This window comes from Roseobacter sp. (assembly GCF_045106495.1).
GTDB lineage: Bacteria > Pseudomonadota > Alphaproteobacteria > Rhodobacterales > Rhodobacteraceae > Roseobacter.
On the sequence record NZ_JBGCEQ010000017.1, the window covers coordinates 1 to 112,969 of the forward strand.

109 protein-coding genes, 2 tRNA genes and 2 pseudogenes (1 of these 113 cut by a window edge) are annotated in these 112,969 nt (G+C 56.1%); 51 read left to right on the forward strand and 62 right to left on the reverse strand.

Annotation, left to right across the window (positions count from 1 at the left end; translation table 11 throughout):
* Together AB8B75_RS11980 and AB8B75_RS11985 are read right to left on the reverse strand one after the other, a co-directional pair.
* Positions 1-300 (reverse strand): annotated as a pseudogene (locus AB8B75_RS11980) (helix-turn-helix transcriptional regulator); the annotation flags it as partial.
* A gap of 27 nt (positions 301-327) precedes the next feature.
* Positions 328-702 carry a hypothetical protein gene (locus AB8B75_RS11985; RefSeq protein WP_405362525.1) on the reverse strand — a complete coding sequence of 125 codons (375 nt, stop codon included), beginning with the start codon at positions 700-702 and terminating at the stop codon, positions 328-330.
* A gap of 221 nt (positions 703-923) precedes the next feature.
* Between AB8B75_RS11985 and tatA the strand changes: the two genes are divergently transcribed.
* From tatA to AB8B75_RS12005, 4 genes are read left to right on the forward strand one after another with little or no spacing between them, the layout of a single operon-like run.
* Positions 924-1,136: a twin-arginine translocase TatA/TatE family subunit gene (tatA, locus tag AB8B75_RS11990; RefSeq protein ID WP_405362526.1), complete on the forward strand. Its 213-nt coding sequence runs from the start codon at positions 924-926 to the stop codon at positions 1,134-1,136.
* 3 nt (positions 1,137-1,139) lie between these two features.
* Positions 1,140-1,598 carry a Sec-independent protein translocase protein TatB gene (gene tatB / locus AB8B75_RS11995; protein ID WP_405362527.1) on the forward strand — a complete coding sequence of 153 codons (459 nt, stop codon included), beginning with the start codon at positions 1,140-1,142 and terminating at the stop codon, positions 1,596-1,598.
* Positions 1,595-2,482 (forward strand): twin-arginine translocase subunit TatC, encoded by an 888-nt coding sequence (locus AB8B75_RS12000; RefSeq protein WP_405362528.1) that lies wholly within the window; start codon positions 1,595-1,597, stop codon positions 2,480-2,482. Before tatB ends, AB8B75_RS12000 begins: the two co-directional genes overlap by 4 nt.
* A complete protein-coding gene (locus AB8B75_RS12005) occupies positions 2,479-3,324 on the forward strand; it encodes an ATP-binding protein (RefSeq protein WP_405362530.1) in 846 nt (281 codons plus the stop codon). The genes AB8B75_RS12000 and AB8B75_RS12005 overlap by 4 nt, the downstream gene beginning before the upstream one ends.
* A gap of 208 nt (positions 3,325-3,532) precedes the next feature.
* Here AB8B75_RS12005 and AB8B75_RS12010 read toward each other — a convergent pair whose 3' ends face one another.
* The 14 genes from AB8B75_RS12010 to AB8B75_RS12075 form a co-directional block, all read right to left on the reverse strand.
* Positions 3,533-4,744 carry a LysM peptidoglycan-binding domain-containing protein gene (locus tag AB8B75_RS12010; RefSeq protein WP_405362531.1) on the reverse strand — a complete coding sequence of 404 codons (1,212 nt, stop codon included), beginning with the start codon at positions 4,742-4,744 and terminating at the stop codon, positions 3,533-3,535.
* A 69-nt stretch (positions 4,745-4,813) separates the two neighbouring features.
* Positions 4,814-5,458, reverse strand: a complete 645-nt coding sequence (locus tag AB8B75_RS12015) for a protein-L-isoaspartate(D-aspartate) O-methyltransferase (protein ID WP_405362533.1) — start codon at positions 5,456-5,458, stop codon at positions 4,814-4,816.
* Positions 5,455-6,240, reverse strand: a complete 786-nt coding sequence (surE, locus tag AB8B75_RS12020) for a 5'/3'-nucleotidase SurE (protein ID WP_405362535.1) — start codon at positions 6,238-6,240, stop codon at positions 5,455-5,457. The genes AB8B75_RS12015 and surE overlap by 4 nt, the downstream gene beginning before the upstream one ends.
* Before the next feature lie 90 nt (positions 6,241-6,330).
* Positions 6,331-6,966 (reverse strand): SDR family NAD(P)-dependent oxidoreductase, encoded by a 636-nt coding sequence (locus AB8B75_RS12025; RefSeq protein WP_405362536.1) that lies wholly within the window; start codon positions 6,964-6,966, stop codon positions 6,331-6,333.
* Positions 6,967-6,997: 31 nt separating this feature from the next.
* On the reverse strand, positions 6,998-7,402 hold the full coding sequence (locus AB8B75_RS12030) for a hypothetical protein (protein ID WP_405362538.1): 405 nt from the start codon (positions 7,400-7,402) through the stop codon (positions 6,998-7,000).
* A gap of 47 nt (positions 7,403-7,449) precedes the next feature.
* The gene (gene purF, locus AB8B75_RS12035) at positions 7,450-8,931 is read right to left on the reverse strand and encodes an amidophosphoribosyltransferase (protein ID WP_405362718.1); all 1,482 of its coding nucleotides are present in this window, start codon (positions 8,929-8,931) and stop codon (positions 7,450-7,452) included.
* A 145-nt stretch (positions 8,932-9,076) separates the two neighbouring features.
* Positions 9,077-10,171 (reverse strand): ATP-binding protein, encoded by a 1,095-nt coding sequence (locus AB8B75_RS12040; protein ID WP_405362540.1) that lies wholly within the window; start codon positions 10,169-10,171, stop codon positions 9,077-9,079.
* A 101-nt stretch (positions 10,172-10,272) separates the two neighbouring features.
* Positions 10,273-10,827, reverse strand: a complete 555-nt coding sequence (locus AB8B75_RS12045) for a CvpA family protein (protein WP_405362542.1) — start codon at positions 10,825-10,827, stop codon at positions 10,273-10,275.
* 27 nt (positions 10,828-10,854) lie between these two features.
* Positions 10,855-12,216 (reverse strand): DNA repair protein RadA, encoded by a 1,362-nt coding sequence (radA, locus tag AB8B75_RS12050; protein ID WP_405362544.1) that lies wholly within the window; start codon positions 12,214-12,216, stop codon positions 10,855-10,857.
* A gap of 48 nt (positions 12,217-12,264) precedes the next feature.
* The gene (locus AB8B75_RS12055; RefSeq protein WP_405362545.1) at positions 12,265-13,041 is read right to left on the reverse strand and encodes a DNA repair protein; all 777 of its coding nucleotides are present in this window, start codon (positions 13,039-13,041) and stop codon (positions 12,265-12,267) included.
* 185 nt (positions 13,042-13,226) lie between these two features.
* Positions 13,227-13,973: an ABC transporter ATP-binding protein gene (locus tag AB8B75_RS12060; RefSeq protein ID WP_405362547.1), complete on the reverse strand. Its 747-nt coding sequence runs from the start codon at positions 13,971-13,973 to the stop codon at positions 13,227-13,229.
* Positions 13,970-14,746 (reverse strand): MlaE family ABC transporter permease, encoded by a 777-nt coding sequence (locus AB8B75_RS12065; RefSeq protein WP_405362548.1) that lies wholly within the window; start codon positions 14,744-14,746, stop codon positions 13,970-13,972. Before AB8B75_RS12065 ends, AB8B75_RS12060 begins: the two co-directional genes overlap by 4 nt.
* Positions 14,743-15,774, reverse strand: a complete 1,032-nt coding sequence (gene alr, locus AB8B75_RS12070) for an alanine racemase (protein WP_405362550.1) — start codon at positions 15,772-15,774, stop codon at positions 14,743-14,745. Before alr ends, AB8B75_RS12065 begins: the two co-directional genes overlap by 4 nt.
* Before the next feature lie 72 nt (positions 15,775-15,846).
* Positions 15,847-16,626 carry a DUF1194 domain-containing protein gene (locus AB8B75_RS12075; protein ID WP_405362551.1) on the reverse strand — a complete coding sequence of 260 codons (780 nt, stop codon included), beginning with the start codon at positions 16,624-16,626 and terminating at the stop codon, positions 15,847-15,849.
* A gap of 328 nt (positions 16,627-16,954) precedes the next feature.
* Between AB8B75_RS12075 and AB8B75_RS12080 the strand changes: the two genes are divergently transcribed.
* Positions 16,955-18,406: an exopolysaccharide biosynthesis polyprenyl glycosylphosphotransferase gene (locus AB8B75_RS12080; RefSeq protein ID WP_405362553.1), complete on the forward strand. Its 1,452-nt coding sequence runs from the start codon at positions 16,955-16,957 to the stop codon at positions 18,404-18,406.
* 444 nt (positions 18,407-18,850) lie between these two features.
* Here the strand turns inward: AB8B75_RS12080 and AB8B75_RS12085 are convergent, their stop codons facing one another.
* The 5 genes from AB8B75_RS12085 to AB8B75_RS12105 form a co-directional block, all read right to left on the reverse strand.
* Complete coding sequence (locus tag AB8B75_RS12085; RefSeq protein ID WP_405362555.1) at positions 18,851-20,344, reverse strand: replicative DNA helicase; 1,494 nt, start codon at positions 20,342-20,344, stop codon at positions 18,851-18,853.
* Between the two features lie 246 nt (positions 20,345-20,590).
* Positions 20,591-21,268 (reverse strand): orotate phosphoribosyltransferase, encoded by a 678-nt coding sequence (locus AB8B75_RS12090; RefSeq protein WP_405362556.1) that lies wholly within the window; start codon positions 21,266-21,268, stop codon positions 20,591-20,593.
* Between the two features lie 69 nt (positions 21,269-21,337).
* Positions 21,338-22,372: a dihydroorotase gene (gene pyrC, locus AB8B75_RS12095; RefSeq protein WP_405362558.1), complete on the reverse strand. Its 1,035-nt coding sequence runs from the start codon at positions 22,370-22,372 to the stop codon at positions 21,338-21,340.
* 39 nt (positions 22,373-22,411) lie between these two features.
* On the reverse strand, positions 22,412-23,341 hold the full coding sequence (locus AB8B75_RS12100; RefSeq protein ID WP_405362560.1) for a phosphoadenosine phosphosulfate reductase: 930 nt from the start codon (positions 23,339-23,341) through the stop codon (positions 22,412-22,414).
* A 99-nt stretch (positions 23,342-23,440) separates the two neighbouring features.
* Positions 23,441-24,493, reverse strand: coding sequence for a glycosyltransferase family 2 protein (locus AB8B75_RS12105; protein ID WP_405362561.1), 1,053 nt, complete (start codon positions 24,491-24,493; stop codon positions 23,441-23,443).
* Between the two features lie 400 nt (positions 24,494-24,893).
* On the opposite strand from AB8B75_RS12105, the gene AB8B75_RS12110 reads away from it, so the two are divergent.
* On the forward strand, positions 24,894-25,802 hold the full coding sequence (locus AB8B75_RS12110; protein WP_405362562.1) for an AAA family ATPase: 909 nt from the start codon (positions 24,894-24,896) through the stop codon (positions 25,800-25,802).
* A gap of 48 nt (positions 25,803-25,850) precedes the next feature.
* On the forward strand, positions 25,851-27,113 hold the full coding sequence (locus AB8B75_RS12115; RefSeq protein WP_405362563.1) for a vWA domain-containing protein: 1,263 nt from the start codon (positions 25,851-25,853) through the stop codon (positions 27,111-27,113).
* Positions 27,114-27,120: 7 nt separating this feature from the next.
* Here AB8B75_RS12115 and purL read toward each other — a convergent pair whose 3' ends face one another.
* On the reverse strand, positions 27,121-29,280 hold the full coding sequence (gene purL, locus AB8B75_RS12120) for a phosphoribosylformylglycinamidine synthase subunit PurL (protein ID WP_405362565.1): 2,160 nt from the start codon (positions 29,278-29,280) through the stop codon (positions 27,121-27,123).
* Between the two features lie 313 nt (positions 29,281-29,593).
* Positions 29,594-30,499 (reverse strand): LysR family transcriptional regulator, encoded by a 906-nt coding sequence (locus tag AB8B75_RS12125; protein WP_405362566.1) that lies wholly within the window; start codon positions 30,497-30,499, stop codon positions 29,594-29,596.
* A gap of 174 nt (positions 30,500-30,673) precedes the next feature.
* Between AB8B75_RS12125 and AB8B75_RS12130 the strand changes: the two genes are divergently transcribed.
* The 10 genes from AB8B75_RS12130 to AB8B75_RS12175 all read left to right on the forward strand — a co-directional run bounded on the left by AB8B75_RS12130 (position 30,674) and on the right by AB8B75_RS12175 (position 41,989).
* Complete coding sequence (locus AB8B75_RS12130) at positions 30,674-34,093, forward strand: indolepyruvate ferredoxin oxidoreductase family protein (RefSeq protein WP_405362568.1); 3,420 nt, start codon at positions 30,674-30,676, stop codon at positions 34,091-34,093.
* Between the two features lie 79 nt (positions 34,094-34,172).
* Entirely contained in the window at positions 34,173-35,054 is an 882-nt protein-coding gene (locus AB8B75_RS12135; protein WP_405362570.1) for a lysophospholipid acyltransferase family protein, read from the forward strand.
* A gap of 26 nt (positions 35,055-35,080) precedes the next feature.
* Positions 35,081-35,890 carry a glutamate racemase gene (locus AB8B75_RS12140; protein ID WP_405362572.1) on the forward strand — a complete coding sequence of 270 codons (810 nt, stop codon included), beginning with the start codon at positions 35,081-35,083 and terminating at the stop codon, positions 35,888-35,890.
* Between the two features lie 31 nt (positions 35,891-35,921).
* A complete protein-coding gene (gene argC / locus AB8B75_RS12145) occupies positions 35,922-36,950 on the forward strand; it encodes an N-acetyl-gamma-glutamyl-phosphate reductase (RefSeq protein WP_405362574.1) in 1,029 nt (342 codons plus the stop codon).
* A gap of 7 nt (positions 36,951-36,957) precedes the next feature.
* The gene (ccmE, locus tag AB8B75_RS12150; RefSeq protein WP_405362575.1) at positions 36,958-37,401 is read left to right on the forward strand and encodes a cytochrome c maturation protein CcmE; all 444 of its coding nucleotides are present in this window, start codon (positions 36,958-36,960) and stop codon (positions 37,399-37,401) included.
* Between the two features lie 80 nt (positions 37,402-37,481).
* Complete coding sequence (locus tag AB8B75_RS12155; protein WP_405362576.1) at positions 37,482-38,093, forward strand: holin-associated N-acetylmuramidase; 612 nt, start codon at positions 37,482-37,484, stop codon at positions 38,091-38,093.
* Positions 38,084-38,674, forward strand: a complete 591-nt coding sequence (locus AB8B75_RS12160; protein WP_405362578.1) for a holin family protein — start codon at positions 38,084-38,086, stop codon at positions 38,672-38,674. Before AB8B75_RS12155 ends, AB8B75_RS12160 begins: the two co-directional genes overlap by 10 nt.
* 58 nt (positions 38,675-38,732) lie before the next feature.
* Complete coding sequence (locus AB8B75_RS12165; protein WP_405362580.1) at positions 38,733-40,694, forward strand: heme lyase CcmF/NrfE family subunit; 1,962 nt, start codon at positions 38,733-38,735, stop codon at positions 40,692-40,694.
* Positions 40,691-41,143 carry a cytochrome c-type biogenesis protein CcmH gene (locus AB8B75_RS12170; RefSeq protein ID WP_405362581.1) on the forward strand — a complete coding sequence of 151 codons (453 nt, stop codon included), beginning with the start codon at positions 40,691-40,693 and terminating at the stop codon, positions 41,141-41,143. The genes AB8B75_RS12165 and AB8B75_RS12170 overlap by 4 nt, the downstream gene beginning before the upstream one ends.
* A gap of 69 nt (positions 41,144-41,212) precedes the next feature.
* On the forward strand, positions 41,213-41,989 hold the full coding sequence (locus tag AB8B75_RS12175; RefSeq protein WP_405362583.1) for an enoyl-CoA hydratase-related protein: 777 nt from the start codon (positions 41,213-41,215) through the stop codon (positions 41,987-41,989).
* 2 nt (positions 41,990-41,991) lie between these two features.
* Here the strand turns inward: AB8B75_RS12175 and AB8B75_RS12180 are convergent, their stop codons facing one another.
* From AB8B75_RS12180 to gltX, 3 genes are all read right to left on the reverse strand, one after another.
* The gene (locus AB8B75_RS12180) at positions 41,992-42,303 is read right to left on the reverse strand and encodes a hypothetical protein (RefSeq protein ID WP_405362585.1); all 312 of its coding nucleotides are present in this window, start codon (positions 42,301-42,303) and stop codon (positions 41,992-41,994) included.
* Positions 42,304-42,716: 413 nt separating this feature from the next.
* Positions 42,717-44,012: a citrate synthase gene (gene gltA / locus AB8B75_RS12185; RefSeq protein WP_405362586.1), complete on the reverse strand. Its 1,296-nt coding sequence runs from the start codon at positions 44,010-44,012 to the stop codon at positions 42,717-42,719.
* Between the two features lie 84 nt (positions 44,013-44,096).
* Positions 44,097-45,509, reverse strand: coding sequence for a glutamate--tRNA ligase (gltX, locus tag AB8B75_RS12190; protein ID WP_405362587.1), 1,413 nt, complete (start codon positions 45,507-45,509; stop codon positions 44,097-44,099).
* An 89-nt stretch (positions 45,510-45,598) separates the two neighbouring features.
* On the opposite strand from gltX, the gene AB8B75_RS12195 reads away from it, so the two are divergent.
* A complete protein-coding gene (locus AB8B75_RS12195; protein WP_405362588.1) occupies positions 45,599-47,647 on the forward strand; it encodes a ComEC/Rec2 family competence protein in 2,049 nt (682 codons plus the stop codon).
* Here the strand turns inward: AB8B75_RS12195 and lexA are convergent.
* From lexA to AB8B75_RS12230, 7 genes and pseudogenes are all read right to left on the reverse strand, one after another.
* Positions 47,641-48,342: a transcriptional repressor LexA gene (gene lexA / locus AB8B75_RS12200; RefSeq protein WP_405362589.1), complete on the reverse strand. Its 702-nt coding sequence runs from the start codon at positions 48,340-48,342 to the stop codon at positions 47,641-47,643. The genes AB8B75_RS12195 and lexA overlap by 7 nt on opposite strands.
* Before the next feature lie 78 nt (positions 48,343-48,420).
* Positions 48,421-49,593: a gephyrin-like molybdotransferase Glp gene (glp, locus tag AB8B75_RS12205; protein ID WP_405362590.1), complete on the reverse strand. Its 1,173-nt coding sequence runs from the start codon at positions 49,591-49,593 to the stop codon at positions 48,421-48,423.
* Positions 49,590-50,069 (reverse strand): cyclic pyranopterin monophosphate synthase MoaC, encoded by a 480-nt coding sequence (gene moaC / locus AB8B75_RS12210; RefSeq protein ID WP_405362591.1) that lies wholly within the window; start codon positions 50,067-50,069, stop codon positions 49,590-49,592. Before moaC ends, glp begins: the two co-directional genes overlap by 4 nt.
* A 1-nt stretch (position 50,070) precedes the next feature.
* The gene (gene trpC, locus AB8B75_RS12215) at positions 50,071-50,883 is read right to left on the reverse strand and encodes an indole-3-glycerol phosphate synthase TrpC (protein ID WP_405362592.1); all 813 of its coding nucleotides are present in this window, start codon (positions 50,881-50,883) and stop codon (positions 50,071-50,073) included.
* On the reverse strand, positions 50,880-51,551 hold the full coding sequence (locus AB8B75_RS12220; RefSeq protein WP_405362593.1) for a uracil-DNA glycosylase: 672 nt from the start codon (positions 51,549-51,551) through the stop codon (positions 50,880-50,882). The genes trpC and AB8B75_RS12220 overlap by 4 nt, the downstream gene beginning before the upstream one ends.
* Positions 51,548-52,567: pseudogene (gene trpD / locus AB8B75_RS12225) on the reverse strand (anthranilate phosphoribosyltransferase). The gene AB8B75_RS12220 and the pseudogene trpD overlap by 4 nt, the downstream one beginning before the upstream one ends.
* Positions 52,564-53,145: an anthranilate synthase component II gene (locus AB8B75_RS12230; RefSeq protein ID WP_405362719.1), complete on the reverse strand. Its 582-nt coding sequence runs from the start codon at positions 53,143-53,145 to the stop codon at positions 52,564-52,566. Before AB8B75_RS12230 ends, trpD begins: the two are co-directional and overlap by 4 nt.
* A gap of 180 nt (positions 53,146-53,325) precedes the next feature.
* Here AB8B75_RS12230 and AB8B75_RS12235 point away from each other — a divergent pair, with 180 nt between their 5' ends.
* Positions 53,326-55,101, forward strand: a complete 1,776-nt coding sequence (locus AB8B75_RS12235; protein WP_405362595.1) for a divergent polysaccharide deacetylase family protein — start codon at positions 53,326-53,328, stop codon at positions 55,099-55,101.
* 27 nt (positions 55,102-55,128) lie between these two features.
* Here AB8B75_RS12235 and AB8B75_RS12240 read toward each other — a convergent pair whose 3' ends face one another.
* The 7 genes from AB8B75_RS12240 to fabI form a co-directional block, all read right to left on the reverse strand.
* Positions 55,129-56,166, reverse strand: coding sequence for a succinylglutamate desuccinylase/aspartoacylase family protein (locus tag AB8B75_RS12240; protein WP_405362596.1), 1,038 nt, complete (start codon positions 56,164-56,166; stop codon positions 55,129-55,131).
* A 3-nt stretch (positions 56,167-56,169) separates the two neighbouring features.
* Positions 56,170-57,681 carry an anthranilate synthase component I gene (gene trpE / locus AB8B75_RS12245; protein WP_405362598.1) on the reverse strand — a complete coding sequence of 504 codons (1,512 nt, stop codon included), beginning with the start codon at positions 57,679-57,681 and terminating at the stop codon, positions 56,170-56,172.
* A 3-nt stretch (positions 57,682-57,684) separates the two neighbouring features.
* Complete coding sequence (locus AB8B75_RS12250) at positions 57,685-59,526, reverse strand: SurA N-terminal domain-containing protein (RefSeq protein WP_405362599.1); 1,842 nt, start codon at positions 59,524-59,526, stop codon at positions 57,685-57,687.
* A gap of 78 nt (positions 59,527-59,604) precedes the next feature.
* Complete coding sequence (locus tag AB8B75_RS12255; RefSeq protein ID WP_405362600.1) at positions 59,605-60,786, reverse strand: aminotransferase; 1,182 nt, start codon at positions 60,784-60,786, stop codon at positions 59,605-59,607.
* 88 nt (positions 60,787-60,874) lie between these two features.
* A complete protein-coding gene (gpt, locus tag AB8B75_RS12260; protein ID WP_405362601.1) occupies positions 60,875-61,387 on the reverse strand; it encodes a xanthine phosphoribosyltransferase in 513 nt (170 codons plus the stop codon).
* 4 nt (positions 61,388-61,391) lie between these two features.
* A complete protein-coding gene (locus AB8B75_RS12265; RefSeq protein ID WP_405362602.1) occupies positions 61,392-61,994 on the reverse strand; it encodes a LysE family translocator in 603 nt (200 codons plus the stop codon).
* Positions 61,995-61,997: 3 nt separating this feature from the next.
* Complete coding sequence (gene fabI, locus AB8B75_RS12270) at positions 61,998-62,804, reverse strand: enoyl-ACP reductase FabI (protein WP_405362604.1); 807 nt, start codon at positions 62,802-62,804, stop codon at positions 61,998-62,000.
* A gap of 153 nt (positions 62,805-62,957) precedes the next feature.
* Here fabI and pdxH point away from each other — a divergent pair, with 153 nt between their 5' ends.
* The 4 genes from pdxH to AB8B75_RS12290 all read left to right on the forward strand — a co-directional run bounded on the left by pdxH (position 62,958) and on the right by AB8B75_RS12290 (position 64,954).
* Positions 62,958-63,563, forward strand: a complete 606-nt coding sequence (gene pdxH, locus AB8B75_RS12275) for a pyridoxamine 5'-phosphate oxidase (RefSeq protein ID WP_405362605.1) — start codon at positions 62,958-62,960, stop codon at positions 63,561-63,563.
* 278 nt (positions 63,564-63,841) lie between these two features.
* Positions 63,842-64,378: a cold-shock protein gene (locus AB8B75_RS12280; protein ID WP_405362720.1), complete on the forward strand. Its 537-nt coding sequence runs from the start codon at positions 63,842-63,844 to the stop codon at positions 64,376-64,378.
* A complete protein-coding gene (locus AB8B75_RS12285) occupies positions 64,375-64,836 on the forward strand; it encodes a DUF192 domain-containing protein (protein ID WP_405362606.1) in 462 nt (153 codons plus the stop codon). The genes AB8B75_RS12280 and AB8B75_RS12285 overlap by 4 nt, the downstream gene beginning before the upstream one ends.
* Positions 64,837-64,877: 41 nt before the next feature.
* Positions 64,878-64,954 (forward strand) — tRNA-Pro (locus tag AB8B75_RS12290).
* 12 nt (positions 64,955-64,966) lie between these two features.
* On the opposite strand, the gene AB8B75_RS12295 is transcribed toward AB8B75_RS12290, so the two are convergent.
* The gene (locus AB8B75_RS12295) at positions 64,967-65,521 is read right to left on the reverse strand and encodes a hypothetical protein (protein ID WP_405362607.1); all 555 of its coding nucleotides are present in this window, start codon (positions 65,519-65,521) and stop codon (positions 64,967-64,969) included.
* Positions 65,522-66,293: 772 nt separating this feature from the next.
* On the opposite strand from AB8B75_RS12295, the gene AB8B75_RS12300 reads away from it, so the two are divergent.
* Both AB8B75_RS12300 and AB8B75_RS12305 read left to right on the forward strand, forming a co-directional pair.
* Complete coding sequence (locus AB8B75_RS12300) at positions 66,294-69,947, forward strand: vitamin B12-dependent ribonucleotide reductase (RefSeq protein ID WP_405362608.1); 3,654 nt, start codon at positions 66,294-66,296, stop codon at positions 69,945-69,947.
* A 12-nt stretch (positions 69,948-69,959) separates the two neighbouring features.
* A complete protein-coding gene (locus tag AB8B75_RS12305; RefSeq protein ID WP_405362610.1) occupies positions 69,960-70,352 on the forward strand; it encodes a GIY-YIG nuclease family protein in 393 nt (130 codons plus the stop codon).
* A gap of 461 nt (positions 70,353-70,813) precedes the next feature.
* On the opposite strand, the gene AB8B75_RS12310 is transcribed toward AB8B75_RS12305, so the two are convergent.
* The gene (locus AB8B75_RS12310; protein ID WP_405362611.1) at positions 70,814-71,317 is read right to left on the reverse strand and encodes an RNA polymerase sigma factor; all 504 of its coding nucleotides are present in this window, start codon (positions 71,315-71,317) and stop codon (positions 70,814-70,816) included.
* Between the two features lie 266 nt (positions 71,318-71,583).
* Between AB8B75_RS12310 and AB8B75_RS12315 the strand changes: the two genes are divergently transcribed.
* The gene (locus AB8B75_RS12315) at positions 71,584-71,820 is read left to right on the forward strand and encodes a hypothetical protein (protein ID WP_405362613.1); all 237 of its coding nucleotides are present in this window, start codon (positions 71,584-71,586) and stop codon (positions 71,818-71,820) included.
* A gap of 107 nt (positions 71,821-71,927) precedes the next feature.
* Here AB8B75_RS12315 and AB8B75_RS12320 read toward each other — a convergent pair whose 3' ends face one another.
* Positions 71,928-73,466: a trimethylamine methyltransferase family protein gene (locus tag AB8B75_RS12320; RefSeq protein WP_405362614.1), complete on the reverse strand. Its 1,539-nt coding sequence runs from the start codon at positions 73,464-73,466 to the stop codon at positions 71,928-71,930.
* Between the two features lie 398 nt (positions 73,467-73,864).
* Between AB8B75_RS12320 and AB8B75_RS12325 the strand changes: the two genes are divergently transcribed.
* Positions 73,865-74,482 carry an outer membrane protein gene (locus AB8B75_RS12325; RefSeq protein ID WP_405362615.1) on the forward strand — a complete coding sequence of 206 codons (618 nt, stop codon included), beginning with the start codon at positions 73,865-73,867 and terminating at the stop codon, positions 74,480-74,482.
* 47 nt (positions 74,483-74,529) lie between these two features.
* Here the strand turns inward: AB8B75_RS12325 and AB8B75_RS12330 are convergent, their stop codons facing one another.
* A complete protein-coding gene (locus tag AB8B75_RS12330; RefSeq protein ID WP_405362616.1) occupies positions 74,530-75,705 on the reverse strand; it encodes a pyridoxal phosphate-dependent aminotransferase in 1,176 nt (391 codons plus the stop codon).
* Between the two features lie 225 nt (positions 75,706-75,930).
* On the opposite strand from AB8B75_RS12330, the gene cysS reads away from it, so the two are divergent.
* The 4 genes from cysS to AB8B75_RS12350 all read left to right on the forward strand — a co-directional run bounded on the left by cysS (position 75,931) and on the right by AB8B75_RS12350 (position 80,533).
* Positions 75,931-77,337: a cysteine--tRNA ligase gene (gene cysS / locus AB8B75_RS12335; protein ID WP_405362618.1), complete on the forward strand. Its 1,407-nt coding sequence runs from the start codon at positions 75,931-75,933 to the stop codon at positions 77,335-77,337.
* 88 nt (positions 77,338-77,425) lie between these two features.
* Positions 77,426-79,048, forward strand: a complete 1,623-nt coding sequence (gene cimA, locus AB8B75_RS12340) for a citramalate synthase (RefSeq protein WP_405362619.1) — start codon at positions 77,426-77,428, stop codon at positions 79,046-79,048.
* Positions 79,045-79,773, forward strand: a complete 729-nt coding sequence (locus AB8B75_RS12345) for a class I SAM-dependent methyltransferase (RefSeq protein ID WP_405362621.1) — start codon at positions 79,045-79,047, stop codon at positions 79,771-79,773. The genes cimA and AB8B75_RS12345 overlap by 4 nt, the downstream gene beginning before the upstream one ends.
* Entirely contained in the window at positions 79,763-80,533 is a 771-nt protein-coding gene (locus tag AB8B75_RS12350; protein WP_405362722.1) for a squalene/phytoene synthase family protein, read from the forward strand. Before AB8B75_RS12345 ends, AB8B75_RS12350 begins: the two co-directional genes overlap by 11 nt.
* 26 nt (positions 80,534-80,559) lie before the next feature.
* On the opposite strand, the gene AB8B75_RS12355 is transcribed toward AB8B75_RS12350, so the two are convergent.
* A complete protein-coding gene (locus tag AB8B75_RS12355) occupies positions 80,560-81,783 on the reverse strand; it encodes an MFS transporter (RefSeq protein ID WP_405362622.1) in 1,224 nt (407 codons plus the stop codon).
* A 75-nt stretch (positions 81,784-81,858) separates the two neighbouring features.
* Here AB8B75_RS12355 and AB8B75_RS12360 point away from each other — a divergent pair, with 75 nt between their 5' ends.
* From AB8B75_RS12360 to AB8B75_RS12370, 3 genes are read left to right on the forward strand one after another with little or no spacing between them, the layout of a single operon-like run.
* Positions 81,859-82,602 carry a precorrin-6A/cobalt-precorrin-6A reductase gene (locus tag AB8B75_RS12360; protein ID WP_405362624.1) on the forward strand — a complete coding sequence of 248 codons (744 nt, stop codon included), beginning with the start codon at positions 81,859-81,861 and terminating at the stop codon, positions 82,600-82,602.
* Complete coding sequence (locus tag AB8B75_RS12365) at positions 82,599-83,231, forward strand: DNA-3-methyladenine glycosylase family protein (RefSeq protein ID WP_405362626.1); 633 nt, start codon at positions 82,599-82,601, stop codon at positions 83,229-83,231. Before AB8B75_RS12360 ends, AB8B75_RS12365 begins: the two co-directional genes overlap by 4 nt.
* Positions 83,228-83,893 (forward strand): alpha/beta hydrolase, encoded by a 666-nt coding sequence (locus AB8B75_RS12370; protein WP_405362628.1) that lies wholly within the window; start codon positions 83,228-83,230, stop codon positions 83,891-83,893. Before AB8B75_RS12365 ends, AB8B75_RS12370 begins: the two co-directional genes overlap by 4 nt.
* Before the next feature lie 116 nt (positions 83,894-84,009).
* Here AB8B75_RS12370 and AB8B75_RS12375 read toward each other — a convergent pair whose 3' ends face one another.
* Positions 84,010-85,014 (reverse strand): helix-turn-helix domain-containing protein, encoded by a 1,005-nt coding sequence (locus AB8B75_RS12375; protein WP_405362630.1) that lies wholly within the window; start codon positions 85,012-85,014, stop codon positions 84,010-84,012.
* A 127-nt stretch (positions 85,015-85,141) separates the two neighbouring features.
* On the opposite strand from AB8B75_RS12375, the gene AB8B75_RS12380 reads away from it, so the two are divergent.
* From AB8B75_RS12380 to AB8B75_RS12390, 3 genes are all read left to right on the forward strand, one after another.
* Positions 85,142-86,203: an alpha/beta hydrolase family protein gene (locus tag AB8B75_RS12380; RefSeq protein ID WP_405362631.1), complete on the forward strand. Its 1,062-nt coding sequence runs from the start codon at positions 85,142-85,144 to the stop codon at positions 86,201-86,203.
* Between the two features lie 197 nt (positions 86,204-86,400).
* On the forward strand, positions 86,401-86,985 hold the full coding sequence (locus AB8B75_RS12385) for an HNH endonuclease (protein WP_405362633.1): 585 nt from the start codon (positions 86,401-86,403) through the stop codon (positions 86,983-86,985).
* A gap of 98 nt (positions 86,986-87,083) precedes the next feature.
* A complete protein-coding gene (locus tag AB8B75_RS12390) occupies positions 87,084-87,587 on the forward strand; it encodes a GNAT family N-acetyltransferase (protein WP_405362635.1) in 504 nt (167 codons plus the stop codon).
* An 89-nt stretch (positions 87,588-87,676) separates the two neighbouring features.
* On the opposite strand, the gene xth is transcribed toward AB8B75_RS12390, so the two are convergent.
* Positions 87,677-88,459, reverse strand: coding sequence for an exodeoxyribonuclease III (gene xth, locus AB8B75_RS12395; protein WP_405362637.1), 783 nt, complete (start codon positions 88,457-88,459; stop codon positions 87,677-87,679).
* Positions 88,460-88,808: 349 nt separating this feature from the next.
* Between xth and AB8B75_RS12400 the strand changes: the two genes are divergently transcribed.
* On the forward strand, positions 88,809-89,090 hold the full coding sequence (locus AB8B75_RS12400) for a hypothetical protein (RefSeq protein ID WP_405362638.1): 282 nt from the start codon (positions 88,809-88,811) through the stop codon (positions 89,088-89,090).
* Between the two features lie 92 nt (positions 89,091-89,182).
* Positions 89,183-90,229: a DUF6902 family protein gene (locus tag AB8B75_RS12405; RefSeq protein ID WP_405362640.1), complete on the forward strand. Its 1,047-nt coding sequence runs from the start codon at positions 89,183-89,185 to the stop codon at positions 90,227-90,229.
* Between the two features lie 37 nt (positions 90,230-90,266).
* Here the strand turns inward: AB8B75_RS12405 and AB8B75_RS12410 are convergent, their stop codons facing one another.
* A complete protein-coding gene (locus tag AB8B75_RS12410; RefSeq protein WP_405362642.1) occupies positions 90,267-90,590 on the reverse strand; it encodes a HesB/IscA family protein in 324 nt (107 codons plus the stop codon).
* An 83-nt stretch (positions 90,591-90,673) separates the two neighbouring features.
* Between AB8B75_RS12410 and AB8B75_RS12415 the strand changes: the two genes are divergently transcribed.
* The 7 genes from AB8B75_RS12415 to AB8B75_RS12445 all read left to right on the forward strand — a co-directional run bounded on the left by AB8B75_RS12415 (position 90,674) and on the right by AB8B75_RS12445 (position 97,534).
* Positions 90,674-91,810 (forward strand): deoxyguanosinetriphosphate triphosphohydrolase, encoded by a 1,137-nt coding sequence (locus tag AB8B75_RS12415; protein WP_405362644.1) that lies wholly within the window; start codon positions 90,674-90,676, stop codon positions 91,808-91,810.
* A gap of 266 nt (positions 91,811-92,076) precedes the next feature.
* Positions 92,077-93,819, forward strand: coding sequence for an arginine--tRNA ligase (gene argS, locus AB8B75_RS12420; RefSeq protein WP_405362646.1), 1,743 nt, complete (start codon positions 92,077-92,079; stop codon positions 93,817-93,819).
* 78 nt (positions 93,820-93,897) lie between these two features.
* Entirely contained in the window at positions 93,898-94,860 is a 963-nt protein-coding gene (locus AB8B75_RS12425; protein WP_405362648.1) for an SPOR domain-containing protein, read from the forward strand.
* Entirely contained in the window at positions 94,857-95,855 is a 999-nt protein-coding gene (gene nagZ, locus AB8B75_RS12430) for a beta-N-acetylhexosaminidase (RefSeq protein WP_405362649.1), read from the forward strand. Before AB8B75_RS12425 ends, nagZ begins: the two co-directional genes overlap by 4 nt.
* Before the next feature lie 13 nt (positions 95,856-95,868).
* The gene (locus tag AB8B75_RS12435) at positions 95,869-96,660 is read left to right on the forward strand and encodes a segregation and condensation protein A (protein WP_405362651.1); all 792 of its coding nucleotides are present in this window, start codon (positions 95,869-95,871) and stop codon (positions 96,658-96,660) included.
* 50 nt (positions 96,661-96,710) lie between these two features.
* Complete coding sequence (scpB, locus tag AB8B75_RS12440) at positions 96,711-97,319, forward strand: SMC-Scp complex subunit ScpB (protein WP_405362723.1); 609 nt, start codon at positions 96,711-96,713, stop codon at positions 97,317-97,319.
* Positions 97,320-97,387: 68 nt separating this feature from the next.
* Entirely contained in the window at positions 97,388-97,534 is a 147-nt protein-coding gene (locus tag AB8B75_RS12445) for a hypothetical protein (protein ID WP_405362653.1), read from the forward strand.
* Between the two features lie 54 nt (positions 97,535-97,588).
* On the opposite strand, the gene AB8B75_RS12450 is transcribed toward AB8B75_RS12445, so the two are convergent.
* From AB8B75_RS12450 to AB8B75_RS12485, 8 genes are all read right to left on the reverse strand, one after another.
* A complete protein-coding gene (locus tag AB8B75_RS12450; protein WP_405362654.1) occupies positions 97,589-98,665 on the reverse strand; it encodes a 2'-deoxycytidine 5'-triphosphate deaminase in 1,077 nt (358 codons plus the stop codon).
* A gap of 67 nt (positions 98,666-98,732) precedes the next feature.
* Positions 98,733-98,809: transfer RNA gene (locus AB8B75_RS12455), tRNA-Pro, on the reverse strand.
* A 56-nt stretch (positions 98,810-98,865) separates the two neighbouring features.
* Entirely contained in the window at positions 98,866-100,392 is a 1,527-nt protein-coding gene (locus AB8B75_RS12460) for a MerR family transcriptional regulator (RefSeq protein WP_405362655.1), read from the reverse strand.
* Positions 100,393-100,396: 4 nt separating this feature from the next.
* Positions 100,397-100,699, reverse strand: a complete 303-nt coding sequence (gene ihfA, locus AB8B75_RS12465; RefSeq protein WP_159979738.1) for an integration host factor subunit alpha — start codon at positions 100,697-100,699, stop codon at positions 100,397-100,399.
* Positions 100,700-100,796: 97 nt separating this feature from the next.
* Positions 100,797-101,768 carry a beta-ketoacyl-ACP synthase III gene (locus AB8B75_RS12470; RefSeq protein WP_405362656.1) on the reverse strand — a complete coding sequence of 324 codons (972 nt, stop codon included), beginning with the start codon at positions 101,766-101,768 and terminating at the stop codon, positions 100,797-100,799.
* Positions 101,765-102,838: a phosphate acyltransferase PlsX gene (gene plsX / locus AB8B75_RS12475; RefSeq protein ID WP_405362658.1), complete on the reverse strand. Its 1,074-nt coding sequence runs from the start codon at positions 102,836-102,838 to the stop codon at positions 101,765-101,767. The genes AB8B75_RS12470 and plsX overlap by 4 nt, the downstream gene beginning before the upstream one ends.
* A gap of 48 nt (positions 102,839-102,886) precedes the next feature.
* Positions 102,887-103,093: a 50S ribosomal protein L32 gene (gene rpmF / locus AB8B75_RS12480; protein ID WP_187431692.1), complete on the reverse strand. Its 207-nt coding sequence runs from the start codon at positions 103,091-103,093 to the stop codon at positions 102,887-102,889.
* Positions 103,094-103,306: 213 nt separating this feature from the next.
* Positions 103,307-103,870, reverse strand: coding sequence for a YceD family protein (locus AB8B75_RS12485; RefSeq protein WP_405362659.1), 564 nt, complete (start codon positions 103,868-103,870; stop codon positions 103,307-103,309).
* A gap of 87 nt (positions 103,871-103,957) precedes the next feature.
* Between AB8B75_RS12485 and AB8B75_RS12490 the strand changes: the two genes are divergently transcribed.
* The 3 genes from AB8B75_RS12490 to AB8B75_RS12500 all read left to right on the forward strand — a co-directional run bounded on the left by AB8B75_RS12490 (position 103,958) and on the right by AB8B75_RS12500 (position 107,128).
* Entirely contained in the window at positions 103,958-104,440 is a 483-nt protein-coding gene (locus AB8B75_RS12490; RefSeq protein WP_405362660.1) for an outer membrane protein assembly factor BamE, read from the forward strand.
* 69 nt (positions 104,441-104,509) lie between these two features.
* Positions 104,510-105,235, forward strand: coding sequence for a GNAT family N-acetyltransferase (locus tag AB8B75_RS12495; RefSeq protein WP_405362661.1), 726 nt, complete (start codon positions 104,510-104,512; stop codon positions 105,233-105,235).
* A gap of 84 nt (positions 105,236-105,319) precedes the next feature.
* Positions 105,320-107,128, forward strand: coding sequence for an ABC-F family ATP-binding cassette domain-containing protein (locus AB8B75_RS12500; RefSeq protein WP_405362663.1), 1,809 nt, complete (start codon positions 105,320-105,322; stop codon positions 107,126-107,128).
* On the opposite strand, the gene AB8B75_RS12505 is transcribed toward AB8B75_RS12500, so the two are convergent.
* From AB8B75_RS12505 to AB8B75_RS12515, 3 genes are read right to left on the reverse strand one after another with little or no spacing between them, the layout of a single operon-like run.
* Positions 107,125-107,607: an MOSC domain-containing protein gene (locus AB8B75_RS12505; protein ID WP_405362665.1), complete on the reverse strand. Its 483-nt coding sequence runs from the start codon at positions 107,605-107,607 to the stop codon at positions 107,125-107,127. The genes AB8B75_RS12500 and AB8B75_RS12505 overlap by 4 nt on opposite strands.
* Positions 107,608-107,621: 14 nt before the next feature.
* Complete coding sequence (locus tag AB8B75_RS12510; protein WP_405362666.1) at positions 107,622-108,377, reverse strand: SDR family NAD(P)-dependent oxidoreductase; 756 nt, start codon at positions 108,375-108,377, stop codon at positions 107,622-107,624.
* Positions 108,378-108,433: 56 nt separating this feature from the next.
* On the reverse strand, positions 108,434-109,237 hold the full coding sequence (locus AB8B75_RS12515) for a GNAT family N-acetyltransferase (RefSeq protein ID WP_405362668.1): 804 nt from the start codon (positions 109,235-109,237) through the stop codon (positions 108,434-108,436).
* 127 nt (positions 109,238-109,364) lie between these two features.
* Here AB8B75_RS12515 and AB8B75_RS12520 point away from each other — a divergent pair, with 127 nt between their 5' ends.
* Positions 109,365-109,496 (forward strand): hypothetical protein, encoded by a 132-nt coding sequence (locus tag AB8B75_RS12520; RefSeq protein ID WP_405362669.1) that lies wholly within the window; start codon positions 109,365-109,367, stop codon positions 109,494-109,496.
* On the opposite strand, the gene tyrS is transcribed toward AB8B75_RS12520, so the two are convergent.
* Positions 109,493-110,743 carry a tyrosine--tRNA ligase gene (gene tyrS / locus AB8B75_RS12525; protein WP_405362671.1) on the reverse strand — a complete coding sequence of 417 codons (1,251 nt, stop codon included), beginning with the start codon at positions 110,741-110,743 and terminating at the stop codon, positions 109,493-109,495. The genes AB8B75_RS12520 and tyrS overlap by 4 nt on opposite strands.
* Before the next feature lie 64 nt (positions 110,744-110,807).
* On the opposite strand from tyrS, the gene AB8B75_RS12530 reads away from it, so the two are divergent.
* Positions 110,808-111,911 carry an anhydro-N-acetylmuramic acid kinase gene (locus tag AB8B75_RS12530; RefSeq protein ID WP_405362673.1) on the forward strand — a complete coding sequence of 368 codons (1,104 nt, stop codon included), beginning with the start codon at positions 110,808-110,810 and terminating at the stop codon, positions 111,909-111,911.
* Between the two features lie 72 nt (positions 111,912-111,983).
* On the opposite strand, the gene AB8B75_RS12535 is transcribed toward AB8B75_RS12530, so the two are convergent.
* Together AB8B75_RS12535 and AB8B75_RS12540 are read right to left on the reverse strand one after the other, a co-directional pair.
* Positions 111,984-112,406, reverse strand: coding sequence for a cupin domain-containing protein (locus tag AB8B75_RS12535; RefSeq protein WP_405362724.1), 423 nt, complete (start codon positions 112,404-112,406; stop codon positions 111,984-111,986).
* Positions 112,407-112,570: 164 nt separating this feature from the next.
* On the reverse strand, positions 112,571-112,969 hold the 3' portion of the coding sequence (locus AB8B75_RS12540) for a GNAT family N-acetyltransferase (protein ID WP_405362675.1). It continues 102 nt past the right edge of the window; the window shows 399 of its 501 coding nt (coding positions 103-501); the start codon falls outside the window, past its right edge — the gene reads right to left on this strand; it ends in the stop codon at positions 112,571-112,573.

The window sequence follows — 112,969 nt, forward strand, 5'->3', positions numbered from 1 at the left end:
GCTCAATGCTGCGGATTTAAGGTCATGATCCGCAGCTTCTGCCACAATAGCCATTCCGAGGTTCAGGGCTTCAAGCTCTTCGACCGTCAACGTCAAAGGCGGCAGTGTGATGGCGGAGGGGATGAGATACCCAACACCACGTTCGCCCTAAAACGGGACACCTGATGCGGCCAATGTGTCCATGTCGCGGTAGATTGTGCGGGTGGAAACTTCAAGCCGCTCTGCAATGTCCTGCGCGCGGTGCAATTTCCCGTCACGCAGGATTTGGATAATGTCAAATAGGCGATCAGTACGGCGCATGGCGAGACACTGCCACCGGGACGTGATCTAGTCCATCTGCATCACGACCCGTGCGTGGCGAAGTTCGACCGTTTCATCGGCCATCATCGCGAAAAACTTTGCGAACTCAGGGCGTTGAATGGCTTGGGCTTCGGTTGCCTTGGCCGCTGCCAGTGACGTCCAGAGGATGTGGTCGGTCCATACGTCGTTTTCATCCACGGACAGGCTGCGCGACACAACCGCCCCGGTACTGCGCAAAAAGGCTTCGGTTTTCTGTGCTGCGGCCAGGGCGTCTTGCGTCGCGATGCCTTCTTTGAGTTTGTAAGTGACGATTTCGGCAATCTGGCCACTGCCAGACCCGCCCCTCGCCAAATCTGCTGCGGCAAACGCGATAAGGGGGATGAAAAAGGGAAATATGCGCATAACTGATTCCTTTCATTGTTTTGCGATGCGCATGGACATGACAGGGAGCAACTGACATAAACCTGTCAGTTGGGTGCGCAAGGTTAGATTTTTATCGTTATTGCGAGCCAATTGCGGTGCCTGACCCGGCTTGAAGGCTTTCAGCCAGGACCAGAAATTCGTAGAGCTTCAGACGACGTGAGCGTTTTTAAGTCAAACGCAAGAGATAAGGGAGAACGAAGATGTTAAACAACATTGGCCTGCCGGGCCTTTTGCTGATTGCGGTTGTGGTGCTGGTACTCTTTGGGCGGGGTAAGATTTCTAGCCTGATGGGAGAAGTCGGCAAAGGGATTACCTCCTTCAAGAAAGGCATAAATGAAGGGCAGGACGAGATTGCCAACGCCTCTGAAGAAGTCAAGGACGTGACCCCCGAGACCGAAAAAGACAAGGTCTAAAAGATGTTCGATATTGGCTGGACGGAGATGCTGGTCATTGGCATCGTCGCTCTGATCGTGGTGGGCCCGAAAGATTTGCCTGTGCTGTTCCGTAAAGCGGGGCAGGCAGTTGGCAAGGCAAAGGGCATGGCGCGCGAGTTCAGCCGCGCAATGAACGATGCGGCAGATGAAACCGGCATGAAAGACGTGGCCAAAGGCTTCAAAGCGGCCACAAACCCAATCAATTCAGCCATGGATGGGGTTAAATCCGCAGCCTCGGATCTCGGCAAACTCGATCCGGAAAGCGAGACTGGAAAGCTGGCTGCCAAACGCGCCGAACAGACCAAGAAAATTCAGGCGGCAACTGCCCGTGCTGCTGCAGATCGAAAGATGAAAGAGGCGCAAGAAGCGCAAGCCGCAGCGGCGAAGCTTGAAGAGGCGCGTGATGCGGAGCCCACACCCCCTGCGAAGAGTGACACATGAGCGCATCTGATGACATTGACGACAGCGCAGCGCCGCTGATCGAGCACCTTGCGGAACTGCGCACACGACTGATCCGGTCCGTGCTCGCGTTTCTGGTGGGTATTGTCCTGGCTTTCGTATTGGCGGAGCCAATCTTGCAATATTTGTTGGGCCCAATCGAGGCCACATTGCGGGACTTGGGCGATCCGGCCCCAACTTTGCAATATACATCACCGCAAGAATACCTGTTTACGCTTTTCCGAATTTCGATGGTGTTTGGCTTTGCTCTCGCCTTTCCGGTGATCGGGTTTCAGATGTGGCGGTTTGTGGCGCCGGGACTTTACAAGGCGGAAAAAGGCGCCTTTCTACCCTTCTTGCTGGCGTCCCCGGTGATGTTCTTTCTTGGCGCGTCTTTTGCGCATTTGGTAGTGACCCCACTCGCGATGCAATTCTTCTTGGGATTTGCCGATGTGTCTTCGATCTTTGCAAACTTGCTGTCGGGAACAGTGTCGGACTTACCTTCCGATGCAGCCGTAGTTCCGGAAACCAAAGACGGGGTGCGCATCACCTTTTTCGGCAAGGTCAATGAGTCACTCGATATAACTTTGAAATTCATCATGGCTTTTGGCTTGTGTTTCCAATTGCCGGTGCTTCTTACCTTAATGGGCAAAGCGGGCTTGGTCAGCGCCGAAGGACTGGCCAATGTGCGCAAATACGCTGTCGTTGCGATTTTGGTCTTGGCAGCATTGGTGACACCACCCGATGTGATTACCCAAGGCATCCTGTTCGTGGTGGTTTACGGGCTTTATGAAATGTCGATCTTTCTAGTGCGGCGCGTTGAGACAAAGAGAGAAGCACGTCTGCGGGCAGAGGGCTATTACGACGACGAGGATGAGCTTACGTGAGCGACAACCCGATCGAAAGGATCGCGGCAGCGCTGGAGCGGATAGCGCCGGTGCCACAGCCGACCCCCGACTTTTCAGGGGTTTCTGCCTTTGTCTGGCACGTTGGCCCGGATCGGTTGGAGCCTGTGACTGAGGTCGCGCAGATCGACTTGTCTTTGCTTATTGGTGTGGATCGTTCCCGGGATACGCTGCTGGCGAACACGGATCAGTTTGCCCGCGGTCTGCCCGCAAACAATGCTTTGCTTTGGGGTGCGCGAGGCATGGGAAAATCCAGCCTTGTAAAGTCGATACACGGCGCAGTTCATGCAAAGCATGAAAATCTGCGGATCATTGAATTGCATCGCGAAGACTTACCCTCTGTCGGTCGATTGCTGAACCTACTGCGGGACGCGCCCTACCGGTTTATCCTGTTTTGCGATGATCTCAGTTTTGGGCATGACGACGCCCACTACAAAAGCCTCAAGGCTGTTTTGGATGGTGGGATCGAGGGACGGCCGGACAACGTTGTCCTTTACGCCACTTCAAACAGGCGGCATTTGATGCCACGCGATATGATAGAAAATGAACGCAGCAATGCAATTAATCCGTCAGAAGCGGTTGAGGAGAAGGTGTCTCTTTCTGATCGCTTCGGGTTGTGGTTAGGTTTTCATCCCTGTGATCAAGACCAGTATCTGGAGATGATCCGGGGCTATTGCACAGCTTTTGGCGTCCAAATCAGCGATGAAGATATGCGCGCCGAAGCGATTGAATGGCAAGCGACGCGCGGATCAAGATCCGGTCGCGTTGCCTGGCAATACTTCACGGATCTAGCGGGTCGTCTGGGCGTATCTTTGCCAAGTTGATACCCCCTTGTTTCGATCGCATAATGGCCGCCATGTCGCGCTATTGGAACTGTGTCTTCTCTGTAGGTCGTACACCTCACAGCCGCACATCGACTGGATTTGCGGTGTTGCGAGATCTGGTCTCGAAATGGCGTATATTTACATTGACTACGCAGGATAGCCGTCTGTTATTTTTCGGAAGTTTTGCTCTCTTAAAGTGGCAGTGATGTCACCTTAGGTAGGGCATCGGATCGACACTGTCGAAACCTTTGCGCACTTCGAAGTGTACGTAAGCTTCATCACCGTCGCGCAGTTCGGCGATCGATTGCCCGCGTGTGACCTGGTTACCTTTTTTGACGGAAACATCCGTAACATTGGCGTAGACTGTCAGCAATTCAGGATCGTGGCGGATCACGACAATCGGCACACCATCGGCGCTTTTTGTGATGGCGGCAACAGTACCGTCATCTGCAGCTTTTACCTCTGTCCCTGCCTTGCCTTTGATGTTGATACCTTCATTCTTGCCTTTGGCGTATTCCCGAATGATTGAACCGTCGATCGGGAAAACCATGGCTGCGTCTGACGTGGATTTCGTTTGTGCGCCCACGTCTACTTTTGGAGGTGGCGTTGCGATGGCAGTCGATTCCGGTTCAGGAAGCGGTTTTGTGGCGCTCGGCGGTGTTGGTGTCGGTGAACCGGCGCCGGGTTGTGTAACGGCAGCGGCACCTGCCGAAGCTTCCGGAACAGTTGCCGGAGCGGATTGTTTTGCCACTGGAATAAGAAGGAATTGGCCTTCGCGGATGGCAAAATCAGACCCCAGACCGTTCCATTCGGCTAGAGATTTCACGGGAACCTTGTATAGGCGCGCGATGGTATATGCCGTTTCTCCACGCTCGACCTTGTGGCGCGTCGGTTCATCGCCGGTTTGAGGTGCTGGTGCTGTCTGAGCGGGCGGCAGAGCCGCAGTCCGGACGCCTTGCGTTTCAGGAGCACGATCGATGGCATCCCCGGCCAACGTATCTATGTCGACGCCACTGTTCTGTATCGCGCCTGATCCGGCCGCACCTGTTGCTGGCGAGGATTCTGCGACCCTGTTGGGCAAGGCAATCACTTCGCCGCTGCGCAAGGGTACATTCGGGGCAATGCCATTGAAGCGCGCCAATTCCGGTGCGCTGACGCCGAGCCTCTGAGCGACTGATTCTATTGTGTCGCCGCGTTCAGCAACAGCCACCTGATAGTTTGGATATGAAATAATACCACGCGCATCCGGATTGGGCCGATCGGCCGTGGCGACGCCTGTGGCAGCCTCTGCAGTGCTGAAGTCGCCCAAGCCACCGCGAAGGTCGAAATCCAGTGGTTGGCCGCATGCGGTCAAAGCGACCATTGCGGTCGCAGTCATCAGTAAAAGGCGCGCGCGGCTGCGCGGAATGGCATGGGTCATCTGCTTGTCCTCAGTCTGCCGTGGGCACGCATTGGTTGCTCCAACGCTTTATGGGTGGACTATAGCAGCTTATCCGTCCTTTCCCAAGCCTTCGAGCAAGGGAACAAAGCGAACTTGCCTCAATTCTTCGTATTCAGTGCCTTGAGGTGTTTTGCGCACGACAATCAGGTGTTGAACCGCATCGGACTGACCCACAGGCACAACCATGATTCCGCCCATTTTCAGCTGTTCCATCAAAGTGCCTGGAGGATCTTCAGCTGCAGCAGTGACGATGATCCGGTCAAACGGCGCCTGATCGGGCAGTCCAAAGCTGCCGTCTCCGGTGATGGCCGTGATGTTTGTCAGATCCAAGTCGTCAAAGATATCGCGGGCCTCGCGGACCAAACGGCTATGCCGATCGATTGTGTAAACGCGCCGCGCAAGTTTGCTGAGGATAGCCGCCTGATAACCAGAACCAGTACCCACTTCGAGTACCTTGTCGCGCGGACTGATGTGCAACGCCTGTGTCATCAAACCGACGACAGAGGGTTGGCTGATGGTCTGACCGCAGGCAATGGGCAGGGGCATGTCCTCGTAGGCGCGTTCCGAGAAAATACCGCGAATAAAGGGGCCACGGTCGATGCTTTCCATGGCAGAGAGCACGCGTTTATCGGTGACGCCCTTCGAGCGGAGCGCATACAGAAATTGCATCTTGCGTTCCGCGTCGTCGTTCATGTGGCAATGCCCGCCAGAGAACGCATCATTTCGTGGGCAGTCAGATCCGCGCGCATGGGCGTCACGGAGACATAGCCTTCCAGATTGTCCGCAGCATCTGTGCCTGGCGCCGTGGCGATCTGCTGGTTTCCGCCTTTGATCCATAGAAACCGACGCCCCGAAGGTGACGCATGTGGTTCAGTCGAAAAACCGGTACCGGGCCGTTTGCCCTGTGTCGACAGTCGGATGCCCTTGACGTCCGCGCTGGGTACAGGCGGGAAATTTACGTTATAGAACAGGCGGTATCCGCTGTCTTCGTCGGGTGTATGCGCCAGAATACGCCGCACCACGTCGACCCCATAGTGCGCAGACGCCTCGAATGGGTTTTCTGCCTGTGCGTTTTTGGGGCCGTAGTATTGCGAGAGAGCGATCGCGGGCAAACCTTGCAAGGCTGCCTCCATAGCGCCGCCGATGGTGCCAGAATAGAGTGTGTTTTCTGCAGAATTGTTCCCCCGATTCACCCCGGATAGCACCAAATCCGGCGGCGCATCTTTCATCACATCATGTAATCCCGCGAGCACGCAGTCGGCCGGCGAGCCCTCGGCGGCGAACCTGCGCGGGCCAAATTCACTGATCATCATCGGATGCGTGTAGCTGATACAGTGTCCGACGCCGGATTGTTCAAAAGCAGGCGCAACCGTCCAGACCTCGCCCGTGTCTCCGGCCAGTTCTGTCGCGATGGCTTTCAGCACCTTGAGGCCGGGTGCGTTTATGCCGTCGTCATTTGTAATGAGAATGCGCATGGTTTAGCCTTTTCCGCATTGATAGGCGAGGGTCGTTCACGCGGCAAGGGCGCGCACCGCAGAGCGCGATTTTTATGGACAGATACGGCGTTATAGTTGTGCGAGAAGCGCAGTTGCTGCCACCAAAGGGGGTGTAAGGGCTTTTCTGTCCTCTCCCGGATAGAACCGGGCGCGTGTGGCGGTTGGCATCGGTGGCGGGGTCAGAATGGTGACCTTTGGACCTGTTTTCTCGGTCTCCTTTTGCCAGCTTTTTGCCAGTGCGATCTGTGCAGCTTTCGTGGCGCCATAGCTGCCAAAGAACTTGGCACCGGCCTGCGGGTCATCGAAAAACACGGCCTGTCCTGACTGGCCCAGGAGCGGCGCCACGTAACTGATCAGCGTAGCAGTCGCAGTAACATTCCCGGTGACAGATTTGGCGAAATCCTTGGCGTCAATGTGGTTCGCTGGGGCGAGTGGAGCTGCATGCACAGCCGTGTGGCACCACAAGTCGAGGCCGTTCCAACGCTCAAAAATTCCGCGACACAGCGTCGCCATAGCTTCGGCATTGGTGACATCCATTGGTGCCAGTGTGGCCGAACCACCCTTGGCTTGAATCCGGTCATCAAGTTCTTCCAGACCGCCCGTGGTTTTGGCGACGGCGATGATGTGATGCGTGGGCGCCAGGGCTTCGGCCAAAGCCGCGCCCAAACCGCGCGATGCGCCTGTGATAAGTACTGTTTTTGTCATGCGGCGGTGATGGTCGCGATTAGCCGGCGCGTCAAGCAGTCTTGCGATGGTATGTGAGCGTTAGAAAGGCGCAGTGCTCGATTGCCTCAGCCGGCGGCGGGGTGTCGAGATCCATGTGCATGGCGCGATTGCCAGCGTAAGTGAAAGCGCTCGGGTGATCCGACTTCATCCTTTCGAGCAGAGTGGTTTGGCAATGCACATAGAGGCTCAATCGATCCGGGGTTGCGCGTGCCCAATTGCAGCGCAGTGTCGTGCCAATACGCGGCCTGGCAGGTGACCACGCCGGTTGCCCCCACTTCAGTGTTTCCGCGATTGGGCCAACCTCGGCCTGATTGGCCATATGGTGCACCGACTCACGAATGACCGCAAAACGGCTGCGCGCCGCTTCGGGCCAGTTTTGAACGGTCAAGGAGATGTCGTCAGGCATTCGGTTCATGGGATCATTTTGCCCCTTTTGTCCTGACAATTGTCGTCAGTATTTGGCTATTCTGCAGCTTTCATCTCGAAACCGCTTTCGATCTGGTCCGCGGGTTCTACGGGGTACTCGCCAGAGAAGCAGGCGTCGCAATACTGAGGCTGCGCGTTGTTGCGCCCTTTGGTCTCGCCAACTGCACGGTAAAGCCCGTCGAGCGATATGAACCGTAAGCTATCAACCTGCAGATGTTCGCGCATTTCGTCTTCCGACATGGTGGCGGCCAGCAGTTTTTCTCGTTGAGGCGTATCTACACCATAAAAACAAGGCCAGGCAGTCGGCGGCGAGGCAATGCGGAAGTGAACTTCGGCGGCACCCGCATCCAGGATCATTTCCTTGATTTTGCGCGACGTTGTTCCGCGCACCACGGAATCATCCACCAGGATAACCCGTTTGCCACGAATCAAAGCCCGGTTCACATTAAGTTTCAGGCGCACACCCATGTTTCGGATCTGCTCTGTGGGTTCGATAAATGTGCGCCCCATGTATTGGTTGCGAATAATCCCCATTGCATAGGGAATACCAGATTGCAGCGAATACCCGATGGCTGCCGGTGTTCCGGAATCCGGCACAGGGCAGACCAGATCGGCGTCAACAGGCGCTTCTTTTGCCAATTCACGGCCAATTGCCTCACGGGTCTCGTAGACGGATCTGCCACCCAATATACTGTCGGGCCTGCTGAAATAAACATGTTCAAATATGCAAAACCGTGGCTTTTGCGGGCGGAAGGGAAAATGCGATTCGACACCTTTGTCCGTGATGACGACCATTTCACCGGGCTTGATCTCGCGTATGAACTCGGCACCGATGATATCCAAAGCGCAGGTTTCAGAACTCAAAGCCCATCCGTCACCCACACGTCCCAGAACCAACGGACGGACGCCCAAGGGGTCGCGGACCCCAATCAGCTTGGTGCGGGTCATGGCAACAACCGAAAACGCCCCCTCAACGCGGCGCAACGCGTCTTCCATACGTTCTGGAATTGTGCGCTGCAGGCTGCGCGCCATCAGGTGAATGATACACTCGCTATCGGAGGAAGATTGAAAAATCGACCCGCGTTCGATCAATTCGCGACGCAAGGCATTGGCATTGGTGATGTTGCCATTATGCGCAATCGCGGCCCCGCCCATGGCGAACTCACCGAAGAAAGGCTGCACATCACGGATCGCCGTCTGACCTTTTGAACCAGCCGTTGAATACCGGACATGACCGATGGCCAGGGGCCCGGGCAGGGTTTCCATGATCTTTTGCGATGTGAAGTTGTCGCGCACATATCGAAAGCGCCTTGCCGACTGGAAACCGTGTTCGACATGATGCGAGACAATGCCACCTGCCTCCTGGCCGCGATGTTGCAGTGCATGCAAACCCAAAGCTACAAAATTGGCGGCGTCCACCACGCCAACCACACCGAAAATGCCGCATTCCTCCTTGAGTTTGTCTTCGTCATCGGCATCACGCAGATAAGACGTATCGAAAGGGTGTGCAGCGGGCATGATTTTGGACAACGGGGCAGCTCCGAATCCGATGAGGGATGACACCGCTTATGTACGGCGTCATGCAGTGCATGTCACCAAACTATCACGTTGGAAACAACGATTGTCGCCCGGTGGCAACTGTTGCGGCACGTTTGACGCGAAGTCAGCCCGTTTTGCGCGCAATGCGTTGGGGCAGTCGCACTTTAGCGCGTGCTTTGGTGATGGTCCCTGGCAATGTGAAATGCACTTTGCATCCATCACGGTCTGTTTTATCTTGCACGCGAATGGAACCGCCACGCGCGCGCACCAAACGCCTGACACTCAAAAGGCCGTACCCTTTGTCTGCACGAAAGAAGCCTGCATCCATCAAAACTGGTGCGGTGTTTTTAAATCCTGACCCATTGTCTTGCACTTCGACTTTGATGGTATCGATGCCGCATTGCCGCACATCGACGTCAATGGACAAGTGGTCCCGCTGCCCATGCTTCATCGCATTGTCAAACAAATTTCGCAAAACAATGTGGAAGGCGTTTTTCTCGCCAAGAATGATCATATTTGGCCATTTGACCTGATGTATGCCGCGAGGGTCCAACACGTCGACAATGTTTTGGCACAAAGCTCCGAGATCAAACTTGGCGGGTTTTGCCGTTGTGCGCATGTCTTGTGTATGGGTCAGGATGTCGCGAAGCAAATCACCGGATTTGGCAGCTACGTCTTCGAGAAGGTCGAGCAATTCTAATTTGCCGTCGCCACGGTCTTCAAAACCTTCGCGTAGCATCTCTGCAATGATCGAAATGTTCCGCATGGGGGTGCGAAGATCATGTGCAGCCAGTGCAACGAACTGTTCCGCCTCTTGGCCTGCAGTTGTCATGGATGTGTTGGTGTGTTTGGCTTCAGCTCTGTAAGACGCGTCTGTTCTCGTACCGATGATCTGCTGGAGGCTGCCTTCTGCACTGTACTTCGGGATCAGAGTGGTGCGCTGAAGTGATGATTTGTTTGACGAAAGCGCTTCGTGCTCATAGGCGACGGTGTCGCGCTTTTTGGCAGCACTGCGGTAGTGTTTGTCTTCGGCATCTGCAAAGTCAGCGGGAAAGAGATCGTGAACTGTTTGTCCACACACCAAATCGCTTCGCAGGCCACTTTGTTTCTCTGCCGCAGAATTCCAGACAACATAGCGGAGGACACCAGAGTCGTCGGGCTCGAGCACGAAAACCGGCGCGGCGATATCATCAAAGCAATGAGAAAATGTCTCGGTCACGCAGGCCTCTGGTCTCGTCGGTCGCGCGGATGTTAAATGTATTCACCTTAAAGTAGAGTTAAAAGCTGCCGATTTTATGGATCCGAGATGAACCCTGAAATTCACGCACCGCAGTTTCCGACAAGTGTCTCATATTGCTGCGTTATCCAGCCAAGTGCCTGCTCTGGCTCTGAGTTCTGAATCTGATCCGATATCTGCGCAAAAACAATTGCGGAGCGGCTTTCATCGACCACTGTATAGGTCTCGCCCGTGACAATGGTTTCATAGACAAAAAACGCGATCGCAACTAGCAGGACACCCCGCGCAACGCCAAATACAAATCCAAACCCCTGATCGATGCCGCCAAGTGCTGAGCGCTGAACGATGGAGGCAAAAAGTGGAGTGAAGAGCGATACCACAATCAAGGCGACCGCAAAAACCAGTGCAAATGCACCGATGATAGACAGCTCGCAGCTATCTGCCAAAAACTCACCAACAACTGGAATTTCACGGACCAATGGTTCGACCTGTGGAGCAAAGAGGAACCCCAGAACCGCAGCGGCGATCCAGCCAACGATCGCCATGACCTCGCGTACAAGACCGCGACCATATGCCAGGAGCGCCGAGACAATGATGACCAGCGCTACAACGCCGTCAATGATGGTGAAACCTTCCATAGTCTTCGCAGCCTTTCGTGCCCGTGCCTAGCCGGCACCAAATATTTCGCCCACAAATCCGGTTAGATCGCCCATCGTATTGAGCGATATACCGTTTACGCCTACAGGTTTGCCACCATTTGGCGCGATTGCGCCGGTGAAACCAAGTTTTTGCGCCTCTTTCAACCTGTTTTCGGTCTGTGTCGCTGGGCGCAAGGCTCCAGAAAGACTGATTTCGCCAAAAACAACGGTATCTGCGGGCAGGGCAGCGTCTTCCCGCGCGCTCAAAAGGGCGGCAGCTACGGCCAGATCAGCGGCGGGCTCGGAGACCTTCATGCCGCCAGCGACATTGAGATAGACATCAAGCCCGGCGAAAGGAATACCGCAACGGGCCTCTAGCACGGCAAGGATCATCGCAAGCCGTCCGCCGTCCCAACCCACGACGGTGCGACGTGCTTGAGAATGGGGAGACGGTGCGACGAGGGCCTGAAACTCGACCAGAACCGGGCGTGTTCCTTCGACGCCTGCAAAAACAACCGAACCGGGCGAGGGTTCCCCGCGTTCGGACAAAAACAAGGCGGACGGGTTGGTGACTTCGGCGAGACCTTGTCCGGTCATCTCGAACACGCCAATCTCATCCGCTGGACCAAAGCGGTTTTTCACTGCGCGCAGGATGCGGAACTGATGCCCGCGCTCGCCTTCGAAATAGAGCACCGTATCAACCATATGTTCGACCACCCGGGGGCCGGCGATCTGGCCCTCCTTGGTGACATGGCCCACCAGCACAACCGAAACACCCTTGCGTTTCGCGAAACTGGTCAGCTCATGCGCGGCCGCGCGGACCTGGCTCACGGAGCCTGGCGCGCTTTCCACATTGTCCGCCCACATGGTCTGAATGGAATCAATGATCGCCAGCTGCGGTTTTTCCGCCTCAAGCGTTGTCAGAATGTCGCGCAGATTGGTTTCGGCGGCCAGTTTGACCGGTGCATCGGCCAAATCCAGTCGTTGTGCGCGCATGCGAACTTGGGCTGAAGCTTCTTCGCCGGAGACATAGATGGTTTTCAGGCCGGAGCGCGCAAATTGTGCCGCAGCTTGCAGGAGCAGGGTTGATTTGCCGATGCCTGGATCGCCCCCTACGAGGATCGCGGAGGCCGGAACCAGACCGCCGCCAAGCACACGGTCCAATTCGGCAATGCCCGATTTTGTACGGGGTGGCGGGGCCTCTTCCGTTGCAAGGTCTGTCAACAGAATTGACGCGCCGCGTTTGCCACCCAGCGACTTTGCCGGGCCTTTCGATATACCCGCGTCTTGGGATATGGTGTTCCACTCGCCACAGGCCTCGCATCGCCCGGCCCACTTCGTGGTGACATTGCCGCATGCGGAACAAGAGAATGAGGGGGATTTGGCCATGGCACTTGATGCCCCAGCGGGCCCGGGACGTCAAAGGCTAAAGTGGGCTTACTCCGCTGCCAGATTGGCCAGGCGCACGACGCCTCCTGCGTTTTGCTCGGATGTTGCCGTTGACCCTTTTGGACGCTTGATTTCTGGCAGGATCTCTTCAAGCTCCGCGATCAGGTGGTTCAGTTGAGACTGTGCCACGGCCTCATCCAGCTCCAACCGGTTGGACCATTGATGGATGTCCATATGGAGCGCTTTAGCGTTATCGAGACGTTCTTGAAAAACCGCCATCTCGCGCTGACGCTGGAGTAGAAAATCGCGCGCGCGGTCGACTTTTTCATCGGCATAGGTCTGTGCCAGATCGCAGCTGATCCGGCTCATTTGCGCGGCCAGTTCCAGAATATCGGGTTCAAGCGTCTCCAGATCAGGATGGGCGCGCAAATGCATCATCCGTTCCTTGACTGCATCAAATTCAGAAGCTGCATGAAACAGCCCGCGCCGGTCTGCGGCATGAGCCAATGCATAGGCCCGTGCGACATCCTCCATGCGCAACGCAAAGCTGTGATGGGCATGTTCCAATTTCATGACCCGCCTATGGGACGGCAGGAAAAAGCATAAGGATACCGCGAGCGCCGTCAGTAAAAGCTGAGCATACGTGCCCGCGTGCTGCACAGGCACATCGTTTAAGGACAGCGGCAGGTCAATCCAAGGCAACAGGCCAAATCCGGCCAGAACAGAACAGGTGACCAGCGCAACCGCAGCCAGCGCAATCCACGCAAAAGAAACAGCCTGCAAAATTGACTGTAGGGCGGACAAGTGTGGGCGCAGCAAATGCATGTCTCGAATACTCCACGAAAATCATTAAGTCGGTGTAAGACCACCGGTACGGGAGTTTTTTATCACAAAACTGAATAGAATTCGACTAAAAGCGCCCTTTGGTAAACGGCGCGGTGGAAATCTGGATCAATTGTTTCGAGATGATAGACAGTGATCTGCAACGGTATGCATTGTTTTCGAAACCTCTATCTGACGGCTTCGATCGGGCCTTCTGCGCGCCCTTGAATGAACTGGTCCAGATAGGGATTACCGCTGTTATCCATCTGACTGACCGGGCCCGTCCATTGAATCACCCCGTCATGCAGCATCGCGATGTTGTCCGCAATGGCGCGCACCGAGGTCATATCGTGGGTGATGGTCATAGCGGTGGCCCCCATCTCGACGACAATCTCGCGGATCAGATCGTTTATCACACCTGACATGATCGGATCGAGTCCGGTTGTCGGCTCGTCGAAAAAGATGATCTCGGGTTCGGCAGCGATGGCGCGCGCCAGCCCCACACGTTTTTGCATGCCACCTGAGAGTTCTGCGGGGTAGCGGTCTCCGACATCGGGCTTCAAGCCGACACGGCGCAGCTTCTCAATGGCGATCTCGCGGGCTTCATCATGGGGGCGTTTGAGCGAACCGCGCAACAATCGGAAGGCGACATTCTGCCAGACCGGCAGGCTGTCAAAGAGAGCTCCGCCTTGGAACAACATGCCAAACCGCGCCAGAAAGGCATCCCGGTCGCCGGCTTCTGCATCTTTGCCGTCGACGGTAATGGTGCCGCTATCTTGTTTGATCAGTCCCAGGATGCACTTCAGCGCGATGGACTTACCGGTGCCTGAACCACCGATGATGACCATCGAGGATCCCGTCTCGATCTGCAGATCCAGCCCGCGCAATACGTGATTTGAGCCAAATGACTTTTGAACGTTCTCCATTTTGATCATAGCGAGAAAAACACTCCGGTAAGTACGAAGTTCGCCGCGAGGATCAGCACGGCGGCCCCTTCAACAGCGGTTTTTGTAGCGCGACCCACACCCATGGCTCCACGGCCGGAATTCATCCCATGATAGCAGCCCATGAGTGCTGCCGCGAAACCAAAGACCGCGCCTTTGGTAAGCGAAGATATGATGTCCAGGGGTTCCAGAAAATTGACTGTGTTGCGGATGTAGCCGGCAGGGTTGAATCCTAATGTACCGGTTGATACCGCATAGCCGCCAAAAACGCCGATGATGTCGCCCACACCAACAAGCAGGGGCACAACCAGAACGGCGGCCAACACGCGTGGCACAGTAAGGTATTTCATAGGATGAGTTGAGAGCGTGACAAGGGCGTCAATTTGCTCGGTGACCTTCATGGTGGCAATTTCAGCCGCGATCGAGGAAGTCACACGCGCCGCGATCATGAGTCCCACAAGCACCGGTCCCAATTCGCGCACCATGCCGACGGCGACGATCTGCGGCACCACGGCCTCGGCATTGAACCGCGATCCCCCGGCGTAAATCTGTAATGCCAGGGCGCCGCCGGTAAAGACCGCCGTTAACCCGACCACGGGCAGCGAAAGCCAGCCGATATTCAACAAGGCGGAAAGGAATTCGCGGCCATAGAAAGGTGGGCGGACAATGTGGCTGATCGTTTCGACACCGAACAGGGCGATGCGGCCAATTGTTGCCAAAACAGCCAGAACCGTGCGGCCTATGAGAGCAAGCGGATTTGTCAATTATAAACGCGGGTGTAGCGCGCTCCCAGTGAGGTCAGGATTTCATATCCAATGGTATCGGCAAATCCGGCCACGGTGTCCACCGATTGATGCGATCCGATCAATTCAAGGTGGGTTGGCTCTTCGGCGAGTCCGGTGACATCCACACCAATAAGATCCATGGATATGCGCCCGACAACCGGAACCGCTGAGCTTTGCGCGTAGAAATGCGCCTGTGGTCCCATTGCTCGGATGATACCATCCGCATATCCAGCAGAGATTGTGGCAATGCGCGAGGGGCTGCGTGCGGTCCAGCTGTTGCCATAGCCCACTGTTTCGCCAACGGCTACGTCTCTGATTTGAATGACGGGAATATCCACAGACACCACCGGGCGCGCGTCGATGAAGGGCAGCCCTCCATAAAGACCAATGCCCGGTCGCACCATGTCGAAGTGATAGTCGGATCCCAAAAGCGTGCCACCGGTTGCCGCAAGAGAAAGCGGCGTTGTGACGCCTTGGGTCATCTCCTGAAATACCTGCCGCTGTTGTGCGTTCATCTCGTGATCGGGGTCGTCGGCACAGGCAAGGTGCGACATGATCAATGTGGGTTTCTGTGCAAGTGCAAGGTCGCGCAGGGCGGACCACTCTACGTCTTCCATGCCCAAACGGTTCATACCTGTATCCAGCTGAATGCCAAAGGGGTGGCCGGGCAGAGCCTCGACATGGCGCAGCATTTGATCGACTGAATTCAACATGGGCGTCAGTTTGGCATCTCGGATCAGCTTGGTGTCGCCCTCCATATGGCCGGAAAACACGTTGATACGGGGGCCTTTGCCCAGAGTTTTCCGCAATATGGCGCCTTCTTCGGCCACGGCTACAAAAAAGTCTCGTGCGCCGGCCCACGCCAATGCTTTCGCGACGGGAGCTACGCCCAATCCATAAGCGTCGGCTTTGACGACTGCTGCCGCCTTGCCATCTGCCATCGTGTTCAGGTCCTGCCAATTCGCAGCCAGTGCCTTAAGATCAACGGAGAGGGTCGCGGATGCCATGGCGCGGGTTTTGACAGGGATGGGCCGAGGGTCAAGCGGAAAATGTCGCCACAGGTGGTATCGAGGAACCTTTCAGGGGATGTCGAAATAGGCGCGATTTTGCTCCCACATCTTCTCGCCAATCAAGCAATCATAGGGGGCAGGCGCATTGTACTGCGCCGAAATAATCCGTTCTGAGATGCCCGCAATTTCTAAAATGAGCTTTCGCTTTACCGCGCCTGCGAATTGATCCCAGGATAAAACAGGTATGACAAATGCGCCGGGACCGCCGATGACGCAATTGCGGTAGTAGTCGTCCAGATCGGGGATACCCCAGATCTCACTCAAGGCATCCATGGTCATCAATGGCAGGCCGTTGATCACAAACCCCCGTGCCAGCGTTGCGTCGCGCGCAAGAGCGACCGGACGGCCCTGATTGTTGGGACCATCGCCTGATACATCAATTACGCGGCGCAAGCCATTGAAACCATTTTCATCAAAATCGTTAGCCGCATACATCAGCGCACCCGAAATGGATGTCCGCCGCAGACCTTTATCAAATTGCGCCGTGATCCGATCAGCGATGGCTTGCGCATCCGCGTCCGATTGCAAAAGGACCCAGGGTACAACGACACGCTGCGCATGTTCACCGGCCCATTCAACGTATGTGATGGCGACACGCCCCAGAAGACCGCCATTTATGGCTGCAAGTACTTGGTCGCTGATGAGGGCCTCGGCATACCCGCGTCGCTGGATTTCAAGCTCGGCAGGCGACATAGAGCGGGATACATCGACCGCCAGGAAAAGCTCAACGTCTACCTCTACTTCTTGTGCCACTGCTGGTGAGCAGATGAGCAAAACACAAAGTGTCATTATCAAACGCATGACGCCAGTCGGCCAGAGAATGCGAGAACTGTCCAATCACAAATGACGCCGTCGCCACATTGGCGTCGTGATTTCGCGATTATTGGTGACATTGGCTGCGGGAAATGCCGCAAAAATGGGCATTTATGACTCGGTCTGAAACGTCCGAGTTTTTCTAGCGTTGCTACCAAAGGCGTTTAGGGAGCAACAGCAGAAACAGCCTGGGCGTGATGAATTCAAGCAATATCCAACAAAACCGGAATTTAACGTCTCTGACGTACATCTGCGGAAGAGGAGTGTCTCGGGTAGTCCAGCACAAAAGGAAGTCTTTGAAAAAGTGCCGCTTTTCGATGAACAACCAGCAAAACTGAACGATGTAGCCCAAAACGTGGCTCTTGGGTTGCAGCGTGGGGCGTTGGAGCCGTTTTGGTTGTCTTGCGTTGCTGTCTGTCTGGAGTTGCCTATTTTTGTGCTCGCCTTTTGGTTTGCGCTCTATGCGTCCACATCTCCACAGGATTTCTCGCCTTTGATTGCGGTCGGATGGGCCGGAGCGGGCAGTCTGACTTTTGTTGCGATGATGGTCGTCACTGGCGCGTACCGTAGCTCGGTAATGTCGAATTGGGTGGCCTTCGTTGGCCGTACTGCCCTGTGTTTGATTGTTCCTGTTGTCGGCATCTTCTCCGTCGCGCAGACCGAGAGCGTTGCTGCGGTCTTCACGGCAGCACTGATGTCGCTTTCGGTCGCAATTGTGCCGACGCGGTTTGGGGCTCAGATCGCTGTCAGGTGGGTCATTGAAACGGGATTGATCTCGCGTCGAGCAATCATTGCAGGTGGCGGCGAGGAGGCAGCACGCCTTATTCGAGGATTGGCAGAGCGTCAATTCAATGACGTGCGCCTATATGGCATTTTTGATGACCGGGACGATTCCCGGTCCCCAACGCAAATTCTCGGAATTCCGAAGATCGGTGGCTATGGGGATCTTGTTGCATTCGTCCGGTCTTCCAAGATTGATCTTGTCATCATTGCTCTCCCGTTTGCAGCAGAAGACCGTATCAAGTGGCTTTTGGATGAGTTCCGCGTTCTGCCGGTAGAGGTGCGTCTTTCGATTTACAGCAAGGATTATGCGTTTGATCAGCACGACCAGTTGTTGCGTTCAAGTCGACACAATCGCAGTTTTGCTCCGGAACGTCGATTGACGAAGCGTCTGTTTGACGTGTTTTTTGCGTTTCTTGCTTTGGCGTTACTTTGGCCGGTGTTGATCGTGGCAGCCCTTGCAGTCCGGCTCGAAAGCCCTGGACCAGTGCTTTTTCGCCAACAACGTCATGGTTACAACAATCGGGTGATTGAAGTGTTGAAATTCCGATCCATGTACTCTGATACACTGGATCCGGAAGCTCGGCAGATCGTCACCCGCGGGGATGCGCGTGTTACCAAGGTCGGACGATTTTTGAGGCGTAGCTCGATTGATGAGTTGCCGCAGCTTTTCAATGTGTTGCGAGGTGACTTGTCATTGGTTGGCCCGCGTCCACATGCCATTGAAGCTTATTCCAGCCGCCAGGAAAAGTTCACGCAAATCGTTGATGGCTACTCGGCGCGGCATCGTTTGCCGCCGGGTATCACTGGATGGGCTCAGATCAATGGTTGGCGTGGAGAAATCGATGATGGGGAAAAGCTGAAAGCGCGTTTTGAGCATGACTTATTTTACATTGAAAACTGGTCTTTTTGGCTGGATTTGAAAATTCTGTTGCGCACACCGGTAAGCCTTTTTAGCAGCAAAGGTGCTTATTGAAACGTACCACCAAGCTGGAATTTTTTTGATTGAAAACAGTCGGGGTCTCCAAAACTCTTACATCGATGTATTCGCTTAAAGGGGAGTGCGCGTTGAGTGGATGGTGGCGTATATTTCACCATTCGAGACAGCACGTTCAGAGTATCAGGGATAGCAACGCGCATACTTTGCTGGATAGTGTTACGATGCCTGGTCGCGCTTTCACTCATGAGAAAGGCTGTCTCGCGATTGTGGTTTGTCTGGCGACAAAGTACTCACCCTACGCGTTAGATCGGAATCGATGCAACGCTACGGATACTGTGAAATCCAATTTTTTCTTCAATTGTTGCCCAAAGAGAAGCACTTTCTTTTGTGCATGGAGCAAAGAAAAGTGGGGTATTCGCAACTTTCGAATAGCGGCATTCACGATTTACCAAACAGTTTCAATGGCTTCTGAGAAAATTATCAAAATTCCCGATCGCTGCCTTGCTGCCAAGGCTGAACGAGATTGCCAAACCTGGTAAAACGACCCTCAAAGCTCAACTCAACTGTCCCGATCGGACCGTGACGTTGTTTGCCGATGACAACTTCCGCGCGTCCATGCAGACGCTCCATCTTTTCCTGCCATTTGGCCATTTCTTCCAGTCTGTCATCTGACGGTTTTTCGCGTTCTGCGTAGTATTCTTCGCGGAATACGAACATCACCACGTCCGCGTCCTGCTCGATCGAACCGGATTCGCGCAAGTCACTTAGCTGCGGACGCTTGTCTTCGCGGTTTTCCACCTGACGCGAGAGCTGCGACAGTGCGATCACCGGAATATCAAGCTCTTTGGCGATGGCTTTGAGGCCCATGGTAATTTCTGAAATTTCATTCACCCGGTTTTCCGATTTTCCGGTTCCACGCACGAGTTGCAGATAATCCACGATCAACACATCGAGCCCGTATGTACGTTTCAGGCGACGGGCGCGTGCGGCAAGCTGGCTGATGGGCAAGGCGGGCGTGTCGTCTATATAGAGTGGACAGGCCTCTAGCGCCTTTGCGGCATCGACAAACCGACGAAACTCCGCTTCGGTCATATCGCCGCGGCGGATCTGTTCGCTGGGCACTTCTGCTGCCTCTGACAGAATCCGCGCGGCGAGCTGCTCGGCACTCATCTCAAGGGAATAAAACCCAACGACGCCACCATCTACGGCCCCTTCGGTACCGTCATGCAATTGCCCGCGTTTATAGGCTTTGGCCACGTTAAAGGCTATGTTGGTTGCAAGCGACGTCTTGCCCATGGACGGGCGTCCTGCCAGGATCAGCAAATCCGAGCGGTGCAACCCGCCCAGTTTCTTATCCATATCAATCAGTCCAGTCGATACACCAGCCAGGCCGCCTTCACGCTGGTACGCTGCATTTGCAACATTAACAGCATCCGTTACTGCTTTGAGAAAGCTTTGAAAACCGCTTTCCACTTGCCCCTGTTCAGCCAGTTTGTACAGCGCCTGTTCAGCCTCGACAATCTGTTCACGCGGTTCGGAGGCCACATCCACGGTTGCGGCCTTGTCAGAGATGTCGCGACCAAGCCGGATCAGATCCCGGCGCACTGCCAGATCATAAATCATCTGTGCATAGTCGCGCACAGCAAAGGCTGAAATTGCCGCGCCTGCTAGTCGCGCCAGATACGCAGGGCCTCCCAGTTCTTTCAATCCCTCGTCGTCTTCCAAGAAGGCTTTGAGCGTTACGGGCGAGGCGAGGTTGTTCTTGGCGATTCTGGCTGCGGCGATATCATAGATTCGCGCATGAACTGGGTCGTAAAAATGTTTGGGTCCGATGATGGACGCCACTCGATCATAGATGTCATTGTTGGTCAGGATCGCGCCCAGAAGCTGTTGCTCGGCCTCAATGGAATGCGGCATGGTTTCGGGCGATTGCACATCTACGCCGGTCGGATTGAAAGCCGCTATTTCGTTCATGACTGCCTCTTGCTGCACCGAATACCGCCGTATTGGTGCTATTGTTTTTTTGATGCCCCTTCTTACAAGAGATTTTGCCGCAACCCTATCTTCATATCTCAGTGGACAAGGTCTGGGAAAAAGCTGTGAATAAGACGAACGCGAGGATTTCTAACTGTATAGTGTATCAAAGCTATCATTTCACGCAATATATGCTTTGATTCGCGTGATTCTGTGTCGGTTTTGTGAATGCGATGTGGGTAACTTTTATTTTGCGTGTTCTGACTGCCACTTACGCGGATCGTGCAGAAAACGCTCGACTTCATCCAGTGTTCCGGCGTCGAAAGCGACCTGGTTTTTCGCTTCGGCCAAGACATCCCACCAGGTGCACAGGGCGTGCAACTCTACGCCATGATCTCCCAGTGTTTTTTCGGTTTCGGGAAAGATACCATAGTAGAATATCACAGCAGTATGGGCGCAGGTCGCGCCCGTTTCCCGAATCGCATCGACAAAAGAGAGTTTGGAGCCACCATCGGTTGTGAGGTCTTCGACCAGCAATACGCGTTGGTCTTCCAACATGTCCCCTTCAATGCGTGCACCGCGCCCGTAGCCTTTGGGCTTCTTGCGCACATAGGTCATTGGCAGGCCCATGCGCTCGGCCACGAGGGCGGCAAAAGGAATGCCTGCGGTTTCGCCGCCTGCAATATTGTCAAAGGCTTCAAAACCTGCGTTGCGCATGACCGTGATCGTGAGGAAATCCATCAAAGTGCTGCGAATGCGCGGGTAGCTGATGAGTTTGCGGCAGTCGATGTAAGTGGGGCTTGGCAGACCTGAGGCAAGGATGAAAGGATTATCCGCGTTAAAATGTACGGCCTTTATCTCCAGCAGCATCCGGGCTGTCAGCCTCGCAATCTCCGACGGGTCCGGGTAGCTGCTGGGGATCATGGCCTCATCCTTTGTTTCCAGACCGGACTGTCCTGTACCGCCGATCAAATGTCTATTTTCAGAATTGGTTTAGCGCACCGCCCAATCCAAGGCAAAGCCAGGGTCGAACACTGTGACAGGTCCCTCTGCGGTGTCGATGTGCGCGGGATATGTTGCGCCGGACTTAAACAGTGTAATCGTCTCATCATTGGCAGGAAGTTTGTAAAAACTAGGCCCGTGAAGCGACGTAAAACCTTCAAGTTTGTCCAACGCGCCCTCCTGTTCAAATACCTGCGCGAGGATCGAGAGGGTGTTGGGGGCGGTAAAGCATCCGGCGCACCCGCAGGGCAACAGTTTGTTGGCATCTGTATGGGGCGCAGAATCAGTTCCCAGAAAGAAACGAGCCGAACCGGATGTGGCAGCAGCGCGCAGAGCCAAGCGATGCTCTTCGCGTTTTGCCACCGGTAAGCAATAGTAGTGCGGTTTGATCCCGCCCGCCAAAATGTGGTTGCGGTTGATCACGAGGTGGTGAGTGGTAATTGTGGCACCCAAAGAACCATCCTGCGCGCTTGCGTAATCGACGGCGTCTTTTGTCGTGATATGCTCCATCACCACCCGCAAGCCAGGGGTTGCACGACGGATCGGCTCCAGTACACGCTCGATAAAAACGGCCTCACGGTCGAAAATGTCGATGTTTTCATCGGTAACTTCGCCATGCACGCAAAGCGGCATGCCGGTTTCAGCCATTTTTTCCAGCACCGGGCGTACTTTGTCAAAATTGGAAACGCCGCTGGCTGAATTGGTCGTCGCGCCCGCAGGATAGAGCTTGACTGCATGGACTAGACCGGAAGCATGGGCCTCTGCCACATCTGAAGGATCCGTATCTTCCGTCAGATAAAGTGTCATCAAGGGTGTGAAGTTTGCACCGCTCGGCAGAGCGGACAGGATGCGGTCGCGGTAGAGCAGGGCCTGTTTGTGGGTCACCACGGGTGGGACAAGATTGGGCATGATAATGGCACGGGCAAAATGCGCCGCGGTCGACGGTAGAACCGCCTCCAACATGGCGCCGTCCCGCAAGTGAAGATGCCAATCATCAGGGCGACGAAGCGTCAAAGTCTGGGTCATGGACTTGCGCTAGCACAGCTGTGCCAGCAGCACCAGCGATCAGTCTTCAGCTTTTTCGGTCAAACGACGCAATCGCTTCTTGAAACGCGGTGCGCCAATACGCGTCACGACATTTCGGCAGAGTGCAATTTCCAAATCTGTACGATCCTGACTGTCCAGCACGTTGAGCAACTTGCGCAGATAAGGCAGATGATTTCGACGAGCTCGGGCGAGCTTGCCAAAGCGCTCGGCTGTTAGGGAACCATCCGCGGCGGCCTTGATCAGGGGATAGAGCAGATCCATTTTCATGAGTTGTTCTTGCAGCGCGCGCCCCATGTGACGCATCCGGTATTTGGTGACAGCCGAGCAGTTGAAAAGCGCTGCGTGCATGGCATCTTCCGCCTCGACAGGATCAAACAGTACGTAAGCCCTCATCGCGGCTTCGAGCATGTCTGGTGCATAGCCAAAGCGCGAATTGAAATCGGTACGCCGCATCTGCAGAAATCTCTTGTCCCATGAGGTAATGAAGGGATCGAGTGTCGCCTGCGGCTGAAGCGCCAGAACGTAAGCTCCGGGCGCCACCACAGAATAAGCGCAAGCAGCATAGCCACTGGGGCCAGCACCGTAAAACAGCACGGAATCGAACGCGTCAAAGAAACCGTCATCCAAAAGCTGATCAAAGTAGTCGTAAATCGCGCTGTCGCGAAACCAGGTGTCACCGTCGCTTATGACAGCCAAATGTGACCACCCCTGTGATTTGACCATTTCCCATCCGAGAGGATGCGCATCAGGCGACAATGTCTGAATGTCGTGGTGGGTTTCAAAGGAGATCAGCAAAGTTGGGCCGTTCTTGACAAACGCAGCCGTGTGCCTTTGTCCAAGCGGCATCACGTACCCCCGGTCACCGACCAGGTCGGTGACTTCGGAAATCCATTCCTGTTTGCTCATGTTCTTGAGCGAAGGCTCAAACTCTAACGCCGAGTCCGGCATGGTTAGGATCCTCAATTTTACTGATCGCTTGCTAGCGGAGTTGGGTTAACTTGAGGCTAATCGCTGCGCGGGGCCAGTGGGCAAAAACAACCGAGAAATTCAGCTTTTACTATTTTTGATTGGTTTACCTAGTGCGAATTCGGTCAGACAGCGGGCCATCTGAGGCGTTACATTTTGCGATGGCGACGCCATCAAAAGCCGCGAAAACAGGGTGCGATAGAAGTCTTGGCGCATCAATTCCTCGAAGCGCGCGTGACGCCAGGCCACGGCCGCGGCGTGGAATTCGCCAAGACAAGCATCCGCCATCAGTGCTTCGAAGGTTGCCTGCGTGCACGGTGCAGTGGCTTGTATCGACGTGTCCACGTCCGTGTTGAAATTTCGTTCGACCCAATAATCCATGCCCAGAAGTGTGTCTTCATGCACCGCGCGTCCCCGATCCGCCTTAAGCACAAAGCTCTCCATCGCACCCAGTGGATAGTGGTTGAGTTGCGCCAGCGCGAAATTGGATCGACCATAGGTAGAATAGACACGTCCCGTCTTAATGCTCTCCTCCAAAGCGCGACCTTCACCATCAAACCACTTGGCATTCTTTAGTTTTGTGGGATCTGGCGATTTGGGCCGGTGCACACCCGGCCTCCGGTATGTGCCGTCGTTGCGATAGAGAGTTTTAAACATGGCAGCACGCCACGGCCAATGAATGATTTGCGGGGCGCATCGTGTGAAGCTTTGCAGAACGCGCGTATCTTCAAAGCCAATTTTACCCGCATTGCCAAACAGCCGCCATGTCAAGGTAATCGCAGTGGCCATAGGCAGTGCTGCGATAAGTGACGAGAGCGTGTGATCGCCCGTGTGGACGTTGACAAATTCATCGATGTCGATCGACAAAATCCAATCCGCTTCGGCCGTTTTTGCGTGCTTTCCAGCCAAATCCAATGCTGTGAACTGTACGCCGCGGCTGCCATAAGGGCCCGGGTTGCGCAGGTGGGTCAGCCATCCCATTTCGGCCAGACGGTCCAGCATGATATCGGTGCCATCGGTACAAGCGTTTGAACAAACAATGAAATCCGTGATGCCAACCGTGCGATGGTGGGCAAGCCATTCGAGCAAAAACGCACCTTCGTTGCGGACTGTCAGAATAGCGAGAATTTTCATCGCGGCGTCAGAAATACTTTATCGACAAGCCTGTACGACACGAAAACCGATTGAAGTTTGCTTGCGTCCGGCAATCGACATTAAAAATGGACAACCTGTTTGGGCCAGTAAGGGCACTGTTTGCTCGTAGCGCTTTGTTCCTAGCATGTGCGCCTTTCAAATTTCGTTAATCCAAGCAGGTGGCGTGCATCTTGTTCAATATCTACATCAAGTCTCGCGTAGATCGGTTTTTCGAGTGGCGGGACGTATGTTAGGTTCTGAGTGGTTTTTCGGGCGATCCGGCAGCGTCAAAGCGCTCTCAATAAGCATCATGGGGCAACGGCATGTCAGGTTTTGCACGTTCAGTGCTTGACGCCTCGGTGCTGGAATGCAGGTTACCTGACATAATCAAGGAGTGCACATGCCGGATCTTAAGACAATCGATGCTGTTCAACAAATGCTGTCGGACGAGGGGTATGTCTGTGACAGATCGCTCGGTACGGTCGTTTTTCTGGCTCTGCGTCTTGGGCGCCCCTTGTTTCTGGAAGGGGAGGCTGGTGTTGGCAAAACCGAAATTGCCAAAGCGCTGTCCACGGGGCTAGGGCGCCGACTGATCCGGCTGCAGTGCTACGAAGGGCTGGACGCTTCCAGTGCCGTCTATGAATGGAACTTTCCTGCGCAAATGGTGGCCATTCGCACGGCGGAGGCCACAGGGAATGCGTCACGCAGTGCTTTACAAACGGAGCTGTTCAGCGACGAATACCTGATAGAGCGGCCTTTGCTACAAGCCATGCGCCCTGACGAAAACGGCGCGCCGGTTCTATTGATCGACGAGTTGGACCGTACCGACGAGCCGTTTGAAGCATTTCTGCTCGAAGCCTTGAGCGATTTTCAAGTGACCATCCCGGAACTTGGCACGATCAAAGCTCCGGAACCGCCCATCGTGATCCTGACCTCAAACCGAACCCGCGAAGTGCATGATGCACTCAAACGTCGGTGTCTCTATCATTGGGTGGATTACCCCGACTTTGACCGCGAGATGGAAATCCTGCAGGCCCGGGCACCAGAAGCCGCGCAAGCTTTAAGCCGCGAGGTGGTGGCCTTTGTACAGCAGTTGCGCACGGAGGATTTGTTCAAAAAGCCTGGTGTCGCCGAAACCATCGATTGGGCGAAATGTTTGCTGGCACTGGATGCGATCAACCTGAGCCCAGAAGTGATTGCGGATACGCTGGGCGCCATTCTCAAGTATCAGGACGATATTCAGAAGCTGCAGGGCTCGGAGGCCAAACGTATTCTCGATCAGGTCAAAGCGTCGCTGGAACCCGCATAGTGCGGTTTCTGGAAGGGGATGGTGCGCGGCCGGCACGGACGATGAAACATGCCTGAATACGCGCCGCTTGAGCTGCCGGACAACCCCAAGCTGGCTGGTAACATCACTCATTTTTCCCGTGCCTTGCGGCGGGCGGGTATCCCCATTGGTCCGGGCCGGGTCATTGATGCCATCCGCGCGGTTGAGGCCGCAGGTTTCACCGAAAAGCGCGACTTTTATTGGACGTTGCACGCTTGTTTCGTGAACCGGCCCGAGCACCGTTTGGTTTTCGCACAGGTTTTCCGCCTCTATTGGCGTGACCCGCGATATCTTGAACATATGATGTCCTACATGATCCCGGCGGTGCGCGGGGTTCAGGAGGACCGCAAGGCGCAATCGGCTGAAAAGCGTGCTGCCGAAGCTTTGTTGGATGGGGCGGAGGTCCCGGAGTTTGACGAAGACACTAACGAGACGGACGAAACAACCGAGGTAGAAATTGACGCAAGCCTGACCATGTCATCGCAGGAGCGGTTGCGCAGTCTTGATTTCGAGCAAATGAGCAATTCGGAAATGGCGGAAGCAAAACGGATGCTGGCAAAGCTCAACTTGCCGGTGCCACCCATCCGGTCCCGGCGCGCGAAACCCAGTCTGTTGAGCGGCCGGGTCGATCCTGCTCGATCCTTGCGGGCTGCCATGCGGCAGGGCGGGGAGATGCATAAGATCGCCTTCAAGGAACCGCGCCAGCGCTGGCCCAATCTGGTGGTGCTATGTGATATCTCGGGATCAATGAGCCAATACAGCCGCGTTGTCTTGCATTTCCTGCACGCGGTGGCCAATGCCAAAGGGGCGGGGTGGGCCAAGGTACACGCTTTCACCTTTGGCACGCGGCTCACCAATATCACCCGTCACCTGAAACATCGCGATGTGGATGCGGCATTGGCAGCGGCGGGTGCCGAAGCTCAGGATTGGGAAGGCGGCACCCGCATCGGACAATGTGTTGAGAGTTTCAATCGCGATTGGTCGCGGCGCGTCATGGGGCAGGGCGCCGTAGTTTTGTTGATCACGGACGGGTTGGATCGCGATGATCCGGACGCCTTGGAACGTCAGATGGAGCGATTGCACTTGTCCTCGCGACGTCTGATCTGGTTGAATCCTCTTCTCAGATGGGAAGGTTTTGCGCCAAAAGCCCAGGGCATTCGCGCAATGTTGCCCCATGTGGACAGTTTTCGCGCTGGTCACTCAATCGCGTCCCTGGAAGATCTGGCAAAATCGCTTTCGCGCCCGGATGATCGGGGCGAGAAGGAACGGTTGATGCGCCTGATTGGATCCTAGGCGTGCCTCAGGCAAGCGACGCGGCAAAGGCTTCACGATAGAGCGCTGACAGCTCCTGCAATGGCGCCTCTGCATCGCCAAATTGCACGGTATCGCCCGCGAATGTGCCAACAGATGCCAGTGCTAGACCGGCATGCTCCGCTGCGGCCATCAGGCTTTCTGCTTGATCCGAACTGCAGGCGATCAAGTATCGCCCTTGATCTTCACCGAAGAGCCTGGCGGTTTCCTGAGTGTCGATCCGCACGCCGACACCAGCTTTTTCCGCCATCTCGAACGCCGCCAACGCCAAACCGCCATCGGAAAGATCCGTGCAGGCAGCGATATGGGCGCGATTGGCACGAATGAAATCGCCATGTGCGGCTTCTTGGCTCAGATCAACCGCCGGGGCATCGCCTTCCACGCGACTGAAAAGCTCAGCCAGCAGTGCGGATTGTCCCAGATGCCCGGCGGTCATGCCGAGCAACAGGGCAACATGGCCCGCACGCACATCGCACCCGATGATGTCATCGGTATGGGTCAGCAGCCCAACCGCCCCAATGGTGGGTGTTGGCAGGATCGCGGTGCCATCCGTTTCATTGTAAAGGGATACGTTGCCCGAGACGATGGGCATATCCAGCGCCTCGACCGCTGCGCCGATGCCTTGAATTGCGCCAACAAATTGCCCCATGATGCGCGGCTTTTCGGGATTGCCAAAATTCATGTTGTCGGTGGTGGCGAGCGGTTTGGCCCCTACAGCAGACAAATTGCGATAGGCTTCGGCGACGGCCTGTTTGCCGCCCTCAATCGGGTTGGCTTTGACGTAGCGCGGTGTCACATCTGAGGTGAAAGCCAGTGCCTTGTCCGTGTCATGCACCCGTATGATCCCGGCGCCAAGCCCCGGCGTGCGCACCGTATCCGCCATTACCATCGTATCGTATTGAGTAAAGACCCAGGCCTTGGACGCATAATTAGGGCTGCCAATCAGCGCCTTGAGACCCTCGATCGGGTCAACGGTTAGAACCTCGTCAAAGGGTGCGGGCGTCGGAGTGGGCTCCCAGGGGCGGTCATATTCTGGCGCCGTGCCGGCGAGAGTTTTCAGAGGCAGATCGGCTTTGACCTCGCCATTGTGCACAACCAAAAACCGATCTTCGGCAATGGTTTCGCCAACAATGGCAAAGTCGAGATCCCATTTGTCGAACACCGCCTTGGCTTCGGCCTCCAACTCGGGGCGCAACACCATTAACATGCGCTCTTGCGATTCTGAGAGCATCATTTCGTAGGAGGTCATGGCCTCTTCGCGGACCGGTACTTTTTCAAGGTCGAGACGTACTCCAAGGTTGCCCTTGTCGCCCATTTCAACAGCTGAACAGGTCAGGCCAGCCGCACCCATGTCCTGAATGGAAATCACCGCGCCCGTCTTCATTAATTCCAGCGTCGCTTCCATCAAGCGCTTTTCCGTGAACGGATCGCCGACTTGAACCGTAGGACGCTTTTCTTCGATGGTGTCGTCAAATTCGGCCGAGGCCATGGTTGCTCCGCCTACACCGTCTCTTCCGGTTTTTGCGCCCAGATAGACAACCGGCATACCAACACCCGAGGCGGCCGAATAGAAGATCTTGTCGGTGTCCGCCAGACCTGCGGCAAAGGCGTTGACCAGACAATTGCCATTGTAAGCCGGATCAAACCGTACTTCGCCGCCCACGGTCGGGACGCCAAAGCAATTGCCGTATCCACCGATGCCTTCAACCACACCATTGACCAATTGGCGTGTCTTGGGGTGGGACGGGTCTCCAAAGCTCAGCGAATTCATTGCAGCCACAGGACGTGCGCCCATGGTGAACACATCCCGCAAGATACCGCCAACACCCGTGGCAGCACCTTGATAGGGTTCGATGTAGGAGGGGTGATTGTGGCTTTCCATTTTGAAAACCACGGCCTGGCCGTCTCCGATGTCCACAATACCCGCGTTTTCACCCGGGCCACAGATCACCTGCGGGCCCGATGTCGGCAAAGTGCGCAGCCATTTCTTGGAGGATTTGTAAGAGCAATGCTCGTTCCACATTGCAGAAAAGATGCCCAGCTCTGTAAAAGTCGGCACGCGTCCGACAATCTCCAGAATGCGCTCGTATTCATCCGGGCTCAACCCGTGGCTTGCAATCAGCTCTGCTGTGATGGCAGGTTCGGTCATTGCGTTTGGCCCCCTGTGACAAATAATGAGCGTTCTTTAGAGGAAGGGGCAGGAAGGGAAAAGGGCAAAGCCCGCTTTGGGATGCTATTGCGACTACCCCGGCGCTGACCCATGCGATTGCCCCGCGCATCAGGCCAAAAAAAAGGCCGAGCGCGAAGCTCGGCCAAGTCCAACAGGGAGGTATGAAGGCAGATGACGAACACCCGCGCCTTCATGAAGATGAAATAGGTAGCGTACTGCTCACGATCAAGGCTAATTCAGTACGAGATGTGTCATTCCCGATATGCGATGAGCGCATAGCTGAGACGTTTTTTCACAACTTTTTCTTGTCTCTCAATTGTTTGCGGTAACTGATGATCTCTTCCTGTACAAAATCCTTGAAGGCCGAAACCCTTTGCGAGTGCCGCAATTCTTCTGGGTATGCCAAGAAAACAGGCACATCTGCCGATTCCAAATCGGGTAGAACCTGAACCAAATCGGGAAAGTCCTCGGTGACATAGTCAGGCAGCACGCCAATTCCCAGATTATTCAAGACGCCTTGTAAAACGCCGTAGTAGTTGTTGACAGTCAGCGTTGACCTGATCTCGTAGGTCATAAGGTGCTGAACCAGGTTGAGACCTGCGCCAACCTGATTGCTGGCCGTGTTCTGGCAAATTAATCGGTGGTTGACGATCTGTTCAATTCCCTTGGGTGTGCCATTCTCCGCCAAGTAATCCGGCGTTGCATAGAGACACATCCTGATCATCATCAGTTTTTTGCGGATGAGATCGGCCTGGCTGGGTTCTTTCATCCGTATGGCCACGTCAGCCTCACGCATCGGCAAATCCAATACGCGCTCTTCGAGCATCAGATCGACCTTAAGGTCTGGGTATTGCTCATAGAGTTTCGGTAGTCTCGGCGACAGCCAAAGCGTGCCGAAACCGGTCGTTGTGGTGACCCTCAACTCGCCAAAAACCTCTTCTTCGCTATCTCGAATGCGGGCTGATGCCGTATCAAGGCGCTTGGTCATAGATCTGGTGGCATCAAAGAGCAATTCGCCTTGCTCAGTCAGTATCAGTCCGCGCGCATGGCGATGAAACAGAATGGTGTTAAGCGATTCTTCAAGACCGCGCACCTGCCGGCTGACGGCAGATTGGGACAGGTTCAGCTTGTCGCCTGCATGCGTCAGTGATCCCACATCCGCCACCGCGTGAAAAATCCTCAGCTTATCCCAGTCCATACTGCCACCCGTAAAAGTTGTTATGAGCCGTGTTAGCGATATCTAGCTTTGAAATACAGTGCTGGCATTTGCAAATCTCACGATAAGCGAAAAATTTTGTATACAGGTCAGGTTATGTGACCTATTGTTCATCCGGAAATGTGCAACACTGGTTAAACGCTGAGGAGGCGTCCGATGAGCACTCAGGAATTCTCGCTTAACGACCGCTTTGATCTGACAAAAAATCGCGTTTTGCTGAACGGAACACAAGCGCTTGTTCGCTTGATGATGATGCAAAAGGCATTGGACAAAGCCAATGGGCTGCATACCGCTGGTCTTGTCACAGGATATCGCGGGTCGCCGCTGGGCGCCGTTGATATGCAAATGGAGCGCGCTCAAAAACACCTGATCGAACATGACGTCACTTTCCAGCCTGGCTTGAACGAAGACCTCGCAGCGACAGCGCTATGGGGCAGCCAGCAGGCCGAATTGCGTGGCGAAGGCAAATTCGATGGTGTCTTTGGTTTGTGGTATGGAAAAGGGCCTGGTGTCGACCGGTCTGGTGACGTGATGCGACACGCGAACATGGCAGGCAGTTCGAAAAATGGTGGCGTTCTGATGGCCATGGGCGATGACCATACTGGTGAAAGCTCCACCGTTTTGCATCAATCGGAATGGGCGATGGTGGATGCCTATATGCCTGTCGTCAGCCCAGCGGGCGTACAGGAAATTCTGGACTATGGATTATATGGCTTTGCGCTAAGCCGGTTTTCGGGTCTCTGGGTGGGGCTCAAAACAATGAAAGATACTGTGGAAGTCACTTCGGTCGTGAATGCGGGTCCCGCGCGTGCGCAACTTGCCCTGCCAGAATTTGCCATGCCTGAAGGCGGATTGAACATCCGACTGATCGATACGCCGCACGATCAGGAAGCCCGCATGATCGACTATAAGAGATTTGCCGCTGAAGCTTTCAGCCACGCCAATAAAATGGACAAAAGGGTGTGGGGAACGCAAGGCGCCAAGATTGGTTTCGTTGCCGCGGGTAAAAACTGGCTCGATCTAGAACATGCACTGACGCTTTTGAACATTGACGCTGCCGAAGCGGAGCGTCTCGGGATCACAACCTACAAGGTAGCGCAGACCTTTCCCCTTGACATGAAAGGATTTCACGATTGGGCACAGGATCTCGATCTGATCGTTGTCATTGAGGAAAAGCGCAAACTGATCGAGATTCAAATCAAAGAAGCCATTTTTGACGATCGACGGGGTCGCAGGGTCTACGGCTGGCACAAAGGCGGTGGCGCTGGATCAATGCATGGAGAGGAGCTTTTTCCGACGCGGGGCGCGCTTGACCCAATCATGATTGCGGAAAATCTCGGCGCGATACTTCTGGAAGAAGGACGCGACAACGAAAGGCTCCGCGCAGGCCTTGCAAAGTTGGACGCCGCGCGCGGCAATGACAACGCCGAGGATATTGCCGCGCGGTTGCCCTACTTCTGTTCCGGATGCCCGCATAATTCGTCGACGAAAGTGCCCGACGGGTCGCGCGCTTATGCTGGCATTGGCTGCCACTACATGGTTCAGTGGATGGATCGCGAAACCACTGGCTTTACCCATATGGGGGGCGAAGGTGCCAACTGGATCGGCGAGGCGCCTTTTTCGACGCGGGACCATGTCTTCCAGAATATCGGAGACGGGACTTACAACCATTCCGGTGTGCAGGCCATTCGCGCGGCGCTGAACGCTGGGACGAACATTACCTATAAGATCCTCTACAATGATGCTGTCGCCATGACAGGGGGGCAGGGCAATGACGGTGGCTTGGATGCGGCGCGCATTGTCAAGGAACTACAGGCCATGGGGGTAGGCCGCATTGCCGTTGTCTATGATGAAAAAGAAGACGTGGATCCTAAGTCGTTTCAGGGTGTTGACTTGCACGAAAGAGCGGAATTGCAAACTGTACAAGAAGAATTTGCAAAGATTGAAGGCGTTTCTGCAATCGTCTATGTTCAAACCTGCGCTGCTGAAAAACGCCGCCGCCGAAAGCGCGGGCTTTTCCCGGATCCGGACAAGCGTCTCTTTATCAACTCGGACGTCTGCGAGGGATGTGGTGATTGCGGCATTCAAAGCAATTGCGTTTCAATCGTGCCCAAAGAGACAGAACTGGGCCGCAAACGCGCGATAGATCAGTCAACCTGCAACAAGGACTACAGTTGCGCGAACGGTTTTTGCCCTTCTTTTGTAACGCTGGAAGGCGCAAAGCGGCGCAGATCTCCGACAACCAACCTGGAGATCCCTGAATTGCCAGGTCCAGTCCTGCCTGAAATCGACGGCACATGGAATGTCGTGATCACTGGGGTAGGTGGTACAGGCGTCGTCACCATCGGTGCTATTTTGGCACAGGCCGCGCATATGGACGGCAAAGGCGCGGGCATGATGGAGATGGCAGGGCTCGCGCAAAAGGGCGGCGCGGTACATATCCACTGCCGCTTGGCGGAAAAGCCAGAAGATATCAGCGCGATTCGCGTTGCAACTGGGGAAGCCGACGTTTTGATCGGTGGTGATCTGGTTGTGTCTGCCGGTGCAAAAACTCTTGGGCTGACAAGTTCTGGACGTACAGGGGCCGTCGTTAACAGTCACGAAATTATCACAGGCGAATTTACGCGAAACACAGAATTTCAACTGCCGACTGAGCGATTGACCTTGGCACTTGAAGCGCGGCTCAGAGACAGTGTCGATCTTTTTGATGCCTCTGAGATTGCGAAAGCCACGCTTGGCGATTCTATTTTTTCCAACATGATGATTTTTGGCGCGGCCTGGCAACGTGGTTTGATTCCGTTGTCGTTGTCTTCGATCGTTGAAGCCATCACCCTGAATGGCGCGGCGGTTGAGCGGAACCAGCGCGCCTTTGAAATTGGTCGATGGGTGGTGTCGCATCCAAAAGAAGCACAGGCGATTGTGCGGCCTAAAGTCGTCAGCTTGCCTAAGTCCATCGATGACAAGATCAATTTTCGCGCAGATCTTCTGGTGGCTTACAAGAATCGAAGGTTGGCGAAACGATATCGGCAATTCATCGCGCGAATCGAAGATGAAGAGGTTAAGGTAGAAGCATTAAAAAGCTACCATAAGCTTCTGTCCTATAAAGATGAATACGAGGTGGCACGCCTACTTTTGTCCAGCCGCGAGAAGGCAGTTGCCGAATTCGAGGGTGATTTTAAACTGTCATATAATCTCGCGCCGCCAATGCTGTCCAAACCCGGACCAGACGGGCGCCCGCTCAAACGCGAATTTGGACCATGGCTGGAGAAACCATTGCGTCTCTTGGCCAGCTGCAAGCATCTTCGCGGAACGCCGTTCGACCCCTTTGGATACTCGTCGGAACGCCGGATGGAACGTGCGCTGATCAAACAATATGAGCGCGATATGATAGAAGTTCTCCCCTTGTTGAACGACGCAACCCGTCCGGCCATCATCGCGTTAGCGACTTTGCCGCAAGACATCAAAGGCTTCGGGCCCGTCAAGCAGGCCAACGAAGGCAAGGCTGCAAAACGGCGCGAAGAACTTCTAGCCGTGATACGGGCCGGTGGCGTGTCGGCGTCGGTGGCCGCTGAATAAGCTGTCATATACCTGTTAACTCAGCGGGATATCCTGCGATGCCAACTCTACTGACGCGTGGCAATCGACGGAGATATCCATGGGACGAATGCGCGCAAATGCGGCACGTGACATCAGCTACTCTTTTTCTGCCGAGACGAAACCTGGACGGGCATTGATACGTGCCATGGAAAACACGACAGGTCGCCTTCGGCTGATCAAACGTGCCGAAGGATATGAGGATGAGGTTGCTGCGGGGCGTGACTTTTTTGATGTTTTGGTAGACCGCTATGGGCTGACCTTGGAGCTGACTTCCGGGAAACTAAACTATATCCCGCGCGACGGACCGCTGATTTTGATCGCCAATCACCCCTATGGTATTCTTGATGGCCTGATGATGGGGCATATTTTGGCCCGCAGTCGCGGCGAATTCCGGATCTTGGCGAACTCTGTTTTCCGAAAAGCAGAAGACGTTAACCGTTTCATTCTGCCAATCAGTTTTGACTCAACAAAAGAGGCCCTGGCACTGAACCTCTTGACGCGAAAAACAGCGTTGGATTTTCTGGCCAATGGTGGCGCAATCGGTTTGTTTCCAGGCGGCACAGTGAGCACTGCAGCGCGGCCTTTCTCACATCCGATGGACCCAAGCTGGCGCAGTTTCACGGCCCGCATGATTGCGAAATCGCGCGCCAAGGTAGTTCCACTTTACTTTGACGGGCATACGAGCAGGTTGTTCCAGATTGCGAGCCATATGCACATCAATTTGCGCATGGGTCTGCTGATCAAGGAATTTCGCAAACGGGTCGATACGCCTGTCAAAATTGCCGTTGGGCGTGCCATCGGTCGGGATGTTTTGGACCCATTGTCAAAAGACGGCAAAGCGATGATGGATTTCCTTCGAAAAGCAACGTATGAGCTTTCCACAGCCCCGGAAAAACGATTTGATCTTGGGTATGAATTCGAAGAGCGGCATCGGTCTTGATCAGGTGCCAATAGGGCACCAAAACGATGGCAGTCGGGATATTTGATAGCGGTTTGGGCGGTTTGACTGTTCTGGAAGCGGTGGAAAATCGCCTGCCTGACCTGCCATTTGTCTATCTTGCTGACAGCGCGCATGCCCCCTATGGCGTGCGCACTTCGGACGATATTTTTGATCTGACATGTACTGCAGTGTCCCGTCTTTTCGACGCCGGGTGCGACCTTGTTATTCTGGCCTGCAATACGGCATCGGCTGCCGCACTGAGACGTATGCAGGAGTCTTGGGTCCCGAAGGATAAACGCGTCCTGGGGGTTTTCGTTCCTCTCATCGAGGCCATGACCGAGCGGCAATGGGGCGACAACTCGCCACCACGGGAAGTAGATGTCAAACATGTGGCGCTCTTTGCCACGCCCGCCACGGTGGCAAGCCGTGCCTTTCAGCGTGAGCTGGCTTTCAGGGCCATTGGCGTGGATGTCGAGGCCCAGGCGTGCGGCGGTGTGGTGGACGCCATTGAAGACGGTGATATGATCCTCGCCGAAGCGCTGGTGCGCAGCCATGTTGACGCATTGCAACGCAAAATGCCCGCACCGGATGCCGCGATTTTGGGGTGCACGCATTACCCCTTGATGCAGCAGCATTTCCAGAGCGCATTGGGCGATGATGTGCGTGTGTTCAGCCAGGCATCGCTGGTGGCCGACAGCCTGGCGGACTATCTGCAGCGGCATCCAGATATGGTTGGCACAGGTGAAGCCGCATTTTTGACGACCGGCGACCCGCGCCGCGTGAGCGACAGGGCGACGCAGTTTTTGCGACGACAGATCACCTTTCAATCTGCCTGACGCTTTTCAACACATTCGAGACGGACATCCCATGACCTATTCAATCGCTATTCTTGGCGCCTCTGGCTATACCGGGGCGGAACTCATTCGGCTTATCGCCGGTCACGCGCAACTGAAAATCGAGGCTCTCGGGGCCTTTTCCAAGGCGGGTCAACCTATAAAGCAGGTGTTTCCGCATCTGCGGCATCTGGATCTGCCTGTACTTATGCAAATTGATGAAATCGACTTTGCAAATATCGACCTGTGCTTTTGTGCATTGCCGCATAAAACCAGTCAGGAGGTCATATCAAAACTGCCAAATGACCTGAAAATCATCGACTTAAGTGCTGATTTCCGGTTAAGCGATCCCGATGATTACAAAAAGTGGTATGGCAATGATCACGCGGCCAAAGACCTGCAAAAAGAGGCCGTTTACGGGCTGACAGAATTTTATCGCGATCAGATCGCGACCGCACGCCTGGTTGCAGGTACCGGTTGCAACGCAGCGACCGGGCAATTCATGCTCCGGCCGCTCATTCAGTCAGCGGCCATTGACCTGGATGACATCATCCTCGACTTGAAATGCGCAGTGTCCGGTGCCGGCAGAAGTCTCAAGGAAAACCTGCTGCATGCGGAATTGTCGGAGGGGTATCATGCCTATGCCGTGGGCGGTACACATCGCCACCTTGGAGAATTTGATCAGGAATTCAGCAAGATTGCCGGGCGCTCTGTCCATGTGCAATTCACACCGCATCTCATTCCGGCAAATCGGGGTATCCTAGCAACGGCCTATGTCAAAGGCGATCCGACCAAGATACATGACGTTCTGGTTTCGGCCTATGCGTCGGAACCCTTTGTTGAAGTGCTGCCATTGGGCGATACACCCCAAACGCGCGATACACGGGGTTCAAACTTCTGCCACATCGGCGTTGTAGCGGACCGGCTCCCTGGCCGTACAATCATCGTTGGCGCCTTGGATAACTTGACCAAAGGTTCCAGTGGCCAAGCGTTGCAAAACGCCAATGTGATGTTAGGTATTGAAGAGACTGAAGGGCTCATGATGGTGCCCTTCTTCCCGTGAGGACGACATGAAGAGCCTGAAGAAACAGCGTCGTATCCAAGTCATCGCCGTGGCGGCGGTCGCATTGGTTCTGTCGACCGCGTTGATCGGGTATGCCATGCGCGACGGGATCAATTTCTTTCGCGCGCCCAGCCAGATTATCGCGGAACCGCCAGGTCCGTCGGAAGTGTTTCGCATTGGCGGGTTGGTTGAAGAGGGCTCGATTGTGCGAGGTCAAGGCAAGACCATCCAGTTCAGCGTGACAGACGGTGGCGCTGTTGTACCTGTGACATACACAGGCGTCCTGCCTGATCTCTTCGAAGAAAACCAGGGTATGGTGGGGACTGGTCGCTACATTAACGGTGTTTTTGAAGCATCTGAAATTCTTGCCAAACATGATGAAACCTACATGCCGAAAGAAGTTGTTGATGCACTGAAAGAGCAGGGTGTCTACAAGGGCGCCGAAAACTAGCACCGCGCGCTTAAGTTAATCGGAATTAACCACTTCATGACCATCTTTGCCGTCGCGACAGGCAAGCAAAGGGGACATGCATGCAGACGGTCAGAGAGATCGCGTTGGAGATTGTGGAGCGCGAAGGTGGTTTCGTAAACGACCCGGATGATCCGGGGGGTGCGACCAACTTCGGTGTTACGATACACACTATGCGCACCTTGGGTATTGATCTGGATCGAGACGGGTCGGTCACCATCTCCGATGTGCGCGCGCTGAGCAAAGATTTGGCCGTTGAGATTTTTGAGAAACACTATTTTGAAAAGCCGCTGATCGCGCTTTTACCGCCAGCTTTGCATGCGACTGTTTTCGACATGTATGTCAATGCAGGCAGCAACGCGATCAAGATACTGCAACGGCTGTTGCGCGAAATGGGTCATGACATCGCGGTTGATGGCGCGTTGGGTCCACAGAGTATTGCCGCGGCCCAAGCAGCCTATGTCCAGGCTTCACAGCATCTGGCTGACGCCTATGGCATTGCACGGCGAAATTACTATTTTCGCATCGCCGACCGCCGCAACGCCAGTCGTAAATATGCCCGCACACGTCGCGGTGGCAAAGGAGGGTGGATCAAACGCGCAGAGGAGTTCATCTCCGTTCGGTATCATCTGACAGAGCAACAGTTTCAGCAAAGGGTCTCAGCATGGGTTTGATGAATGGATTTTTGGGCACAATTTTTGGCAACGGGCGTAACGTGATCGCGGAGACCGCCGAGGTATTTCGTGAAAACACAGAGAAGGGTGCACACCGAACGCAGGAGTTGCGTCTCGAAGCGATGCATCAGTTTGCAAAGGAATTCGACCCATCCAAGCAAGGGTTGTTCGACCGGGTCATGGACGGCGTCAACCGTCTGCCGCGCCCCGCTCTGGCTCTGGGGACACTCGGTCTGTTTTTGGTCGCGATGATCGATCCGGTATGGTTTTCGTCACGCATGCAAGGGATCGCCTTGGTCCCCGAACCGCTCTGGTGGCTGTTGGGCGTGATCGTATCCTTCTATTTTGGGGCACGCCATCAGGTCAAAAGCCAGCAATTCCAGCGCTCAATCGCAAAAACAATGGCCATGACGCCGCGTGTCGTCGAAAACATCACGACGTTGAACAACCTTCAGCCCACAACGCCGGGGCTTGCAGATACTGGTCATGATGCGCGTTTGTCAGCTCTGGCGGTGCTGCCTGATGGCAATCGCGCTTTGGCCGACTGGCAACTAATGCAAAAGCAAACCGCGACAAAGTGATCATCTGAAACGCGCGAATGTCATTGGACGTTCCAAGGCAGCGCCGTATACTCTGTGCATGATTACAGAGTTTGGACATTTTGCGCTGATACTGGCGTTCATTGTAGCCATCATTCAGATGATTGTGCCGCTGATTGGGGCTCAAAAGCGATGGCCTACATGGATGGCAGTGGCGGAACCTGCTGCGTCTGCGCAGTTTTGGCTGACGGCGTTTTCCTTTGGAGCGCTGATGTATGCCTTCATTGTGTCCGACTTCAGCCTGAGGCTGGTGACGCTGAACAGTCATTCCGCCAAGCCGATGCTCTACAAAATCAGCGGGACATGGGGCAATCACGAAGGCTCCATGCTGCTGTGGGTGTTGATTGTGACGCTCTTTGGCGCAATGGCGGCCTGGTTTGGCGGCAATCTGCCGCCAACGCTGCGTGCGCGGGTTCTCGCGGTGCAGTCTGCCATCGCGGTGGCGTTTTTCGCCTTCATTCTGTTCACGTCTAATCCTTTTCTGCGGCTGGCGGTGCCGCCCTTCGACGGTCAAGATCTGAACCCGCTGCTGCAAGACCCCGGTTTGGCCTTTCACCCGCCGTTTCTATATCTCGGCTATGTGGGTCTGAGCATGACCTTCAGCTTTGCGGTTGGTGCTTTGTTGGAAGGTCGCGTGGACGCGGCCTGGGGACGATGGGTGCGGCCCTGGACCTTGGCAGCTTGGATCTTTCTGACCATCGGGATCGCGTTGGGCTCTTGGTGGGCGTATTATGAGTTGGGCTGGGGCGGTTTCTGGTTCTGGGACCCAGTTGAAAACGCATCCTTCATGCCTTGGCTTCTGGCGGCAGCACTTTTGCATTCCGCAATCGTTGTGGAAAAACGCGAAGCGCTCAAAAGCTGGACCATTCTGTTGGCGATTCTCGCGTTTGGTTTTTCTTTGATCGGGACGTTCATTGTGCGCTCGGGGCTTTTGACCTCGGTACATGCCTTTGCCAATGATCCTGAACGCGGTGTTTTCATTCTGATGATCCTGGTGTTTTTCATGGGCGGTGCCCTGGTGCTATTTGCGTTCCGCGCGAGCACGATGGAAGCCAAAGGCGTCTTTGGTGTTGTCAGCCGAGAGAGCGCATTGGTCGCCAACAACCTGCTATTGGCGGTGTCCTGTTTTGTCGTCTTCGTCGGCACCATGTGGCCGCTTGTGGCGGAGATGTTCTTCGATCGAAAACTCAGTGTTGGACCACCGTTTTTCAATATGGCTTTCTCGCCTTTTATGTTGATGTTGGGCCTCATTCTGCCCATCGGCTCCGCGATGCCGTGGAAACGGGCAAATGTTTTGAGAGCCTTGATGCCATTGCGCTATGCCTTTGTATTAGCTTTGGCCATTGGTGGGCTGGTCTTTGCCATGCAGACAGGTCGCAGCCTTTTGGGCCCGATTGGTATGTTCCTGGCGGCATGGATCGTTATGGGTACAGTTATTGATCTCGCCCAGCGAACCGGGCGCGGTCCAGGCCGTTTGGCACGTCTGACACGCTTGCCGCGCGCCGACTGGGGCAAGATGATTGCGCATTCCGGTCTTGGTATCACGATGATGGGTGTCTCGGGCCTGATGGCTTGGCAGCACGAAGACATACAGGTGGCTCAGTTCGGCGAACCCTTTGAAGTCGGTGGTTACACATTGACCCTGAACGATGTGGTGCGCAGCCAGGGACCCAATTACCTGTCGACAACCGGCTACATAACTTTGGCCCAAGACGGTCAGGTGATCGCGCAGTTGGAGCCGGAAAAGCGGATTTATCCGGTGGCGCAGATGCCCACGACCGAAGCTGCGATTGATTACGATCTCGCACGCGATGTCTACGTGGTCATCGGGGACGAACAGGTCGGCGGCGGCTGGGCTGTGCGGACCTATATCAAACCGCTGACAAACTGGATCTGGATCGGCTGTGGTCTCATGGCGCTTGGCGGCTTGTTCAGCCTGTCTGACAGGCGATTCCGGGTCGCGGCAGGTGCGCGCAAAGCCGCCGCGGTAGCAGCGGAATGATCCGAATAGGCCTCATACTGATATTTCTTGCCAGCCCGCTTTGGGCACTCGATCCTTCGGAAATGCTGGAAGATCCAGGTCTCGAAGCACGTGCGCGGGCAATAGACCACGAGTTGCGCTGCGTCGTCTGCCAATCGGAATCTGTGGCTTCATCAAACGCCAATTGGGCAGAGGATGCGCGCCGCACAGTCAGAGAGCTTATCGCAGGCGGAGCAACGGATGAAGATGTCATGGATTTCTTCGTCGCGCGATATGGCGAATTTGTTCTGATGTCGCCTCGCGTAAGTGGATCCAATTGGTTGCTCTGGGCAGCGGGGCCCTTGATGTTGCTTGCAGGGTTGGGTCTTGGGCTCGGGTATTTGCGCGGTCGGGCCAGGGTTGCAGCCCCGCAAGAAGCCGCGCTGTCCGAGGCCGAAACCAAACGATTGCGTGAAATCCTGAAAGAGTGACGCATCGTTGCTCTTTTCTGAGCGATGCAGTTTGATATGACGGGGCAAGCCCGAGGAAAAGGAAGCCAAATGGACTATCAAACGCTGGTGTGTGACACGCAGAATGGTGTTGCCACGATCACCCTCAACCGGGCGGAAAAGATGAATGCGCTCAGCACACAGATGCGTGCTGAAATTGCCTATGCAGTTTCTGAAGCTGGAAAGACTGCGCGCGTCGTCGTGTTAACCGGGGCAGGGCGGGCATTTTGCTCCGGTCAGGATCTTGGGGATCGGGTGAGTGCCGCCAACCTCGATCTGGAGCGCACGTTGCGCGATGAATACGCGCCGATGCTGCGCTCCATTACGGATTGCCCGGTCCCGACGATCGCGGCTGTGAATGGAGCTGCAGCGGGTGCGGGCGCCAATCTGGCATTGGCCGCAGATGTGGTCATCGCAGCCGAGAGCGCTTACTTTCTGCAAGCCTTTGCTCGTATAGGCCTTATCCCGGATGCGGGCGGCACCTATGTCTTGCCTCGCACGATGGGTACGGCCAAGGCCATGGGGGCAGCTCTCTTCGCCGACAAAATCACGGCCCGTCAGGCAGATCACTGGGGCATGATCTGGGAAGCCGTACCAGACTCCGAATTCGATGCACATTGGAAGGCCCGCGCGGCGCATTTGGCGCAGGGTCCAACCGCCGCCTATACTGCGATCAAGAAAGTGATCCGCGGCAGTTGGGACAATTCAATGGAAGAGCAGCTGACCTTTGAAGCCAAGCAACAAGGGCATTGTGGCAAATCAAGAGACTTCAAAGAAGGTGTTTTGGCGTTCACGGAAAAACGCCGCGCCAGTTTCGAAGGTCGCTGAGATTACGCCGGGCTGGCAATGAAACGTTCTACAAGCAGAACGTCATCCGACGACAGTCGCGGACCGGTCGAACAGGCAATAACGGCCACGGCGATGCCATTTGCCATCACCGTCTGAACGCAGGCAGAGGCATCACTAATTGTGATTGTGGGCGGCGTTTCGCCTTTGTCATAGATCACGGCGACCTTGTTGTCGGCGGCATTTTCATCCGGGATAAATACGCCTTCTGGTCCTTTGCTGCACGTGGGCACCAAAGGCAAATGTTTTGCGAGACCCAGATCGGACATTTCTGTATCGCTCGCGATCGGTGTCATGCTTGCCTCGCAGGTGTTGTCAGGTCATATCACATTAATCTCTTTGGAGACCTTGTGACGAACCCCTCAACAGTTAACTTGTGCAGCACCGAGTGCAAAAGGGTGTTCAAAATCATCCATATTAACAACAAGATTGCAAATCGGGCACAATTTGGATGTCGAAAATAACGCGCAACAACCAACCGGGTCAAGGAAACAGGGCCATTGTGCACTCGAGCGAAACAGTGACAGTTTTTCGCTGTTTATCGAGAACTACATCACATCCAATTGGCGTTGCAAGCATCTGAAATACAGCAATTTACGCCAGATTGTTTTCCATGTGGTTTGATAGAATCGGCCTAAGTGCGCAAATGAGACAACCCTAAAGCGGACATCACCTGCGCCCTGGTCTTGCGCACAGGTGACCGATAAGTTCAGCGGTTTTCGATGTCGATGTAGTCACGCGACGTGCTGCCCAGATAGAGTTGGCGTGGACGGCCGATTTTGTTCTGTGGATCGGCAATCATTTCTTTCCATTGGGAAATCCAGCCCACCGTCCGGCTCAACGCAAAGATTGGCGTGAACATAGACGTTGGAAAGCCCATTGCCTCCAGGATAATGCCAGAATAGAAATCGACGTTCGGGAACAGTTTCTTGTCAGCAAAGTAAGGATCGGCGAGTGCTGCGGTCTCCAGTTCCTTGGCAACCTGAAGGATCGGGTTGTTCTCAACACCCAGCAGGTCCAGCACTTCATCCGCGGATTGTTTCATGACCTTGGCGCGTGGGTCAAAGTTCTTGTAAACACGATGGCCAAAACCCATCAGGCGGAAGGGGTCGTTTTTGTCTTTTGCGCGGGCGATGAATTCGGGAATACGATCTACTGTGCCGATCTCATTGAGCATCTCGAGACAGGCCTGATTTGCCCCCCCATGCGCGGGACCCCAGAGGCAGGCAATGCCGGCGGCAATACAGGCAAATGGATTGGCACCGGAAGAAGATGCCAAACGCACAGTCGAAGTCGATGCGTTCTGTTCGTGATCCGCATGCAGGGTGAAAATGCGGTCCATTGCGCGGCTGAGGATCGGGTTGACCTCATAGTCCTCGGCCGGCACCGCAAAGCACATGCGTAAGAAATTGGATGCATAGTCCAGATCGTTGCGCGGATACACGAACGGTTGTCCGATTGTATATTTATACGCCATCGCGGCGATGGTCGGCATTTTGGCGATCAGACGAATGGACGCCACTTCGCGCTGCCACGGGTCTGCGATGTCGGTGCTGTCGTGATAGAATGCGGACATCGCCCCCACAACACCGGTCATTACGGCCATAGGGTGCGCATCACGGCGAAACCCACGGAAGAAATTCATCATCTGCTCATGCAGCATCGTGTGGTTCGTCACACGGAATTCAAAGTCTTCCAATTCGGTTGGCGTCGGCAGTTCGCCGTAGAGCAGCAGGTAGCAGACCTCGAGGTAGTGTGACTTTCCGGCCAGTTGATCTATAGGATAGCCCCGGTGCAACAGTTCGCCCTTGTCGCCATCGATAAAGGTGATGGTACTGTCGCAACTCGCGGTCGAGGTGAAGCCTGGGTCATAGGTAAAGACACCTGCCTGCGCGTAGAGTTTGCGGATATCGAGCACATCCGGTCCGGCTGTCGGGGTAAAGATCGGTAAATCGAATTCGGTGCCGTCGATGTTCAGCGTTGCGGATTTTGTGCTTTCAGCCATGGGTGGTCCTTCCTGTCTTGGTTGCGGGCGCACCCGCTTTCGGCTCTGAACGCGTGCGGCGTCGGGCCAATTGGTTCCGTAAGGTCATCGCCTCACTGTCTTAGCTGCTTCGGTCAGCCGGGCGCAGGTTTCGTCCTTGCCCAAAACCAACATCATATCAAACACCGAAGGTGTAACAGCCCGACCTGCAAGTGCCGCGCGCAGGGGTCCGGCCAGCTTCCCGAACTTGGTGTCCTTGCTCTCGGCAAAACGGTTCAGGATACTCTCCAGATTGTCTCTGCTCCAGCTATCAGTTTGCAAGTGCGGCGTCAATTCGGTCAGCATATCGCAAGACATAGAATCCAGGTTCTTGCGCGCTTTCTCGTCCATATGTAAGGGACGAGAGGTTAACGCAAAGTGTGCTTTATCAAGGAGTTCAGGAAAAGTTTTTGCCCGTTCTTTAACGCAGTACAAGGCACGACCAAGCGCTTCTGACTGCGCTGTGGTCAAAGCGGGTTGCCCCGTCAACTCAAGATACTCAGCGATTTCGCGCTGCAATGCAGCATCGTCCATTGCAGCGATGTGCTGACCAGACAGATTCTCCAGCTTTTTGACATCAAACCGGGCCGGGCTCTTGCCTATGCCTGAAAGGTCGAACCACGCCTGCGCCTGAGCGTCGTTGAAAAATTCGTCATCTCCATGGCTCCACCCCAAACGGGTGAGATAGTTGCGCATACCTGCGGCCGGATATCCCATGGCTTGATATTCCTGAGCGCCAAGGGCGCCATGGCGTTTGGAAAGTTTCTTGCCATCCGGACCATGGATCAGCGGAATATGCGCCCATACCGGCACATCCCAACCCATGGCGTCATAGATCATCATCTGACGGGCGGCATTGTTCAGGTGATCATCCCCTCGGATCACATGGGTCACGCCCATGTCGTGATCGTCTACGACGACTGCCAACATGTAAACCGGCGTGCCATCTGAACGTAAGAGCACCATGTCATCCAGTTGATCATTGCGAATTTTGACATCGCCCTGCACACGGTCGCGGATGATCGTTTCCCCGGTTTGCGGCGCCTTGATGCGGATGACATAGGGCGCATCCGGATGCGTCTCGGGTGACGCGTCGCGCCAGGGGGAGCGGTAAAGCGTGTTTTCTCCCGCAGCCCGGGCCGTGTCGCGAAAAGCGGCGATTTCATCTTGCGTCGCAAAGCACTTGTAAGCCTTGTCCGCCGCCAGAAGTTCAAGTGCCACTTCTGCATGACGTTCGGCGTTTTCAAACTGGCTGACAACTGCGCCGTCATGATCTAATCCCAGCCAGGACATGCCTTGCAGGATCGCGGCGGTGGCTTCGGGCGTTGAACGCGCGCGGTCCGTGTCCTCGATCCGCAGTAGAAATTGGCCACCGCGACCGCGTGCATATAGCCAGTTAAAGAGTGCTGTGCGCGCCCCCCCAATGTGGAGGAACCCTGTGGGAGAAGGCGCGAAACGGGTGACAACGGGCGCTGACATGCTTGCGTTTACCTTTCAGTAACCATGGACGGCTTAAATCTAGACCGTCTGTCTATCCAGTGCGGTGAACGGGGGCAAGGAGGTGCTGCGTGACACAGATCCGGGCGATCTTGCTGAACCAGCGCGGCGCGCTTTTCGAATGGATCCCGATATGCCTTGCGATCGGCATTGGCTGGTATTTCCTGCTGCGCTTTGAGCCTTCAACCGCATTTCTTGTTGCGATTTTTGCCGCAGCTACGCTCGCGCTGGGTCTGACCCGATGGTCTGGGGAGGCGTTTGGCCCGCTGCTCATCGCTGCAGCACTTGTGGCAACCGGTTTTACGCTTGCAGCATATCGCGCCCATGATGTGGCAAGCCCCGTCATGAGTTGGCGTTACTACGGTCCGGTGGAGGGACGGGTCGTCAACATTGATCGCAGCGCATCTGATGCGCTGCGACTGACATTGGATCAGGTGGTCCTGGAACGCACAGCGCCAGAGCGCACTCCGGAGCGTGTGCGTATTTCACTGCACGGCGATCAAAGTCTCAGCGTTGTACCCACGCCAGGTCTGCGGGTGATCACCACCGCCCATGTCTCTCCGCCGGGCGGGCCAGTGGAGCCGGGCGGTTTTGATTTTCAGCGCCACGCATGGTTCGGCCAATTGGGTGGCGTGGGCTATTCGCGCGTGCCACTGCTGGCCCTTGAACCCCCGGAAAAAGGGCAGTTGGATATGTTGATCTTCGGTGTGCGCATGGACCTCGCGGCCCGCATCCTGGAAGTTTTGCCGGGTGATGTCGGCGGTGTGGCGGTGGCCGTGACAACCGGCGCGCGCAGCGCCATCAGCCAGAACGCACTGGAAGATCTACGTGCCAGCAACCTTGCGCATCTGTTGGCTATTTCCGGGCTGCATATGGGACTGCTGACGGGCTTTGTCTTTGCATTGTTGCGGGTGGCGATTGCCTTGATCCCGCCTCTGGCCCTGCGTGTGCAGTCCAAAAAAGTCGCGGCGGCAGGTGCCTTGGTCGTTGCTGCTGGATACCTTGCGCTCTCGGGCGGCAATGTCGCCACCGAGCGCGCCTTTATCATGGTCGCGGTCGCCTTGACTGCAGTAATGCTGAACCGCCGCGCGATCAGCTTGCGCGCGGTGGCCATCGCCGCAACGATCGTTCTGTTTTTGAGGCCCGAAGCCTTGTTGGGTCCGGGTTTCCAGATGTCCTTTGCCGCGACAACGGCCTTGGTCGCCGTCTTTGGCTACATGCGGGACCATCAGATTTCCATGGGACCGAATTGGGCCAAGCCGGTTGTGGCCGTGTTGATCTCTTCGGGCGTTGCCGGGTTGGCAACCGCACCAATTGGGGCGGCCCATTTCAACGCCTTGTCACACTATGGACTGCTGGCCAATCTGACATCGGTACCAATGATGGGCACAGTTGTGATACCGGCTGCGGTGCTGGCGTTTGTTTTGGCCCCTTTTGGCCTCGACTGGATTGGCTTGTGGATCATGGGGGTCGGGTTGCGTTGGATATTGGAGGTTGGTCATTTCGTTGCCGGGCTTGATGGCGCGCGTTCCTTTGTGCATGGGCCAGGTGTTGCCGTCTTGCCGATGATTGCGCTGGGTTTTTTATGGCTGTGTCTTTGGCAAGGGCGCACGCGCATGATCGGTGTGTTGCCGGTTCTGGCGGCGTTTTGGCTCTGGGTCAGCACGGACCGTCCCATTGGATTGATCGCGGAAAATGGTGCTCTTGTCGGGGTAATGACCGGTGAAGGGCGCGCACTCAGTAAAGCCAAAGGCGCGGGGTTTGTGGCGCGCAACTGGCTTGAAAACGATGGGGAATCTATCGACCAACTCACTGCGGCTGCGCGTTGGCCGGAAACACGGGTCGCGTCTCTTCCCGGTGGTATTGAAGTCTTGCATTTAGCGGGAAAAAAGGCTGTGGGCGGGTTTTCAGGCTGCGCCGAAGGCCAGATCATCGTGGCCAATCTGGATCTGCCCAAAACCGCTTCCGATTGCATCTTGCTGGACCCGACGCGCCTCAGGGACAAGGGCGCTATCGCGATTACAACCGGGAAAAATGGTGTAAAACTGACATCCGTAAGGGATGTCACTGGCGATCGGCTCTGGTCGCCGTGGCGCGCGCCAAGAACGCCGCGTCAGTAGGTGCGAATCAGACCGACGAGTTTGCCCTGAACCTTGACCTGATCATCCTTGAAAATACGGGTCTCATAGGCGGGGTTCGCAGCTTCCAGCGCAATGCTTTGCCCGTTGCGCATGTAGCGTTTCAGGGTGGCTTCATGATCCTGAACAAGCGCCACAACGATATCGCCGTTGTCTGCCACACTGGTTTCCTTGATCACAACCACGTCACCATCGTTGATCCCGGCGTCAATCATTGAATCGCCGCGTACTTCCAGCGCGTAGTGCTCCCCGGATCCTGAAAGCATATGGCTGGGAACAGTGACGTTTTGAGAATGCTGATTGATCGCCTCGATCGGCACACCAGCAGCGATGCGACCCATCAAGGGCAATTCGGTCGAAGACGCCGTGCTGACCGGTCGCGCATTGCCGGGCTTCGGCGCACTGGGTTTGTCGCCTTCGATCACGCGCGGCGAAAACCCCGAGGTCGGTGCCCCGCCCATACTTTCGGGCAGCTTCACGATTTCGATGGCACGGGCGCGGTGGGCCAGACGGCGGATGAACCCACGTTCCTCCAGGGCGGTAATCAATCGATGGATGCCCGATTTGGAGCGCAGATCCAGCGCTTCTTTCATCTCATCAAAACTCGGTGGAACCCCGTCACGCTGCACGCGCTTTTGAATGAACTCCAACAAATCCAACTGCTTCTTGGTGAGCATCTCTTGGGTCCTCCGATGCCTGAATTTGCATTTGTTCTAGAGTTGTTCCCGTTTTGTGTCAACGCTTTCTAAAGGAATTCAAAGCGGAAGGTAGGATACGTCTTCCCCGATGGCGCGCGCGGGATCATGAGGTGGACGCACCAAAAGTGCGTTGGATTGTGCCAAAACAGTCAGGAGCGAGCTGTCTTGCCGGTCAAAGGCGCGCAGGCCGTCCGCTGTGAGCGTCGCGCGCATGTAGTGTTCCCGCGGGCCATTCTCGGGCAAATCTTCGGCGAGCTGCGATGTGAGAGGCTGTGCTGGGATGCGCGCCAGACCCAGCATGGCGCGCACCACCGGAAGCACAAAAACTGTGCCGCAGACAAGGGCCGACACCGGATTTCCGGGCAGACCGATCATGGGCACGTCATTCAGGAGCCCCGCCATCAATGGTTTTCCGGGGCGCATGGCAACCTTGTAAAACGACTGGGTCATGCCCAGCTCCGCTGCGACCGGTGCCACAAGGTCATGATCTCCAACAGAGGCGCCGCCGATGGTGATGATCAGATCTGCAGTCGCGGCCAAGCCAAAGGCTGTTTTGAGAGATAGCGGGGTATCCCGCGCAATCGGCATCATGCGGGTTTCAGCACCTTCAGCTTCCAATTGAGCCGCCAGCCCGAAGGTGTTGGACGCGATGATCTGGTCCGGCCCGGGGGTCTCTCCGGGCATCACCAACTCATCCCCCGTGGCCATCAACGCCACAATCGGGCGCCGCGTGACTGGGACCTTGGCAATGTTCATGGCAGCCAAAAGGGCGACGTCGGACGGCCCCAGGCGACATGGCGCGGAGATCTTGTCACCCGCTTTGAAATCGCCGCCTGCTGGTCGGACGTTGTCCTTGCCGCCGATGTCCCGGTTCAGTGTAATCAGGTCGCCTCGCCGCGTGACGTCTTCCTGAATGACAACGAAATCAGTGTCTTGGGGCATAGGTGCGCCGGTGAAAATGCGCGTGCATTGCCCGGGTCCGACAGCGCCTTGATAGCTGTGGCCTGCGGCGGCTTCTCCGACGACCTTGAACATGGCATCCGGTTCGACCTCCGAGCGCCGGAGCGCATAGCCATCCATGGAAGAGGCATCAAAAGGCGGCTGCGTGCGGGTGGCTGTCACATCCCGGGCTAAAACCCGTTCAGACGCGTGGCGTAACGGCACGGTTTCGATGTCGAGGGGGCTGACGAGATCAAAAAGGTGATCGAGCGCCTGTGCGACGGTGATCATGGCGCCTGGTAGCGACCAGATTTGCCGCCTTCTTTAAGAACAACTCGCAGGCCGCTGATTTCCATGGATTTATCAACCGCCTTGGACATATCGTATATGGTGAGCGCTGCGATGGACGCCGCCGTCAAAGCTTCCATTTCCACACCGGTCTGACCGGTTGTCTTAACAGTCGCTTCGACATGAAACCCGGGCAGCCTCGCGTCAGGTGTGAATTCAACTGCCACCTTGGTGATCGGCAAGGGATGGCAGAGCGGGATAAGATCGGAGGTGCGCTTGGCCGCCATAATGCCGGCAAGACGCGCAACACCCAGGACATCTCCCTTCCTAGCACGACCTTCTGATATGATATCAAAGGTTTCCGGTCGCATCTTAATGTTGCACTTGGCGACCGCAATCCGGTCAGTAACCGGCTTGTCGCCCACATCGACCATATGGGCGTCGCCCTTGCTGTCGAAATGGGTCAGCTTGCCAGCCATGTCACATGCCTCCAGCCGTTACCGGGTTGGCCAGAAGGTCTCGGGTCGCTTTTTCGACGTCCTGCTGGCGCATCAGGCTTTCTCCAATCAGAAAAATCCGCGCGCCGTATCGGGCCATATCTGCCAGATCCTCTGGCGTGCTCAGGCCAGATTCCGCCACGATCAATCTGTCTTCGGGCACGTGGCCTGCCAGTATGCGTGTTGTATCAAGTGATGTCTCAAACGTCTTTAGATTGCGGTTGTTGATCCCGATCAGGCGGCTTTTGAGGCGGCTGGCCCGTTGCAGTTCCGGCTCGTCGTGTATCTCGACCAGCACGTCCATGCCCCAAGATATGGCGGCGTCTTCCAATTCGTCGGCCTGGCTGTCGCTAACTGAGGCCATGATGATCAAAATGCAGTCGGCTCCCAACGCGCGGGCTTCAGCGACTTGATAGGTGTCGTACATGAAATCCTTGCGCAAAACGGGCAGAGTGCACGCATCACGGGCCTGGACAAGGTACTCTTTTTTGCCCTGAAAACTGGGGGTATCTGTCAGCACAGAAAGACAAGCCGCACCGCCTTCTGCATAGGCCATGGCCAGACTTGCAGGATCAAAATCAGCACGTATTAAACCCTTGGAGGGACTGGCTTTCTTGATCTCGGCAATCAAACCGTAGGAGTCGAACGTCGCATGATGCAACGCATCCGCGAAATGACGGACCGGAGAGGCATCCCGGGCGTCAGCTTCAACTTCTGCCAAAGATTTGGCGGCTTTATCCGCAGCGACCTCTTCAAGTTTGTAAGCCTTGATTTTATCGAGGATGGTTTCTGTCATGATATCTCCGACGTGTTGGCCCAGTTTATGGCCTGCTGACCCCGCGCCTGCAACCACCCATTGACGCGGCTGAAAGGCCGTGAGCCGAAAAAGCCACGCCGCGCGGACAGCGGCGACGGATGCGCGGTTTCGATCTTGAGGTTTTTGACAGCATCGACACTCCGAGCGGTCTTGTGGGCGCCTGCGCCCCAAAGCAGATAAGCGCGCGGGTGATCGGCCAGATGATCCAGAATTTGCTCTGTCAAAAGCTGCCAACCCAAGTGTTGGTGCCCCTTGGCCATGCCCGCCGGGACGGTCAGGATGGTGTTGAGCAGCAAAACCCCTTGATTTGCCCAAAATGTCAGATCTGCGTTCTCAGGTGCCGTACCCAGATCGCTTTGCATCTCCTTGAATATATTACTTAAAGATCTGGGTAGTGGGCGCACATCTGCTTCTGCCGAAAACGCCAACCCGTGGGCATGGCCCGGCGTGGGATAAGGGTCCTGACCCAGGATCACGACCTTAACGTCGCAGGGTGGAACCTGTTCCAGCGCGCGGAAAACCTGTGGCGCAGGGGGTAAAATCGGGCGGGGATCTGTGCTCAGCATGGCTTCGATCCGGGGCCATTCCGTTTCAAAAAATGGCAAATCGGCCCAAGCGCCCAGTTGGTTCAGGCGATAGCCTGTCACGCCGCTTGGGTGATTTTGGCCACGGCGGTGATCTTGTCACGGGCGGCCCCGCTGTCGATGGAGTCTGCTGCGCGCGCAACCCCCTCTTTGAGATCTGATACGGCGTCAGCGACCATAAGGGCGGCTGCAGCATTCAAGAGCACAGCATCTCGGTAGGCCGAAGCGGTGCCATCCAGTAGCGCATTGAAATCACGTGCATTTTCTTCGGGCGTACCCCCTACGATTGCCTCAAAGGGGTGAACCGGCAGCCCGGCTTCTTCAGGGTGCAGTTCAAGATCAGTGACTGTGCCGTCGGGTGCCAGAGCGCTGACCCATGACACACCGGTAATGGTCAATTCATCGGTTCCATCCGAGCCATGTACCAGCCAGGCTTTTTCCGATCCCAGCGCGCCCAGCGTTTCCGCCATCGGGCGGATCAAGTCGCGGGAAAAGGCGCCGGTCAACTGCCGTTTCACACCGGCAGGGTTGGTCAGCGGCCCCAGGATATTGAAAATCGTGCGAGTCCCAAGCTCGGCACGGGTCGGCATGACATGCGCAATCGCCGGATGGTGCATCGGAGCCATCATAAAACCGATTCCGGCTTCCATCAGCGCCTTTTCCACGATCTTGGGACCGACCATCACATTCAATCCCATCTGGGTCAGCGCATCCGCTGCCCCGGATTTCGAACTGAGATTGCGGTTGCCGTGCTTGGCAACTACAACACCGGCGCCCGCAACCACAAAGGCCGTTGCCGTTGAAATATTCAACGTGCCTTTGCCATCTCCGCCGGTGCCGACAATATCCATGGCGCCTTCGGGGGCGTTCACGGCATGGCATTACTTGCGCATCACGGCGGCCGCAGCGGCGTATTCATCCACGGTTTCGCCACGCGTACGCAGCGCCATCAACAACCCGCCGATCTGGCTCGGCGTCGCTTCGCCGTCAAACAAGATGCCAAACGCCGTTTCGGCCTGAGCCTTGGTCAAAGGACCGGTGGCCGCCGCCCCAATCAAAGGTTTCAGCGCATCGCTCATGCCGGAACTTTCATTTCATCGAGGAAGTTTTGCAGTAGCGCATGTCCATGTTCCGAGCGGATCGATTCCGGGTGAAATTGCACGCCATGAAGCGGCAATTCGCGGTGTTGCAGACCCATGATGGTGCCGTCTTCTAGATCCGCCGTGGTCTCGAGGCAGTTGGGCAGAGAGTCGCGTTCCACGGTCAGCGAATGGTAGCGCGTGGCAGCAAAAGGTGTGGGCAGCCCGGCAAAGAGCCCTTTTGCGTCGTGTTTGATCTGTCCCATTTTGCCATGGACGATATCTTTGGCTTGCACGACCTTGCCGCCAAAAGCTTGCCCGATGGTTTGGTGTCCCAGGCATACACCCATCAGAGGCGTGCGGGTTTCCGCTGCCGCCTGCGTTAGAGCAAGGCAAATTCCTGCCTGATCGGGATCGCATGGTCCAGGCGACAGCAAGATGCCGGTTGGCTTCATGGCCATGGCCTGTTGCACATCCAGCGCATCGTTGCGATGGACCACAACATCCGCCCCGAGGCTGCCCAAGTAGTGCAAAAGGTTGTAGGTAAAACTGTCGTAGTTGTCGATCAGCAGCAACATGTCCAAAACTTTGAATTCGGGGCTGGAGACGGGAAGCTCAAGCGCGGTATATATGCCGCATACATGTTCAGGCTTGAAAGGCTGCGTCAAGGGGCGCAAATAGGCCTAAACGGCCAGAACAGGGCTGGAATTAATTCGCGTCATGGCAGAATGTCAGAGACGAAACGAGGTGAGCATATCGTGGCGAAGGGTTTTCTGAATGGCGCTCTTTGGGGTAGTGTTGCAAGCATTTGCGCATTGGCCCTCATTTCGGTGGCCTCAGACCGGCCGGTTGCACCAGTTGTAACAGCGACCGCGCCACAGGAAAAACCGGCGCCATCACCCAAGACCCCAGCGGAAGACCGGCCCGCAAAAGAAGAAGTGCAGGCGGCGGTACCGCCGATGTTGGAAGAAGAACAGGAAACTGTTCAGCCGGAAACAGAGGAAGTGCAAGCGACGGTTCAGCAAACACCGAAAACGCTGGCGCCGGAACCAGATACGCTTGCTGCAGTCGCGCCTGAGGCAACGGCATCTGCGGCACTGCCCGAGACCGGGGCCGCAAGCGCCTTGAGTGATCCGGCAGTTGAGGCGAACAGACCTGCTTTGGAAACGCAACCCGGGGAAACGCCTGTCACGCCTGGGACCCGATCGACCGGACTGCAAGCGCCCGCTGCAGAGCCTTCGATCTCGGTATCTACCGATCCCGCAGCGCCTTTGGCGCCTGAGGTCAGCGACGAAATCGCGCTTTCAGAAGATCCGGTGCAACCGACAACCCCGCTGGGCATCGTTGAGTCGTCGGGTTTTGGTCCAAAAATTGACGAGCCAGAATCTGCCCCGGGCATAGAGACATCCATTTCGGTTGAACCGGACCAGCCGCAAGCGCCTGACGTGCCAACGGAAACGCAAGCCTTTGAACCGCGATCCGAAGAAACCGAATCGACGGATGCACCGAAAGAAGAAACATCTCTTGAACCTCTCGCCGTACCGGATAGCACCGAAATCGCACAGTTGGACGAAGGGCCGGATGTTCAGACATTCCTGGTGCCACCAATCCCGTCGGCACCGCCAGATGCATCGCAAACACAGTCGCTACCGCAACCGGACGATGTTGCGGCGCCTGAGAATTTAGGACCAAAAACCGATTCAACAGGGGGAATTGTCGGCAATCTGGCAGAAGATGTTTTGATTAATAGATTGCCAGCTCTGGGCAATGAGGACGCTTCGGAAACAGCGGCTTTGCAGCAGCCATCCGACAAAATCGAAAAGACTGTAACCGCGTCTGACCCGTCAAAGCTGCGTCCGGTAGAACGGTTTGCTGCCGATTATGACAATGCACAGGCCAAACCCGTAATGGCCATTGTGCTGATGGATGAAGGTGTGAACCTGTCGCGCGACACAATTGGGTTGCCTGCATTGCGCAGCTTTCCCTACCCGATCAGCTTTGCCGTGGACACCAGCCTGCCAGATGCCCGCGAACGTATGGCTGCCTATCGGGCGGAAGGATTTGAAGTTCTGGCGATGGTAAATCTGCCGACGGGCGCGCTTGCGCAAGACGCGGAGGTGTCGTTGTCTGTTGCCCTGGAGGCCGTGCCCGAAGCGGTGGCCGTTTTGGAAGGCGTTGACGAGGGCGTGCAGGGCACGCGGGAGGCGGCTCAGCAAGTGACTGAGATTCTGGCCCAAACCGGACATGGGTTTGTCACGCAAAACAAGGGTTTGAACACGGTCCAGAAACTGGCAGCGAAATCGGGTGTGCCTTCTGCGGTGATTTTTCGTGATTTCGACAGCTCGGGCCAGACACCCACTGTCATTCGTCGGTTTTTGGATCAGGCGGCATTCCGTGCTGGCAGAGAAGGCGGCGTCATCATGCTCGGTCGACTGCGCGAAGACACGATTTCCGCCTTGTTGATCTGGGGCCTACAGGACCGCGCGGAACGTGTCGCTCTTGTGCCGGTCTCGGCGGCCTTGCAAACACAGTAACTCAACGCCGCCTTGCCGGGCAGAGTGTCAGATAATTTCGTCTTCATCGAACAGCGGGTCGGTTTCCAATTGTGTCGCCAAGTCTTCGACCGTATCTTCTGAGGCGCGCGGGTGCGTGGCGGCCAGATGAAAGACGGCGTCTCCTTCGTTCACGACAGGCAAGATCGCACGACCGATCAAAATGCCGGCAGAGGGGGAGGAAAGATCCGTTTCAGTGCCACCAAAAGGGTCGGATACGATCGCCAGAAGATCACCGGCTTCGACGGTTTCGCCCTCTGCGCGGAAGGTGCGCAGCAAACCGCCTGCCGGTGCCCGCAGCCAGGTAGATGACTTGCAAAAGTAGGGCTCAGCCTTGGCCTTGGCGATGCCTTTGGCCGACACCATGTCGAGGCTGCGCATGACCCGCAGAATGCCCATTACGCCAGCACGCACCGCCATTTCGTCAAACCGCAGACCTTCGCCCGCCTCATAAAGAAGGACGGGCGTGCCACGCGCCGCGGCTTCAGCCCGCAGCGAACCCTCTCGCAAGGGCGAGGTCAGCACCACCGGGGCGCCAAAAGCAGCCGCCATTTTGCCTGTGACCTCATCGCCGGGCGACACTCTGATCTGAGGCAGGTTGGTCCGGTGGATGGCGGCAGAGTGCAGATCGATCCCCATGTCGCAACGCAACACCACATCCTTGAGAAAAATATGCGCCAGACGCGACCCCAAAGACCCCGAAGGATGGCCGGGAAAGCATCGGTTCAGATCGCGACGATCGGGCAGGTAGCGCGACCGATTGAGAAACCCGAAGGAATTGACAATCGGGATCACAAGCAGAGTACCGCGCATCGTTTTGAGCTGAGGCGCGCGCAATAACCTACGCACGATTTCGACGCCAATCACCTCATCCCCATGGACCGCCGCCGAAACAAACAGGGTCGGTCCCGCGTTTTTGCCATGATGCACCTGCACCGACAGGGTCACAGGTGTGTGGTCGGGCAGTGTCGATACCGGAAGATGGACGGTTTTATTTGCACCACGGGCAATGCGGTGTCCTGCAATCTCGAACGGCGCGTTGATCATGGTTCAGTTGTTGCCTTGACCGGAAAAACGCGCCGCATCGGCAGCAGCACGGCGGATGGCGTTGGATTTATGCACGGTTTCTTGGAATTCAGCTTCGGGGTCGCTGTCGTAGACAACACCACCTCCGGCCTGAATATAGAGCTTTTGGTCCTGCACAACAGCCGTGCGCAGAGCGATGCACATATCCATATCGCCGCCCGCGCTGAAGTATCCGACACCGCCGCCGTAGACCCCCCGTTTTTCAGGTTCCAACTCGTCGATGATTTCCATGGCACGGACTTTCGGCGCCCCGGATACGGTGCCCGCAGGCATGCCTGCAAAGAAGGCATCCAGCGCGTCCTTGTCGTCATGCAGCTCGCCAACCACGTTGGAAACGATGTGCATCACATGGCTGTAGCGCTCGACGATGAATTCTTCGGTGGGGCGCACGGTGCCGATCTTGGCCACGCGTCCTACATCATTGCGCCCCAGATCCAGCAGCATCAGATGTTCGGCAAGTTCTTTTTGATCAGCCAGCAGATCGGCTTCCAACGCCTTGTCTTCTTCAGGCGTCGCACCGCGCGGTCTGGTGCCAGCGATGGGTCTGATGGTCACCTCATCGCCAAAGACACGCACCAATATTTCCGGACTGGCGCCAACGACCTGAAAGCCGCCGAAGTTGAAATAGAACATGAAGGGTGATGGGTTCGTACGCCGGAGGCTGCGATAGAGCGCGAAGGGGTCTTGTTTGAAATCCTGCGTCCAGCGTTGTGCGGGCACCACCTGAAAGATATCGCCCGCGCGGATGTAGTCGCGGGCTTTCTCAACTGCTGCCTTGTAGCCTTCGTGAGTAAAATTACTGATGGGTGCGCCAGGCGTTTTAGCGTCACCCAAATTACGGGTGGCTGTTGGCATGGCGCGCTCGAGATCGCGCACTGCGTCCATCACACGTTCGGCGGCTTGTGCATAGGCCGCGCGCGCTGATTGGCCATCAGATACCCAGGCAGGAGACACCACTGTCACCTCACCTTTGACCCCATCAAGAACTGCCACGACCGAAGGGCGCAACATCACGGCGTCCGGCAGCCCCATAGGATCGGGGTTGATGTCTGGCAAATGCTCGACAAGGCGCACCATGTCATACCCGAGATAGCCGAATAACCCGGCGGCGGCCTGAGGGAGATCGTCCGGCAGATCAATTTTGCTTTCGGCAAGCAAGGCGCGCAATGTGTCCAGCGGATTGCCGTCTTGCGGTGCAAAAGCATTGGCTTCGTAGCGTGCAGTGCGGTTGATTTCGCTTTGAGTGCCGTGGCAGCGCCAGATCAGATCAGGCTTCATGCCGATGATGGAATAGCGCCCGCGCACTTCACCCCCGGTCACCGATTCCAGCACAAAGGCATCTTTCTGCGCGCCTGTCAGTTTGAGCATAAGGGACACGGGCGTGTCGAGATCCGCGGCAAGGCGGGTGTAGACGATCTGATTGCGACCGGTGGCATAGGCGGTCTCGAAACTGTCGAATTCCGGGGTCAGTGCCATGGCTCAGGGGAAGTTTACATGCACGGCTTGCAAGGCCTGCGGGTTTATCTGGGCATTGGCGCGCAGGGTCACATCCGTGTTGAAGATGTTGTAAACGTCCTGCGCCAGAGCTTGACCGGCCTGCTGTTCCAGTTGCGCGCGCAAGGCGGCAGTATCTTCGTTTTCTTCCGGATCAGCGGTGGCGTCCAAGCGGACAATCACAACCGCGGCGTCAGCCGGGAGCACCGAAACATCACCTACGTTCAGGTCGAAGACATCCGACATGAAGCCAGGCGGGGTGCCCCCGACGAAATCACTGCGCAGCAGGTTCTCTTCGCGCACCGAATCCAGCCCGAGCTCTGCAAAATCAACTCCTTCGCGCAGTTGCGGCAGTTGCGCTTCCACTTGTGCGGTCAACTGAGCCTCCACCTCGGCGGCTTGCCAATGGGTCAAGACGTCGTCGCGTGCCGCATCAAAGGGTTCGGGTCGCGGGGGCAGGACAGCGTCCAGGCGCAGGGCGATAAGCCCGCCATCATCCAGTTGCTCAATCTCTGGAAAATCTTCCAAGGTGACAGAAGCCGCCGCACTGCGAAACGCTTCGTAAGCGGCAATGTCGTCGGTGCTTTGTGTCGTCCAGTCAATACTGCCCAAAACCATATCACTGTCTGCGGCAAGCTCTTCGAGCGTGGCGCCACCGGCAAGCAGATCATCCAGGTTTTCGGCTTGCGCCTCTACCAATCGCCGGGCACGGTCAGCTGCCAACTCGGGGCGTAAAATATCCTGTGCCTCCTCAAAGGACACAAATTGCGCTGGCAAAACTGCATTCATACGGAAAAGCGCTGGCCCTAGTGTGCTTGGCAAAGGTCCGACAATCTCGCCCACTTCAGCCGCGAACACCTCATCGCCCGCTTCCGCCAGTTCCGCTTGGGTCACATCGCCCAGATCAACATCGGCAAGCTCCAGACCGCGCGACTCCACTAGGCTCTCAAAACTGTCTCCTGCTTCAAGTGCGGCCTTTCCTGCTTCCGCCGCTGCGGCATCGATATAGACCAGACGTTCGACAAGGCGACGTTCTGGTTGATTGAATTCCAACTCCCGCAACGCATAGGCCTCCCGCAGGTCGGCTTCTGCCACCTCAACCTCATCGATCAAAGCATCGGGGATGAGCACAGCATAGGTAATTTGCTTGGTTTCCGGCAGGGTGAAGATATTGATGTTTTCATCATAGTGCGCCCGCAAAGTGGCGTCATCCGGCGTGGCAATCGGCGTCGCCAAATCTGCTTCGTCCAAACGCGTCCATGTAAAACTGCGCTGCGCGCCGACAAAGTTGACCAAGGTGTCGACGTAGGCGTCCGGCATGACGACGCCGTTCAAAATAGCCCCCTGGATCAGGGTACGGGCGACTTCCTCGCGCAACTGGGTTTCAAACTGCGCTTCTGTTATGCCGTTTTGCTCCAGTGAAAACCTGTATCCCTCGCGATCAAATTCACCATCGACGCCACGGAAGGCCGGGATTTCGAGGATACGGTCGCGCAGGTTGCTGTCTCCGATCGACAGACCGATCTGTGCGGCTTCATGATCCAGTGCGCGGGTGGCAATGACGCGCTGCAAAACGGCCCGGTCCAAACCGATTTGCTGGGCTTGGGCAAACGGCAGGACTTGTCCGGTTTGTTGCTGCACCGCCTGCATTTCCTGTTGCAGCTGTCGTGCATAGCTTTCCACAGACACCGGCATGTCACCTACCGTGCCGATTGTGCGAATATTCCCGGTCAGGCTGGTGGCGCCAAAGCCCCCCAGGCCGAGGATCAAAAGACCCATCAGGATCCAGACGGCGGTTTTCGAAATGCTTGATGAGCCTTTGGCCATGATCACCCTTTGCGCCCTGCGCGCTTGTCATAATGTGACGTTCTGTCTATGCCGCCGCGCGGTTCGGGGCAAGGGGGCTCACCCGCCTGTGTTCATACCCGCCAGACGGTCGAACAGGATGCCGATCCCGCTTGTGTCCAGATTGGCAAAAGCGATGCGCAGCTGTCGCGCGCCCGTGGCATCATCTGTGGGGCAAAACATCGTGCCGGGCAGGCACAAAACGCTCTGATCCCGGACCAGATTTTGCGCCAGTTCTGCGGAACTGATCGCAAACGGGTGGGCCATATAGGCAAAATAGGCGCCCGATCCCAGCAGCGACCAGCCTTTGTCGGTCAGACGATGAAACCCGGTTTCAATGGCACGGCGTCGCTTGAGGATTTCATCGCGTCCGCCTGCCAACCATTGGCTGAGGTTTTGCATGCCCCAAAGGGCGGCGTGTTGCCCGATTTGACCGGGACATATGGCGACGGTATCGAGGAATTTTTCCACCTCTGCCAACCGCGATTTAGATCCGGCCAGCGCGCCAACCCGGTGCCCGGTCAAGCGGTAGGCTTTGGAAAAGGAATACAGATGGATCAGCGTATCCTCCCAGTCCGGGTCTTCAAACAGACCATGTGGGGCGCCGGACTGGCTGTGAAAGTCGCGATAGGTTTCATCAAGGATCAGCGCAATGCCGTTGCGCCTGGCCAGGTCGAAGTAGGCGCGTAAGAGTTCCGCAGGGTATTCAACGCCGGCCGGGTTGTTGGGCGACACAAGGGCAATGGCGCGTGTGCGGGGCGTGATCAGGCTCTGCGCGACTTCCGGGTCGGGCAGCAAAGCGGCGTCTGTTTTCAGGGGCACGGTTTTCACGCCGGACATATCCAGCCACATTTTATGGTTGAAGTACCATGGCGTGGGCAAGATCACCTCGTCACCTTCAGCGCAAAGCGTGGCAATGGCGGCCGCGAAAGCCTGATTGCAGCCTGACGTGATGGCGATATGATCGGTTTCAACCTGTCCCGCATAGATCCGCGACGTTTGGTGAGCCAGTTCAGCGCGCAGTTCGGGCAAACCCAGAACTGGTCCGTATAGGTGCGCGTCGTCCCGTCCAAGGGCCACATCTGCCATCACGTGACGCAAGCCATCCGGTGGCGGATCCACAGGCGCGGCTTGGCTGACATTGATCAGCGGACGGTCGGCGGGAAAATCCACGCCGTCCAGCCAACGCCGGGCCTCCATCACGGGAGGGGCAAAAGTTGTTGCCGTTCGGGACAAAATCATCAAGGGGCCTTTCGTCGGTTCAGCATGGGCCTTTCAAGGCCCGCAAAGATCTGCAGTGTCGGATGAGGCGTCGTGAGACCGCGATGGGTTAGTCCGTGCCCCGGTAGGGTTCAACATATTGCAACGCCATGTCCCAGGGGAAAAAGATCCACGTGTCCTGGCTGACCTCCGTGATGAACGTGTCCACCTGCGGGCGGCCTGAAGGTTTGGCGTAGACCGTCGCAAAATGCGCATTGGGGTACATTTTGCGCACCACTTCCAGCGTTTTGCCGCTATCGACCAGATCGTCGATGATCAAAATACCCGTACCGTCACCCATCAGTTCGGCATCGGGCGCTTTCAGGATTTCGGCATCAGATTGTTTTTGATGGTCGTAGGATTTGATCGAGATCGTATCTACTGTGCGAATGTCCAATTCACGCGCCGCGATCATGGCCGGTGCCATGCCACCGCGGGTGATGGCAACAACCGCGCGCCATGCCCCGTTGTCGGGTCCTTGCCCGTCCAGCCGCCAAGCCAGCGCGCGGCTGTCGCGGTGAATTTGATCCCAACTGATGTGAAAGCCTTTTTCATGGGGCAGGCGGCTTGGATCTTTACTCATTGTTTTACCTTTCAGTGAGCAGGCGCAGGCCCAGTGCGCCCAACAGGGTCGCCGCCGCGCGGTCCAGGATCGGTTTGGCTTTGATGTACCCGCGACGTGCGACAGTGCTAGAGAGCAGGACGGCAAACAGCCCGTAGAATGCGATCTCAAGTATCCAGTGGTTGGCGACAATCAGGGCGATTTCCGCGCCACTCAGGCCTGCGGGGAAGACCACGACGATGACAGCCGCTGCAAAGAGCATGGATTTCGGATTTCCCGCATTGATCAAAAGACCGCTGACAAAGGCCTTCCCGACCGGGGTTTTGGTGTCTTCGACGGATTGATACGCGTGCCGCCAGGTTTGCACTGCCAACCAGAGTAGGTAGAGCGCACCACCGGTTTTCACCAATGCATAAGCCCAGGGAAAGAGATCAAAAAACGCGTCTAAACCCAAGAGCGCACAGGCAGTCCATATGCAGGCTGCGGTGCCCAGGCCAGCGCCCGCTGCAAACCCACCCAAACGGCCAAGGCTCACAGAGCTGCGAAGACAAAAGAGCATCGCCGGGCCCGGACTGGCCAAGGCTGCAAGCAGCACAACATTGAACGCAATAAGGTTTTCGACGCTCACCGGTTAGCCCTTGCTCATGTCCGGTGCATCAACGGCCTTCATTCCGACCACGTGATAGCCCGCATCAACATGAAGGTTTTCACCCGTTGTACCAGATCCAAGATCAGAAAGCAGAAACAACGCGGCTTTGCCTACGTCTTCTGTGGTTACATTGCGGCGCAGGGGAGAATTGTATTCGTTCCACTTCATAATGTAGCGAAAATCTCCAATGCCAGAGGCCGCCAGCGTTTTGATCGGTCCGGCAGAAATGGCATTAACGCGAATGCCGTCTTTGCCAAGGTCCTCGGCGAGATACTGTACAGATGCCTCAAGTGCCGCCTTTGCCACTCCCATCACATTATAATGCGGCATCACTTTTTCGGCCCCATAATAAGTGAGCGTGAGGCACGAGCCGCCGTCGGACATCATCTTTTCCGCACGCTGAACCACGGCGGTGAAGGAATAAACCGATATATCCATCGACATGGCAAAGTTCCCGCGGCTGGTGTCGACATATCGACCGCGCAATTCGTTCTTGTCGGAAAAACCGATGGCATGCACCACAAAATCGAGCGTTTCCCAGCGTTCTTTCAGGCTGTCAAAAAGCCCATCCAGCGATGGTTCGTCGCCCACGTCGCAGGGCAGTACGATGTCGCTCCCCAATTGTGCTGCCAATGGCACAACCCGCTTTTTCAAAGCGTCGCCCTGATAGGAAAAGGCCAGTTCCGCGCCCGCGTCCGCGCAGGCTTTGGCGATCCCCCAAGCAATTGATTTATCATTGGCAAGGCCCATAATGAGGCCACGTTTGCCTGCAAGAAGATCATTTCCCATCAAGGTCCCTCGGAATATTTTTTGTTTTGAGCATCTGGCAGACCTTTAGGCGATTGCGCAAGGTCCATCAAGGCTGGTTGATCCCTGCGCCGCAAGACCTTGACCTTTTGCAGACTTCCGCCAATTGGTGTGCTGGAGAGAAATGAGGATGGCATGGAAGAAAGAAAAGGCAAGTTTGCTGGGGATGACCCCTTCGAGATTTCGAAGAACTGGATGGCGGAGGCTGTGAACTCGGAACCCAACGATCCCAATGCCATTGCATTGAGCACCGTGGATGCATCTGGCTTGCCCAACGCCAGGATGGTTCTGCTCAAGGACATCGAAACGGATGCGTTTGTTTTTTACACAAATTACGAAAGTGCCAAAGCAGGCGAGTTGGATGCCTCTGGCAAAGCTGCCTTTGTCCTGCATTGGAAAAGCTTGCGCCGCCAAATACGGGTTCGCGGTCTGGTTGCGCGAGAAGACGGACCGGCAGCGGATGCATATTTTGCATCACGTTCGCTCAAGAGCCGGTTGGGGGCCTGGGCCTCACAGCAATCGCGTCCTTTGGAGAGCAGAAACACGCTGCTGGCCAAGGTGGCCAAAGTCACAGCACAGCATGGCACAAATCCAAAACGCCCGCCGTTTTGGGGTGGGTTCCGGATCAAGCCGCTGGAGATCGAGTTCTGGGCTGATGGCGATTTCCGACTTCATGACCGCTTTCAATGGCGCCGTGCTACTTTGGAAGAGGCATGGTCCGTGACAAGATTGAACCCGTAAAAACGCCATTAAATCAGGCTGGCACATCAAATCAGTGTTTGTAAGCGCATATATTTATGTGCAAAGATTGCGTGTGTATTGCAACAAAAGGTATTTTAATTGCGAAAGAATACCCAACCGGGCAATTGCGCCGATTTCATATCGCCGTGATACTTGTATAAGGCGCCTTTGCTCTATACCCGGTTGCGGCAGTAATTATTTTTGTTTCAACTTGAAGGGACAAGGTTATTTTGCCTGATTGCGTGATAGAAGACCTTACGAAGACTGAAAGCTTACGTGTGACCGACCCCGAAGACATATCTTCCCCCGTATCAGGGCTCGTTAAATGGTTTGATCCGGTAAAAGGGTTCGGCTTTGTCGTTTCCGACACTGGCGGCCCGGATATTCTTCTGCACGTCAATGTATTGCGCAACTTCGGGCAGAGCTCGGTTGCCGATGGCGCTCGGGTTGAACTTGAAGTGCAACAGACCGATCGTGGGGTTCAGGCTACACAGGTACTTGCTTTGGCACCGCCGATGTCGGGTGACACGGTTGGCCTCTCTGACATAGCTGCGCTCGATCCTGCCGTGGTGGCAGCGGCCCCATTGGAACCTGCGCGCGTGAAGTGGTTCGACAAAGGCAAAGGTTTCGGATTTGCCAACGTCTTTGGCCGCCGGGACGATATTTTTCTTCACATGGAAGTGCTGCGACGCTCTGGCCTTTCAGACCTCGCACCGGGTGAAGCCTTGGCTTTGCGCGTGATCGAAGGCAAACGCGGACATATGGCGGCAGAAGTCTTTGCCTGGGAAGCAGCGCTGGATTCCCCGGATACATGAGGCTTGTTGCAGCGCTGATCCTGTGCGCTTTGGCACAAGGCAGTTGGGCACAGGACTGTCGGACAGACACTGTTTACCTGAAAGGCGATTGGGGGCAGGCGCGTTTTTCGGTTGAAATTGCAGATGACGTGGAAGAACGGGCGCAAGGGTTGATGCACCGGGAAAGCATGCCGAGCAGCGCCGGGATGCTGTTTGTCTATGACCGTCCGCAAAAGCTCTCGTTCTGGATGCGCAATACGCTCATACCTCTCGATCTTTTGTTTATCGATGCCACAGGCACCATCCAGAACATCCATCATTCCGCCCAGCCCCTGGATGAAACGCCCATTCGCGGCGGCAGCGATTTGACCCATGTGCTGGAAATCAATGGTGGGCTGGCAAAAGCAATGGGAATTGTGCCGGGTACGGTCGTGCGACACCCAACATTTTCTAATCTCGAGGCGGATTGGCCTTGTTAGGGGTTTTCAAACCCGCACACCCCGTCTAAAGAGAGCCTCGTCGGAGCGTGGCGCAGCCTGGTAGCGCACCTGTTTTGGGTACAGGGGGTCGGAGGTTCGAATCCTCTCGCTCCGACCACTTTCAATTCCCTCATTTTCTCAGCTCATTACTGTCGGGCGATATTGCTAGCCGCTCCAGTGCTTTGCGCACCCGGACTGCGATTGCGCCTTTACTGTGGGTTTGCGCAGCTCGTCGCAGCGTTTTCATAGCATGAACCTTTTTCGTTGGCTCTTGCAGGGCGACCAATGCCAGCCCGTAGTAGCCCCAAGCCCGCAAGAGAGTTTTGTCTGAGGAGATGGCTGCGCTGACAAAATCATAAACTTCTGTGCTCATCTGTTCAGATAGAGCCACATGATCCATTGTTTGCAATGCGTGCAGTTGGGCTTGCCATTGCGTGAGCGAAACCGCGTTTTGGTAATACAATCCGGCTTGCGCGTGCGACACCTGTACTTGCCCATCCTCGACATGGTGCTTGACCAACCAAGTAGCGGCGGTTTCCGTCTCCGGTCTCGCACAAGCCCCGATCAAACTGTCCAGAAATCCTGCTTGCAGCCTGAACTCTTGGTAAATTGCCACTATGTCGCGCACAGTTTTACAATCCCACTGGCGCAAACGCGCGATGAGGTCCTCGTTTGATGTGGTCATTTTTCTCTGCAGCGCATACCGGGGCTGAATGTCTTGCGTCTTTTCAAGCAACTGTGGCGTGATCCGTTCAGAATCACAACGGGCCGCAAGCGGGTTTAGGTTGTTTTGGGACTGTGAAGCTACTCCGCCGGGTTGCACAAGATATAGTAGGCGAATTTCATTTTTTACTTTTACCTCACTATATATGGGGAGGCGGCTCGGCGATTTTGTTGCTGGGCGACATAAAAATGTAACACTCCGTGAATATGGTTAAGAGCTGAAGTGAGATCCCAGCATTTTTTTGAATGCGCCAGTCAAAATCCAACTGCCTGTGGATTAATTCAGGCGATGGTTCAGAAAAAAGTGCTAAATCGATCTTTCTAATGGATTATTCCTCGTAGCACCGCTGAGGGTCAAAAAACGCGCCTTGTGGATATTTACCTGGTGTTAATATCTTGAATCAGGCGCGGAGCCGAGGTGCTGAAAACAGCCCATGCGTCAAGCATCCAATTCTCAAAAAAAGTGGAAAATTTTCGTTGACCGGATAGGGGCAGATACGTCAGATTGTGGAGGCCGACGATGATGCCACAACATGTAGTGGTTAACACACAGAGGTGCATCGGCGGGTAAAGGGCAGACAGACGATAAAAAACAATCGATCTGGACGACAAAGACGGCATCGCTTTGCGGCGCTGACCAACGGTCTTTTCGCTTTTGACCCCGGCTGAGGTGAGACGTTCTGCAATGACAGGATCGGCTCAATAATGAAGACGCTGAAGATGAGGCAGCTAAAATGAAAATTGAACGTAAATTCACCAAAGCCGATCAAGACGCCTATGCAGATCTGGATTTCGTGACCACCGTGTCCGAGATCCGTAACCCGGATGGCACAATTGTGTTTCGTCTCGACGAAGTTGAAGTGCCCAACGCGTGGAGCCAGGTTGCAAGTGACGTGATCGCACAGAAGTATTTCCGCAAAGCGGGCGTGCCTTCAGCGACCAAAAAGGTAAAAGAGAAAGGCGTTCCCGAGTTCCTGTGGCGCTCCGTGCCTGCGGCGGGTGCCGAAATGGGCGGCGAAACCTCGTCCAAGCAAGTTTTCGACCGGCTTGCCGGCGCTTGGGCCTATTGGGGTTGGAAAGGTGGCTATTTTACTTCCGAAACCGACGCGCGTGCTTATTTCGACGAAATGCGTCACATGCTGGCCAGCCAGCGCGCGGCCCCTAACAGCCCACAGTGGTTCAACACAGGCTTGCACTGGGCCTACGGCATCGACGGCCCCGCACAAGGCCACCATTACGTGGACTACAAAACCGGCAAACTGACAAAATCAAAGTCCTCATACGAGCATCCGCAGCCGCATGCCTGTTTCATCCAGTCGGTTTCCGACGATCTGGTCAATGATGGCGGCATCATGGACCTGTGGGTGCGCGAAGCGCGCTTGTTCAAATACGGCTCTGGTACCGGCACGAACTTCTCGTCCCTTCGTGCTGCAGGAGAAGGCCTCTCTGGGGGCGGCAAATCCTCCGGTCTCATGGGTTTTCTGAAAATCGGTGACCGGGCGGCGGGTGCGATCCAATCCGGTGGTACAACGCGCCGGGCGGCCAAAATGGTCATCGTAGATGCAGATCACCCCGACATCGAGGATTTCATCAATTGGAAGGTCATAGAAGAGCAGAAAGTAGCGAGCATCGTCGCGGGCTCCAAGATGCACGAACAAAAGCTCAATTGTCTTTTCGAGGCGATCAAAACCTGGGATGGCGCTGAAGTCGACGCCTATGATCCGACCAAGAACGATGCGCTGAAACAGGCGATCCGTGACGCGAAAAAGGTTGCGATCCCCGAAACTTATGTCAAACGCGTGCTGGATTACGCCAAGCAGGGGCACACGTCGATAGAGTTCCCGACATATGATACGGATTGGGACAGCGAAGCTTATAGTTCGGTATCCGGGCAAAATTCCAACAATTCGATCCGCGTCACCAATGCCTTCCTGAAAGCCGTTGAGACAGATGGCGATTGGGAATTGATCAACCGCGTGAACGGCGAAGTGACCAAGACTGTCAAAGCCCGCACACTTTGGGAGCAGATCGGCCATGCGGCTTGGGCCTGCGCGGACCCGGGCATCCAATACCATGATACAGTGAACGATTGGCACACTTGCCCCGAGGACGGCGCCATTCGCGGCTCCAACCCATGCTCAGAGTATATGTTCCTGGACGATACCGCCTGTAATCTCGCGCCGATGAACCTGCTGACCTTCCTCAAGGAGGGTGTATTTCAGGTCGAAGACTACATGCATGCGTCGCGGCTCTGGACGGTGACATTGGAAATCTCCGTGATGATGGCGCAATTCCCCTCCAAAGAAATCGCGCAGCGGTCTTATGACTTCCGCACGCTTGGTCTGGGCTATGCCAACATTGGCGGTTTGCTGATGAACATGGGGCACTCCTACGACAGCCCAGAAGGCCGCGCGTTATGTGGTGCCTTGACCGCGATCATGACCGGTGTTTCTTACGCGACTTCTGCGGAAATGGCGGGCGAGCTTGGTGCCTTCCCGGGTTATGAAAAGAACAGCGCGCATATGCTGCGCGTGATCCAAAACCACCGTCGCGCCGCCTACGGCAAGGTCGGTGGCTATGACAATCTGTCGGTCAGCCCCGTGCCGCTGGACTACATCAGTTGCCCCGATGAGCGATTGATCGAAGTGGCACGGGCCACCTGGGATCAGGCATTGGAGCTTGGCGAACGCTATGGTTATCGCAACGCGCAGGTCTCTGTGATTGCGCCCACGGGTACCATCGGTCTGGTCATGGACTGTGACACAACGGGGATCGAGCCAGATTTTGCCCTGGTGAAGTTCAAGAAGCTCGCCGGTGGTGGGTATTTCAAGATCATCAACCAATCCGTGCCGGCCTCTTTGGAGAAATTGGGGTATGGGTCCGCGCAGATCGAAGAGATCGTCTGCTACGCAGTTGGACATGGTACGATCGGTAACGCGCCTGGCATCAACCACACCTCGCTGGCGGGGCACGGTTTCGGACCGAATGAACTCGCCAAAGTGGACGCGGCACTGGCCTCGGCCTTTGACATCCGGTTTGTGTTCAACCAGTGGACATTGGGTGAGGAATTCTGCACGCAAGTCCTTGGTATTCCAACCGAAAAGCTAAACGATCCTTCCTTTGACCTGCTCAAGCACCTTGGGTTTTCAAAGAAAGACATCGAATTGGCCAACGACCACGTGTGCGGGACAATGACGCTGGAAGGGGCGCCATTCCTCAAAGAAGAGCATCTGAAGATCTTTGATTGCGCCAACCCCTGCGGTAAGAAAGGCAAACGGTATCTGTCTGTGAACAGCCACATCCACATGATGGCCGCAGCACAGTCCTTTATCTCTGGCGCGATCTCCAAGACGATCAACATGCCGAATGACGCCACCATCGAAGACTGCCAGAGCGCGTATGAGCTCAGCTGGTCGCTGGGTGTCAAAGCCAACGCGCTCTACCGGGATGGCTCGAAGCTGTCGCAACCTCTGGCAGCAGCGCTGGTCGATGATGACGAAGACGCACAAGAGATCCTCGAAAGCGGCAACGCCCATGAAAAGGCAACTGTGCTGGCCGAGAAGATCGTTGAGAAGATCATCGTCAAGGAGATCGTCAAATCGCACCGCGAAAAGATGCCTCAGCGGCGCAAGGGTTATACTCAAAAAGCCATCGTGGGTGGGCACAAGGTTTACCTGCGCACTGGTGAATACGAGGACGGCAAAATCGGTGAGATTTTCATCGACATGCACAAAGAGGGCGCCGGTTTCCGGGCGATGATGAACAATTTTGCCATCGCCGTATCGGTTGGCCTGCAATACGGTGTGCCGCTGGAAGAGTTCGTCGATGCCTTTACGTTCACCAAATTCGAACCGGCGGGCATGGTTCAGGGCAATGAGACCATTAAGAATGCCACCTCGATCCTTGACTACGTATTCCGGGAGTTGGCTGTATCTTACCTCGACCGTACCGACCTGGCGCATGTCGCTCCGGAAGGCCATAGCTTTGATGATCTGGGTCGCGGCGAAGAAGACGGTGTCAGCAATGTCTCAGAACTTTCCGAGACGGCAGCAGCCAAGTCCCTGGAAGTGCTCAAACAGATTAGTTCCACAGGGTACTTGCGCAATCGGATGCCTCAGGAGTTGGTGGTGTTGCAGGGCGGCGCACAAGGCTTTGCCGATGAAACCGCAAGCTACGACGGCTTGGCACCGGTGGCCGAAGGCAATGCTGCGGTGGCCTTGGCGACCACGACCATCGCAAGCGCTTCGGTCAGCATGGACGCACGTACCAAGGCGAAGATGCAGGGATATGAGGGTGAGGCTTGCGGTGAATGCGGCAACTACACGCTGGTGCGAAACGGCACCTGCATGAAGTGTAACACATGCGGTGGGACATCGGGGTGCAGCTAAGGAGATATGACCATGATTAATCGCGCCACAAACCCAATGTCCCGGCATTCATATGTAAGCAAATCCGGCCGCAGGTTTGAATTCGAAGAGCACAGGATCGACGAAGCACCCACAGGCACCAACGAGCTTTATGTTTTCTGTACCGAAGGCATCTGGGGGTTCAATCCGCTCTATGTGGGAAAGGCTCAAAATTTGCGAGATCGGCTGCAAAACCATGAGCGTCTCGACGATGCCAAAAAGAAAGGGGCGACAAAGCTACTTGTCCATTCTGAGCCGGATCTTGTTGCGGCTCAATTGGAAGACGCCGAGACACTTTTGATAAACGAGCTTCAACCGCTGCTGAATGTCCAAAAGAAGTTCCCGATGCGCGGCAGGGCCGAGACCAATGCGCTCGCAGCACAATAAGAACACGCGTCTGACTTGACGCGCAGGGGTTCTGACCAACCCAAGACTGGTTGGAACCCCGACGAAATTGGGGATGGGCAGGGTGGGACCTTGGCCTCTCTAATATCCGGCGGAGCAGGTATCCGCAGGTTTCCCGTAGAAACCTCAGTTCCTGCTCTGCGTGAAATCTCAGGATTTCGCACGGCACACGGGGCGGATGCGTTCGCTTCTGACGACGTTCAGGCCGCAGGCAGAAAAATACCGAGCGGTTAACAAATTGAGCCTGAACGGCGAAACTAAATGGGGCCCTCAGGGGCCCCACTTTTTTGCGATCTGCCACATTAAAATTGCGGCGCAGTTAAACAGGTCGCCAATCTGACTCGAAGCAGACAAGAATTCCGGTTTAGCAAGGTCGCCCATTGTCTTCGTTGCATGTCTGCCACGAAGGTCTCTGCCGTGGGCCAGGGACCAACCGGACATTTTCAGAACAGTTCCGACACTGGCGCCTTCTTTGCAATTCCCATCTCCTTGCGTAGTTTCGCACGCGCGCGCGCCAGCCGTGACATGATGGTTCCCAAAGGCAATTGGGTATGCTCTGCAAGGGCTGATGGGCTTGTTTCACCAGCTGCGATCATCTGGATCAACAAAGCCTGGTTTTCCGGTAGCTTTTCAACAGCTGCCGCAAGTTCAGCACAAGCCATGCGTGCAGGTGCAGACGGCGGGACCGATGCGCTCTCCTCTTCCAGCGGGTCAGTCTGTTTTTCGGACCGCCATTTTTGACGTGCGAGGTTGCGCAAGATGGTCATCGCATAGCGTTCCAGATCGTCAACTTCGGTTCCTTTGTGAAGCGCGGACCATAGTTTGATGGCAGCCTCCTGGGCCAGATCGTCTGCGTCGTTTTGATTGTCGCTGAGGCGGCGCGCGCGTGCCGCCAATCGGGGTAGCAGGTCGTTTAGATTGTCGGGAAGGTGATGCAGTTTGTGCATGTCGAGCTCCTTTTTTGGTGGAACTCTTTAAAGATGGCATGTCCTTGCGGTTGTACCAGACGGGGGCTTTTTGCCGATGGCACCTTCGCGCTCTTTTTCGGCGACAGCTTGCCGCCGCGCCGGGGCAGGATCGGCGGGGAATGGCGCGACCGGCTGTATCTGGACGGAGGCAGGGACGATATTGGTTACTCCTGCATCTGTCTTATTGAGGCGCAGAGCAGCGCCTTGGAACACTAACGTTCAAAACCTTAAATGGGAGTACCCACATGACACTGTTCAACAAACCAACCATCGTCCTGATCGCTCTGTTGTCGGCATCTGCTGCAGCAGCCGCTCTGAGCGGCGATGCGAATGGGGACGGCGTTTTGACCATCGACGAGGTTCAGGCCGTTTATCCTGACGTCACCGCCGAAGCATTCACCACAATGGATCTGAATGCAGACGGTGCACTGGACGAAGCAGAAGTGCAATCCGCACAGGAAGCCGGATTGATGCCAGCCTAAACAGCCAGCAGGCCAAAAATAGCCTGTCTGCCGCAGATCAGCAGGCGTTTGAAGCCGTAGCTGCCCGGACCCTCCCCCAGGGTCCGGGCACACACGTAATCAATGGGTTATGCGGGTAAGTGAATGTTGAAACGCGTGCGAATTTCGGCATCCAGGAGCGGGTCGAACCGGGCTGCTGCGCGCTGTGCAAGTATTTCTTCTTTGCGCCGCGTTGCCCTTTCGATCAAATCTGGCTTGCCCAATTCATTCCATTCCTTTGGAGACGTGCGATCGCCGAAGGTGGGATAGAAGTGATCCTGTTCCATGCGTCCCAGAGTTTGTTCGGTGCCCAGGTAGTGCCCCGGTCCTCCTACACAAACCTCTCGGATTTGCTCAAGCGCCAAGGTCTCATCGGTTATTTCGATACCCCGCACGCAGCGTAGCGCCTGCCCGATCAAATCATTGCCCAAAATCAGCGATTCATGGCAGAAGCCGAGCAGAGATGCGTGCATGCCCGCGGCCTCATAGACCATGTTGAGCCCAGAGAGGCCGGCCATGACATTTGAGCACATCTGTTCCCATCCGGCCTGCATGTCGGGTAGTTTCGAATCTGAAATACCGGCCGCCGCGCCTCCCGGCAGATCATAGTATTTGTGCATTTGGGAACAGCCAGCCGTAAGCAGGGCCTGTTCGCCGGACCCGCCTGTCATCGCGCCAGTGCGCAAATCCAATCCAAAGGGCCAAGTGCCAAAGACAGCGGGATGACCGGGTTTGACGGCATTCACATAAACCAGACCAGCAAGACACTCTGAGACCGCCTGCACAATCGCGCCCGCAACTGTCGAGGGCGCCGTAGCCCCGGCCATGCCAGCCGAGAGCAGCAAAACCGGCATACCCGCCTTGATGCATTCTTCCATAACCTGACAGGATTCAGTGGCAAATTTCATCGGTGGAACAACAAAGCAATTGGTATTGCTGACAAAGGGACGCGCGCGCCATTTGTCTTCGCCACCTGCAATCATGTGCAACAATTCGACGCCGTGTTTGACGTATTCGGGCAAGGTGAAAGAAGTACCGATGTGTTTGGTTGTACCGGAACTGCAGGCATAGATGGAATTGATGTCCATCTCCAGATTGTCGTAGATGTCCCGGCAGACCATCGGGCGTTGCAGGAAGTGGATGTTGTCTAGCGTGTCCGCGATCCGCGCAGCATCATGTAGATCTCGTACACCGCATTCGCGGTAATTGCGCCCATCCGCTTCGACCAGATGCACCGCTGCGCCAGCCGTACCATAGTGGACCCGGTGGCCGGACAGCTCCAGGTCGTGCGCAGGGTCTCGACCGTGCAACGTGATGCTGCGGTTCGCCCGCGCGATGGTGTCTTCGATCAGCGCGCGGGGGAAGCGGATGCGTCCATCGTCGCCCAATATCGCGCCCGCGCCGGTCATGTATTCAATGCCGGAAGCAGGGGCATCCAACAAGCCGATTTGTTCCAATGCGTCCAGAGCGGTTGCGTGAATGCGGTCCATTTGTGCGGGCGTCAGAGGGGTATAGGCACCCCCGCTCATGCCGGGTCTGATAGGGCGTAGATGCGTTGCCAGAGGAGCGGCGCGCGCAGCACGTCGGGCGGAGCGCCCACCGCTGCGTGTCTTTGTTTTTTGTGTCATGTTGTCGTCCTGAGAGAAAAGGTGAAGGAATGCAGTTATTCCGAAACCGGGCGTCCCCGTGCCGCGCGCCCGCGCTCGGCGCCGATTGTGCGCACCACCAGTTTAATCTTGCTCAGATCGTCTTGCATCGCCAGCGTATCTCCTCGCGCCAGCCTGCGGCGATGCGCCGAGTTCCGTCTAGTCCGTTTGCGACTTCATGTCGGTATTGAGATGTTTGTGGGCTTCCCCGCCAAAGCAAAGTCTTGCCACTTACAGGGAATGCAATGCGCTGGTTCTGGCCGGTTTTGACTGGATCACATTTGATTGACCAACCGCATGTTGAACCAATTCAACGGCTCACCAGTTTGGTAAGCAAGGACGCTCAATAGGTGTCCGAAACTCAAAGCAAGGATATGAAAATGAAGAATATCTTGAGTGCAGCAGCTGCAATGGCCCTTACGGTTGCGGCAACAGGACCCGCTTTTTCCGGAGCATTGGACGAGCCGGTGATTGCCCCCGCACCAGCAGCACCGCCGCCCGCTCCAGTTTATTCCGGTGGCGACTGGACCGGTTTCTATGGGGGTGCGCAGATCGGCAACTTGGACGCAGATGGAAGTGGCGGTTTGGCGGGTGTTGGCGGTGACGATACCTCATATGGTGTGCACGCCGGGTATAACTACGACTTTGGATCCTGGGTCGTTGGCGGCGAGTTGGACTATGATGATGCCAGCGTCGATCTGGAATCTGCAGGCGCGCCGATCGGGCAGTCCATCGATTCAGTCTGGCGTGCCAAGCTGCGCGGCGGCTATGACTTTGGCCGGACACTGCTCTATGGCACCGCCGGCCTTGCAGATGTGGACACGACTGTCGGGGGCGACACCGGTGATTTCTACGGCATCGGCGTGTCCTACAAAGCAACAGAACAGTTCATTGTCAGCGGTGAATATCTGAAGCACAGCTTCAGCTCCCTTGGCGGCACGCCAGGTTTGGATTCGGATGCGGATACCTTCACCGTCCGTGCCTCCTGGCAGTTCTGACCCGGTCGATGAAACACGGATCCGGCAGGCCAACCTGCCGGGTCTCGTCACGCTGCCGCGCGGGCCTCAGCGTGACGGCAGAGCGTTTGCAACGCAAAAGAGAAAGCACTGTCTTCGACAGTCATCGCAACGCGGATGTGGCCTGCCGCACAAGAACCAAAACTTTCGCCGGGCATCACAGCAATCCTGTGTGCCTCTAGCAGGTCATAGGCAAAGGCCTCGCCGGTCATATGCGTCGCGCGCACGTCGAGCATCAAATACATGGCGCCCTGCGCCGGAACGAGGCCTACTGTGTTCTGGCGTGCCAGGATGCCGGCAGCGATCTCGCGCCTGCGTCGGAAAGGCTCTGCGATCTCGTTCTCAAAATGCGTGCCTTGATCCAGCGCAAACCGGCTGGCGTCCTGAATGAAACCGGGTACACCGTACGTGGTATGTGTCGCCAGAGTGATCAAGTGATCGATCGCCTGAGATGGCCCAACGATCCAGCCGCAGCGCGAACCGGTCATGGCGTGGGATTTCGACATGGAGCCAACAACCAAAGTGCGCTCGGCCATGCCCGGGAGGGCCCGCGGAGATAGATGCCGACCCTCCCAGACTTGTGTGTCGTAGACTTCATCCGAAATGAGCCAGAGGTCATCTGCCAAGCAGACATCCGCGATGCCCTGCAGCGTTGCATCCGAGTAGACCACGCCGGTGGGGTTATTGGGCGTGTTGATCAACAGCGAGCGCGCGGATTTCGAATGGGCTTTGATGGCATCCGCTCGCGGCTGGAATGCCTCTTCGGCTCGGGTCTCAATAACTTGAGGGAGGGCGCCGGCACCGCGCAACGTGCCGGGATAGGTGGCGTAGTAGGGGTCGATATAGAGGGCTGTATCGCCGGTATCGCAGGCCGCCAGATGGGCGGCAAAGAGCGCAGCCTGACCGCCGGGCGTAATCATCACATTGGCAGCGGTCGTGGGCACGCCCGTGCGCGCCTGCACCCGCGCGGCGACTGTTTCGCGCAGGTCCTGTGTGCCAGGCACCGCAGCATACCCGGTATGCCCGTCCATAGCCGATGCATGCATGTCCTGAAGGATGGGGGCGGCGGTGCGAATATCGTGCTCTCCGATGGTCAACTCTGTGACATCGATGCCTTGGGCAATCATCTCGCGCGCCTTTAGAAACACATCCCACCCGTCAGAGCCGCCGCCCGTGAGGCCGGTGATCCGCTGTGATAACTGCATGGTCTGCTCCTTCCCTGACTTGGCCGCAGGGGTACAGTGCAGGTTTGATTCGTCAATCGCTCTTGACCACTGACGCGCGGGCAGGGTAGGCAGGCTTCATGACCCAAACCAAGCTCATTTGCTGCACTATTATTTGCTGATCGCACCCAGCGGGCGGTTTTTGGTCGTTTTCATGCCTCGACAAGATTGCTAAGCCCGCGTCATTCCCGCGCAAGGACGCCTGTCATGACGACACTCACGCTCTACAACACCAAGACCCGAACCAAAGAAGAGTTCGTGCCGATCGATCCTAAGAACGTGCGGATGTATGTCTGCGGGCCAACAGTCTATGATCGCGCGCATCTGGGCAATGCGCGGCCCGTGATCGTATTTGACGTGCTCTACCGGCTGCTGCGCCATGTCTACGGCGACGATCACGTGACCTATGTGCGCAATTTCACGGATGTGGAGGATAAGATCAACGCCCGCGCAGCCGAGACCGGGCGGGCCATCGGTGACATCACCGAAGAGACGATCCACTGGTTTCTGGACGACATGGCCGCTGTGGGTGCGATGGAGCCGACCAAAATGCCACGCGCGACGCAGTACATTGCTCAAATGGTTGTCATGATCGAAGACCTCGTGTCCAAGGGCCACGCCTATGAGGCCGAAGGCCATGTGCTTTTTGCCGTGGAGAGCTACCAACAATACGGCGCGCTGTCGGGTCGGTCTGTCGACGACATGATCGCAGGCGCGAGGGTTGAGGTTGCGCCTTACAAGCGCAACCCAATGGATTTCGTGCTTTGGAAACCCTCGGATGCCAAGACGCCGGGATGGGATAGCCCATGGGGCCGGGGCCGCCCCGGCTGGCACATTGAATGTTCTGCCATGGCGCATGATCTGCTGGGCGAGACTTTTGATATCCACGGTGGCGGGATCGATTTGCAATTCCCGCATCATGAGAATGAAATCGCGCAATCCAAATGCGCGGGGCACGATTTTGCAAATGTCTGGATGCATAACGAAATGCTGCAGGTCGAGGGCAAGAAGATGTCCAAGTCCTTGGGTAATTTTTTCACCGTGCGCGATCTTTTGGATCAGGGTGTGCCGGGTGAAGTGATCCGCTTTGTGATGCTGAGCACGCATTACCGTAAGCCGACGGATTGGACGCAGAAAAAGCGGGAAGAAGCAGAGAAGACGCTAAAAGCGTGGCGAAGAGATGTGGAAGGGGTTGTAGCGTCTTCGATCCCAAATAGGGTTATTTCTGCATTATCTGATGATCTTAACACGCCGGGTGTTTTTGAAGAGTTGCACAGACTTCATAAGTTTCAAAACTTTCCTGCTTTGAAGGCGTCGGCGGTGCTTTTGGGGTTGCTTACAGATGAACAGAGAGATTGGGATTGGTCAAAGTCAGAAAGCAAGTTTGGGACCGTCTTTGTGGTTGGGGGTGAGTCGGCGTTGCAGTTTTCTAATCAAGGTTTTGCCTTAGGTGAAAAATGGAAAAACCTTCGTGACGCGAAGGACTTCGTTTCTGCTGATGCTCTTCGAAAAGCAGCTGCAGAGGCAGGCGTTAGGCTTCAAGCAGACCCTGACGGTGTAACCGTTAACATGGATAGTGAAATTGATATTGAGAAGTTGGAGGCCTTGAAATGACCCAGCCCCGATCTCAGGAAGGTTTCAAACCGTCGTCGGGAGCGTGGCCCATAGCAGGACGCTCTTCACATTTTGGAAGTCGTTTGTCATGATCACAGAACGGCTCTACCTCTATGACACCACCCTGCGCGACGGGCAGCAAACGCAGGGCGTGCAATTCTCCACCGAGGAAAAACGCACCATTGCCGAGGCGCTCGACGCGCTGGGCGTGGACTACATCGAAGGGGGCTGGCCGGGCGCGAACCCCACCGACAGTGCCTTTTTCGACCATGCCCCCAAAACGAAAGCGACCATGACTGCCTTTGGCATGACCAAACGCACGGGACATTCAGCGGAAAATGACAGTGTTCTGGCGGCTGTGATGAATGCAGGCACTCAAGCGGTTTGTCTTGTGGGGAAAACCCATGATTTCCATGTGCGGGCCGCACTGGGTATCGCGTTGGATGAAAACACCGACAACATTTCCCGATCCATTGCGCACCTGAAAAACAGCGGACGTGAAGCGCTCTTTGATGCGGAGCATTTCTTTGATGGCTATCAAGCCAATCCTGACTATGCCCTTGAGGCTGTTCATGCAGCCTATAATGCCGGCGCGCGTTGGATCGTTTTGTGCGACACAAATGGCGGCACCTTGCCGCAGGATGTCAGACGCATTACCAAAGAAGTGATCGCATCCGGCATTCCCGGGGACCATCTCGGCATTCACACCCATAACGACACTGAAAACGCGGTTGCCTGCACGCTGGCCGCCGTCGATGTCGGAGCGCGGCAAATTCAGGGCACGCTGAATGGTCTGGGTGAACGCTGTGGCAACGCCAATCTGACGGCGCTTATCCCTATTTTGCTGCTCAAAGAGCCCTACGCCAGTTGTTTTGAGATCGGCGTAACCCGTGAGGCTCTCAAAGGGCTGACGCGCACCAGTCGGATGCTGGATGAAATCCTCAATCGGGTGCCATTTCGGCAAGCGGCTTTTGTTGGGTCATCCGCATTTGCCCATAAGGCCGGGTTGCATGCTTCAGCGATCCTCAAGGATCCGACCACCTATGAGCACATTGACCCCGCAAACGTCGGCAATGCGCGGATCATTCCCATGTCCAATCAGGCCGGGCAGTCAAACCTGCGTGAACGTCTGAATGAGGCAGGGATCAAAGTGGCCAAGGGTGAGCCATCGCTGGGTTTGATCCTCGACCAGATCAAGGCACGTGAAGCGCTGGGGTATTCCTATGACACGGCCCAGGCGAGCTTTGAGCTCTTGGCGCGTGATGCTCTGGGGCAGATGCCCGATTTTTTCGAAGTCAAACGGTACCGGGTGACCGTAGAAAGACGCAAAAACAAGTATAACGAGATGATCAGCCTCTCTGAGGCCGTGGTCGTCGTAAAAGTGGACGGCGTCAAAAAACTCTCCGTCAGTGAGTCGATGGATGAGACAGGGTCGGACCGCGGGCCCGTCAACGCGCTAGCCAAGGCGCTGGCCAAGGATCTTGGACCGTATCAGAAGATCATCGATGACATGCGGTTGGTGGATTTCAAGGTGCGCATAACGCAAGGTGGCACGGAAGCCGTGACCCGCGTTATTATTGACAGCGAAGACGGAGAGGGGCGGCGCTGGTCCACCGTGGGCGTATCTGCAAACATAGTTGATGCGTCTTTTGAGGCCCTGCTGGATGCAATCCGCTGGAAGCTTTTGCGTGATCGAAAGGAAGCGCCTTGAACGACGCATATTGGGATGCCTTTTTCGTTCTGCATCGCGATCTTCCGCGTGAGGGGCCGGGTGAAGCAGCAGAAGTCGCATGGGCGGCAGAGATTGCGGCACTCAAACCGGACGCGCGCATTTGCGATGCAGCCTGCGGACCGGGTGCAGACATTTCCGCTTTGCGATGCGCAGCCCCTGATGGGCATGTTACAGCCATGGACAAAGTCGAACAGTTTGTTGAACAGGCCCGTGCGCGGCATGCGGGCGATACAGGCGTTTCGCTATCGGTCTCCGATATGTCCAAAATCAAGGGTCCCTATGACATGATCTGGTGTGCCGGGGCGCTCTACTTTCTGGGGGTCACAGAAGGGTTGCGGATCTGGCGCGATGCGCTGGCGCCGGGGGGTGTGGTGGTATTTTCCGAGGTGTGCTGGTTCACCGATGATCGCCCGGCGGAAGCGGTGAAGCTTTGGGAGGAGTACCCTGCAATGACCGACGCCGCAGGCATTGCCGATCGGGTTACGGCTGCGGGTTATGAGACCCTCGCAACCCGGCGGGTCAGTGACCGCGCCTGGGAAGACTACTTTGGCCCAATGGACGCGCGCATCGCGGCCTTGGAACCCAGTGCCTCGGGCGCTTTGTTGCAAGTGCTGGAAGAGGGTCGGCAGGAGGCTGCTTGCTGGCGCGCGCATCGTGACAGCTTCGGCTACCTGCTCAGTGTTGTCCGCCCCGATGGCGTTTGACGCAGATCTCAACGCCTGCGCGGCGCTGGTAGAAAAAGGAGATCCGGATCGATTTGCAGCTGCCATGGCCAGTCCTGTTGCGGCGCGGCGCGTGCTGTTTCCGCTCTATGCGTTCAACGTGGAAGTATCGCGCGCGCCTTGGGTCACCCAGGAGCCGATGATCGCGGAAATGCGTTTGCAATGGTGGCGCGATGCGATGGAGGAGATTGCATCAGGCGAGAAGGTGCGGCGTCATGAGGTGGTGACTCCTTTGGCGGAAATTCTGCAACCACAATCTGCGAAAATTCTTGAGCAGTTGGTCGTGGCACGCCGATGGGACATTTATAAAGAAGCCTTTGAAGATGCCGCGCATTTTGAAGCATATCTCGATAAAACAGCAGCCGGGCTGATGTGGGTGGCGGCCAGTGCTTTGGGCGCGGGCGAGGTGGTCGATGAAACCATGGTGCGCCACCTCGGACGCGCAACAGGCCTGGCCCGGTTTTTGCAAGCGGTTCCGGCCTTGGAAGAGCAGGCACGCATTCCGCTTGTCGACGGCCGACCAGCGGCCATCCGCGAACTGGCCGAAAAAGCGCTGGCCGGATGCCCAAGCGCGCGCCAGATCAAACGCGGTCTTCCTGCCCAAGTGCGCCCTGCTATTGCGGAGGCGTTCTTGGCATATCCCATCCTCCGACAGGTGGTGCGTCAGCCGCAGCACGTGGCCGCGGGATCACTGGCTGTCCATCCGGTGAAGAGGTCTTTCCTGCTTTGGCAGTGGTCTTGAACTTTTGCGGCCAATTGCAACGCGGATCAGACGGTCTGCGTTTTTGGCCTGAGCATGAGCCAGATTAGCGCGCCGCCCGCCAGCGCTAGAAAAGGCACCATGGCAATATTCACCGCAGCCCAGCCCTCTTGCGGGGTACCACCCGCGCAATTCATAAGCCCTCCCGAAGACAACGAGGCGAATGTTACGCCGCCAAAGACCAACAAGTCGTTCAGCCCCTGCATCCGACCACGTTCATTGGGGGTATGGGCACCGGAGAGCATGGTTGTGGCGCCGATGAACCCGAAGTTCCAACCGAGGCCAAGCAAAATGAGTGCAACTACGAAATGGCCCAGTTCTACGCCTGACAGAGCCACCATTCCCGCTGCCCCCAGGATTAAAAGCCCCAGTCCCATGATCCGTTCGACACCGAAGCGAACGATCAAATGGCCCGTGAAAAACGACGGCGCAAACATTGCAAGTACGTGCCCGGTCACCACGTTCGAAGCGTCGGCGACGGCAAACCCGCAGCCCACAACCGCCAGCGGTGTTGAGGTCATCACCAGATTCATCAGCGCATAGGACACCATGGCACAAATCACAGCGACAGCGATGCGCGGCGATTTCAAGAGCTCTGCCAGAGAACGACCCGCGTCGCTTTTTTTCGTGGGTTTTGGCGTTTTGGGAATGTCCAGAAATGCAAAAAGGAACATGCCCAGCACGTTCAGCGACATGGCCGCCAGATAGACCGGGAAAAACCGCATGACCGTGGCATCAGGATTGGTGCTTGTCAGATGGCCCACCAGTTGCGGGCCGATGATGGCTGACAAAAGGCCGCCGGCCATGACATAGGAAATAGCCTTTGGCCGAAATCCTTCCGACGCTGAGTCAGCGGCCGCAAAGCGGAAAAAACCCTGAGATGACATATAGATGCCAGTCAGGTAGCTGCCAGCCAGAAAGATCCAAAAATTTGACAAGGTCAGGGCATAGGCACAGATGGAGGCCCCAAGGAGACCGCCCAGAGCGCCCACGATGAAACCTGCGCGACGGCCAAATCGTTGCATTAAACCTGAGAGCCAAGGGGCCGTTGTCATGGACCCAAACACAATCATCGAGATCGGCAGGGTCGCCAGACAGGCGTTCGCGGCCATTTGCTGACCGGCAAGACCACCAACAACAAACATCATGGTAATCTGGCTGCCCAGAAAGGCCTGCGCCATGACCAGAACGGTCACGTTGCGCTTGGCGCGCGTGTCATCAACATACTGCATGTCGCTTGCGTAATCCTCTTGTGCACCCGGAGCAAGCCCTCTTGCACGTGCGGTGATCTGGCATAAGGTTCAGGCATGACACTGGGTGGAACAACTCTTGTGATGGGGGGCGCGCGCGAGGCGCATGGCTTGATTTCACATCTGCTGAAGCGGGGTCGCCAAGTGATCGCCAGTTTGCCGGAACCTGGACGGATGATTGCCCCATTGCCAGTGCCGACAAGGATCGGGGCATTCCCCAACAAGCCCGCTCTGGAGACTTGGCTTGAGGAAAATCGTGTGACTTGTGTCATTGATGCCAGTCATGCTTTTGACGCAGAAATATCCAGTTTGGTTACCAGGTTCTGTCGTACGCACAAACTGCGCTATCTCCGCGTTCTGCGACCGGCCTGGGTACCAACCCAACTGGACCATTGGATTCCCTACGCTTCAGTACAGGCAGCCGCTATTGATGTACCGGAAACGGCCCGTTGCTTCAGCAATACCGGGCGGGCCTCACTACCTGACTTCGCCGATTTTACGGGAGAAGTGCTGTTTCTGCGCCAGAAGCAGCCCGTCACCGACCCGCCGCCTTTTTTGTTTGTCCGATTTGTCGTTGGGACGGGGCCGTTTTCGCAAGTGCAGGAAGAAACGCTGTTTCGTGAGTTGCGGATTACCCGGTTGATTTGTCGCAACATTGGTGGGGCAGCGAGCATGACCAAACTCTATGCTGCACGGCGTTTGGGCATCAAGGTATCCATGGTTGCCCGCCCGAAGCTCCCAGTGGACATGCTCTGCGTCGAAACGGTTGAAGAGGCCTTGGCCTGGGAAGCCAATCCGTGACCGTCGGGCGGATCATTGAAACGGACGCCGATGTGACTGAGGGGGCCGATTGGCTGGCTGCGAAGGATGACGTTCTGGCAGCTGCCTACCGGGCGACAGGCCCCCTGCCGCTGCGGCGCAAACCCGATGGTTTTGCTGAACTGCTTAGCGCAATTGTCAGCCAGCAGGTCTCAACCGCGTCAGCCCGCGCTCTCTGGGGGAAATTGCAGGCTGCCGATGTGGTGTCTGCACATGCTGTGCGATGCCGTACCGAGACCGAATTGCGCGCGCTGGGTCTGAGCCGTCAAAAAGCCCGCTATGCGCACGCTCTGGCCAACGCAGAAATCGATTTTGACGGGTTGCGCCGCGCATCAAATCAAGAGGTGGTCACCACATTAACGGCGGTGACAGGCATCGGGGTCTGGACTGCCGAGATCTATGCGATGTTCTCCTTGGGGCGGGCGGATGTCTTTGCGCCCGGTGATCTGGCCCTGCAGGAGGCCGCACGCAGCCTTTACGGCCTTTCAGAACGCCCCAAGGAACGCGAATTGCGCCGGATGGCAGAACAATGGTCGCCCTGGAGGTCGGTTGCAGCGCGGTTGCTCTTTGCCTACTACAGACATGTCAAACAACGGGATGGGATCACATGACACGGGTATTGAATGCAGAACGCCGCGCGCCGGTCTCTGGTGACACACGTTCCGTTGTTGTGTTCCTGCACGGGTACGGCGCCAATGGCGCCGATCTTTTGGGTTTGGCGGATCCTTTGGGCGAACACCTGCCGGATACGTTGTTTGTGGCACCTGACGCGCCCGAAGATTGCGCAGGCGCGCCAATGGGGTTCCAATGGTTCCCGATCCCATGGATTGATGGCTCCTCTGAGGAGGAATCCATGCGAGGCATGTCGCAGTCAGTAGAAGATTTGAACGCCTTCCTGGATGCGCTGATGGTTGATGAAGACGTGCTGCCGGAACAGGTTGTGCTCTTTGGTTTTTCCCAAGGCACAATGATGGCCCTGCATGTGGCACCGCGCCGCGAGGACGAAATTGCCGGGGTTGTCGGGTTTTCCGGGCGTTTGCTCAGCCCGGAAACATTGGCCGATGACGTGGTCGTGCGGCCACCGGTCCTGCTGGTGCATGGGGATGCCGATGACGTTGTGCCACCACAATCGTTGCCGCAAGCTGCGGAGGCGTTGCAGGAGGCAGGCTGGAAAGACGTTTTTGCCCATATCATGAAGGGCACCGGGCATGGGATTGCGCCTGACGGCCTATCAGTCGCACTGGCCTTCATGCGAGACAAACTCAACCTTTAGAGCGCGTCACTCATAGGTTTAATTCATGGCTGCAAGCAATTGGTTTAGTTTTGGATTTACGTCTTTTTGGACTTGTTTTTCGTGTGCTAATGATTGCGTGCCGGATACGAGGCGGGTTATGATCCTTTGCGATAGGTCCCGGGGCTTTTGCCATAAACGCGCTGAAATTCCGCGTAGAAATTGGAACGCGTCAGGAAACCAGCCGCTTCGCCAATGGCGCTGATCGGGTCCTTGGTGGTTTTCAGCAACGCCGCAGCTTCGGTCACGCGGAATCCATTGATGAACTGCGACACATTGCTGCCGGTCTGACGATTGACCGATGACGACAAGACACGGTCCGTGACGCCAATACGTCGCGCCAGTCGGGTTAAGGACAAATCGGGGTCGGTGAAAAGGCGGCTTTCTTCCAAAAAGGCGGCGGCTTGTGCAACCACCTCTGAACTTTGGTTCTCAAGACCTGTACTGGTTGCGACGGTGTCGTTAGGTGCTTTGGCTACCCAGACCGCGGCACCGGCAAACACCACAATCAAGACCAGAGATCCAATGGACAGCAGGCCGGAGACATTCTTCCCCGCGTTTCTGGCAAAATCCACGGCAATGACTGTGTCCATCACACAGGTCAAAGCCAGAAGACCCGCGCCGAGGATCATCAGCCGCCGCATCTTCGGTATGTGGACTACGGCCAATTGCGACAATCGGTCCGGGCCTCCGCGCCAAAGTTGCATGAGAAAGATCACATAGGCGGCGTAGCTGAGCCCAATCATCAAATCCAGCGCGATGCGCAATGGCGGGATAGCGGCAACAAGTGCAGTCAAAATAGCCGCCAGCCCCAAATGGTACATGGCCCACCTTCGCAGAACATCGGCGCGATCGGACAGAGCGACAAAGCCCAGATACAGTAACGGGCCGAGCCAAAATGGCAAAAGGCGCTGTAGGACCAGCACACCCTCCATCTGATAGGCAAAGCGCAACGCGACCAACACCGTTTCAACCATTATCAAGCAGGTAAGTGCGGCAAAGAAAAGCTTGGCGTTTTGGCTCAGCCATCCGCGTGACAGGACAAGCGCCAGCACCAAGGCGGCACATCCGGTCAGAAAAAGCGGCAGGGGTACGGAAATCACTGGTTTTCCTGGTCTTAATTGGCGCGCATTTGTCCTGAAACAGCTTTCAGGACAGCCCCTCCATTGCCTGAAAATGACAGGTGCCTCAAGTCTGGAGCATCACAAAACAAAGCAAAGGATGCTTTCCATGAAACGCTATGCCTCTCATCTTACCACCGCTTTGGGTTTCGCATTACTCGCGTTATCCCCGAGCTACGCGACAGCGCAAGACTACCGGCCCGCGGTGGCTGAGTTTCGTGCAGGCTATGCCACAGGAGATCGATCACTGGAGGGACATTTCTGGTATCCGACCCTGGCCGAAGGCGAAGAAGGATTGCTGCGCGGCAGTGCCGTTTGGCGTGACGTCACCGGCCATCTGGATGCGCGCATCGCGCCGGGTGTGTTTCCTGTGGTCCTGATTTCACATGGCATGTACGGGAACTCTCTCAATCAGGCTTGGCTGGCCAAAATGCTGGCATCCGAGGGGATAATCTCGATCATGCCGAACCACCCGGGCACAACCAGTTTTGGCCGCGATCCGGAACAAGCACGGCAATTGTGGCTGCGCGCAACCGATCTCAGTGTCAGCTTTGATGCGCTTTTGACGGACCCGCGGGTCGCCGATCACATGGACCCAACACGGGTGGCGGCGGCAGGGCATTCACTGGGAGGCTATACTGTGATGGCCGCTGCCGGTGCCCGTCACGATGTGGCGCATTTCGAAACAAGCTGCGAAGGCGCACCGGAGCGAGCAGATTGTCAGGCGCTGGACATGTGGAAAGTTGGGCACAGTCCAGACGATCTGGAAGATTTGCAAAGCGACAGGTCGGATCCGCGCATTCGCACAGTGATCCCGTTGGATTTGGGCGGCACCCAAACCTTTAGCCCCTCAAGCTTGCAGGAAATCGAGATGCCGGTGTTGGTGCTGGGGGCAGGGCGGCAGGATATGTTGGATCAATCTGTGGAGTCGCGGGCGCTGGCTGAGGCGCTGCCCGCACAATCTGTCACCCACTTTGAAATTGAAGACGCCGGCCACTTTGATTTTATGGGCGTCTGTGTCGAAGGTGGGTATGACATTCTCAAACGCGAAGAACCGGGTGACGAAATCGTTTGCGTCCAAGGTATGGAGGCACGCGATAGCCAGCACGCGCAGATATTCGAACTGATTATGGCGCATCTGCAAAAGACAGGCGTTGTGTCCGCGCACTAACGCAGGTGGTCAAGTTTTGGCGGCCGGGCATTGTTGTGGATAAGTGTCATGCCGCCGTTACCAAACTGCATTAACCAAACTGCGACATGTTGTGGCTATTGAAGGGCTTGTAAGATGCAAACCACGAGATATAGTCATCTCATCGGTGAGGAAGGCTCGCCGGACCGGACGCGGAACGGCAGAGGGCGCGAGTAAAGATGGACGGCGATTTCAGAACGGATTTTACCCGCAACCCGGCTTGCTTGAGGCACAGACCTGCATTGGTCCTGAACGCCGACTATCGCCCGTTGAGTTACTACCCATTGTCGCTCTGGCCCTGGCAGGAAGCGGTCAAGGCCGCCTGGCTCGACAGGGTGGACATCGTAGCAGAGTATAACGATATCGTCCGAAGCCCGAGTACGGAAATCAGGATCCCGTCGGTGGTTGTTCTGAAAGACTATGTAAAACCTCAAAAGCGCGTGGCCTTCACGCGCTTTAATTTGTTTTTGAGGGACGAATTCAAATGTCAGTATTGCGGTGCCAAGGGTGAGCTTACTTTCGATCATGTTGTACCCCGTGCCAGCGGCGGTGTGACAAGCTGGCAAAATGTGGTTGCAGCCTGCAGTCCATGCAACTTGAAAAAAGGGTCAAAACCGCTGCACCGGACGGGCATGCACCTTCGCAAACCACCACGTCAACCGGGGGCCGAAGAGTTGCGCAACATGGGACGTAAATTTCCGCCCAATCACCTGCATGACAGTTGGATGGACTTTCTGTATTGGGATGCCGAACTGGAAGCGTGAGATAGGGTTTACGTCATTTCTGACTTTAGTGTCACCTTTCGGGCTTGAACGCACACACCACCCCGCCATCTATTGCCATGAACCAAGGCAGGACACACATGGGCGCGTTTTCTTATCAACCTTTGTCGTCTGCGCACGCAGAAGCCTGGCAAGAGCTCAGACTGGAGGGTACGCATGACTTCCCACTTGGGTTTTTGACGACCCTCGAGGAAGCCGCCGCGGCAAGCCACGAAATTTGCTGTGCCATCTTGGATGGTGAGGGGCTAAGAGGTGTTTTCGAAGAGCAAAAGCTTGTCGGGTTTTGTGGATACAGGCCTGGGAAGTTATCGCGAATAGAACATCGTGGCACAATAGGGCCCTTTTTTGTTACTCGGGCCTGTCAGGGAAAAGGCGCGGCGCGTGTCTTGATGCAGGGCGTCATCAACGAAGCCAGAGAAAGCGGTCTCGCTCAGCTGGAACTCTATGTCGACACGGAAAATCATCGGGCGATCGCCTTTTATGAAAAGAGTGGATTCAAACGTGTCGCTACGCATCCAGACAGTCTCAGAATCGATGGGCAGTCGCGGGATGATCATTTTTATGTTCTGCGATTACACGATTAGCGCACTTTCGAACTGTGCTTCTAAAGCACCTATTGTTAAGGTCGGTGGTATGGATTGTTGGTCCAGTTTGCCACAGCAGGATGTTGCTATCAGGCGGCCAAATCAACCCATACCGGCACGTGATCTGACGGTTTGTCGCGGCCACGCACGTCCTTGTCGATGGCGCAATCCGTGAGCATGTCCGCGGCTTGAGGGCAAAGCAGCAGGTGATCAATGCGTATGCCGTTGTTTCGGTTCCAGGCGCCTGCTTGATAATCCCAAAAACTAAAGTGCCCCGGACCTTGCGTACGCGCCCGAAAAGCGTCGGTCAGACCGAGATTGACTAGTTTGCGGAATGCGGTGCGGCTTTCAAGGCGGAACAGAGCATCCTCGCGCCAACCATCCGGTTTTGCGGCGTCTTCGGCTTGTGGGATGATGTTGTAGTCTCCGGCCATCAAAAACGGTGTTTCTTCGGCCAGCAATTGCCGCGCACGGGCCAAAAGTCGCTCCATCCAGTCGAGTTTATAGTCATATTTTGGTCCGGGGGCCGGATTGCCGTTCGGCAGATAGAGCCCGCAAATCCGGATAGGATGGTTGTCCCCGATTACTGTGGCTTCGATCCATCTGGCCTGTACATCACTGTCGTCGCCCGGCAGCCCACATGTGATGTCTTCCAAGGGAAGCGTTGACAGAATTGCGACGCCGTTGAAGCTCTTCTGACCATGAGTTTCTACGTTGTAACCGCGCTCTTCAAAGATTTCGGACGGAAAATTCTCGTCCACAGATTTGATTTCCTGCAATATAGCGACATCTGGCCTGGCTTCATCCAACCAGTCGGGCAGGGCATTGATGCGCGCCTTGATCCCGTTGATATTGAACGTGGCAATTTTCATGCGGGTGCTCCTCGTGCCGATGCGCCAAGCTATCGCCCGACCCAGGCATCGGCGCAAGGGTTTTTGCGTCGAAACGATACGCTTGAGCATGGTCAGAAAAAGCGTGATTCTCGTTAAGTGTTAACGCAGAAACCATTTATAAAGTTAATATCCACAGATTTATCCACTGTGGATAAAAAAAAATTAACGAAGGTTACTAGGCCGAGTTTTGTGCGGATTGGGGGCAGTAGATCGGAATTTCCCTGTGGATAACCGATAGTTAACACATTCTTAACGAGAAAAAATATTGGAAAAACCCGTTAAACGAGCAAGCGTTAAAGGGCGAAACTTCATTTGAAAGGGATAAACTATGAAGACGAACGCATTGATCGCCACACCTGCAACAGAAGAGTTTTTCGGCACGGAAAACGATCTTCACACAGGCTCAGGAACCGAACTATTCACCACAAGTATGGGCCCCGTGTCCAGCGATATGTTGAGTGGAGCAGGCACGGAACTCTTTACCACATCCATGTCGCCGAGCGCGGACACGATGGTCGGTCAGGAAACAGGTCAGTTTACCACAAGCATGGTATCTGGCCGCGATACGCTGTCCGGCGATGTCACAGGACTTTTCACAACTTCAATGTAACCGAATGCTTTGATCGGAAGCGGACGCAACCCCGCGTGGCTTCCGACACCAAGCCATGTGCGGCAGGCTCACAGGACAAAGGAAGAACCCCCATGTCTAACGTCGTTTCTTTGGGTCTGCCGCGCAGACCAGGTCTGGCCGATCGCCAGGCACTGTTGATTGATAATTTTGCTCGAAACAGACGCGCTACGGATGACGTTTTCTGGCTGAAAGAAAACGCCGAAATTCTGAACATTCTGGCAACCAGCGGTGCACTTTTGAACGAAGGCGCCCTGGCGCCCTATGACCTCGTTTATGCGGGGCTTGAGGAGAGGCTGAAGTTTTTCCCACAATACTATAGGTTTTTACTTTCGATCTGTCTGGATCTCGAAGATCTGAGTGTCGGCAGCAGTAAAGGGACAGCCCTATGCCACTGGGCGTCGCAGATGGGCTTGGCGGATTCGGAGTTATCCGATCTGCAGCGCGCCGAAGCGCTTCGACTGTTGAACCGACGCGGGATAACATGCGAGGACACCGCATTGAAAGACCGTCTACACAGGTTTATAAATCGCTCGGAAACCTTTGTTTTACCAAATAAAAAGGCGGCATACGAGCTGACCCATATCGTGTTTTACCTGTCCGATTATGGCGTGATCAACCCGCAACTTGATGAGGCGGCCATAGCCAGCTTGGAATATGTTGGCTTGCTTGCCTATCTTGATCAGGACGTCGACTTGTTGGCAGAGGTTTGCGTGGCACTTCGCTTTGCCGGTGGCACAGTCAGTGCCATATGGGAAGATTGGATTGCTCGAGAAATGAATGGCTTCGTTCTGCAAGCCTCGAATACGGGGCGCCACGATGCCTATCACGAATATCTGGTGACTTCCTGGTGGGCGATGTTTGCAGAACAACGCAGTTTCCCTGGCGTGGCCAGCGAAAACGGACTGCATGTAACCCGTCATGCGACGCGCAAGGGACCCTTGCGTGCGATGTCTGAGTACATGTTTCACCTTGGCCCGGCACGTAACGGTGATTGGGAGGCCATGCGGCAGAAAATGACTGATGCTGTGGGTGCCGAAGGAGTTGACATCCTGACCGGGGCTGAGAAGTCGTGCCAAAGGTTTGGCGCGTTCTTTGAAGGGTTTGCAAGAATAGATTAGTATAATATAATCATTATACTACAGGTCAAACTTAATTCTACATCGAGAAAGACGTACCACAACCGCAGGAACTGGACGCGTTTGGATTGTCGATCACAAACCGTGCTCCAATTAACTCTTCTGTGAAATCGATTGTGGCGCCTCCCAAAAACGGCAGGGACACTGCGTCCACGACGACCTTTTGCCCTGACCCTTCGAGAACCAGGTCATCCGCGCGCGGGTCGTCCAAGACGATTTCGTAGTGAAAGCCAGAACATCCGCCACCTTCCACAGCGACACGCAAGGCCTTGCCCTCTGTTGCAGCACCGATTTCGGCCAGCCGGTCAAAGGCACGGGGCGTTACTATGGGCGGAAGTTGCATATGCGTGCTCCGTCAAACGGTTTCATTAAGTCTTACTGTGCAATATAGAAACTCTCAGCACAGGCCACAAGGACCAGCCATAGATGACGGCCATATATGCCTCGCATTCGACGCAAGCCAGGGGACGGCTGGTGCCGGAGGAAGAAAGCACCTTTCGATCTTGTTTTCAGCGTGATCGCGACAGGATTATCCACGCCAGCGCCTTTCGCAGGCTCAAGCACAAGACCCAGGTCTTTATTGAGCATGAAGGCGACTATTACCGCACGCGATTGACCCATTCGATTGAGGTGGCACAGGTTGCACGCACCATCGCCGGGGCATTGCATCTGAACCCTGAACTGACCGAGGCCGTGGCTTTGGCACATGATCTGGGACACACACCGTTTGGCCATACGGGTGAAGATGCCTTATCTGCGCTAATGAAGCCCTATGGCGGGTTTGATCACAACGCGCAGGCCATTCGCATCGTCACAGACCTGGAACGCCACTACGCGGCTTTTGACGGATTGAATCTCACCTGGGAAACGCTGGAAGGGCTGGCCAAGCACAATGGTCCGGTCACAGGCGTGGTCCCCTGGGCGCTGGAAGAATACAATAGCCAGCATGACCTCGAACTGAACACTTTTGCGAGCGCAGAAGCACAGGTGGCGGCCATCGCGGATGATGTCGCTTATAATCACCATGACCTGCATGACGGTCTGCGGGCAGAACTGTTCTCAACCGATGAACTTGCCGCTTTGCCGATTTTGAACGCCTGCTTCGAAGAGGTCGATGAAATCTATCCCGGCCTCAATTACTACCGTCGGCGCCACGAGGCGTTGCGCCGGTTTTTTGGTGTGCTGGTCGAGGATGTCATCCACTTCGCGCAGGCGCGGCTGATGGAACTGCAACCTCAATCGGTGGAGGACATCCGCAGCGCTGGCAAGACAATCATACGATTTTCCGACGACGTATTTTCCGATTTGAAGGTAATCCGGTCTTTTCTGTTTGTTCGGATGTACCGCGCACCCAGTGTGATCGAGATGCGGGCACAAGTCACTCAGGTAGTGAATGAACTTTTTCCGCATTTCATGTCACATCCCGAACAATTGCCCAAGCAGTGGCGCAAGGATGTGCAGGCGGCTGATGGCGAAACCGCTTTGGCGCGCATCGTATCTGACTACATATCCGGGATGACGGATCGGTTCGCTTTGCAAGAGCATGAACGCTTGCTAGCCTGAAACGGATGCGTCCGTGCCGGTTCATTCTGGGTCTGAACAGCAAATCCAGCGGCGCATTCCGGGCAGGATCGCGCCGAAAACCCCGTGGCATTTGTAATGAAGACCAGAAGTCGCGCAACATGCGATGCCACGACGAGCGGCAATCGGGCCAAGTTTTGGACGACTTTACAAATGATAAACGTGTCTATCTAGGTGGCACGGCGTTGCGCGGTTGACCCGATCTTTGGGCGTGATACACCGCGCAGAACTTCTGGTAGGGACCTAAAATGAACCTTTTCGCCGATATCCGCGCGCTTGTACTGGACCAATTGCAGGATATGACCGCCGCCGGGCATTTGCCGGAAGGATTGGCGATGTCGAACGTCACCGTTGAGCCGCCGCGCGATGCGGCTCATGGCGATATGGCCACCAATGCGGCAATGGTTCTTGCAAAACCAGCTGGAATGAAGCCACGCGATATCGCGGAAAGGCTTGCAACACTGCTGGTCGAGGATGACCGGATCACCAGCGCCGATGTGGCAGGACCCGGGTTCTTGAACCTTCGGCTTGCCGCGCCCGTGTGGCAGGGTGTCGTCTTGGCGGTTCTGTGCCATGACACCAACTTTGGCCGGGCCTCGCTGGGGCAGGGGAAAAAGGTCAATGTGGAGTATGTCTCGGCTAACCCGACCGGGCCTCTGCACGTAGGGCACACGCGCGGGGCGGTGTTTGGCGATGCCTTGGCATCCCTGCTGGATTTTGCCGGCTACGATGTGACGCGGGAGTATTATATCAATGATGGTGGGGCACAGGTCGATGTGCTCGCCCGCTCGGTGTACCTTCGGTATCTTGAGGCGCATGGGCAGGATGTTGCTTTCCCGGACGGCACATATCCGGGCGACTATCTAGTTGCTGTTGGCGAAGCGCTGAAAGACAAGGTGGGCGATGCCTATCTGGACAAGGGTGAGCAGTTCTGGCTCGAGTATGTGCGCGCCTATGCGACCGACGCGATGATGGATTTGATCCGCGCGGATCTCAAAGCGCTTGGTGTCGAAATGGATGTGTTTTACTCCGAAAAATCTCTCTATGGCACAGGCCGGATCGAAGCGGCGATCGATGACCTGCGCGACAAGGGCTTAATTTACGAAGGTGTTCTGGAACCACCAAAAGGCAAGAAGCCGGAGGACTGGGAACCAAGAGAACAGACACTCTTTGCCTCTACCCAACATGGAGACGATGTGGATCGCCCTGTGCAGAAATCCGATGGCAACTGGACTTATTTCGCCCCGGACATTGCCTATCACTTTGACAAGGTCAGCCGGGGCTATGACGCGTTGATCGATGTTTTCGGAGCAGATCATGGCGGGTACGTCAAACGGATGAAAGCGGCGGTGTCCGCTCTGTCGGACGGGCAGGTGCCGCTTGATATTAAGCTGACGCAACTTGTGAAGCTTTTCAAGAATGGTGAGCCTTTCAAGATGTCCAAGCGGGCCGGGACTTTTGTGACCCTGCGTGATGTGGTCGATCAGGTCGGGTCGGATGTGACACGATTTGTCATGCTGACGCGGAAAAACGACGCGATGCTGGATTTTGATTTCGACAAGGTGATGGAGCAGACGCGGGAAAACCCGGTGTTCTACGTGCAATATGCCCATGCGCGGGTGGCTTCGGTGATGCGCAAGGCCACCGAGGCCGGCATACCGGTCGATGACGCGACCTTGCAGGCCGCTGACCTGAGCTTGTTGGATCACGCGGCGGAATTGGGGCTCGCGGCCAAGCTGGCAGAGTGGCCAAGGCTTGTCGAAACGGCAGCGCGCAGCAATGAACCACACCGGATTGCCTTCTACCTTTATGAATTGGCGGGCACCTTCCATGCGCTCTGGAACAAGGGCAATGAGGTGCCATCGCTGCGCTTTGTGCAGGATGACCCAAAAGTCACAGCGGCGAAAATCGCGCTGGCGCGGGCTACAAGCGTTGTAATTGCAGCCGGTCTTGGTATTCTTGGCGTCACACCGGCGCAGGAAATGCGGTAGCAAATCGCACCCTCCGCCAGAGCAGACGAACCCAAGACAGACCACCCGGGCATGTATTCAGGTGGCAGCGAGGCGAAGATGGCGGATATTCAGTTCTCCCATGGCATGGGAGCATACGGGCGTGCACCTGAAGACCAACAAGACGACGAAACATCATCTGGTTCCTTGAGCATGATGACAAATCTGGCCGGTGCGATTGTGTCGCTGGCGTTGATCGCGGGCATTGGCGTCTGGGGATACAAACTGATGGTGCGCGATGTTAGCGGAATCCCGGTTGTGCGGGCCGCAGAGGGTGAGATGCGCGTGCGTCCCGAGGTCCCGGGCGGGCAGGTGGCGCGTCATCAGGGTCTGGCTGTGAATGAAGTGGCTGCAGAAGGTGAGGCCGCAGGCCCCGTTGAACAGGTCGTGCTGGCCCCTCAAGATGCCGAGTTGTTGCCAGAGGATCAGCCCATCAGCACTGCGTCCGTAGACCCGATTATACCGCCTGAGCCCTTGCCGCCGGCCTCGGAGTTTGTGCAAGGCCGCGTGGACACCAGCGTGGCCGACAACCTGCAAAGTGGCGCGATTGACGCCGTTGTTGCAGAGCTGACCGCTAATGTGGCGCCGCTTGCCGATAGTGCTGAAGCATCCGATGACAGTGCGATTGTCGAGAAACCCGATGACGTAACAGTTTACCCCCAACGGATGGTCCATCGCCCGAAGCTGCGCCCAGATAACCTGGCCTCCCTTCAGGCCGCTGCCTATACGGGTCCAGCCAAAACTGCGGAAGTGGATGCCGCGGCCATTCCTCCCGGTACCCGTCTGGCCCAATTGGGCGCATTTGACAGCGCAGATGTTGCGCGGGCGGAATGGGAGCGTCTGGACGCGCGTTTCGGGGATTACCTCGACGACAAATCGCGTGTGGTTCAACAGGCCCAGTCGGGTGGACGCACATTTTACCGTTTGCGCGCCATGGGCTTTGTTGATCTGGCAGATGCGCGTCGGTTTTGCTCTGCCTTCAAGGCTGAAGGCGTGGATTGCATCCCTGTCGCCACGAAATGACAGGCTTTGGAGCCACCATATTGGATGCGGATGGGCTCAGCCTGACAAATGACGAACGCGCATTCTTTCGCGACGCCAATCCATTTGGTTTCATACTATTTTCCCGCAACATCGATACACCTGATCAGGTGCGACGGTTGTGCGGTGAGATGCGGGAGGCGGTAGGTCGTGAAGCGCCCATCACAATCGATCAAGAAGGCGGCCGCGTGCAACGCCTGCGGGCACCGCACTGGACCGAGTGGCAGCCACCGCTCGATTTCGTCATGGCAGCGGGCGCGCGGGCCAAACAGGCGATGTACTTGCGTTATCGATTGATCGCGGCCGAACTGAAAGACCTTGGGATTGACAGTAATTGCGCGCCGATGGTCGATCTGGCGGGACCAAAAACCCATGAGTTCTTGCGCAACCGCTGTTACGGCTCCGACCCAACGGAGGTCGCAGAATTAGGGCGCGCGGTGGCCGAAGGGTTGCTGGCAGGGGGCGTATTGCCGGTTCTCAAACATATTCCAGGCCACGGGCGTGCGACGCTCGACAGCCACCTCGACCTGCCACATGTGGACGCCGATCATACCGCGTTGTCGACGCGGGATTTCGCTCCCTTTGCCGCTCTCGCGGATGTGCCCATGGGGATGACCGCGCATCTGGTGTATGAAGCGCTTGATGATCGGCCTGCCACGCTCTCGCCCAAGGTTATGGATCTGATCCGCAAAGAGATCGGATACGACAATTTGATTATGACCGATGATATCAGCATGAAGGCGTTAAAGGGATCGTTGACTGATATCACCCGTAACGCTCTGGCGGCCGGTTGTGACGTGATCCTTTACTGCAATGGCCCACTGGCGGATCGGCGCAGGGTGGCGGAGGCTGCAGGAACCATGACGCCTGCGGCACAGATCCGCGCCGAGCACGCGTTATCCATGCGGAAACCCCCGGACGATATTGACATTAACGCCGCACGCGCCCAGCTTGAGACGCTATTGAACGGGGCGTAAATCGATATGGGTCATGGCTGAAGTCCCCTTTGAAGAAGACAGACCATCGGTCTCGGATCGGCTCGCTGCCGAGGCGCTGATCGTGGATGTCGACGGGTTTGAAGGCCCGCTTGATTTGCTGTTGACCATGAGCCGCACTCAAAAGGTTGATCTGCGCAAAATCTCAGTACTGGCGCTTGCAAAGCAATACCTCGCTTTTGTGGAGCAGGCGAAGGCGCTCAGGCTGGAATTGGCGGCAGATTATCTGGTGATGGCGGCCTGGTTGGCATTTCTGAAGTCGCGGCTGCTGCTACCGCCGGATCCAAAAGAGGATGGTCCTTCGGGCGAAGAGCTTGCCGCCCACCTGGCGTTTCAACTGGAGCGGTTGCAAGCCATGCGTGATGCAGCGGCACGGCTCATGGGGCGGGATCGTTTGGGGCGCGATTTCTTTGCGCGTGGTCAGACACATGAGGTCACCCGGATTCGAAAAGTGAAATACACCGCCACGTTGCTGGATCTGATGCAAGGTTATGCGCGTATTCGCACGCGGGATGAATTTCGCCCCTTCGTCATGGACCGTGATGCGGTATTTACCATGGAACAGGCTCTGGAACGCATGCGCGGTTTGATTGGTTTTGCTGGAGATTGGACCGATATTTCCAGCTACTTACCAGAAGGTTGGGAGGCCGATCCGGTGCGCAGGCGCTCGGCCACGGCGGCAACCTTCGCGGCGTCGCTTGAGCTTGTGAAAGAAGGTCATCTGGAGATCCGTCAATCGGAATCATTCGCGCCCCTGCAGCTGCGCAAGAGGGATACCCCACAGTGAGCGAAGACGCATCCGAACTGACCGAAGAGAGCCTCTTTGAAGCCCCGCCCATGGGCGAGCAGGAACGCATGGTTGAAGCAATTCTGTTTGCCACGGCGGAACCCATATCACTGCGCGAACTGTCAGCCCGAATGCCGCATGGCTCTGATCCGGCTGAGGCTTTGGTGCATCTGCGAAAACGCTACGAAGGGCGGGGTGTGAATCTTTGTAAGATAGGGGATGCCTGGGCTCTGCGCACGGCGCCGGATCTTGGCTTTCTGATGCAGCGCGAAACAGTTGAAACGCGCAAACTATCCCGTGCCGCCGTCGAAACTCTGGCCATCATCGCCTATCATCAGCCGGTGACCCGAGCAGAAATTGAGGAAATCCGGGGTGTGTCCGTCAGCCGGGGTACGGTTGACCAGTTGCTGGAAATGGAGTGGGTTCGGTTTGGTCGGCGCAAGCTGACACCGGGCCGACCGGTGACATTTGTGGTGACGCAAGAGTTTCTGGATCACTTCGGCCTGGAGAATGCGCGCGATCTGCCGGGCTTGAAAGAGTTGCGCGCAGCGGGATTGTTAGAGAACCGTCCGCCGCCGGGCCTGGGTGTTCCAGGGCCGCGGGAGGAGGATGAAGAAGAAACCGTTGAGGGGCAGAGCGAGCTTTTCGAAGACGACTGACACTTGCCTCAAAATTGCCCCTTTGTTTTGCTAACTTTGCGCCAGAGAATAAGCAATGAGGGCTTGGCATGGATCAGATTCTGCGCATGATTTTCCAAATGGTTACGCGCCGTATGGTGCATAAAGCCATATCGACCGGTATGGATAAAGCGGTTTCCATGGGCCGCCAGCGTGGCCAATCACCTGTGGCGCGCCCCTCGAGACGGACCAAATAGCCAACAAGCCATCGGAAAGCCTCATTGCGCAATATGCGCGCCCGATTCGATTTTTTAGCCAGATTTGAAGTGTTTGCTCAGCTTCAGGCCTTGCCCCTGGTAGTTGGACGCGATGCCTGCACCGTAAAGCTGTGTCGGCACTTCCGTCATATGTTCATAGACCAGCCGCCCGACGACCTGACCATGTTCCAGAACAAAAGGGGCCTCATGGCACCGAACTTCCAGAACGCCACGTGACCCGGCACCGCCTGCTGCATCAAAACCAAACCCGGGATCAAAAAAACCAGCGTAATGCACCCGGAACTCACCAACCATGGCCAGAAAGGGCGCCATTTCTGCGGCGTAGCCGGGCGGGATCGTTACGGCTTCGCGACTAACCAGAATATAGAACGCACCGGGGTCGAGAATGATCTGGCCATTGCTGCTGTGGACCTCTTCCCAGTAGTCTTCGGGCGGGTAGTGGTTGATCAGGTCGAGATCAATCACACCGGTATGCGGCTTTGCACGGTACCCTACCAGCGTCGTGTCCGGCAGGCGCAGATCCACCGAAAACCCCAGACCGTCATCGATGACCGCGCTGCCATCGACAAGCGGTGTTTCTGCGTGAAGGGCGCGCAGAGTATCATCGTCCAGAACGGCTTGGCCGCTGCCAAAACGGATCTGGTTCAACCGCATCCCTGGCCGAACGAGCACAGAGAAGGAACGTGGGCAGATCTCGGCATAAAGTGGTCCGCAATAGCCGGGTGCAACACGGTCGAATTCTGTGCCGCCATCCGTAATGGTGCGTGTCAGCAGGTCCAACCGACCGGTTGAACTTTTGGCATTGGCGACAGCCTGAACACCTTCGGGCAGGGCGAGCGATTCCATGAGGGGCACCACATAGACGCAGCCCTTTTCCAGAACGGCCCCGTCGGTAAGATCGACCCGGTGCATCTCAAATTCCCGCAACCGATCCGACACCCGCTCGCCGTGTCCGGCCAGAAACGACGCGCGCACACGGTAGGCCATTGTGCCTAGACGCAGATCGAGACTGGCGGGTTGAATTTGTGCTTCCGTGATGCGGCGCGTCGAAGCGATTTGATCTTCAGCGATCATTTGCGCGATGTCTTGGTTCGGCAGCACGCCGTTCATGATGCTTCTCCAGGACATGCAAGAGCCCGCGCATGGGCTGCGCGGACGCTTGGAAATTGTCGGATGTTGGTCGGGCTAGCAGGACTCGAACCTGCGACCTTCCGTCCCCCAGACGGACGCGCTACCAGGCTGCGCCATAGCCCGACATGACGCGCTTCATACCCGATCTGAGGCCCGAGGCAAGAGAGAAGTGCCATGCCTCAGTCTTTGTGGACGTCTTTGCGCGGGCTGGCCATGCTGGCGCGCAAACGGATCAACTGGGCAAGCAGGGGTTTGATGGCATCTTGTTCGCCGGGCCCCAATTTTTTCATACCGGTTACCGCCGACAAGGCAGAGGGTTTGGCCGGAATATCTGCCTCTGCCGGAGGCAAAGCCACATCCACCACAAGCGGTTTCGGCGCTACGGCCTCTTCAATAGATGGATCGGCATCCTCAGCTGCTGTCTCAAGAACATCTTCTTGCGGCGGTTCGGCTTCGATGCTGTCGACCGTATCTGCTGAACTCATCTCGTCTGAGGCCTCAGCTTCAATCGGTCCTGAAGCGGGTGCGTCGGATGTGGCGGAAGCTTCGGTCACGGGTTCGGGTACGGGAACCGAGCGGGGGCGCCGGACGAAACTAGGTATTGCGTCGGGCTGTGGTTCCGCTTCGGCGTCGGCCGGCGGGGTTTCGTTTTCGCTATCAATGACCGGATCGACCGGCGCAGGTTCATCGATATCCAGCGTCGCTTGTGCCTGCGTGTCAGACTCAGTCGTCAACTCCTCTTCCATTGCCGGTTCATCCGACGGAGCCGCTTCGATCGGGCCAACTGCTTCTGTCGCTTCCGGTGCATCTTCAACGGGTTCAGCCGCAACAGTCTCGACATCTGGTTCAGCGGGAATTGCTGCCGCTTCTGGTGCTACCAAAGTCGTTTCGACCGGTTGCGCGGTTTCAATTGCTGCTGATGCTTCTTGACCAGCGTCTGTCGCGACGGGTTCATCTGCTGCTTCGGCAAGACCTTCTGGTTCAACTGGTGGTTCAACCTCAGCGGCCTGAACTTGCGCCACTACTTCGTTTGATTCCGTCGATGCGTCTGCGGCGTCTGTTGCAATAGGCGCTACGTCTGCCTCTACAGGAACTTCCGTCGCTTCCGGAACAACTGCTGGCGTTTCAGGTACTTCAACCACTTCGGTCGTGTCATCAACACCATCAGACATGGCCGATGCATTCGCTACGTTTTCAAGCGATTGCCCCGTCTCGGTCGTCTCTGAAGTCTCGGGTTCCGAGGCGGCTGGCACGGCGTCAGAAACAACAAGATCATCTTGCGAGCCCAGTGTTTCGGTTACCTCTTCGTCCAGGGCTTCGCTCTCATCTGCCGTGACTTCCAATTCGGTCAGGGCTTCCAGTATCGCCGCATCCTGTGCATCAGCGGTGGCGCCAGAATTATTACTTTCGATGACGGCCATGGTGAGATCGTCAAGCGCTTGAGATTGGTCTGCCACATGGCTAACACCTTTCTCCCGCAGTATTTTTTGTACGCCTTTGATGGTCAGCCCATCATCATGCAGCAGCTTTTTTATCCCGCCTAACAACAACATATCCGCCGGGCGGTAGTATCGCCGCCCGCCGGCGCGCTTGACAGGTTTGACATGGGTAAATTTGCTTTCCCAAAAACGCAGGACATGCGCCTGCAATCCCAGCCAATCGGCGACTTCCGAGATTGTGCGAAAAGCGTCAGGTGACTTTGGCATCAGTTCAGGACTTGTTCCCATCCGCAACGCGATCTTTCATCAGATGCGAGGGGCGAAATGTCAAAACACGCCGAGGGTTAATTGGAACTTCTTCACCGGTTTTAGGGTTCCGGCCGATGCGGGCGGACTTGTCTCTTACCGAAAACGTGCCAAACGAGGATATCTTGACTTGCTCGCCACGCACCAAGGCATCGGAAAGATGCTCAAGGACTGATTCAACGAGTTGCGCGCTTTCGTTACGCGACAATCCGACTTCGCGAAACACGGCCTCGCTCAAATCCATACGCGTCAAAGTCTTTTCGGCCATGCCATCCCCCTCTTAATTTTAAACAACCATAGGGGAGAGCGATTTTAAGAGTCAATATCAATGGCTTGGCGGAAGGTGTTTGAGCAACATTAATGCGCTACCAGCGCAGAACAACCGCTCCCCATGCCAATCCACCGCCAATTGCTTCTGTAACAAGCAGGTCGCCTTCCTTGATTTGCCCTCGCTCGCGGCCCACGGAGAGGGCCAAGGGAATCGATGCGGCTGAGGTGTTGCCATGATCCTGTACAGTCACGACAACGTTGTCCATTGACAGGCCTAGCTTTTTTGCCGTGCCTTGAATAATGCGAATGTTTGCCTGATGCGGCACGATCCAATCCACATCTTGCGGCGAAACACCCGCGCGCTCCATGGCCTTTTGAGCTGTAGATGCCAATTTCTCTACTGCATGGCGAAACACCTGATTTCCCTGCATCCGCAAGTAACCGGTGGTCCCTGTTGAGACGCCGCCATCGACATACAGCAGGTCCTTGTGCCGTCCATCAGAATTGAGGTCAGTCGACAAGATGCCACGGTCCTGCGGTGTGCCCTTGCCGGGTTGCGCTTCGAGAATCAATGCCCCGGCGCCATCTCCAAAAAGCACGCAGGTGGACCGATCCGACCAATCCATGATCCTGCTGAATGTCTCTGCTCCGATCACCAGAACCCGTTTGGCCTGGCCCGACAAGATCATCGCGTTGGCATTGCTTAGAGCATAGATGAACCCTGCGCATACCGCCTGAACATCAAAAGCAAATCCGGTTTCCATGCCCAAGTCCGCCTGAACCATGGTGGCCACCGACGGGAAGGTCAGATCTGCAGTTGATGTTGCGACAATGATGGCATCGATGTCAGCGGGCGCCAAAGACGCATCGGTGAGAGCGGCGCGCGCGGCAGCGCTCGCCATAGTTGATGTGGTTTCATCCTTGGCAGCGAAATGGCGACGTTGAATACCGGACCGGGAGCGAATCCAGGCATCATTGGTATCCAGGCTGTCTTCAAATTCCGAATTTGGAACAACACGTTCCGGCAGATAGTGGCCAACACCTTTGACGACGGCGCGCAGGGTCATGCTTCTTTCTCCTCTGCGGGCAGTCCGGCAACACGGGCGGCCAGTTTATCTGTAAATTTGATGTCGGCCAGTTGGGCCGCAAGCTTTAGCGCAGCCGACACACCGGTTGCATCCGCCGAACCATGCGATTTCACTACCGTGCCATTGAGACCAAGAAACACTCCGCCATTCACGCGGCGTGGGTCGATCTTCTTTTTCAGGCGGTTGAGGGATGTGAACGCTAGCAGTGACGCCAACCGTGACAAGGGAGAGAACTTAAAGGCTTCGCGCAGCCGGTCACCAATCAGGCTTGCCGTGCCTTCGCCCGTTTTGATCGCTACATTGCCGGTAAAACCGTCTGTCACGATAACATCGCAGACATCGCCCGGGATATCGCCGCCTTCGACAAATCCGACGAATTCGAAACCTGCAACGTCACGCTGATCGCGAATCAGTTCATAGGCCTCTTTGAGTTCCGGACGACCTTTGTGCTCTTCGGTGCCGACATTTAAGAGCCCCACACGGGGGCGCGGCAAATCCAGACCGTTTCGAGCGTAGGACATGCCCATCAACGCATAGCGCAGCAGATCTTCCGCTTCGGCTTTTATATCCGCGCCGACATCCAGCATCACATTGAAGCCTTGCGGGTTTGACGAAGGGTAAAGAACTGCAATCGCAGGCCGGTTTACGCCGGGCAGTTTGCGCAACCGGATCATCGACAAGGCCATCAGCGCACCGGTGTTGCCGCAGGAAACGGCCACGGTTGCAGAGCCTTCCCGCACCGCTTCGATAGCGGACCACATACTTGTGTCTTTGCCGTTGCGCACAATGTGGCTGGGCTTGTCGTCCATGGAAACCACGCTTGCCGCGTCTCGGATCTCTACACGACCTGCTAAAGCGCGCTTACGGTCTACCAGTGGGGTCAGCTGCGCTTTCGGCCCATGCAGGATGAATTGAATGTCGGGGTTTTTGCGCGCGGATACATCGCAGCCCGCAACAACAGCTGCGGGGCCTTCATCCCCGCCCATAGCATCTACGGATAGAATGATGCGCCTGGCGTTCGCGGGTGCCTGATCGGTCTGCGCCGTCATGTGCCACTGCTCCCCAAACCTTTGCCCCTTGCTGTGTAAGGGACAGGTTTAGGCCGCGTCGTCTTCCAGATCAATCTCTTCTGTCAGTGCAACGATCTCTTTGTCGTCATAATGGCCACAGGCGGCGCAAACGTGGTGGGGGCGTTTGAGTTCACCACAGTTGGTGCACTCGTTGGGGTTTGCCGCAACCAGAGAATCATGCGCACGACGGTTGTTGCGACGCGATTTGGAGACTTTGTTCTGCTGAACAGCCATTGTCTTGGGCCTTTTGTCTTTCGGGGCCAGTCGCGCAATCGGGCGCGGAGCCGTGTTTCTATTTTTTTCCCAGAGATCGGGTGTGACGTGCGTTTAGGCCCAAGCCTGCGTCTTGTCCAATCCTAATTGGATGAGCGGCGCAAAATACTCGGAAAAAAAGTCAATGCAAGGCGTTTTTTGAAGGCCATTTTTCGCAAAAAAGCCGCGCCCAAGTCAGTCTTTGCCTGGCTCGGGGTCGGACAGTTGATTCTTGAGGGCAGCCAGACCAGCAAAGGGTCGTGCATCTTCGTCACGCATTGGGCTGACACCGGGTTCAGCGAACACGCTTTCCCCCAATGCGGCACCTTCGCTGCGCGGATAGAGCGGCAATGCCAATACCAGCGCCTCAAGCATGATCTGTTCGGGATCGATCCAGTCCCCCAACGGCTCAACGGTATCATCTTCCGGCATTTCGACATCTGGGGCGTCTTCTTCCACGTACCCGCTCAGAAACATTCGGTTAACTGGTTCATCAATGCGAGTGGACACGGGATCAAGTGTAACACCGCAGGGCTGAACGACTGTCGCACCCAGCTTGCCAGTCAATCGCCAATCCTTACTGCCCTCTGCCAAGATCCGGCCTGAAAACGAAAGCTTGCGCAACCCCAGAAGTTCCAGATCCTGTGCCATCGTCTTCAACGCCGACGCGTCCGGGCGCAGCGAAAAACGCGTCTCGGTGTTTTGTTTTAGCGTGGCCACGCGGAATGCGTGTGGACTGGGCGGTGTTTGCTGGGACATCTGTCGCTTTCGTTTCTTGAACCCAAGGCGGTGCATGGTGTAAGCGGGATAAAAGCCACAACGCGCAAGGGCAAGAGGGCAGAGTTTATGAGTTTGGCGAATGCAGTGTTAAAAATCGCACCCTGTTGTGTGCGACGTGGCATTGCGGTTCTGTTTTGCCTGACCCTTGTCGGCTGCGGCGGACAATACCGAGACCACGGTTATGTCCCTCCACCCGAAGATTTGGAACAGATCGTGGTTGGAATTGATACCCGCTCAACCGTCGAAGAAACGCTGGGCTCGGCATCGGCGCAATCAGTTGCCGATGAGAGCAGTATTTATTTTGTGCGCAGCCGTGTCCGCACCTTCGCCATGCTCGCGCCGGAAGTGGTCGAACGTGAAGTCGTTGCGATCAGCTTTGATTCTGGCGGAATTGTCGCCAATGTCGAAAAATTTGGTCTTGAAAAAGGTCAGGTCGTTCCCTTGGCCCGTCGCGTGACCAGCTCCGGCGTTTCGGACAAATCGTTCCTGCGTCAACTGTTGGGCAACATTGGTCGCTTCACGCCGGGCAGTGCATCGATTGATGGCTGATTTTTTCCGTCGTTGTCGGAAACCGCATGATGGGAGTGCGACCAACTGGCCGTGTGCCGAGAGGGTGCCATGTCTTCAGGAAATAAGGGTCGCTATCGAACGCGCATGACGGACGCGCCTTCGGACCTACGCGCGGCGCAAGTGCTTCGGGCGCAGTGTTTCGGGCTGGACAAACCTCTGGACCGGGATGCATTCGATGACCGTTGCACTCATTTTCTCATCCATGAACGCAAAAGCGGCGCGCTTGTCTGCACGTTCCGCATGCTCGATGTGACGGGTGCGGACATTTCGGCCAGTTACGCGGCACAGTTTTATGAATTGTCGGCTTTGGAGAAATTCGACGGCAAAATGGTCGAACTTGGCCGGTTCTGCATCGCGCCGGAGGCCAAAGATCCCGAGATCTTGCGCGTGGCCTGGGCCGCGATGACGACTTATGTTGATCAGCATGACGTCAAACTTCTCTTCGGGTGTTCTTCCTTCGCGGGGACGGAAATGAACACCTATCTGGATGCCTTTGCTGTGCTCAAGGCTCAGCACTTGGCCCCAACGCGGTGGTTGCCCCGCGTCAAGGCACCCGATGTGTTCCGTTTTGCCGCGCGGTTGCGCCGGAAACCAAACATGAAAAAGGCGCTCGCCCATATGCCGCCTTTGCTGCGCACCTATCTGATGATGGGGGGGTGGGTCAGCGATCACGCAGTGGTCGACCGTCAGATGAACACCTTGCATGTTTTCACCGGTGTCGAGATCGGCGCAATCCCTGCGACACGCAAAAGATTGCTGCGCGCTTTGTGCTAGGGCGTTGCCCGCCCGCCCGGGATTTACACAGCCTGGGTCACAAGATGCGTTGACGCTCGCCCAGATGCGGATTAGCTGCGGCACATGGCACGCATACCTTTGTTACAACTCAACGACATTTCGCTGACTTTTGGCGGTGATCCGGTTTTCGAAGACCTCAGCCTTGTCGTTCAGCCCGGCGATCGGCTGGCACTGGTCGGGCGCAATGGCTCCGGCAAATCCACCTTGATCAAGGTCATGGCCGGACAGGTCGAACCGGATGTGGGGGAGGTGGTGCCAGGTCCCGGCATTTCGGTGGGGTATATGGAGCAAGACCCCGATCTGAGCGGCTTTGAAACCTTGGGGGATTTTGCGGCCCATGGGTTGGAGCCTTCCGAGATGTATCTGGTGGAGCGGGCCGGTGAGGGCTTGAAGTTTGATCCCGCCCGCCCGGTTGAAACCGCGAGCGGCGGCGAAAGACGGCGCGCCGCCTTGGCGCGGCTGATGGCGGGTAGCCCCGATCTGATGTTGCTGGATGAGCCCACCAACCATCTGGATATCGAGGCCATCGCCTGGCTGGGAAACGAGCTGAAACAAAGCCGCAAGGGCTATATTATCATAAGCCACGACAGGGCGTTTTTGCGCGCGCTTACCCGCGCCACACTTTGGGTGGATCGCGGTGCGGTGCGGCGTCAGGAGAAGGGGTTTGCCGATTTTGAGACCTGGCGCGATCAGGTCTGGGAAGAGGAAGACACCCAGCGCCACAAACTCAACCGTAAGATCAAGGCCGAGGCTCGCTGGGCGGTCGAGGGCATTTCAGCACGGCGCAAACGCAATCAGGGCAGGGTGCGCGCCTTGCAAGAACTACGTGCAGAACGTGGTGCCCAGATCAAACGTCAAGGCACGGCGGCAATGGCGCTGGACTCGGGTCCGAAATCTGGGCGCAAGGTTATTGAGGTCACGCAGATCACCAAGACCTTTGGCGACAAAGCCATCCTGAAGCCTTTTTCGCTCACGGTTCAGCGCGGCGACCGGATCGCCTTTGTCGGGCCCAATGGAGTGGGCAAAACGACCTTGCTGAATATGCTCATCGGTCGCGAAGAACCAGACAGTGGCACGGTCAAGCTGGGCACAAACCTGGAAATTGCGCTATTCGATCAGGCCCGCGCGCGGCTTGATCCGGATATGAGCCTCTGGGACAGCCTTACAGGTGACCCGGACATGCGCGTCTCAGGCAAGGCCGATCAGGTCATGGTGCGAGGCGCCCCGAAACATGTGGTGGGCTATCTCAAGGAATTCCTCTTTGACGAGGCACAGGCCCGCGCGCCGGTACGGTCGTTGTCGGGGGGCGAGAAAGCGCGGTTGCTGCTGGCGAAGATCATGGCCCGTCCCAGCAATCTCTTGGTGCTCGACGAGCCGACCAATGACCTGGACGTGGAAACGCTTGATTTGATGCAGGAGCTTTTGGGAACTTACGATGGCACCGTCTTGCTGGTCAGCCACGACAGGGACTTTCTGGACCGGGTTGCCGCTACGACAATCGCCATGGAGGGCGATGGAAAAGCGACCGTCTATGCAGGTGGTTGGACCGACTACATCCGCCAGCGTGGTCAGGATGATTTCGCGGATAGCGTGACCGCCTCGAAATCATCTGGGGGTTCGAGCAAACCCAAACCGGCGCAGAAAACCGGGTTGAGTTTCACTGAAAAGCACCGGCTGGAGATCTTACCCGCGGAGATCGCCAGATTGGAGGCGGAAATTGCCAAGTTGGAGGAGCTCTTGAGCGATCCGGCGCTTTTCAATGACCAGCCTGTCAAGTTTCAAAAAGCAACGGATGCGCTGGTGGAACGCCACGAAAAATTACAGTCAGCTGAAGAGGAGTGGCTGCTTCTCGAAGAGAAATCCGGAGCTTAAACCAGACGGATCGTATCGCCTCGATGTATGGCTCCGCTTGAGATTATGCGACAATTCAAACCTGATCGATGTTCCAAGAGGTCACATATTGTCATTTTTGTGATCATATCGAGGTAACGGCAGGGCGTGTTCAATCGTCCTCCTTCCAACACAACCTGGCCCACCGAAAAGCGCCTGCCGACCAAATGATTCAACGGGACATCTTGAGTTGTGAGGTTGCGCCGGTGCTCTTGCGGTTCCACTTTAATGTCGTGGTCCCGCATCAAGGCTTCCAGTGTTTCCTGCTCGATCAAAGTCACCTCGCGCACATCGGGAAGCGCCGAATAAGTGCCCTTATCCACGCCTTTGGCATAGCGATCACCTGCAATGCCCACGCCGGCCATCAGCTCGGCGGTATCGTGCGCGATCATAGGCGCGCGTGCACGGGTCGTTGTGTGGATGGTCAGCAATTTTCCTTGCCACATTTCGTTGCCTTTCACTGCACGCTTTCTTGCTAACGCATGCGCAATGCGCCGTCGATACGGATCACCTCGCCGTTCAGATAACCACATTCTACAATGAAACCGGCGAGGCGCCCGTATTCTGCCGGGTCACCTAGTCGCGGCGGGCAGGGGACATCCGCGGCCAGTTGTGATTGCACGTCTTCTCCCAGGCCGGCGAGCATGGGCGTCATGAAAATGCCGGGTGCGATGGTCATCACGCGGATGCCGGTCTTGGCCAGATCGCGCGCCATGGGCAGGCACAGCCCGACCACGCCGCCCTTGGACGCGGCGTAGGCCACCTGTCCCTTTTGCCCGTCAAAAGCCGCGATGGAGGCTGTATTAATGATCACCCCGCGCGCGCCATCTGCCTCGGGGGCATTGCCTTGCATCGCTTCAGCCGCCAGACGCGACACATTGAAGGTACCCACCAAATTGATGTCGATGGTGCGTTGAAAATCGGGCAGGGGATGTGGCCCTTCACGCCCAACCGTTTTGATGGCATCCGCAATGCCTGCGCAGTTCACAGCAGCTGTGATCAGACCCATTTTTTCAATTGCATAGGTTACGGCGGTCTGAACCGATGTTTCATCGGTCACATCGGTCTGTACAAAGTGACCGCCAATGTCCTGCGCGACCTGCATTCCGCGGGTGCTATCGCGGTCAAGCAGGGTAACCTGAGCCCCTTGCGATGCAAAATAGCGCGCCGTTGCCTCCCCCAGTCCGGACGCGCCGCCGGTGATGATTGCAGATGTGTCGCCGAGATGCATGCGTTCCTCCAAAATATGAACACACGTTCATTTAATCATGGAAGATTGCTCGCTGTCTAGCTGTTGCCCATTAAACGGTTGTCCCATCGCGCGATGGGTCTGAGCGCGTGGCTGAAAGGCGGCCACCAGACCCATGTGCCGCCCAGCCTACGCGTTTGGGCGCCAGTGCCCAATTTGAAACGGGCTAGCCCTTGACCCTCTTCGGTGTCGAGCGTTCCCAACTCCAGATGTTCTATGCCCTTGGTCTTGCACCAGCAGATCACAGACCACATCAAGAGGGTGTGCGCCGAAGTAATCCGCCCCGACGCCCGGGAATGGCCGATGTGATAGCTGGCCTGCACGCCATGCCGCAGGATCAAAATCGCGGCTACAGGTTCACGCCCCCAAAAAGCGGTAAAGAGTTTTGACTGGCCCCGGTTTTCGCGTCCGTATGCCAGGGTGAGTGCAATGGGCCAGCTGCGATAACGCCGGCGCGTCTGTTGCAAGGAGTCAGCCTGGAGCAACCAATGCCCAGCATCATCCGGCATGTTTTGACGCGTGATGCAAAGATCTTGCCGCTGTGCGTGTTTGAGACGGTTGCGCCACTTCTGGTGCAAGCCCGCCATCAGACTGTCCGTATCCGGGCGCAGATCCAACCCTGCGACACTACTGGGGCTGACCAGAGGCAGCGCGCCGTTTGAGTGCAATCGCATCGGGCTGTCGGGGGCCAGAATTACGGGGCCGCGCGACGTCAAAGATCTTGCAGTATCCATCAAATGCGTCGCAGATGCTGCGCGCGGACGCGCGATCATTTGGACCGGCAGCGGCCCGAATTTGCGGTGCAAAACAAGTGTGCCATCATTCAGCCGTTGGACAGGCATGTCCAGGCTCCGCAAGGCCCGTTCAAACGCATCGCTTTGTTGCAAAGAACTTGGCTCAGGAAAGGGTGCAGCATCAAACATGGGCGCAATTAACGGGTAATTTACCTAATTGCCGGTTAATGCAGCCATGAAAAAGACTGTCCAAGGCGTGACTGCCCCCGCACCCCGCATGACAAAGACCGCTGCTTTTCTGATCGCAACGGGCCTGTCGATTCCGGTATTTGCGATTCTGTCGCTGGTGGAATGGATCTGGCTCTAACCCAGTTGCACCAAGGCGTGTCGTTTCTTACCTGCGCTGAGTTTGATCGGGCTTGATAGCGCCGCCGCATCGATCATCAATCCTGCATTGGTCAATGGCTGATCATCCAGGCGCGCGCCGTTCTCTGCAATGAGACGCTTGGCTTCCTTGCCTGAGCCTGCCAGTCCGGATTTTACAATCAGCTGAACGATGGAAATACCCGCGCCCAGTTCGTCGGACGAAAGCGATAAAGTTGGCAAATCGTCCCCCACACCGCCCTTTTCAAAGACTTCTCGCGCCGTGGCTTCTGCGGCAGCCGCCGCATCTACGCCATGCAGTAGCGCAGTGATCTCATTGGCAAGACGCACCTTGGCCTCATTGATCTCCGCCCCTTCAAGCGCGCCGAGCCGATTGCATTCATCGACAGGCAGTTCCGAATAGAGCTTCAGGAACCGGCCGACATCTGCGTCGGTCGTGTTGCGCCAAAATTGCCAAAATTCATACGGGCTGAGCATGTCGCCATTCAACCAGACCGCGCCGGACTGGGATTTGCCCATTTTCTTGCCATCCGAGGTCGTCAGCAAGGGCGAGGTCAGGCCATAAACCTCGCCGTCGATGACCCGACGCGTCAGATCTATCCCGTTGACGATATTGCCCCACTGATCTGAGCCGCCCATCTGGAGGACACAGCCGTAGCGCCGGTGCAGTTCCATGAAATCATAGGCCTGTAGGATCATATAGTTGAATTCGAGAAACGACAGGGATTGTTCCCGATCAAGCCGTGATTTCACGCTCTCGAACGACAACATCCGATTGATTGAAAAATGCCGCCCGATGTCGCGCAGAAAATCCAGGTAGTTCAGACCATCCAGCCATTCGGCATTGTTGATCATCAGGGCATCTGTTGGCCCATCACCGTAGGTCAGATAGGCGCTGAAAACCCGTTTGATCCCGGCAATATTGTCATCAATTGCATGCGCGTCCAGTAACGGGCGTTCATCGGCGCGAAACGATGGATCGCCGACTTTGGTTGTGCCACCGCCCATTAATGTGATCGGCTTATGGCCGGTTTTTTGCAACCAGCGCAGCATCATGATCTGGATCAGCGAGCCAACATGCAGCGACTTGGCGGTGGCGTCAAACCCGATGTAGCCCGGCTGAACGCCTTTGAGCAGCGCGTCGTCCAAGCCTTGATAATCCGTGCAGTCGGCCAGAAAGCCGCGCTCCATCATGACGGCGACAAAATCGGATTTGGGATGGTAGGTCATCTTGCTTGCTCTCGGCTTGAATTGCGATCACTCTATAGGTGGTGAGCAGACAAAGGAAAAGGCTTTGAAAAGAGCCATTGCGAAAACGGGCAATGTCACGGCATTGGGCGCCATGAGTGGCACCTCACTGGATGGTGTGGATGCGGCGATCCTTTCGACGGACGGGCAGCGCATTGACGCGTTTGGTAAAACATCATATCGCCCTTATTCTGCGCAAGAACAGGTAGTTTTGCGTGCCGCTTTGGGACAATGGTCCGGGGAGGCCGTCTATGCGGCGCAAAAAGTGGTGGAAAAGGCGCACAAGGACTTGCTCGAACCCTTCGGGCAGGTGGACCTGATCGGGTTTCATGGTCAGACTCTGGCGCACGCACCGCGCACCCGCGGGACCTTGCAGGTTGGCGATGGGGTTTGGCTTTCGCAGGCTTTGGCCTGTCCAGTGGTGTGGGATTTTCGGACAGCGGATGTGGAGCTAGGCGGCGAAGGCGCGCCACTTGCGCCGTTTTTTCATTTCGCTCTGTCGCAGCATATCCGCGCGGAAACGCCCTTGGCATTTCTGAACCTCGGCGGTGTCGGAAACATCACCTATGTGGACCCGGGCTATTCAAAACCAGAGGAAACTGGCGCTTTGCTGGCTTTTGACACGGGGCCAGCAAATGCGCCCTTGAATGATCTATTGCAGGCGCGCCTGGGGCTAAGCTATGATAAAGACGGCAAAATCGCCCGCAGCGGTACCGTGGAACAGGGCGCGTTAGAGCTGTTTCTGTCTGAACCCTATTTCGCAAAAGTGCCTCCTAAATCATTGGACAGGAACGATTTTTCGGAAATGATCGCTTTGGTTTCAGAGCTTGATGACGCAGATGCTGCAGCCACATTGACTGCCATGTGTGCAGCCGGAGTGGCAGAGGGAATGCGGCATTGTCCTCATCCGCCGTCGCGTGTGTTGGTTACGGGCGGTGGGCGGCACAACCCGGTCTTGATGAAAATGCTTGCTGTCTCTCTGGAATGCCCGGTCGCACCGGTTGAAGAGGTTGGGCTGGACGGCGATATGCTAGAAGCGCAAGCGTTTGCTTACCTGGCCGTGCGGGTTGCACGCGGATTGCCAACTTCATGTCGCGGCACCACCGGGGTGCGGATGGCCGTGGGCGGTGGAACGGTTAGTTGGCCGTAGAGTTATTTTCGAATAGATACAGTGCGTACCAGTCACGTGAGGTCTTCGATGTAATGGTTTGATAAAATGCACCTATTTATCGCGAGGAATGTCGAACCCTTGCGGTGCTAAAGTGAAACCTTCAAATTGAAAACCCGGTGAAACGGTGCAACTGACCAACGTGTATTCCCCGGTGGTTTTCGCTGCTTGCCAATGGTCTTTCGGGACAATCAGTTGCGGAGCGCCCTGGGTCAGATCTGCAGACAAAACATGATCTGTGGCTGGACCGGCTTCTGTTGCGCTCAGCGACAAAATCAATGGGGCGCCAGAATGGTAAAGCCAGATTTCTGTTGCATCGACACGGTGCCAGTGGCTGGTTTCGCCGCCGGCCAAAAGAAAGTAAATACAGGTGCCGCTGGGCCGTGCGTCGCCTTTGGCCACCCATGTTTGACGATAGTGGCCACCTTCGGGATGGGGCGATAGGTCAAGGTGCGCGATGATTTGTTCTGGTGTCATGGACATAGGTTAGTCCGGCATCGCGGATAGGCCAAGGAATATGATGAAGGATTGCACTCGGCTGAGGCAGCGCCTTCATCACACCGATTTGCAAGGCGGCTAGATTTAAAACACATTAGAAAATCGACGCAAGATAATGATTTTACGTTATATTCTGGGTCAATTCACAGCATAAGTTCATAGAACACTAAATGCCTTTCAGTGCCTGGTGGCAGGTCCGAATAGGGGCCGCGCGATTTGAAGCCCAGCTTTTCATACAACCTTTGCGCGCCTGTAAGCCAAACAGAAGTATCGAGCAGGACCCGTCTGTAACCATCTTTGCGGGCTTGGTCGATCAACGCCTTTGACAGCATTTGACCAGCGCCAGTACCACGTCCGCTTTTGCGGATGAAAACGCGTTTTACTTCCGTATCAGTACCTTTGAGAGGATGGGTCATCCCACACCCAATAGGCTTGCCGTCATGTTCAATCAGCATAATCACACCACGGGGGCGAGCGTGTTTTACCGGCAGCTCTTCCATCAGAGTGGCATAAGCATCTTTCGGGTAGAAGGTTTCTGCGAT

What these genes read in the sequence shown, in the direction of transcription:
- AB8B75_RS12330 (WP_405362616.1), bottom strand. Translation starts at nt 75,705, where the DNA reads ATGCAGTTATCACAGCGGATCACCGGCCTCACGGGCGGCGGCTCTGAC.
- AB8B75_RS12155 (WP_405362576.1), top strand. Translation starts at nt 37,482, where the DNA reads ATGCAGACGGTCAGAGAGATCGCGTTGGAGATTGTGGAGCGCGAAGGT.
- tatA (WP_405362526.1), top strand. Translation starts at nt 924, where the DNA reads ATGTTAAACAACATTGGCCTGCCGGGCCTTTTGCTGATTGCGGTTGTG.
- trpC (WP_405362592.1), bottom strand. Translation starts at nt 50,883, where the DNA reads ATGACAGAAACCATCCTCGATAAAATCAAGGCTTACAAACTTGAAGAG.
- argC (WP_405362574.1), top strand. Translation starts at nt 35,922, where the DNA reads ATGACCTATTCAATCGCTATTCTTGGCGCCTCTGGCTATACCGGGGCG.
- AB8B75_RS12255 (WP_405362600.1), bottom strand. Translation starts at nt 60,786, where the DNA reads ATGATTTTGTCCCGAACGGCAACAACTTTTGCCCCTCCCGTGATGGAG.
- AB8B75_RS12325 (WP_405362615.1), top strand. Translation starts at nt 73,865, where the DNA reads ATGAAGAATATCTTGAGTGCAGCAGCTGCAATGGCCCTTACGGTTGCG.
- AB8B75_RS12045 (WP_405362542.1), bottom strand. Translation starts at nt 10,827, where the DNA reads ATGGAAGGTTTCACCATCATTGACGGCGTTGTAGCGCTGGTCATCATT.
- rpmF (WP_187431692.1), bottom strand. Translation starts at nt 103,093, where the DNA reads ATGGCTGTTCAGCAGAACAAAGTCTCCAAATCGCGTCGCAACAACCGT.
- pdxH (WP_405362605.1), top strand. Translation starts at nt 62,958, where the DNA reads ATGGAAGAAAGAAAAGGCAAGTTTGCTGGGGATGACCCCTTCGAGATT.
- pyrC (WP_405362558.1), bottom strand. Translation starts at nt 22,372, where the DNA reads ATGACCCAGACTTTGACGCTTCGTCGCCCTGATGATTGGCATCTTCAC.
- argS (WP_405362646.1), top strand. Translation starts at nt 92,077, where the DNA reads ATGAACCTTTTCGCCGATATCCGCGCGCTTGTACTGGACCAATTGCAG.
- AB8B75_RS12115 (WP_405362563.1), top strand. Translation starts at nt 25,851, where the DNA reads ATGCCTGAATACGCGCCGCTTGAGCTGCCGGACAACCCCAAGCTGGCT.
- AB8B75_RS11985 (WP_405362525.1), bottom strand. Translation starts at nt 702, where the DNA reads ATGCGCATATTTCCCTTTTTCATCCCCCTTATCGCGTTTGCCGCAGCA.
- AB8B75_RS12435 (WP_405362651.1), top strand. Translation starts at nt 95,869, where the DNA reads ATGGCTGAAGTCCCCTTTGAAGAAGACAGACCATCGGTCTCGGATCGG.
- AB8B75_RS12075 (WP_405362551.1), bottom strand. Translation starts at nt 16,626, where the DNA reads ATGACACTTTGTGTTTTGCTCATCTGCTCACCAGCAGTGGCACAAGAA.
- AB8B75_RS12445 (WP_405362653.1), top strand. Translation starts at nt 97,388, where the DNA reads ATGGATCAGATTCTGCGCATGATTTTCCAAATGGTTACGCGCCGTATG.
- cimA (WP_405362619.1), top strand. Translation starts at nt 77,426, where the DNA reads ATGATCACAGAACGGCTCTACCTCTATGACACCACCCTGCGCGACGGG.
- AB8B75_RS12090 (WP_405362556.1), bottom strand. Translation starts at nt 21,268, where the DNA reads ATGATCCCCAGCAGCTACCCGGACCCGTCGGAGATTGCGAGGCTGACA.
- AB8B75_RS12470 (WP_405362656.1), bottom strand. Translation starts at nt 101,768, where the DNA reads ATGACCCTGCGCGCCGTCGTCAAAGGTGTTGGCCACTATCTGCCGGAA.
- AB8B75_RS12485 (WP_405362659.1), bottom strand. Translation starts at nt 103,870, where the DNA reads ATGTCCCAGCAAACACCGCCCAGTCCACACGCATTCCGCGTGGCCACG.
- AB8B75_RS12295 (WP_405362607.1), bottom strand. Translation starts at nt 65,521, where the DNA reads ATGACCACATCAAACGAGGACCTCATCGCGCGTTTGCGCCAGTGGGAT.
- AB8B75_RS12520 (WP_405362669.1), top strand. Translation starts at nt 109,365, where the DNA reads ATGAAAAAGACTGTCCAAGGCGTGACTGCCCCCGCACCCCGCATGACA.
- AB8B75_RS12105 (WP_405362561.1), bottom strand. Translation starts at nt 24,493, where the DNA reads ATGAAAATTCTCGCTATTCTGACAGTCCGCAACGAAGGTGCGTTTTTG.
- AB8B75_RS12110 (WP_405362562.1), top strand. Translation starts at nt 24,894, where the DNA reads ATGCCGGATCTTAAGACAATCGATGCTGTTCAACAAATGCTGTCGGAC.
- xth (WP_405362637.1), bottom strand. Translation starts at nt 88,459, where the DNA reads ATGAAAATTGCCACGTTCAATATCAACGGGATCAAGGCGCGCATCAAT.
- AB8B75_RS12160 (WP_405362578.1), top strand. Translation starts at nt 38,084, where the DNA reads ATGGGTTTGATGAATGGATTTTTGGGCACAATTTTTGGCAACGGGCGT.
- AB8B75_RS12495 (WP_405362661.1), top strand. Translation starts at nt 104,510, where the DNA reads ATGTCTTCAGGAAATAAGGGTCGCTATCGAACGCGCATGACGGACGCG.
- AB8B75_RS12500 (WP_405362663.1), top strand. Translation starts at nt 105,320, where the DNA reads ATGGCACGCATACCTTTGTTACAACTCAACGACATTTCGCTGACTTTT.
- fabI (WP_405362604.1), bottom strand. Translation starts at nt 62,804, where the DNA reads ATGGGAAATGATCTTCTTGCAGGCAAACGTGGCCTCATTATGGGCCTT.
- ccmE (WP_405362575.1), top strand. Translation starts at nt 36,958, where the DNA reads ATGAAGAGCCTGAAGAAACAGCGTCGTATCCAAGTCATCGCCGTGGCG.
- purL (WP_405362565.1), bottom strand. Translation starts at nt 29,280, where the DNA reads ATGACCGAACCTGCCATCACAGCAGAGCTGATTGCAAGCCACGGGTTG.
- AB8B75_RS12025 (WP_405362536.1), bottom strand. Translation starts at nt 6,966, where the DNA reads ATGACAAAAACAGTACTTATCACAGGCGCATCGCGCGGTTTGGGCGCG.
- lexA (WP_405362589.1), bottom strand. Translation starts at nt 48,342, where the DNA reads ATGCTCACCAAGAAGCAGTTGGATTTGTTGGAGTTCATTCAAAAGCGC.
- AB8B75_RS12510 (WP_405362666.1), bottom strand. Translation starts at nt 108,377, where the DNA reads ATGCATCTCGGCGACACATCTGCAATCATCACCGGCGGCGCGTCCGGA.
- tatB (WP_405362527.1), top strand. Translation starts at nt 1,140, where the DNA reads ATGTTCGATATTGGCTGGACGGAGATGCTGGTCATTGGCATCGTCGCT.
- AB8B75_RS12240 (WP_405362596.1), bottom strand. Translation starts at nt 56,166, where the DNA reads ATGATCAACGCGCCGTTCGAGATTGCAGGACACCGCATTGCCCGTGGT.
- AB8B75_RS12370 (WP_405362628.1), top strand. Translation starts at nt 83,228, where the DNA reads ATGACACGGGTATTGAATGCAGAACGCCGCGCGCCGGTCTCTGGTGAC.
- AB8B75_RS12385 (WP_405362633.1), top strand. Translation starts at nt 86,401, where the DNA reads ATGGACGGCGATTTCAGAACGGATTTTACCCGCAACCCGGCTTGCTTG.
- AB8B75_RS12490 (WP_405362660.1), top strand. Translation starts at nt 103,958, where the DNA reads ATGAGTTTGGCGAATGCAGTGTTAAAAATCGCACCCTGTTGTGTGCGA.
- AB8B75_RS12030 (WP_405362538.1), bottom strand. Translation starts at nt 7,402, where the DNA reads ATGAACCGAATGCCTGACGACATCTCCTTGACCGTTCAAAACTGGCCC.
- AB8B75_RS12360 (WP_405362624.1), top strand. Translation starts at nt 81,859, where the DNA reads ATGACACTGGGTGGAACAACTCTTGTGATGGGGGGCGCGCGCGAGGCG.
- AB8B75_RS12250 (WP_405362599.1), bottom strand. Translation starts at nt 59,526, where the DNA reads ATGGCCAAAGGCTCATCAAGCATTTCGAAAACCGCCGTCTGGATCCTG.
- cysS (WP_405362618.1), top strand. Translation starts at nt 75,931, where the DNA reads ATGACGACACTCACGCTCTACAACACCAAGACCCGAACCAAAGAAGAG.
- AB8B75_RS12230 (WP_405362719.1), bottom strand. Translation starts at nt 53,145, where the DNA reads ATGTTGCTGCTGATCGACAACTACGACAGTTTTACCTACAACCTTTTG.
- AB8B75_RS12010 (WP_405362531.1), bottom strand. Translation starts at nt 4,744, where the DNA reads ATGACCCATGCCATTCCGCGCAGCCGCGCGCGCCTTTTACTGATGACT.
- AB8B75_RS12415 (WP_405362644.1), top strand. Translation starts at nt 90,674, where the DNA reads ATGACGGCCATATATGCCTCGCATTCGACGCAAGCCAGGGGACGGCTG.
- plsX (WP_405362658.1), bottom strand. Translation starts at nt 102,838, where the DNA reads ATGACGGCGCAGACCGATCAGGCACCCGCGAACGCCAGGCGCATCATT.
- AB8B75_RS12410 (WP_405362642.1), bottom strand. Translation starts at nt 90,590, where the DNA reads ATGCAACTTCCGCCCATAGTAACGCCCCGTGCCTTTGACCGGCTGGCC.
- AB8B75_RS12170 (WP_405362581.1), top strand. Translation starts at nt 40,691, where the DNA reads ATGATCCGAATAGGCCTCATACTGATATTTCTTGCCAGCCCGCTTTGG.
- AB8B75_RS12055 (WP_405362545.1), bottom strand. Translation starts at nt 13,041, where the DNA reads ATGCATTTGCTGCGCCCACACTTGTCCGCCCTACAGTCAATTTTGCAG.
- scpB (WP_405362723.1), top strand. Translation starts at nt 96,711, where the DNA reads ATGGGCGAGCAGGAACGCATGGTTGAAGCAATTCTGTTTGCCACGGCG.
- AB8B75_RS12060 (WP_405362547.1), bottom strand. Translation starts at nt 13,973, where the DNA reads ATGATCAAAATGGAGAACGTTCAAAAGTCATTTGGCTCAAATCACGTA.
- AB8B75_RS12315 (WP_405362613.1), top strand. Translation starts at nt 71,584, where the DNA reads ATGACACTGTTCAACAAACCAACCATCGTCCTGATCGCTCTGTTGTCG.
- glp (WP_405362590.1), bottom strand. Translation starts at nt 49,593, where the DNA reads ATGATCACCGTCGCACAGGCGCTCGATCACCTTTTTGATCTCGTCAGC.
- gltA (WP_405362586.1), bottom strand. Translation starts at nt 44,012, where the DNA reads ATGGCTGAAAGCACAAAATCCGCAACGCTGAACATCGACGGCACCGAA.
- nagZ (WP_405362649.1), top strand. Translation starts at nt 94,857, where the DNA reads ATGACAGGCTTTGGAGCCACCATATTGGATGCGGATGGGCTCAGCCTG.
- AB8B75_RS12380 (WP_405362631.1), top strand. Translation starts at nt 85,142, where the DNA reads ATGAAACGCTATGCCTCTCATCTTACCACCGCTTTGGGTTTCGCATTA.
- AB8B75_RS12285 (WP_405362606.1), top strand. Translation starts at nt 64,375, where the DNA reads ATGAGGCTTGTTGCAGCGCTGATCCTGTGCGCTTTGGCACAAGGCAGT.
- AB8B75_RS12400 (WP_405362638.1), top strand. Translation starts at nt 88,809, where the DNA reads ATGAAGACGAACGCATTGATCGCCACACCTGCAACAGAAGAGTTTTTC.
- AB8B75_RS12460 (WP_405362655.1), bottom strand. Translation starts at nt 100,392, where the DNA reads ATGCCAAAGTCACCTGACGCTTTTCGCACAATCTCGGAAGTCGCCGAT.
- AB8B75_RS12015 (WP_405362533.1), bottom strand. Translation starts at nt 5,458, where the DNA reads ATGAACGACGACGCGGAACGCAAGATGCAATTTCTGTATGCGCTCCGC.
- AB8B75_RS12450 (WP_405362654.1), bottom strand. Translation starts at nt 98,665, where the DNA reads ATGAACGGCGTGCTGCCGAACCAAGACATCGCGCAAATGATCGCTGAA.
- alr (WP_405362550.1), bottom strand. Translation starts at nt 15,774, where the DNA reads ATGGCATCCGCGACCCTCTCCGTTGATCTTAAGGCACTGGCTGCGAAT.
- AB8B75_RS12305 (WP_405362610.1), top strand. Translation starts at nt 69,960, where the DNA reads ATGATTAATCGCGCCACAAACCCAATGTCCCGGCATTCATATGTAAGC.
- AB8B75_RS12085 (WP_405362555.1), bottom strand. Translation starts at nt 20,344, where the DNA reads ATGAACGAAATAGCGGCTTTCAATCCGACCGGCGTAGATGTGCAATCG.
- AB8B75_RS12140 (WP_405362572.1), top strand. Translation starts at nt 35,081, where the DNA reads ATGGCAGTCGGGATATTTGATAGCGGTTTGGGCGGTTTGACTGTTCTG.
- AB8B75_RS12355 (WP_405362622.1), bottom strand. Translation starts at nt 81,783, where the DNA reads ATGCAGTATGTTGATGACACGCGCGCCAAGCGCAACGTGACCGTTCTG.
- AB8B75_RS12125 (WP_405362566.1), bottom strand. Translation starts at nt 30,499, where the DNA reads ATGGACTGGGATAAGCTGAGGATTTTTCACGCGGTGGCGGATGTGGGA.
- tyrS (WP_405362671.1), bottom strand. Translation starts at nt 110,743, where the DNA reads ATGACCTACCATCCCAAATCCGATTTTGTCGCCGTCATGATGGAGCGC.
- surE (WP_405362535.1), bottom strand. Translation starts at nt 6,240, where the DNA reads ATGCGCATTCTCATTACAAATGACGACGGCATAAACGCACCCGGCCTC.
- AB8B75_RS12130 (WP_405362568.1), top strand. Translation starts at nt 30,674, where the DNA reads ATGAGCACTCAGGAATTCTCGCTTAACGACCGCTTTGATCTGACAAAA.
- moaC (WP_405362591.1), bottom strand. Translation starts at nt 50,069, where the DNA reads ATGGCTGGCAAGCTGACCCATTTCGACAGCAAGGGCGACGCCCATATG.
- AB8B75_RS12300 (WP_405362608.1), top strand. Translation starts at nt 66,294, where the DNA reads ATGAAAATTGAACGTAAATTCACCAAAGCCGATCAAGACGCCTATGCA.
- AB8B75_RS12425 (WP_405362648.1), top strand. Translation starts at nt 93,898, where the DNA reads ATGGCGGATATTCAGTTCTCCCATGGCATGGGAGCATACGGGCGTGCA.
- AB8B75_RS12320 (WP_405362614.1), bottom strand. Translation starts at nt 73,466, where the DNA reads ATGACACAAAAAACAAAGACACGCAGCGGTGGGCGCTCCGCCCGACGT.
- ihfA (WP_159979738.1), bottom strand. Translation starts at nt 100,699, where the DNA reads ATGGCCGAAAAGACTTTGACGCGTATGGATTTGAGCGAGGCCGTGTTT.
- gltX (WP_405362587.1), bottom strand. Translation starts at nt 45,509, where the DNA reads ATGTCAGCGCCCGTTGTCACCCGTTTCGCGCCTTCTCCCACAGGGTTC.
- AB8B75_RS12535 (WP_405362724.1), bottom strand. Translation starts at nt 112,406, where the DNA reads ATGACACCAGAACAAATCATCGCGCACCTTGACCTATCGCCCCATCCC.
- AB8B75_RS12310 (WP_405362611.1), bottom strand. Translation starts at nt 71,317, where the DNA reads ATGCACAAACTGCATCACCTTCCCGACAATCTAAACGACCTGCTACCC.
- radA (WP_405362544.1), bottom strand. Translation starts at nt 12,216, where the DNA reads ATGGCCAAATCCCCCTCATTCTCTTGTTCCGCATGCGGCAATGTCACC.
- trpE (WP_405362598.1), bottom strand. Translation starts at nt 57,681, where the DNA reads ATGGCACTGACCCCGGAATTCGACAGTTTCGAGACCGCCTATGCCACC.
- AB8B75_RS12000 (WP_405362528.1), top strand. Translation starts at nt 1,595, where the DNA reads ATGAGCGCATCTGATGACATTGACGACAGCGCAGCGCCGCTGATCGAG.
- gpt (WP_405362601.1), bottom strand. Translation starts at nt 61,387, where the DNA reads ATGAGTAAAGATCCAAGCCGCCTGCCCCATGAAAAAGGCTTTCACATC.
- AB8B75_RS12165 (WP_405362580.1), top strand. Translation starts at nt 38,733, where the DNA reads ATGATTACAGAGTTTGGACATTTTGCGCTGATACTGGCGTTCATTGTA.
- AB8B75_RS12135 (WP_405362570.1), top strand. Translation starts at nt 34,173, where the DNA reads ATGGGACGAATGCGCGCAAATGCGGCACGTGACATCAGCTACTCTTTT.
- AB8B75_RS12350 (WP_405362722.1), top strand. Translation starts at nt 79,763, where the DNA reads ATGGCGTTTGACGCAGATCTCAACGCCTGCGCGGCGCTGGTAGAAAAA.
- AB8B75_RS12405 (WP_405362640.1), top strand. Translation starts at nt 89,183, where the DNA reads ATGTCTAACGTCGTTTCTTTGGGTCTGCCGCGCAGACCAGGTCTGGCC.
- AB8B75_RS12175 (WP_405362583.1), top strand. Translation starts at nt 41,213, where the DNA reads ATGGACTATCAAACGCTGGTGTGTGACACGCAGAATGGTGTTGCCACG.
- AB8B75_RS12390 (WP_405362635.1), top strand. Translation starts at nt 87,084, where the DNA reads ATGGGCGCGTTTTCTTATCAACCTTTGTCGTCTGCGCACGCAGAAGCC.
- AB8B75_RS12180 (WP_405362585.1), bottom strand. Translation starts at nt 42,303, where the DNA reads ATGACACCGATCGCGAGCGATACAGAAATGTCCGATCTGGGTCTCGCA.
- purF (WP_405362718.1), bottom strand. Translation starts at nt 8,931, where the DNA reads ATGCCCGCTGCACACCCTTTCGATACGTCTTATCTGCGTGATGCCGAT.
- AB8B75_RS12100 (WP_405362560.1), bottom strand. Translation starts at nt 23,341, where the DNA reads ATGCCGGACTCGGCGTTAGAGTTTGAGCCTTCGCTCAAGAACATGAGC.
- AB8B75_RS12515 (WP_405362668.1), bottom strand. Translation starts at nt 109,237, where the DNA reads ATGCCTGTCCAACGGCTGAATGATGGCACACTTGTTTTGCACCGCAAA.